The 84,749-nt window shown below is 70.2% G+C and carries 70 protein-coding genes, 6 pseudogenes and 1 CRISPR repeat array; of the genes and pseudogenes, 43 read left to right on the top strand and 33 right to left on the bottom strand.

The genetic code is table 11. The features are described 5' to 3' along the window. On the bottom strand, nt 1-1,739 hold a 1,739-nt coding region (locus PGN14_RS16415; RefSeq protein ID WP_335300655.1), incomplete at its 3' end, for a CRISPR-associated endonuclease Cas3''. A 51-nt stretch (nt 1,740-1,790) separates the two neighbouring features. Here PGN14_RS16415 and PGN14_RS16410 point away from each other — a divergent pair. From PGN14_RS16410 to cas2e, 14 genes and pseudogenes are all read left to right on the top strand, one after another. Then, nucleotides 1,791-2,723, top strand: a pseudogene (locus PGN14_RS16410) (SNF2-related protein); the annotation flags it as partial. Between the two features lie 712 nt (nt 2,724-3,435). Continuing rightward, nucleotides 3,436-4,017 (top strand): helicase-related protein, encoded by a 582-nt coding sequence (locus PGN14_RS16405; RefSeq protein WP_335300659.1) that lies wholly within the window; start codon nt 3,436-3,438, stop codon nt 4,015-4,017. An 807-nt stretch (nt 4,018-4,824) separates the two neighbouring features. Then, nucleotides 4,825-5,055 carry a hypothetical protein gene (locus PGN14_RS16400; RefSeq protein ID WP_335300654.1) on the top strand — a complete coding sequence of 77 codons (231 nt, stop codon included), beginning with the start codon at nt 4,825-4,827 and terminating at the stop codon, nt 5,053-5,055. Then, nucleotides 5,052-5,906 (top strand): hypothetical protein, encoded by an 855-nt coding sequence (locus tag PGN14_RS16395; protein WP_335300653.1) that lies wholly within the window; start codon nt 5,052-5,054, stop codon nt 5,904-5,906. The genes PGN14_RS16400 and PGN14_RS16395 overlap by 4 nt, the downstream gene beginning before the upstream one ends. A 32-nt stretch (nt 5,907-5,938) precedes the next feature. Next, the gene (locus tag PGN14_RS16390; protein WP_335300652.1) at nt 5,939-8,884 is read left to right on the top strand and encodes an Eco57I restriction-modification methylase domain-containing protein; all 2,946 of its coding nucleotides are present in this window, start codon (nt 5,939-5,941) and stop codon (nt 8,882-8,884) included. Beyond that, nucleotides 8,884-12,333: a DISARM system helicase DrmA gene (gene drmA / locus PGN14_RS16385; RefSeq protein ID WP_335300651.1), complete on the top strand. Its 3,450-nt coding sequence runs from the start codon at nt 8,884-8,886 to the stop codon at nt 12,331-12,333. Before PGN14_RS16390 ends, drmA begins: the two co-directional genes overlap by 1 nt. After that, entirely contained in the window at nt 12,330-14,198 is a 1,869-nt protein-coding gene (locus tag PGN14_RS16380; protein WP_335300650.1) for a DUF1998 domain-containing protein, read from the top strand. The genes drmA and PGN14_RS16380 overlap by 4 nt, the downstream gene beginning before the upstream one ends. Nucleotides 14,199-14,279: 81 nt before the next feature. Further along, nucleotides 14,280-15,773: a hypothetical protein gene (locus PGN14_RS16375; RefSeq protein ID WP_335300649.1), complete on the top strand. Its 1,494-nt coding sequence runs from the start codon at nt 14,280-14,282 to the stop codon at nt 15,771-15,773. Beyond that, nucleotides 15,763-16,302, top strand: a complete 540-nt coding sequence (gene casB / locus PGN14_RS16370; RefSeq protein ID WP_335300648.1) for a type I-E CRISPR-associated protein Cse2/CasB — start codon at nt 15,763-15,765, stop codon at nt 16,300-16,302. Before PGN14_RS16375 ends, casB begins: the two co-directional genes overlap by 11 nt. 13 nt (nt 16,303-16,315) lie before the next feature. Continuing rightward, the gene (cas7e, locus tag PGN14_RS16365; RefSeq protein ID WP_335300647.1) at nt 16,316-17,536 is read left to right on the top strand and encodes a type I-E CRISPR-associated protein Cas7/Cse4/CasC; all 1,221 of its coding nucleotides are present in this window, start codon (nt 16,316-16,318) and stop codon (nt 17,534-17,536) included. Continuing rightward, nucleotides 17,533-18,288 (top strand): type I-E CRISPR-associated protein Cas5/CasD, encoded by a 756-nt coding sequence (gene cas5e, locus PGN14_RS16360; protein ID WP_335300646.1) that lies wholly within the window; start codon nt 17,533-17,535, stop codon nt 18,286-18,288. The genes cas7e and cas5e overlap by 4 nt, the downstream gene beginning before the upstream one ends. Further along, complete coding sequence (locus PGN14_RS16355; protein ID WP_335300645.1) at nt 18,285-19,055, top strand: type I-E CRISPR-associated protein Cas6/Cse3/CasE; 771 nt, start codon at nt 18,285-18,287, stop codon at nt 19,053-19,055. The genes cas5e and PGN14_RS16355 overlap by 4 nt, the downstream gene beginning before the upstream one ends. Beyond that, a complete protein-coding gene (gene cas1e, locus PGN14_RS16350; protein WP_335300644.1) occupies nt 19,056-19,967 on the top strand; it encodes a type I-E CRISPR-associated endonuclease Cas1e in 912 nt (303 codons plus the stop codon). It begins immediately after the preceding gene. Continuing rightward, a complete protein-coding gene (gene cas2e / locus PGN14_RS16345) occupies nt 19,967-20,293 on the top strand; it encodes a type I-E CRISPR-associated endoribonuclease Cas2e (RefSeq protein WP_335300643.1) in 327 nt (108 codons plus the stop codon). The genes cas1e and cas2e overlap by 1 nt, the downstream gene beginning before the upstream one ends. Before the next feature lie 60 nt (nt 20,294-20,353). Continuing rightward, a CRISPR array of direct repeats spans nt 20,354-23,372; the repeat unit is 29 nt; unit sequence GGCTCCCCCGCACACGCGGGGATCGACCC. Between the two features lie 166 nt (nt 23,373-23,538). Here cas2e and rplS read toward each other — a convergent pair. From rplS to asd, 9 genes are all read right to left on the bottom strand, one after another. After that, the gene (gene rplS / locus PGN14_RS16340; RefSeq protein WP_335300642.1) at nt 23,539-23,925 is read right to left on the bottom strand and encodes a 50S ribosomal protein L19; all 387 of its coding nucleotides are present in this window, start codon (nt 23,923-23,925) and stop codon (nt 23,539-23,541) included. A gap of 1 nt (nt 23,926) precedes the next feature. Continuing rightward, nucleotides 23,927-24,658 (bottom strand): tRNA (guanosine(37)-N1)-methyltransferase TrmD, encoded by a 732-nt coding sequence (gene trmD, locus PGN14_RS16335; RefSeq protein WP_335300641.1) that lies wholly within the window; start codon nt 24,656-24,658, stop codon nt 23,927-23,929. A gap of 106 nt (nt 24,659-24,764) precedes the next feature. Beyond that, on the bottom strand, nt 24,765-25,208 hold the full coding sequence (gene rimM / locus PGN14_RS16330; protein ID WP_335300658.1) for a ribosome maturation factor RimM: 444 nt from the start codon (nt 25,206-25,208) through the stop codon (nt 24,765-24,767). Between the two features lie 25 nt (nt 25,209-25,233). Further along, complete coding sequence (locus PGN14_RS16325) at nt 25,234-25,389, bottom strand: hypothetical protein (RefSeq protein WP_335300640.1); 156 nt, start codon at nt 25,387-25,389, stop codon at nt 25,234-25,236. A gap of 58 nt (nt 25,390-25,447) precedes the next feature. Continuing rightward, nucleotides 25,448-25,861, bottom strand: coding sequence for a 30S ribosomal protein S16 (gene rpsP, locus PGN14_RS16320; RefSeq protein WP_335300639.1), 414 nt, complete (start codon nt 25,859-25,861; stop codon nt 25,448-25,450). Nucleotides 25,862-25,972: 111 nt separating this feature from the next. After that, entirely contained in the window at nt 25,973-27,499 is a 1,527-nt protein-coding gene (gene ffh, locus PGN14_RS16315) for a signal recognition particle protein (RefSeq protein ID WP_335300638.1), read from the bottom strand. A gap of 252 nt (nt 27,500-27,751) precedes the next feature. Continuing rightward, nucleotides 27,752-28,789, bottom strand: coding sequence for a phytase (locus tag PGN14_RS16310; protein WP_443019544.1), 1,038 nt, complete (start codon nt 28,787-28,789; stop codon nt 27,752-27,754). After that, nucleotides 28,786-31,596 (bottom strand): TonB-dependent receptor, encoded by a 2,811-nt coding sequence (locus tag PGN14_RS16305; protein ID WP_335300637.1) that lies wholly within the window; start codon nt 31,594-31,596, stop codon nt 28,786-28,788. Before PGN14_RS16305 ends, PGN14_RS16310 begins: the two co-directional genes overlap by 4 nt. Before the next feature lie 270 nt (nt 31,597-31,866). Beyond that, a complete protein-coding gene (gene asd / locus PGN14_RS16300) occupies nt 31,867-32,697 on the bottom strand; it encodes an archaetidylserine decarboxylase (protein ID WP_335300636.1) in 831 nt (276 codons plus the stop codon). Nucleotides 32,698-32,722: 25 nt separating this feature from the next. On the opposite strand from asd, the gene PGN14_RS16295 reads away from it, so the two are divergent. Continuing rightward, complete coding sequence (locus PGN14_RS16295) at nt 32,723-34,408, top strand: aminotransferase class III-fold pyridoxal phosphate-dependent enzyme (protein ID WP_335300635.1); 1,686 nt, start codon at nt 32,723-32,725, stop codon at nt 34,406-34,408. Between the two features lie 116 nt (nt 34,409-34,524). Here the strand turns inward: PGN14_RS16295 and PGN14_RS16290 are convergent, their stop codons facing one another. Together PGN14_RS16290 and PGN14_RS16285 are read right to left on the bottom strand one after the other, a co-directional pair. After that, a complete protein-coding gene (locus PGN14_RS16290; RefSeq protein WP_335300634.1) occupies nt 34,525-35,166 on the bottom strand; it encodes a hypothetical protein in 642 nt (213 codons plus the stop codon). After that, a complete protein-coding gene (locus PGN14_RS16285; RefSeq protein WP_335300633.1) occupies nt 35,163-35,801 on the bottom strand; it encodes a class I SAM-dependent methyltransferase in 639 nt (212 codons plus the stop codon). The genes PGN14_RS16290 and PGN14_RS16285 overlap by 4 nt, the downstream gene beginning before the upstream one ends. Before the next feature lie 234 nt (nt 35,802-36,035). On the opposite strand from PGN14_RS16285, the gene PGN14_RS16280 reads away from it, so the two are divergent. Next, a complete protein-coding gene (locus tag PGN14_RS16280; RefSeq protein WP_335300632.1) occupies nt 36,036-37,148 on the top strand; it encodes a glycosyltransferase in 1,113 nt (370 codons plus the stop codon). After that, entirely contained in the window at nt 37,145-37,792 is a 648-nt protein-coding gene (locus PGN14_RS16275; RefSeq protein WP_335300631.1) for a hypothetical protein, read from the top strand. Before PGN14_RS16280 ends, PGN14_RS16275 begins: the two co-directional genes overlap by 4 nt. Here PGN14_RS16275 and PGN14_RS16270 read toward each other — a convergent pair. From PGN14_RS16270 to PGN14_RS16260, 3 genes are read right to left on the bottom strand one after another with little or no spacing between them, the layout of a single operon-like run. Beyond that, nucleotides 37,767-38,474: a sugar transferase gene (locus tag PGN14_RS16270; protein ID WP_335300630.1), complete on the bottom strand. Its 708-nt coding sequence runs from the start codon at nt 38,472-38,474 to the stop codon at nt 37,767-37,769. The genes PGN14_RS16275 and PGN14_RS16270 overlap by 26 nt on opposite strands. Further along, nucleotides 38,471-39,634, bottom strand: coding sequence for a polysaccharide deacetylase family protein (locus tag PGN14_RS16265; protein WP_335300629.1), 1,164 nt, complete (start codon nt 39,632-39,634; stop codon nt 38,471-38,473). The genes PGN14_RS16270 and PGN14_RS16265 overlap by 4 nt, the downstream gene beginning before the upstream one ends. After that, the gene (locus PGN14_RS16260) at nt 39,631-40,623 is read right to left on the bottom strand and encodes a GNAT family N-acetyltransferase (protein WP_335300628.1); all 993 of its coding nucleotides are present in this window, start codon (nt 40,621-40,623) and stop codon (nt 39,631-39,633) included. Before PGN14_RS16260 ends, PGN14_RS16265 begins: the two co-directional genes overlap by 4 nt. An 84-nt stretch (nt 40,624-40,707) precedes the next feature. On the opposite strand from PGN14_RS16260, the gene PGN14_RS16255 reads away from it, so the two are divergent. Genes PGN14_RS16255 through PGN14_RS16220 form a run of 8 tightly spaced genes read left to right on the top strand, consistent with a single transcriptional unit; the run spans nt 40,708 to nt 50,102 of the window. Continuing rightward, a complete protein-coding gene (locus tag PGN14_RS16255) occupies nt 40,708-41,781 on the top strand; it encodes a lipid II:glycine glycyltransferase FemX (RefSeq protein ID WP_335300627.1) in 1,074 nt (357 codons plus the stop codon). Continuing rightward, nucleotides 41,774-42,424: a GNAT family N-acetyltransferase gene (locus tag PGN14_RS16250; RefSeq protein ID WP_335300626.1), complete on the top strand. Its 651-nt coding sequence runs from the start codon at nt 41,774-41,776 to the stop codon at nt 42,422-42,424. The genes PGN14_RS16255 and PGN14_RS16250 overlap by 8 nt, the downstream gene beginning before the upstream one ends. Then, complete coding sequence (locus PGN14_RS16245) at nt 42,421-44,028, top strand: lipid II flippase MurJ (RefSeq protein ID WP_335300625.1); 1,608 nt, start codon at nt 42,421-42,423, stop codon at nt 44,026-44,028. The genes PGN14_RS16250 and PGN14_RS16245 overlap by 4 nt, the downstream gene beginning before the upstream one ends. After that, a complete protein-coding gene (locus PGN14_RS16240) occupies nt 44,025-45,065 on the top strand; it encodes a glycosyltransferase (protein ID WP_335300624.1) in 1,041 nt (346 codons plus the stop codon). The genes PGN14_RS16245 and PGN14_RS16240 overlap by 4 nt, the downstream gene beginning before the upstream one ends. Nucleotides 45,066-45,099: 34 nt before the next feature. Further along, nucleotides 45,100-45,843: a polysaccharide biosynthesis/export family protein gene (locus PGN14_RS16235; RefSeq protein WP_335300623.1), complete on the top strand. Its 744-nt coding sequence runs from the start codon at nt 45,100-45,102 to the stop codon at nt 45,841-45,843. Beyond that, nucleotides 45,840-47,624, top strand: a complete 1,785-nt coding sequence (locus PGN14_RS16230; RefSeq protein WP_335300622.1) for a hypothetical protein — start codon at nt 45,840-45,842, stop codon at nt 47,622-47,624. Before PGN14_RS16235 ends, PGN14_RS16230 begins: the two co-directional genes overlap by 4 nt. Next, nucleotides 47,602-48,906, top strand: coding sequence for an O-antigen ligase family protein (locus PGN14_RS16225; RefSeq protein WP_335300621.1), 1,305 nt, complete (start codon nt 47,602-47,604; stop codon nt 48,904-48,906). Before PGN14_RS16230 ends, PGN14_RS16225 begins: the two co-directional genes overlap by 23 nt. Then, nucleotides 48,903-50,102 carry a glycosyltransferase family 4 protein gene (locus PGN14_RS16220; protein WP_335300620.1) on the top strand — a complete coding sequence of 400 codons (1,200 nt, stop codon included), beginning with the start codon at nt 48,903-48,905 and terminating at the stop codon, nt 50,100-50,102. The genes PGN14_RS16225 and PGN14_RS16220 overlap by 4 nt, the downstream gene beginning before the upstream one ends. Before the next feature lie 104 nt (nt 50,103-50,206). Here the strand turns inward: PGN14_RS16220 and PGN14_RS16215 are convergent, their stop codons facing one another. The 8 genes from PGN14_RS16215 to secG all read right to left on the bottom strand — a co-directional run bounded on the left by PGN14_RS16215 (nt 50,207) and on the right by secG (nt 57,475). Further along, a complete protein-coding gene (locus PGN14_RS16215; RefSeq protein ID WP_335300619.1) occupies nt 50,207-51,100 on the bottom strand; it encodes a cupin-like domain-containing protein in 894 nt (297 codons plus the stop codon). Further along, nucleotides 51,097-52,170 carry a GNAT family N-acetyltransferase gene (locus PGN14_RS16210; RefSeq protein ID WP_335300618.1) on the bottom strand — a complete coding sequence of 358 codons (1,074 nt, stop codon included), beginning with the start codon at nt 52,168-52,170 and terminating at the stop codon, nt 51,097-51,099. Before PGN14_RS16210 ends, PGN14_RS16215 begins: the two co-directional genes overlap by 4 nt. A gap of 219 nt (nt 52,171-52,389) precedes the next feature. Next, nucleotides 52,390-52,938 carry a 30S ribosomal protein S9 gene (gene rpsI, locus PGN14_RS16205; protein ID WP_335300617.1) on the bottom strand — a complete coding sequence of 183 codons (549 nt, stop codon included), beginning with the start codon at nt 52,936-52,938 and terminating at the stop codon, nt 52,390-52,392. Then, a complete protein-coding gene (gene rplM / locus PGN14_RS16200) occupies nt 52,938-53,417 on the bottom strand; it encodes a 50S ribosomal protein L13 (protein WP_335300616.1) in 480 nt (159 codons plus the stop codon). Before rplM ends, rpsI begins: the two co-directional genes overlap by 1 nt. A 130-nt stretch (nt 53,418-53,547) precedes the next feature. After that, nucleotides 53,548-54,330, bottom strand: a complete 783-nt coding sequence (locus PGN14_RS16195; protein WP_335300615.1) for a hypothetical protein — start codon at nt 54,328-54,330, stop codon at nt 53,548-53,550. Beyond that, nucleotides 54,330-55,370 (bottom strand): COX15/CtaA family protein, encoded by a 1,041-nt coding sequence (locus PGN14_RS16190; protein WP_335300614.1) that lies wholly within the window; start codon nt 55,368-55,370, stop codon nt 54,330-54,332. The genes PGN14_RS16195 and PGN14_RS16190 overlap by 1 nt, the downstream gene beginning before the upstream one ends. Nucleotides 55,371-55,401: 31 nt before the next feature. After that, the gene (locus tag PGN14_RS16185) at nt 55,402-57,036 is read right to left on the bottom strand and encodes a CTP synthase (protein WP_335300613.1); all 1,635 of its coding nucleotides are present in this window, start codon (nt 57,034-57,036) and stop codon (nt 55,402-55,404) included. Nucleotides 57,037-57,121: 85 nt separating this feature from the next. Further along, entirely contained in the window at nt 57,122-57,475 is a 354-nt protein-coding gene (secG, locus tag PGN14_RS16180) for a preprotein translocase subunit SecG (RefSeq protein ID WP_335300612.1), read from the bottom strand. A gap of 263 nt (nt 57,476-57,738) precedes the next feature. On the opposite strand from secG, the gene PGN14_RS16175 reads away from it, so the two are divergent. The 8 genes from PGN14_RS16175 to eda all read left to right on the top strand — a co-directional run bounded on the left by PGN14_RS16175 (nt 57,739) and on the right by eda (nt 65,236). After that, on the top strand, nt 57,739-58,062 hold the full coding sequence (locus PGN14_RS16175; RefSeq protein ID WP_335300611.1) for a MarR family transcriptional regulator: 324 nt from the start codon (nt 57,739-57,741) through the stop codon (nt 58,060-58,062). 52 nt (nt 58,063-58,114) lie between these two features. Continuing rightward, nucleotides 58,115-58,366, top strand: a complete 252-nt coding sequence (locus PGN14_RS16170; RefSeq protein ID WP_335300610.1) for an SH3 domain-containing protein — start codon at nt 58,115-58,117, stop codon at nt 58,364-58,366. Beyond that, nucleotides 58,363-59,292, top strand: coding sequence for an N-acetyl-gamma-glutamyl-phosphate reductase (gene argC / locus PGN14_RS16165; RefSeq protein WP_335300609.1), 930 nt, complete (start codon nt 58,363-58,365; stop codon nt 59,290-59,292). Before PGN14_RS16170 ends, argC begins: the two co-directional genes overlap by 4 nt. Nucleotides 59,293-59,315: 23 nt before the next feature. Further along, nucleotides 59,316-60,779 carry a glucose-6-phosphate dehydrogenase gene (gene zwf, locus PGN14_RS16160; RefSeq protein WP_335300608.1) on the top strand — a complete coding sequence of 488 codons (1,464 nt, stop codon included), beginning with the start codon at nt 59,316-59,318 and terminating at the stop codon, nt 60,777-60,779. Between the two features lie 145 nt (nt 60,780-60,924). Further along, nucleotides 60,925-61,629: a 6-phosphogluconolactonase gene (gene pgl, locus PGN14_RS16155; RefSeq protein WP_335300607.1), complete on the top strand. Its 705-nt coding sequence runs from the start codon at nt 60,925-60,927 to the stop codon at nt 61,627-61,629. 70 nt (nt 61,630-61,699) lie between these two features. Further along, nucleotides 61,700-63,514 (top strand): phosphogluconate dehydratase, encoded by a 1,815-nt coding sequence (gene edd, locus PGN14_RS16150; RefSeq protein ID WP_335300606.1) that lies wholly within the window; start codon nt 61,700-61,702, stop codon nt 63,512-63,514. Nucleotides 63,515-63,650: 136 nt separating this feature from the next. Beyond that, entirely contained in the window at nt 63,651-64,634 is a 984-nt protein-coding gene (glk, locus tag PGN14_RS16145; RefSeq protein ID WP_335300605.1) for a glucokinase, read from the top strand. Then, nucleotides 64,631-65,236, top strand: coding sequence for a bifunctional 4-hydroxy-2-oxoglutarate aldolase/2-dehydro-3-deoxy-phosphogluconate aldolase (eda, locus tag PGN14_RS16140; RefSeq protein ID WP_335300604.1), 606 nt, complete (start codon nt 64,631-64,633; stop codon nt 65,234-65,236). The genes glk and eda overlap by 4 nt, the downstream gene beginning before the upstream one ends. Nucleotides 65,237-65,365: 129 nt before the next feature. Here eda and PGN14_RS16135 read toward each other — a convergent pair whose 3' ends face one another. After that, nucleotides 65,366-66,661, bottom strand: coding sequence for a hemolysin family protein (locus PGN14_RS16135; RefSeq protein WP_335300603.1), 1,296 nt, complete (start codon nt 66,659-66,661; stop codon nt 65,366-65,368). Between the two features lie 151 nt (nt 66,662-66,812). Between PGN14_RS16135 and PGN14_RS16130 the strand changes: the two genes are divergently transcribed. Then, nucleotides 66,813-67,499, top strand: coding sequence for an OmpA family protein (locus PGN14_RS16130; RefSeq protein ID WP_335300602.1), 687 nt, complete (start codon nt 66,813-66,815; stop codon nt 67,497-67,499). A 268-nt stretch (nt 67,500-67,767) separates the two neighbouring features. Here the strand turns inward: PGN14_RS16130 and PGN14_RS16125 are convergent, their stop codons facing one another. Continuing rightward, entirely contained in the window at nt 67,768-68,217 is a 450-nt protein-coding gene (locus tag PGN14_RS16125; RefSeq protein ID WP_335300601.1) for a nucleoside deaminase, read from the bottom strand. 44 nt (nt 68,218-68,261) lie between these two features. Next, nucleotides 68,262-68,489, bottom strand: a complete 228-nt coding sequence (locus PGN14_RS16120; protein ID WP_335300600.1) for a hypothetical protein — start codon at nt 68,487-68,489, stop codon at nt 68,262-68,264. Between the two features lie 152 nt (nt 68,490-68,641). Here PGN14_RS16120 and rpmB point away from each other — a divergent pair, with 152 nt between their 5' ends. Next, nucleotides 68,642-68,941, top strand: coding sequence for a 50S ribosomal protein L28 (rpmB, locus tag PGN14_RS16115; protein WP_335300599.1), 300 nt, complete (start codon nt 68,642-68,644; stop codon nt 68,939-68,941). Nucleotides 68,942-69,012: 71 nt separating this feature from the next. Here the strand turns inward: rpmB and PGN14_RS16110 are convergent, their stop codons facing one another. Beyond that, entirely contained in the window at nt 69,013-69,975 is a 963-nt protein-coding gene (locus PGN14_RS16110; RefSeq protein WP_335300598.1) for an esterase-like activity of phytase family protein, read from the bottom strand. A gap of 146 nt (nt 69,976-70,121) precedes the next feature. Here PGN14_RS16110 and PGN14_RS16105 point away from each other — a divergent pair, with 146 nt between their 5' ends. After that, on the top strand, nt 70,122-70,481 hold the full coding sequence (locus PGN14_RS16105) for a glycine zipper 2TM domain-containing protein (protein WP_335300597.1): 360 nt from the start codon (nt 70,122-70,124) through the stop codon (nt 70,479-70,481). 182 nt (nt 70,482-70,663) lie between these two features. Here the strand turns inward: PGN14_RS16105 and PGN14_RS16100 are convergent, their stop codons facing one another. From PGN14_RS16100 to PGN14_RS16080, 5 genes are all read right to left on the bottom strand, one after another. Beyond that, nucleotides 70,664-71,452: a thioesterase family protein gene (locus PGN14_RS16100; protein ID WP_335300596.1), complete on the bottom strand. Its 789-nt coding sequence runs from the start codon at nt 71,450-71,452 to the stop codon at nt 70,664-70,666. Further along, nucleotides 71,452-72,174 carry an acetoacetyl-CoA reductase gene (gene phbB / locus PGN14_RS16095; protein WP_335300595.1) on the bottom strand — a complete coding sequence of 241 codons (723 nt, stop codon included), beginning with the start codon at nt 72,172-72,174 and terminating at the stop codon, nt 71,452-71,454. The genes PGN14_RS16100 and phbB overlap by 1 nt, the downstream gene beginning before the upstream one ends. Before the next feature lie 28 nt (nt 72,175-72,202). Then, nucleotides 72,203-73,207 (bottom strand): ferrochelatase, encoded by a 1,005-nt coding sequence (gene hemH / locus PGN14_RS16090; protein WP_335300594.1) that lies wholly within the window; start codon nt 73,205-73,207, stop codon nt 72,203-72,205. Then, nucleotides 73,204-75,423 carry a xanthine dehydrogenase family protein molybdopterin-binding subunit gene (locus PGN14_RS16085; protein WP_335300593.1) on the bottom strand — a complete coding sequence of 740 codons (2,220 nt, stop codon included), beginning with the start codon at nt 75,421-75,423 and terminating at the stop codon, nt 73,204-73,206. Before PGN14_RS16085 ends, hemH begins: the two co-directional genes overlap by 4 nt. 100 nt (nt 75,424-75,523) lie before the next feature. After that, on the bottom strand, nt 75,524-77,224 hold the full coding sequence (locus PGN14_RS16080) for a class I adenylate-forming enzyme family protein (protein ID WP_335300656.1): 1,701 nt from the start codon (nt 77,222-77,224) through the stop codon (nt 75,524-75,526). Nucleotides 77,225-77,289: 65 nt separating this feature from the next. Here PGN14_RS16080 and lgt point away from each other — a divergent pair, with 65 nt between their 5' ends. The 4 genes and pseudogenes from lgt to pgeF all read left to right on the top strand — a co-directional run bounded on the left by lgt (nt 77,290) and on the right by pgeF (nt 80,485). Continuing rightward, entirely contained in the window at nt 77,290-78,183 is an 894-nt protein-coding gene (gene lgt, locus PGN14_RS16075) for a prolipoprotein diacylglyceryl transferase (RefSeq protein WP_335300592.1), read from the top strand. 80 nt (nt 78,184-78,263) lie between these two features. Continuing rightward, nucleotides 78,264-79,209: pseudogene (locus PGN14_RS16070) on the top strand (class I SAM-dependent methyltransferase). Then, nucleotides 79,206-79,721, top strand: a complete 516-nt coding sequence (locus PGN14_RS16065) for a GNAT family N-acetyltransferase (protein WP_335300591.1) — start codon at nt 79,206-79,208, stop codon at nt 79,719-79,721. The pseudogene PGN14_RS16070 and the gene PGN14_RS16065 overlap by 4 nt, the downstream one beginning before the upstream one ends. Nucleotides 79,722-79,763: 42 nt before the next feature. Further along, a pseudogene (gene pgeF / locus PGN14_RS16060) lies at nt 79,764-80,485 on the top strand (peptidoglycan editing factor PgeF). 36 nt (nt 80,486-80,521) lie between these two features. On the opposite strand, the pseudogene PGN14_RS16050 reads toward pgeF, so the two are convergent. Then, nucleotides 80,522-81,650, bottom strand: a pseudogene (locus tag PGN14_RS16050) (zinc-binding dehydrogenase). Between the two features lie 132 nt (nt 81,651-81,782). On the opposite strand from PGN14_RS16050, the pseudogene PGN14_RS16045 reads away from it, so the two are divergent. From PGN14_RS16045 to PGN14_RS16030, 3 genes and pseudogenes are all read left to right on the top strand, one after another. Next, a pseudogene (locus tag PGN14_RS16045) lies at nt 81,783-82,593 on the top strand (arylamine N-acetyltransferase family protein); the annotation flags it as partial. 181 nt (nt 82,594-82,774) lie between these two features. After that, nucleotides 82,775-83,240: pseudogene (locus PGN14_RS16035) on the top strand (TonB-dependent receptor plug domain-containing protein); the annotation flags it as partial. A gap of 6 nt (nt 83,241-83,246) precedes the next feature. Continuing rightward, nucleotides 83,247-84,749, top strand: a 1,503-nt coding sequence (locus tag PGN14_RS16030; protein WP_443019545.1) for a TonB-dependent receptor domain-containing protein, incomplete at its 3' end; no start/stop codon positions are given.

Raw genomic sequence — 84,749 nt, 5'->3', positions numbered from 1 at the left:
TTGCGATCGTCGGGCGCGAACCGCCCGTGATGCACCGTGGCGACACCCTCCACCGTGAAGGCCAGTTCCGGTGCGGTCGCCGCCACCGCGCGCGCCACCGCCACCGCGCCGTCGACGGTATTGCGCACCACCAGCACCGACGCGCCCGCACGCGCCGCCGCGACCGCGCGCGCCGCGATCGCCCCGGCATCGTCGATCGCTCCCGATACCTCGATCGTCACCCGCTTGATGGCCGACGAACCGACCGCGGCGCGCGGTGGCGCGTCGACTCCCGACACCGCAGGATAAGGCGCGGCCTCCGCCTCGGCCTGCGTCGGCAATGGTTTGCCCATGAACCGCGCACGCGCCTCCCCACCCAAGGTCGCGGACAGCAGCAGCGCGCGCCCGCCGACCGCAACATGATGCTCCAGCAGCCGCCCCAGCAGCCCCGTCATATACGCGTCGGAGGCATGGACCTCGTCCACCACCAGCAGGCTGCGCGCGAGCACGCCGGCGCGGAACAGCGCATGCTTGACCGGCAGCGTGCCGAGCAGCGCCTGATCGATCGTCCCCACCGCGACCCGTGCCGCCAGAAAGCGATTGGCCCGCTCCGCCGCCCAGCGTTCGTCGTCCGCGGCGCCCGGCTCCCCCTTGTCCCAACGCACGCGATAGCCGGGCAGCGCCTGCCCCTCCGCATCGCCCACGCGCCGATAACCCGGTATCGCCAGCACCGCGCGCGGGCCGCCCGATCCCCACACGTCCTGCAACATCTTGTCGACCCGCGCGTGCAACTGCACCGCCGCGGCGCGCGTCGGCAGCGCGAAGAACAGCCCATCCACCTCCTCGCGCCGCCGCAACTCCAGCCAGCGCCACAGCGCAGCCTCGGTCTTGCCCGATCCCGTCTCCGCCTCGATCAGCGCGATCGCGCCCAGATCGGCGGCCGCGGCATCCTGCTGAAATCCGTAGGGCACGTTGCCGAACGCCGCGACGAAATCAGCATCGGGCGTCGTCAGCGGCTGAAGGCCCCGCGCTGCCGCAGCGGCCATCGCCTCGTCCTGCCGCAGGGCGTCGCGCGCGGCCCCGTGCGGCCCCGCGATCGGGAAGCGCCGCTCATCCGATCCCAGCCAGTCGGCCAGCGTCACCAGTCCTTCAAACAGCGCGACGAAGCGCGGCGCATCGGGCAGCGGCGGGCCATCCTCCCACGCCAGCGGCCAGCGCGCACGCGCCGCCTCGATCAGCGGCATTACGTCTTCGGCCGGATCGTGGCCGTCCTTGGGCCACCAATGATCGACGAGGCCGATCCAGGCGCGGTTCTGATGCTCCGCATCGCGATAGAATGCCTGCAACGGTCGGCCATGATGCGCCATCACCGCCGCGAAATGCTCCCGCGCATCCCATGCCGCGATCATCGCGTGCAGCGCGCTCGCCGCCGCGCCGGTGCGCAGCGTCGAATGGTTCAGCAGCGCCGCCACCGGCGCGGTGTGGCCGACGATCGGGCGCACCTTGTCATCGTACCGCGCCTGGAACCCGCGATTGGCCTTGCCCAAATCGTGCAGCGCCACCAGCACGGTCAGCCGCGCGATGTCCTGATCGGTCAGCGCGCGCCCCGCCGCCGTGGTCAGCACCGCCCGCCATGCGGGAACGATCGCGGAAAACGCCGCGCCGACATCCAGACAATGGTCGACCAGCGGCAGCGCCGCAGTCACCCGCTTCTCCCCGTCCCGCGCCAATTTCGCCCATGGCGACCGTTCGTCCATCATATGTCTCCCCTCCTGCCCACCTAACAGCATCCGCGCCCGCGCGTCCGCAAGATGACACCAAAGCGGATGAAACCCTCGTTGGCGCCCCGCCCCCCGCCCCGCACTGTCGCGCGCATGACCGATGCGCCGCCGCGCCACGCCCCTTCGTCCCGCACCCCCGGCGTCGGCCAGTTCGTGTCGCTGCGCGCCGGCTGTGGATGGTCGAGGCGGAGCCGGACGGTCCGCTCGCCGGCCACCGCCTCGCGTGCATCGACGACGATGCCAGCGGCGAGGATGCGCAGTGTGCTGTGGAGCGCGGAGGTGGATGCGCGGCTCCACGACGAGGAAGCCTGGGCCTCGCTGGGGCATGAGGGCGGGGATGCGGCGACCTTCTCCGCTTATCTGCGCACCGTGCGCTGGCGCACCGCCACCGCGGCGGAACGCGACCTCTTCCAGGCGCCGTTCCGTGCCGGCATCCGGCTCGATCCCTATCAGTTGCTGCCGCTGCGCAAGGCGTTGCGGCTGCCGCGCGTCAACCTGCTGATCGCGGACGACGTCGGGCTGGGCAAGACGGTGGAGGCGGGGCTGGTGCTGCGCGAGCTGCTGCTGCGCCGCCGCGTCGACTATACCGTCGTCGTCGCCCCGCCGGCGATGACCATGCAATGGCGCGAGGAATTACAGACCAAGTTCGGCCTGTCGTTCGAGATCGTCGATGCGCGCCATCTGGAGGCGCTGCGCCGCCGTCGCGGCTATGGCGCCAATCCCTGGGCGGCGGGATCGCGCTTCATCCTGTCGCATCGTCTGCTCGGCGAGGAAGCCTATGTCGCGGGCTTGCGCGACGTGCTGGAGGATTTTCGCGCCCGCTCGCTCCTGATCCTCGACGAGGCGCATCACGCCGCCCCCGCCGGCAGCGGGCGCTATGCGATCGAAAGCCAGTTCACCCGCGCGCTGCGCGACCTGTCGGAGCGGTTCGAGCACCGGCTATTCCTGTCCGCCACGCCGCACAACGGCCATGCCAACAGCTTCGCGACCTTGCTGGAGCTGCTCGATCCGCAGCGCTTCACGCGCGGCGTGCCGGTGCGCCCGGCCGATCTCGACCCGGTGATGGTGCGGCGGCTGAAGAGCGACCTGCGCGCGCTGGGCGAGGCATTCCCCGAGCGCATCGTCACGCCGATCGTGATCGACGACCTGCCGTCGGACGCCTCCGAGCTGTCGCTCGCCGCGATGCTCGCCGAGTATCGTGCATTACGCGAACAGCGCATCGCCGCGCTGCCGGGCGCGCAGGCGGCGCGCGCGCGGCTCGCCTTCGTCGGGTTGCAGCAGCGGTTGCTGTCGTCGGTGGCCGCGTTCGCGCGGACGCTGCGGGTCCATCTCGCCGGGCTCGACCGCGCCTTGGCGGGCGACGCGACGCAGGGCGCGCCGACTGCCGCCGACACCGACACGCCGGATCGCGCCGAGGACGAGGATGCCGCGCTCGACCTGCTCGACCGTGCCGATGCCGCGGACGCGGAAGCCGCCGCCATCGCCGGCAGCGCCGGATCGTCGCACGCACAGCTTGCCGAGGAACGCGCCTATGCCGCCGCGATGCTCGCCGTGGCGGAGGCTGCGCGCACCGCCCCCGATGCGCGCGTGCGCTGGATCCTCGAATGGGCGCACACGCACCTGCTCGACACGGATGGGCGCTGGGGCAACCGGCGCCTGATCCTGTTCACCGAATATGAGGATACGCGCCGCTGGCTCCAGCGGCAGCTGGCGGTGCTGCTCGACCCCCGCCGACGCGCACGAGGCGCGGCGCATCGACACCTTCACCGGCGTCACCTCGGCCGAACGGCGCGAGGCGATCAAGCGCGCCTTCAACGACCCCGCCGATCCGCTGCGCATCCTGATCTGCACCGATGCCGCGCGCGAGGGGATCAACCTCCAGGCGCAATGCCACGACCTGATCCACGTCGACCTGCCGTGGAATCCGTCGCGGCTGGAGCAGCGCAACGGGCGCGTCGACCGCAAGCTGCAACCGCATCACCACCGTCACCTGCCGCTATTTCGTCTATGCGCAGCGGCCCGAGGACGTCGTGCTCGACGCGCTGGTGCGCAAGACCGAGCTGATCCGGCAGCAACTGGGCTCCGCAGGCGAGGTGCTGGGCGCGCGAATCGCCGACCGGCTGGGCGGCGGCGGGATCGACCGCCGCGCCGCGCGCGACCTCGCCGACCGCATCCGCGACGAGGCCGCGGACGAGCGCGTCCGCGCCGCGATCCGCGACCTCGACGATTGGCGAAGAGGCGCGGCGCGCGCGGCTGAAGCGCGAGCAGGACGATCTGACCGTCATGCTGGAAAAGGCGCGTGCGCGGGTCGGGGTCGATCCGGGCGAGCTGCAATCGGTGGTCGGGCTCGCCCTGTCGCGCGCGGTGGCGCGTGGGACGGCACCGCGGCGGTGGGCGAGACGCCGGTCTTCGCGCTCGATCAGGATGCGCTGGCCGCCGATCCCAGCTGGCAGCCTCTGCTTGACGACTTGCGCGCGCGGCCCGCGCGTGCCGGCGAGCGCCCCGCGGAATGGCGCGCGAGCAGCGACGCCGCGGTGCGCCGCATCAGCTTCGCGCCCGCGATCCTGCCCGACGGGCGCGACGCGGGCGATGTCGTGCAGCTCCACCTCGAACACCGGCTGGTACGCCGGCTGCTCGGCCGCTTCCTCTCGGCCGGGTTCCGGCAGGGGCTGGCGCGCGCCTGCGTCATCCGCACCGCCGCCGCCACGGTCCCGCGCGTCGTCCTGCTCGGACGGCTGGCGCTGTACGGCGACGGCGCGGCACGGCTGCACGAGGAGGTGTTGAGCGTCGCCGCCGACTGGCGCGAGACGGGCGCGTTGCGCGCGCTGGCCGAAGGACGCGAGGCGGAAACGCGCGTGCTGGAGGAACTGATCGACGCGCTGCGCACCGCCCCGGATGCCGATGCGGACACCGCGCATCGCGCCACCGTGGCCGCCACCCGCGATGTCGCGGACCTGCGCCCCGTGCTGGAGGAACGCGCCGCCGCCCGTGCGGAACGGGTCGCGGGCGAACTCGACCGCCGCGCCGCCGCGGAAGCGCGCGGGCTGGAAACGCTGCTGGAGCAATGCATCGCACGCATCTGCGCGAACGCGGCAGCGACGATGCGCAACTGTCGCTGCTGCTCGATCCCGCCGAGGCACGGCAGCGCGCCGCCGATCGCCGCTCATGGGAGCGCGCCGCCACCCGCCTCGACGACGAACTGGTGCGCGAGCCCGAACGGCTGCGCGCCGCCGCCCGCATTCGCGCGCGCCGGCTGGAACCGATCGGCCTCGTCTATCTCTGGCCCGCCGCATGAGCGCGCCGCTGCCGCCGGGCCGTCACGACTGGATCGGCTATCTCCAGCCGGTCGGGCTGGTCGTCGCCCCGGCCGCGCTGTCGCGGATCGGGCTGTGGCCCTCGCCGCAGGGCGCCGCCGACAGTCTCGCGGTCGCCACTGCGCTGGCCGGGTTCGCGGACGATGCCTGGCCCTTCTTCTGCGACGTGCTCGGCTGGTCCGCGACGCGCGTCGCCGGCGCACCGGGCGGCCCGGCGCTGCCCGACACGCTGCGGCTGACGCTGCGCGAGCAGGAGACGCTGCTGGAGCCGCATTGGGCGGTGACCGGCGCGGACGGCACGCCGCAACTGCTGGTTCGGATCGAGGCGCACGACCTGGTCCTCGACCGCCGCGGCACGCTCGACGGCTGGGAGGCGACCGCGCAGCAGCGGTTCGAACGGCTGCTGCGCGAAACCGGCGTGCTGGCCGGCGTGATCGTCGGCGCGCGCGAGACCGGGCGCAACGACGGCGCCGCGATCGAACCGGTGCTGCGACTGGTCGTCGCGCCGCGCGGCGAGGTGTCGGGGCACATGACCTGGCCGCTCGCCGCGCTGGCCGAGGTCGGCGGGCGCGGGATGCTCGCCGGGCTGAAGCTGCTGCTGGATGCGCATGCGCTGTTCACCGGCCCGCCCTCGCACCGCCTGCCCGCGGTGCTGGCGGAGAGCCGCGCCGCGCAGGCGGACGTGTCGACGCGGCTCGCCGGACAGGTGCTCGCCAGCCTGCACGAACTGTTGCGCGGCTGGACGCGGCCGATGGCGCGCGCATCCGCACGCTGGCCGCGACGCGTCCGCAGCACCTGTACGAAGGGCTGCTCACCGTCCTGCTGCGGCTGATCTTCATCCTCTATGCGGAAGATCGCGGGCTGATGCCGTCCGCGCCGGGCGCCGCCGCCGCGACGCTCTACGAACAGGGCTATGCGCTGGGCGGGCTCCACCTGCGGCTGCGCGACGATGCCGCGCTCTATCCGGATACGATGGACGAGCGGCGCGGCGCCTGGGGCCGGTTGATCGCGCTGTTCCGGCTGGTCGATCGCGGCCATCCCTCGGGCTTCATGCAGGCGCGCGGCGGCAAGCTGTTCAGCGAGCCGGCCTTTCCCTTCCTGCTGGGACAGGATGCGCCGGACGATGAGGCACGCGTGCTGCCGGTCGGCGACGGCTGCGTGCTGCGCATCCTCGACAACCTGCTGATGCTGGGCGGGGAGCGGATCGCCTATCGCTCGCTCAGCGTCGAACAGATCGGCTCGGTCTATGAAACCGTGATGGGCTTTACGGTGGAGGGCGCGCCCGGCCCGATGCTCGCGATCCGCGCCGGCAAGAACAATCGCGTGCCGGTGTGGATCGCGCTCGATACGCTCGCCGCGGCGGGCGAACGCGAGAAGCTGCTGAAGGCATGGACCGGGCGCGGCACCTTCCCCGCCGCGGTATCGCGCGCGCTGCGTTCGGCACAGGGGGTGGAGGCGCTGGCCGCGGCGCTGGCGCCGGTGGCAGATGCGCGCGCCTCCCCGCGCGGCCAGCCGGTGGCGGCAGGCACCCCGATCCTGCAACCCAATGACGAACGCCGCCGCACCGGCAGCCACTATACGCCGCCCTCGCTGACCCGCCCGATCGTCGCGCACGCGCTTGCCCCCGCCTTCGCGCGGATCGGTGAGGACGCGCGGCCCGCCGACGTGCTGGACCTCAAGGTATGGCGACCCGCCGCCGGCTCGGGCGCGTTCCTGGTCGAGGCGTGCCGCCAGCTGGGCGAGCGGCTGGTCACCGCCTGGACGCGCTGGCCGGCGCAGCGCCCTACGATCCCGGCGGACGAGGACGAACTGCTCCACGCCAAGCGGCTGGTGGCGCAGCATTGCCTGCGCGGGGTCGACCGCAACCCGCTCGCGATCGATCTCGCCAAGCTGTCGCTGTGGCTGGAGACGCTGGCCAGCGCGCACGAATTCACCTTCCTCGACGCGGTATTGCGCCACGGCGACAGCCTGGTCGGGCTGCCCAATCCGAAGATCGTCGCGGTCACCTGGGGCAAGGTGTCGGGGCAGCACAGCTTCGTCGAGGCGATCGTGCGCGAGGGGATCGACGCCGCGGCGGAGTTGCGCCGCCTGATGCGAAGCGAGGCGGAGATCGCCAGCTACGCCGCGCAGGAACGCCGCCACCGCGCCGCCAGCGTGGCGCTGGAGCGCGCGCATCTGGTCGCCGACGCGATCCTCCATTCCTTCTTCACCGGCACCGGCGCGCGCGACCGCGACGCACGGCTGGCGGAGGTGCAGCAATGCGTGCTCGCCCCCAATGCCGCCAGTTGGGCGCGGCTGGCGGCATGGCGCGACGACCTGCGCGCGCCGCCGATCGGCATCGCCAGCTTCCACTGGGAGCTGGAGTTCGACGACGTCTTCACCCGCGCCAACCCTGGCTTCGACGCGATCATCGGCAACCCGCCGTTCGCGGGCAAGAACACGATCGCCGCCGGGAACGCCCCCGCCTATCCCGACTGGCTGAAGGCGCTGCACCCCGGCGCGCATGGCAATGCGGATCTGGTCGCGCACTTCTTCCGCCGCGCGTTCAGCCTGCTGCGCCGCGGCGGCGCCTTCGGCCTGATCGCCACCAACACCATCCGCCAGGGCGACACGCGCGACACCGGCCTCACGCGCATCCTCGCCGAGGGCGGCACGATCTACCGCGCCGTCAGCCGCCACCGCTGGGAGGGCGAGGCGGCTGTGGTGGTGGCACAGGTCTTCGTCTGTCGTGGAGAGAGCGGCATGACGCCGATGCTGGACGACCGCCCGGTACGACGAATCTCAGCCTATCTGATGGAGGGCGATCTGGACGGATCGCCAGAGCGACTCCGTGAGAATGCCAGACGATCATCCGAGGGGGTCAAGGTCTATGGAGGCGGTTTTCTCTTCAGCCGGGATAAGCCCTTCAGCAACGACAACACCATGATCGCCTTGGACACACTACTTAAACGCGAGCCGGATGCGCGGGAGGTTATTCGCGTGTTTCTGGGCGGAGAGGAACTGGTCAACGATCCCGCGCATCGCGCCAGCAGGCGAGCGATCGATTTCGGTGCCTTCCCGCTCGACACCGTCCGGGCGCGCTGGCCGGAAACGCTCGCGATCGTGGAACGCCATGTCAAACCGTATCGCGATACGATTAGCGACGAGGCGGCACGGCGTGACTGGTGGCTTTTCCAGCGACGACGGGAAGAACTGATCCGCGTCTTCCGCGCGCGGCCTTACGGTCTCGCGATCGGCGTGACCTCGCCGCATCTGTCAGTCGCCCGGGTGCGCAGCGAAATGCTCCTGTCGAACACGGCGATCATGATTGCTTTGGAAGGCTACGGCGCCCTCGCCACACTGCAATCGCGCGTCCACGAAGTGTGGACCCGTTTCTTCGCCTCCACTCTTGAGGATCGCCTCCGCTACACCCCATCTGACTGTTTCGAGACGTTCCCGCTGCCGCCCGGCTACGCCACCGATCCCGCACTCGACGCCGCCGGGCGCGCCTATCACGACCACCGCGCCGCGCTGATGGTCGCGCGTGATGAGGGGATGACGCCGACCTACAACCGCTTCCACCGCGCGACCGACACCGACGACGATATCGCGATGCTTCGCCATCTGCATGAGCGGATCGATCACGCCGTGCTCGCCGCCTACGGCTGGGACGATCTCGCGCGCGCGGCACATGCCGTCTTCCTCGACGTCGAAAGCGAGGACGACCACCGCTATCAGGGCCGCCTGTTCTGGCCCGCGCCGTTCCGCGACGCGGTGCTCGCGCGGCTGCTGCGGCTCAACGAGGAACGCGCGACGATGGAGCGGATGTGATGACGGCGGCAGGGGTACGCGCGGACATGGTGCGGCGGTTGCGCCGCAACCTGATCGGGTCGAGCGAGGTGGAGGATGCCGACCTCGCCACCGAGCGGCTGCCCGCGGGCGAAAGCCCGTCGCGCTGGTATCTCGCCGGCTTCATCGCGCCGTCGGGCGAACTGACCACCGAACCGGAGATGGCCGTCGATGCCGAGCCGGACGAGGCCGACGCCTTCCTGCCGGAATATGACGGCTTCGGCGCGGGCGGGGCGGCGGGCGATCATGACGAACCCGATCCCCCGGCGGCACGGCGGCGCTTCCTGCCCAGCACGATCGGCATGTCGACGATGGTCGCGGCGGAGGTGCGCACGCTGGAGGTGACGCTCGACTGGGGCGATTACGTGCCCGAGCCGCCGCTGCCGCCCGAGGTGCTCGACGGCGGCGGTGATGCGCGCGGCACCGCCGTCTCGTGGCGCCGCGTGCCATGCCGGCATACGGCCACCCTGCCCATTCCGCGCGAGGATGAGGGGATCACGCATCTGCCGCTGCCCGGCACCGCCGCCACCGCGCGCGCGGGCGGCGCGCTGGAACTGGCGATCCGCGCGCGTCCCTTCGCGCTGCACCTGGCGAATGGCGAGGAGCGTGCGGTGCAGGTCGTCACCGTCTTCCTGGTCAACAAGCGGCTGGAGCCGCCCGCGCCCTATCGTGACCTTGCCTATGCCTATCAGGTGCGGCTGGAGCTGGCCTGTGCGCAGGGCTTCGTCGCGCAGCACGATCTGTCGCGCGTCGCGCGCGACGATTGGGACGATCAGCTCGCCGACCTCCATTATCGCGACAGCGCGGCCTATGCCGCCGGGCTGGGATGCGCCTCCGGCCATGTCGTCGACGACGATGGCGTGGTGCGGCGCGTCCACACCACGCACCTGCCGCGTGCCGCGGTGGAGCGGACCGTTGCCGCCGCGGTGCCCGATGTCGTGTTCGACATGGACCGACTGGCGGACCTCGCGAACCGCGATGGCGCGGCGCTCGCCACCGCGCTGGCGCCGCTGACCGCCGCTTATGCCGACTGGTCGGCGCGACAGCAGGCCGCGGCACAGGCGCCCGACATCGCCACTGCGCCGCAACGCGCGCGCACGGCCGCCACGCTGATCGCCGCACAGGAACAGGCGCAGCACCGGATCGCGGCGGGAATCGCGCTGCTGCGCGACGATGCGCAGGTGCGCATCGCCTTCGCCATCGCCAACCGCGCCGTCGCCGACGCCACCCGCGCACGCCGCCCCGGCGACACGACGCCGACGTGGCGCCCGTTCCAGCTCGCCTTCATCCTCATCAACCTGTCGGGCATGGCCGATCCCTGCCACCCCGATCGCGACACCGCCGACCTGCTGTTCTTTCCCACCGGCGGCGGCAAGACAGAGGCGTATCTGGGCCTTGCCGCGTTCACGATCGCGCTGCGCCGGTTGCGCGGCGACGGCCTGCTCGGCGCGGGCGTGTCGGTCGTGATGCGCTATACGTTGCGGCTGCTGACGCTCGACCAGCTCGGCCGCGCCGCCGGACTGGTATGCGCGCTGGAGCTGCTGCGCACCGGCCCCGACTATCGCGACGCCGCCGGGCGTCCGCGGCTGGGCGAATGGCCGATCGAGATCGGGCTGTGGGTCGGCTCCGACGCCAGCCCCAACCGGCTGGGCGGCAAGGGCGACCGTGCGGACGGCACCGCGGTGAAGCGCGTGCGCGCCTATAGCACCGGGCGCGATCCGCGCGCGCCCGCTCCGATCAAGGCGTGCCCGTGGTGCGGCACCGCCTTCACCCCGCACAGCTTCCGCTGCGTGCCCAACGCCGACGCGCCGACCAATCTGGAGCTGCGCTGCGTCAACCTCGCCTGCCCCTTCACCGGCGACCGCGCGCTGCCGGTGGTGACGGTGGACGAGGCGATCTATCGCCGCCTGCCCGCGTTCCTGATCGCCACCGTCGACAAGTTCGCCGCACTTCCCTGGGTCGGCGCGGCCGGCGCCTTCTTCGGCCAGGTCGACCGCGCCGACGACGCCGGCTTCTACGGCGCGGCGACGCCCGGCCGGGGCCGCGCGCTCGACGGCGGACACCGGCTCGCGCCGCCCGATCTGGTGGTGCAGGACGAGCTGCACCTCATCTCCGGCCCGCTCGGCACCGTCGCCGGGCTGTACGAGGCCGCGATCGACCGGCTCGCGACCCGCATGATCGACGGCCGGCGCGTCCGGCCGAAGATCGTCGCCTCCACCGCCACCGTGCGGCGCGCGCGCGACCAGATCCGCGCGCTGTTCGACCGCCACGATACGCATATCTTCCCCCCGCCGGGCATCGACCGCCGCGACAGCTTCTTCGCGCTCACCCGTGTGGAGAGCGATGCCGATCCCGCGCGCTGGTATGTCGGGCTGGCGGCGGCGGGGCGCGGGCCGAAGCTGGTGTTCCTCCAGGCGCTGGTGACGCTGCTGGGCGCGGCGCAGGGGCTGGCGGATGAGGGCGGCGATGCCGACGCCTATCTGACCGCGCTGTGCTATTTCAACGCGTTGCGCGAACTGGGCGGCGCACGGCGCATCGTGGAGGACGAGGTCGCCGCGCGCCTCGCCCGCTATGGCGAGCGCCGACGCCGGCTGGAGCCGCCCGACCATCCGTTCGGCGACCGCGTGCTGCGCGAGCCGGTCGAGCTGACCTCGCGCGTCTCCACCGATCAGGTCGCCGCGGCGAAGCGCCGGCTGGAGACCGGCTTCGGCGCGGGCGACGCGGTCGATGTCGCGCTGGCGACCAACATGATCTCGGTCGGCCTCGACATCGATCGGCTGGGCCTGATGCTGGTGCAGGGCCAGCCCAAGACCGCGGCCGAATATATCCAGGCGACCAGCCGCGTCGGGCGCAACCCGGCGCGCCCCGGGCTGGTCGTCGTCATCCTCAACGTCCATCGCCCGCGCGATCGTATGCATTTCGAGCAATTCGGCCATTTCCACGACACCTTCTATCGCGCGGTGGAGGCGACCAGCGTCACCCCCTGGTCGCCGCGCGCGCTGGACCGCGCGCTGGCCGCGGTGGTGGTGGCGATCGCGCGCCACCTCGACCCTGCGCTGACCGCGTCCGGCGCGGTCACTGCACTCGCCACCGCACCCGCCACCCGCGCCGCGGTGGTGCAGCATCTGGTCGACCGCGCGCCCGCCGGGATCGAGGGCGGGCGCGACCGTCTCGCCGCCACGATCGAGGGATTGCTCGACGACTGGGTCGCGATCGCCGCCGAACGGACCGCCGCCGGCCTGCGCTTCAGCTATGAGGACCGGCCGCAGCGGCTGCTGCATCCGCCGCTCGACCCCGCGCTCGACAATCTGTCGCCCGCCCATCGCCGCTTCCAGGCCGGGTGGAGCATGCGCGACGTCGAACCCGGCGTGCTGGTCAAGCCGCGCGGCCCCGAGGGCGAACGCGTCAGCGGCGCAGGAGACATGTCATGACCGCCAAGCGCATCACGCTGCGCCAGTCGCAGCTCGTCATCGGCTTCGGCCCCGGCGCGATGGTCGACCTGCCGACGCGATCGGTGGTGATCGGCGGCCTCGACCTGTGGCACATGCGCGAGCGCGACAGCTGGCGCACCGTCCCCGAACCGCGCGCGGTCGCGGTGCTGGAGACGCTGCTGCGCGCCGGCGGGCGGCTGGCGGACGATGCGCGGCTGACGCTGCGCACGCCGCCGATGCACGACGAGGCGCGCAGCGGCACCGGCGAACCGCCCGGCGTGGAGGCGCGCATCTTCCCCGCCTGGTTCGTTGCGCGCGAGGCGGAGGAGAGCGGCGACGTGCGCCGCCGCCGGCTGGTCCGCTGGCGCGACCTCGACCCGCGCGGACGCACCGATCTGGTTGATGACGACGGCCGCCGCATCCCCGTCACCCCGATCCGCTTCGTCGCGGGGTGCCGCAAGGGGCACCTTCAGGACATCGACTGGGCCTATGCGGTCCATATCGGCAGCGGCACCACGGACCGCTGCGCGCAGCCGTTGTGGCTGGAGGAACGCGGCACCTCGGGCGATCCCGCCTCCACCCGCGTCGTGTGCGGGTGTGGCGCCGCGCTGTCGCTGCGCGATGCGCAGGCGGACGGCCGCTTCGGCAAGTGCGGCGGGCGCCGGCCATGGCTGCGCACGCCCGAACCCGGCGGCTGCGACGAGAATCTGCGCTTCCTCAACCGCACCGCCACCAACGCCTATTTCCCGCAGGTGCTGACGGTCATCTCGCTCCCCGCCGCGGAGGACGACCTGACCCGGCTGGTCGAGGCGCATATGGACGCGATCGACTGGATCACGACCGAGGCCGAGATGGCGATGGCGCGGCGCGCCAACCCCGCGCTGCGCGCCGCGCTCGACGGGTGGAGCGATGCCGATGTCGTCGCGCGCATCGCGCAGCTCAACGCCACCGGACAGCAGACGCTGGCAAGGGCACCCAAGGTCGCCGAGTTCGACCTGCTCACCTCCGGGCTGCCGGAGATCGGCGCCGCCACCCCCGATGCCCGCCTCCACGCGCGCACGCTGAGCCGCGAGCAATGGGATGGCGACCGCCCGCGCCTCGCCCCGATCGCCTCCGCGGTGGCGGTCCATCGATTGTGCGAGGTCGCCTGCCTCTACGGCTTCACCCGGTTCGAGGCCGCGCCGACCGCGATCGACGGCGATCTGGAGGAATTGTATCTCGCGGTGGAGGGCGCCGCGCTCGCCACCGACCTCGAATGGCTGCCCGCGGTGGAGCAGCGCGGCGAGGGCATCTTCCTGCGCTTCGACGCCGCCGCGATCCGCGCCTGGCTGATGCGCCCCGCAGTGGCCGCGCGCGGCGAGCGGCTGTATAGCGGCTGGGACCGCTGGCGCGCCAGCCAGCCGTTCGGCGACCGCCTCCAATTCCCCCGCCTCGCTTATTACGCCATCCACGGCTTCAGCCACGCGCTGATGAACGAGATCGCGCTCGATTGCGGCTATCCCGCCACCGCGCTGAAGGAGCGGCTCTACGCGATCGTTGATGACGATGGCGAACGGTTCGGGCTGCTGCTCTACACCGCCTCTACGGGATCGCAGGGGACGCTGGGCGGGCTGGTCGCGGTGCTGCCGCGGCTGGGCGCGATCGCCGAACGCGCGCTCGACCGCCTCGCCTTGTGCAGCGGCGACCCGATCTGCGCCGAACACGATCCCGATACCCATGCCGACGAACGCGCGCTGAGCGGTGCGGCCTGCCACAGCTGCCTGCTGGTGGCGGAAACCTCGTGCGAGTCGCGCAACCTATACCTCGACCGCGCGCTCACCGTGGCGACGGTGGTGGCGGGCGGGACGGCGTTGTTCGACGGATGATCCGGAACGGACGAATGGTACGCCAGCGCGCTTGACCGGCGCGCCGGACTGTCCTTCCATGCGGACCCGGGGGAGCAAGGCATGATCGGTTGGCGTGACGAGGATGGCCGCGAGCATCGCGGGTCGCTGTTCGCGGCCTTTGCCGCGCTGGCGACGGGTGAGGCATGGAGCTTCACCGCGCTGCGCCCGCATCAACGCGAGCCGTGGCATGCCTTTACGGTGCAGGTGGCGGCGCTGGCGCTGATCCACGCTAGGCGCGACACCTTGCCGCAGGATGAGGTGGTATGGCGCGACCTGCTGATGACGCTGACCCCCGACCGGCCCGAGGCATGGGAGCTGGTGGTCGACGATTGGACCAAGCCCGCATTGCTCCAGCCGCCGATCGTTAACGAGAGCGACCGGGCGGCGTACAAGAACCGCCTGCCCACCCCCGATGCGCTCGACATGCTGGTCACCGCGAAGAATCACGACGTCAAGCAAGAGCGGATGGCGACCGCCAGCGACGAGGACTGGCTGTTCGCGCTGGTGACCTTGCAGACGACCGAGGGGTTTCTCGGCGCGGGGAATTACGGCGTGTCCCGCATGAATGGCGGCTTCGCGAGCCGGATGACCTTGGGCGTTCGACCGCAGGGTGGCGCTGGCGCCGCGTTCCAGCGCGACACCTTGCGCCTCGTCGCCGACGCCGGTTCACGACCCGATCGCCGCGCCGGCATCGCGCTGTTGTGGACGCAACCCTGGGACGGCACAATATCGCTGGACGTCGAGAAACTCGATGAACTCTATGTCGAGATCTGTCGCCGCATTCGCCTGCGCCATGGCGCGTCTTCCGCGATCGAAGGGGTCGCCGCCGGATCGAAGTGCGCCCGCGTCGCCGCTGCGCACCTCAAGGGGCTGACCGGTGATCCATGGGCACCGCTCAAGGCCGATGGTACGTCGAGCCATACGCCCAGCGGCGCCGGCTTCGGCTATCGCCAGATGGCTCGCCTGCTCAATCGCGAGGAGATCAAGCGTCCGCTGCTGGCGGAGCCGCACGACACGGATGCGGCCACCGGTCTGTCGATCCTCGCCGCGGCGCTGGTCCGCGGACAGGGCAAGACCGAGGGGCTCCATCGCCGCCCTGTGCGCATCAGCCGGCTCGCGCAACTCCCCACCGGCCAGACGAAGATGCTGGACCGGATCGGCGACGTGGCGAACAAGCGCGCGCTGGAAGCCGGCGAGGCGAGCCGACGGCTACGCCGCTCGTTGATCTCGCTGATGCAGGGCGGCCCGGACAAGGCACGGCTCGACGACGATGCCACGAAGAAGAAGACCGAACGGTGGATCGAGCGGTTCGATGCCGCGGTCGACGAGGATTTTTTCGAGGCGCCGTTTTGGGCCGAGGCCGCCGGCGATCCCGATAACCACCGGTTGTTCTGGCGCTCATGGCTGCGCGACGTCGCGTTCGACGTCTTCGACACCGCCGCCGACGCAGCGCCGGGAACGACGATGCGACGTACTCCGGCCCGGGCGCGGGCGCGATCGATGCTGTTCTTCGAAATGAGCCGCTGGCTGAAGGAGGTCGAACATGGCGAGTAGTCCATTGCCGGTGCCGCCCGGCACTCCCGGGGCAGCGGCGGTATCGTCCGATTGGTTCGTCTCCATCTCCGGCCAGTTGCGATTTCTCTCGACCGGCGAACGGGCAATCCTGCGCCGATTGGAGCTCGGCCGATCAGCCGTCTCGGATGGCACCATCATCAAATTGTTGATGAGGGCCAAGGTCGCCCCCGACCTGTTCGAAAGCGATTACGAACGATGGCGATTGGTCGTGCATGTCGCCGCGATGCTGGCAGGGACCGGCGCCATCGCGTCTCATGACGAAAAGCGCCGGCTCGGCGCCGCGCTGCACGACGCGGGCGTGTCGGAGAATCGCATTCTGCGCCTGCTGGCTGCGCGCGGGGCAGGACTCCACGATCAGATTCGCCTGATGGCACGCCTCCTCGCACGGCCGCGCAAGCCGGTGAACCTGTGGACCGTCTATCATCTGCTCGCAGGCGATGACGGGAAAGCGCAATCCGCCCGCATCCGGATCGCGCAGGATTATTATGCCGCCGCAGCGCGGTCATAAGAGGGGACTTCGAATGACGACTGACACGATCGACGACGCGCTGCCGAAGTTCATCCAGATCCATTTCCTCGCCGCATGGCCCGGCGCGCTTCTCAACCGCGACGATGCCGGACTGTCCAAGCGCCTGCCGTTCGGCAGTGCCACCCGCACTCGCATCTCCTCGCAATGCCTGAAGCGCCACTGGCGCAAGGCGGATGACCGTCATGCGCTCCATCGTCTGGCAGAACAGAGCGGCGTGGAGGGCGTCCGCTCCAAGATCGCGATCGAACGCGAGGTGACGGGGCCACTGCGCGCGCGCTTCGATGAGGAGGCGGTGGATGCGGTCGAACTCGCCTTCCTCACCAAATTTTACGGCAAGAGTGCCAAGGACAAGCAGCAGCGTCAGGCGTTGCTGTTCGGTCGCCCCGAACTCGCATGGATGCGTCAGCAGGCGGAACGACTGCTATCGGAGAACGCGGATGCCAAGGCGGCCGGCGCCGCCGCCGACGCGTGGATCAAGGAGGAGAAAGCAAATCTCAACCAGCTGCGCGATCAGAATGTGCTCGCCGCCTCGCTGGAGGCGGCCCTGTTTGGGCGCATGGTGACCAGCGACACGCGCGCCAATCGCGATGCCGCGATCCATGTCGCGCACGCCTTCACCGTCCACCCGGAACAGGCGGAGCTGGACTATTTCACGGTCGTCGACGACCTGCGCGACCGCGATCTGGGCGACGACGCCGGCGCCGCGGGCGTGTTCGATACGGAGCTCACCTCGGGCCTCTATTACGGCTATGTCGTGGTCGACGTGCCGCTGTTGGTGTCCAACCTCACCGGCTGCGACCGCACCGACTGGGCCGGGGATTATGACCGCGCGCTCGCCGCGCAGGTGGTCGAGCATCTGATCCACCTCGTCGCGGAGGTGTCGCCGGGCGCCAAGAAGGGCTCCACCGCCCCCTACAGCCGCGCCGAACTGGTGCTGGTCGAGGCGGGCGACCGCCAGCCGCGCACGCTGGCCAATGCCTTTCGCGACGCGGTACCGACGCAGGATGTCGCCTCCAACCACTCGCTCGGCCACCGCACCGCACAGAAGCTGCTCGGCCATCTCCAGGCGCTGGACGCGATGTACGATACCGGCGAGGCGCGCCGCCACGCCCGTCTCCCCGATCTGGCGCTCGACGGGATCGCCGACGGCAGTCTGCGCGAGGTGGCCGACTGGGCCGGCGCGCTGGTCCGCGACGCGCGGATGATGCCGTGAGGCACCTGATCCTCGATCTCGACGCGCCGCTGATGAGCTTCGGCGGCGATCTGGTCGATGCCTATGGCGTCGTGCGCGATTTTCCCGCCAAGTCGATGCTCGCGGGGCTGTTCGCCAACGCGCTCGGCTGGGAGCGCCATGACGCGGACGCGCAGGCCGCGTTGCAGGAGCGGCTGGTGATGGGATCCGCGCGGATCGCGGAGGGCCAGCGCCAGCGCGAGTTCCAGACCGCCAAGCTGGAGGCGAACGACCGCGGCTGGACCACGCGCGGCCGCGTGGAGGGGCGCGCGGGCGGTGCGGACACCTACAAGTCGCCCCACATCCGCTATCGCGACATGGACGCCGACGCGCGCGTCCTGATCGCCTGCCGGCTCGACCCCGCCGATGCGGCGCCCGATCTGGACGCGCTGGCCACCTCGCTGGTGCGCCCCGAACGCCCGCTGTTCATCGGCCGCAAGCCGTTCCTGCCCTCGCGCCCGCTGTTCCGCGGCATCGTGGAGGCGGCGACGATCCCCGACGCGCTGGTGGCGGCGCTGGCGGCGTCGAGCGGCGATCCCCTGCTCCGCCCCGTCCCCGAGATCCGCGCGCAATGGCCGTTGCGCGAACTGACCGGCGATGCACTGGCACAGGCGATCGCGGGCGGCGCGCGCGAGGATGAGCTGACCGACGAACGCCACTGGCCCGCCGGCGTCCACGCCGGGCTGCGCCGCGTGATGTACGGTCGGCTCGCCTGGCCGGAGGCGACGGCGTGACGCTCCATCTGGTCCGGCTGGGCGTGGACCCGCTGGCGCTGGCCCGCTTCGCGGTGGAGCGGCGGATCGACGACGACGACGATGGCTATGCGCTGCACTGCGCTTTGGTTGAGCGCTTCGGCGATGCCGCCCCGCGCCCGTTCCGCTACCTGCCGGACCATCGCCGGGGACCGCATGTGCTGGGCTATGCCGGCGATTGGGCCGCGATGCAGGACGCCGCGGCGCTGCCGATCGCGGACGACCGGCTCGACGGGCTGTTCGACACGCCGGAGGCGCAGCCGATGCCCGCCGCCTGGCGCATCGGCGCACGCTATGCCTTCGAGGTGCGCGCGCGGCCGGTCGTCCGTTTCGGCAAGCAGGTCCGCGCCGCGCGCGAAGGCCGCACCGCCGCATGGCAGCACCGCGCCGGCGAGATGGACGCCTATGTCGCCGCCTGCGAGCGCGCGGTGCGGGCGACCGACGGCACCGGCGACGTCACGCGCGAGGCGGTCTATGCCGACTGGCTCCGCACCCGGCTAGCCGGCGCCGCCACGATCGACGAGGTCGCGCTACGCCTCTTCCGCCGCGTGCGCGCGCGACGCAGCACGCACCGTGCCGCCGGCGGTGCCCGCACCCGCGCGGTCGAGGGGCCGGACGCGGTGCTGGCGGGCACGCTGACCATCGCCGATGCCGATGCCTTCGCGGCGCAGCTCGCGCGCGGGATCGGGCGCCATGCCGCCTTCGGCTATGGCATGCTGCTGCTGTCGCCCCCAGGGCGGACGGCGTAGATGCTCTCCGGCCGCCTCGGGCTGGAACGCGCGCGGATCCCGCACGCGGACCGCCAGGGGCTGGTGTGGCTCGATCGTGGGCGGCTGGAGGTGGAGGACGGCTGCCTGCGCTTCGTCACCGCGGGCGGCGGCGGGCTGGCGGCGGGGGATTACCAGATCCCCTATCACGCCATCTCGATCGTGCTGCTGGGGCCGGGCAGCAGCGTGACGCACGATGCGCTGCGGCTGCTCGCGCGCCACGGCTGTGCGCTGGCGGCGATCGGCGATGGCGCGGTGCGCTTCTACACCGCGCCGCCGCTGATGCCGGACACCTCGGCGCTGGCGCGCGCGCATGTGCGCCGCTGGGCCGATCCGAAGCTGCGGATGGAAACCGCACGCGCCATGTACGCGATGCGCTTCGGCGAGATCGTGCGCACCCGCGACATCGCCGTGCTGCGCGGGCAGGAGGGCGCCCGGATCAAGCGCGCCTATGTCCTCGCCGCCGAACGCCACGGTATCGTGTGGAACGGCCGCCGCTACGACCGCGAGAACCCGGAGGCCGGCGACCTCGCCAATCAGGCGATCAACCATGCCGGATCGGCGATGACCGCCGCCGCCAGCGTCGCGGTGGCCGCGACCGGCGCGATCCCGCAACTGGGCTTCGTCCACGAGGATTCGGGGCAGAGCTTCGTCCTCGACATCGCCGACCTCTATCGCCACGACGTGCTGCTCGACATCGCCTTCGGCGCGGTACGCGAGGCCCGCGCGCGCGGCGCCGCCCCGATCGAGCGGCTGGTGCGCAAGCGCGCCGCGCTCCTCTTCCGCCAGCGCGGCGTGATCCCCGGGATGATCGACCGCATCAAGACGCTGCTGCTGCCCGGCGACGCGGCGGCGGCGGCGGTGCCCGCCCCGGCCGACGCGGGCGCCGACTGATGCCGCTGACCGTCGTCATCACCCGCGACGTGGAGGATCGCTATCGCGGCTTCCTCGGCTCCGCGATGCTGGAACTGGCGCCGGGCGTCTATGCCCAGCCGCGCATGAGCGCCGGCGTGCGCGGCCGCGTGTGGGCGGTCGTCGAGGAATGGCACACCCGCCTGCGCCGCGGCAGCATCGTGATGTGCTGGGCAGAACCGGCATCGGCCGGCGGGCTGGGGCTGTCGGTCCTGGGGGAGCCCCCCAAGGACGTGATCGCACACGACGGCATCCTCCTGGTCCGCCGCGCGCTCTCCTCGCGCCAGACGCCGGAACGCCCGCCGTGATGGCGGTATTGCCGCGGCTTCTTTGACATCGTGAACGAAAACAGCCAGGTAGCTGCAAGAGGCTCCCCCGCACACGCGGGGATCGACCCCGAAAGCTCACCTTTCCGTTCAAATTCGGAGAGGCTCCCCCGCACACGCGGGGATCGACCCTGCCTGACTGGCCCGCTCGCATGACGGCGCCTGGCTCCCCCGCACACGCGGGGATCGACCCGCGGTCAATTCGATCGCCGTCACGTACATTTCGGCTCCCCCGCACACGCGGGGATCGACCCCGCTTTTGGGCGAGAAGCTGTCCGGTGTCCCCGGCTCCCCCGCACACGCGGGGATCGACCCATGGGGGCGACGCGCCCAAAGCCCACCCCCACGGCTCCCCCGCACACGCGGGGATCGACCCACGGTGGCCGGGCCGAACGGGTCGCCCCCCTGGGCTCCCCCGCACACGCGGGGATCGACCCTGACCGAAGGAGACCATCATGCTCGACCTGAAGGCTCCCCCGCACACGCGGGGATCGACCCGCGCGGTCAAGGCGGGCACGGACGCCCTGCAGGGCTCCCCCGCACACGCGGGGATCGACCCTGTGCGTCGTCCATCATGCCGCGGCCCCAAGGGGCTCCCCCGCACACGCGGGGATCGACCCCCGCCCGAGGGGTTGACCGGCAACGAGGAGACGGCTCCCCCGCACACGCGGGGATCGACCCGAGTGGCCCGAGCATCTTCGCCCCGAGATGGGGGCTCCCCCGCACACGCGGGGATCGACCCAACATAACTCTCGACGCGCCGGTGACGCTAGAGGCTCCCCCGCACACGCGGGGATCGACCCAATCTCGACGAACAGCTGGAAATCCTCGGTCTGGCTCCCCCGCACACGCGGGGATCGACCCAGGTCCAGCACTTCCATCACGCCCCCTCTCCCGGCTCCCCCGCACACGCGGGGATCGACCCGATGTTGACCTCCCCATCGAAGGCCATCTGTTGGCTCCCCCGCACACGCGGGGATCGACCCCTATGATGAAGTCCCTTGCGCTGGTCGGCCTGGGCTCCCCCGCACACGCGGGGATCGACCCCAGCTGAGCGGGTTGGAGGTCAGCTACGACGTGGCTCCCCCGCACACGCGGGGATCGACCCACGCAGATCCACGGGCGGCACCTAGCCTGTGGGGCTCCCCCGCACACGCGGGGATCGACCCAGCCATTACGCTCCACTCCCCATCGGGACCCAGGCTCCCCCGCACACGCGGGGATCGACCCAACCGGCGTAGCGTGCATGGACGAGGGTCGCCGGCTCCCCCGCACACGCGGGGATCGACCCCGGCTGCTGGTCCAGTGGTCTGCTTTCAATGAGGCTCCCCCGCACACGCGGGGATCGACCCCACCTTGCCACACGGACCCACCCCCAGCTTGAGGCTCCCCCGCACACGCGGGGATCGACCCATCGCGAAGAACCGCCAGCAGCTCGCCGCCGAGGCTCCCCCGCACACGCGGGGATCGACCCGACAACGGTTACTCTGAGATGGTCAAGTGGACGGCTCCCCCGCACACGCGGGGATCGACCACTACGCCAATGACCTGACCAACCTCGGGCAGAAGGCTCCCCCGCACACGCGGGGATCGACCCCGATACGACACGCTCTTCGGAAACCGTTCTGCGGCTCCCCCGCACACGCGGGGATCGACCCGAGGCGGGCGACGCGGTGAAGGGCAAGTCGAAGGCTCCCCCGCACACGCGGGGATCGACCCTGGATATCCAAGCGCGCGATCCTCAACCCCGAGGCTCCCCCGCACACGCGGGGATCGACCCAGCTTCCCGGCCACTGCGCGCGCGCTGCTGGGGGCTCCCCCGCACACGCGCGGATCGACCCGGCGCATTCCGTTTACGGTAGGCCACTTGCGAGGCTCCCCCGCACACGCGGGGATCGACCCGGCCCGCATACTGCGCGGCGTCCGCACCCCAAGGCTCCCCCGCACACGCGGGGATCGACCCCTCAGGCTGACGTTGGGGATCTCGCCGGCGAGGGCTCCCCCGCACACGCGGGGATCGACCCTATCAGCAGAACCCCGGCCTCATCGGCGGTATGGCTCCCCCGCACACGCGGGGATCGACCGCGAATGTACGGCTACGTCGACAGCGATGGCTGGGCTCCCCCGCACACGCGGGGATCGACCCGGCATCTTGGGCGTGCTGGAACAGGGTCGCAGGGCTCCCCCGCACACGCGGGGATCGACCCAGCTTCGCGCCGTTCCAGGCGATCACCGTGTCGGCTCCCCCGCACACGCGGGGATCGACCCTCGGTCTAAGGCATACGCGAGAACCGCGAACGGGCTCCCCCGCACACGCGGGGATCGACCGCGCGCGGGGCAGCTTTCCGGTGGGACCCCACGGGCTCCCCCGCACACGCGGGGATCGACCCTCGGTAGGCGAACCCATACCCGAGTTCCCCCAGGCTCCCCCGCACACGCGGGGATCGACCCAGGTCTACCGCGCGTCCTCAGTGCCGCAGGTCGGCTCCCCCGCACACGCGGGGATCGACCCGCTGTTGCCTCCCGGCTGATCCGCACGGCCGAGGCTCCCCCGCACACGCGGGGATCGACCCCCGGCTCGCGTCTTTCGAGTCATCGATGTAAAGGCTCCCCCGCACACGCGGGGATCGACCGTTCGTCGTCGCCGCGGCGTGGTGGAGCGACGAGGCTCCCCCGCACACGCGGGGATCGACCCCCCTATTACGTCGTCGAGGAACTGTTCACGCAGGCTCCCCCGCACACGCGGGGATCGACCCGCGAACGCGCGCCCCGCCTCGATCGCGACATGGGCTCCCCCGCACACGCGGGGATCGACCCCCGCCGAACTCGGGGTGCTCGCGGAGATAGCGGGCTCCCCCGCACACGCGGGGATCGACCCACGATCAACCGCAACATCCGGGAGAACCGTGTGGCTCCCCCGCACACGCGGGGATCGACCCCGTCGACGAAAGCGAGGTCGAAGCGAACGTCGGGCTCCCCCGCACACGCGGGGATCGACCACGTATTCTGACAGACAGCGCGAATGTTGGTCAGGCTCCCCCGCACACGCGGGGATCGACCCCGGGCCGAGCCCGCAAACTCTCGATCGAGCAGGTCTCCCCCGCGCCCACAAAGATCAACCGCAGCGGAAACCACCCGCCCGCAAGCACCCTACCACCCCCGCAACAAAAACGGGCGCGGCGGTTGCCCGCCACGCCCGTTCCAACGTCGTCCGAAAACGCAGGCGGTTATTCCGCTGCCACCGGCGCGGTGCGGTTGTCGCGGCGCTCGGCGATGCGCGCCGACTTGCCGGTGCGGCCGCGCAGGTAATACAGCTTGGCGCGGCGCACCGCCCCCTTGCGCACCACCTCGATCGAAGCGACGTTCGGCGAATACAGCGGGAACACACGCTCCACGCCCTCGCCGAAGCTGATCTTGCGCACGGTGAACGAGGAACCCATGCCCTTGTTCGAGCGCGCGATGCACACGCCCTCGTAGTTCTGGACGCGGGTGCGCTCGCCCTCGACCACCTTCACGCCGACCTTCAGCGTGTCGCCGGGGCGGAATTCGGGGATCTTCTTCGTTTCGTTGAACTTGGCGATCTGCTCGGCCTCGAGCGTCTGGATCAGGTTCATCTCAATCGTCCTCAGTCCGTTGCCGCGCGCCAGAGGGCGAGCCGACCCGAGCGCCCTCATGGCGCTCCCACAGGTCCGGCCGCCGTAGCCGTGTGTCGATCTCGGCCCGTGACTGTCGCCACGCCGCGATCCTCGCATGATCCCCCGATCGCAGCACTTCGGGGATCGTGCGCCCTTCCCATTCGACAGGTCGGGTATAATGCGGATATTCGAGGAGGCCGCTTTCGAAGCTCTCCTCGTCCCCGCTGGAAGCCGCGCCCATTACGCCGGGAAGCAGCCGAACGCAAGCGTCGAGCAACACCAGCGCCGCCATTTCACCGCCCGACAGGATAAAGTCGCCGATCGACACCTCCTCGATCGCGCGCGCCTCGAACAGGCGCTCGTCGAACCCCTCGAAGCGGCCGCACAACACTACCGCCCCCGGCCCCGCCGCCAGATCGCGCACGCGCGCCTGGGTCAGCGGTCGCCCGCGCGGCGTCATCGCCAGCACGGGGCGGCCGTCGCAATGCGGGTCGAGCGCGCGCGCCACCACATCGGCACGCAGCACCATCCCCGCACCGCCCCCCGCGGGTGTGTCGTCGACGGTGCGGTGGCGGTCGGTCGCGGCGTCGCGGATGTTGACCGCATCGAGCGACCAGCGTGCCTCGCGCAGCGCCCTGCCCGCCAGCGCCGTGGCGAGCGGACCGGGGAACATCTCCGGGTAGAGGGTGAGGATGGTGGCGCGGAAGGTCATGACATCAATTCTTCCGTCACCCCGGCCTTGAGCCAGGGTCCCGCTTCCACGCAACGGTCGAAGAAGAAGCGGGACCCCGGCTCAAGGCCGGGGTGACGACGCATCGTCACTCCACAAACGCCGCATCCACCGTCAGCCGCTCGCGGTCCCATTCCGGCACCGCATGGATCGGCACCATGAACGTCCGCCCCGACTCGCGGCGGATCTCCACCACATCGCCTGCGCCGAAATTCTCGACCGCCACCACCGTGCCGACGGCCTCGCCCGCGGTGGACACCACCGCCAGCCCGAGCAAATCGGCGTGGTAATATTCGCCCTCCGCCAGCGGCGGCAGCGCGTCGCGCGGGACCGTCAGATAGGTCCCGCGCAGCGCCTCCGCCGCATTGCGATCGGTCACCTCGGCGAAGCGCGCGATGCTGCCGTCGCGCAGCTTCGTCAGCGTCAGCGCACCACCGTTGAACGACCGGTGCGCCGCCACATCCTCGCCGAAGAGTTTGAGCCGTACCTCGCCCCCAATGCCGTGCGCGCCGGTGACGACCGCGAGCACGATCGTGTCGCGATCGACCGGCGGCGCGTCACTCGCGGTCGGGGGAGCCGTCGTTCCCGGAGGGGGCGTCGTCGGCGCCTTCGGCCGGCGCTTCGCTGGAGACACCTTGATTGGAGGAGACACCGGAGGTGGTGGCATCTTCGTCATCGTCGGGGGCGGTCCGCGGATCGGGATCCTGGGTCATCGTGCTACTCCTGTCCTTGTCGGAAGGAGAGGCAACGCACGATGACCGGATCGGCTGCTTACTCGGCGGTCTCGGCCTCGGCGGCCGGCTCGGCGGCGGCCGGCGCATTCGCCTCGGCGGCGGCTTCCTCGGCGGCCTTGGCCTTCTCGGCACGCTCCTCGGCGCGCTCCTTGGCCTTCTCGCCCGGCTCGGCCTTCTTCGGGTTGTTGCGTGCGGGGCGCTCCTTCACGCCGGCCACGTCCAGGAAGCGCGCGACGCGATCGGTCGGCTGCGCACCGACGCCCAGCCAGTGCTTGGCGCGATCGGCGTCCAGCACCACGCGCTTCTCGTCGTCCTTGGCGAGCAGCGGATTGTAGTTGCCGATCTTCTCGATGAACTTGCCGTCACGCGGGCTGCGGGCGTCGGCCACCACGATGCGGTAGTAGGGACGCTTCTTCGAACCGCCACGCGACAGGCGAATGCTCAGTGCCATTGTATCTTGCCTTCTACTCGTCATCCCAGCGAAGGCTGGGATCTTCTTGTTGTCGTTACGAGCCTCGCCCGAGACCCCAGCTTTCGCTGGGGTGACGATCGAGGCGGCTGCTCACTTCTTGAACTTGAACCCGCCCGGCATCCCGCCGCCCGGAAGCCCCGGCAGGCCGGGGAGCCCGGGACCGCCGCCCGGCCCGCCCAGCTTGCCCATCATGTCGCCCATGTCGGCGCCACCGATGGCATTGCCCAGGCCGCCCAGACCGCCCTTGCCCAGCATCGCCATCATGCCCTTCAACCCGCCCATCTTCTTGATCTTCTTCATGGCGGTGGACATTTCCTGATGCATCTTCAGGAGCTTGTTGACCTCCTGCACCGTGGTGCCGGAACCCTTGGCGATACGGATCTTGCGCTTGGCGTTGATCAGTTCGGGCTTGGCGCGCTCCTTGGGCGTCATCGAGCCGATGATCGCGTCCAGATGCACCAGCATCTTGTCGCTGCCCGGCGTCGCGTCCATCGCCGCCTGCGCCTTCTTCATCCCCGGCAGCATGCCGGCGAGCGCGCCCAGACCGCCCATGCGGCGCATCTGCCCCAGCTGCCCGCGCAAATCGTTGAGGTCGAACTGGCCCTTGGCCAGCCGCGACGCCATCCGCTCGGCGTCCTCCTGCTGGATCGACTCCGCCGCGCGCTCGACCAGCGAGACGACGTCGCCCATGCCCAGGATACGGCCCGCGACACGGCCGGGATGGAACGCCTCCAGCGCGTCCATCTTCTCGCCGGTGCCCGCGAACTTGATTGGCTTGCCGGTGACCGCGCGCATCGACAGCGCCGCGCCACCGCGCGCATCGCCGTCCATCCGCGTCAGCACGACACCGGTCAGCGGCACCTGCTCGGAGAAGTTCTGCGCGACATTGACCGCGTCCTGACCGGTCAGGCTGTCGACGACGAGCAGGATCTCCTGCGGGCGAGCCACCTCGGCGACCGCCTTCATCTCGTCCATCAGCGCCTGATCGACGTGCAGGCGCCCGGCGGTGTCGAGCATCAGGACATCGAAGCCCTGGAGCTTCGCCGCCTGCACCGCGCGCCGCGCGATCTCGACCGGCTGCTGCCCCGGCACGATCGGCAGCGTCGCCACCTCGACCTGCGTGCCCAGCGTCGCCAGCTGCTCCTGCGCCGCCGGGCGATTGACGTCGAGCGACGCCATCAGCACCTTCTTGCGCTCGCGGTTCTGCGACATCACGCCGCCCAGCGTGCCCGCCGCCAGCTTCTTGGCGATCTTCGCAGTGGTCGTCGTCTTGCCCGATCCCTGAAGGCCGACCATCATCACGATCGCGGGCGGTGCCACGCTCAGGTCGAGCGCCGCACCTTCGGGATCGTCGCCACCCAGCATGCGCACCAGCGCGTCGTTGACGATCTTGACGACCTGCTGCCCCGGGGTGACCGAGCGCAGCACGTTCTGCCCAATCGCTTCCTCGGTCGCCTCGTCGACGAACTGGCGCGCGACGGGCAGCGCCACGTCCGCCTCCAGCAGCGCGACGCGCACCTCGCGCATCGCCTGACGCACGTCCGCCTCGGTCAGCGCGCCACGGCCGCGCAGCCGGTCGAACACTCCACCCAGACGATCGCTCAGGCTATCGAACATGCAAATCCCTCATGGTTCCCGCCAAACGCAAAAGCGCCGGCGGGCGAAACCTCGCCGGCCAGCGTGCACCACATGGGCGCTTGTCTTCAGCGTTCAACGACGGAACGTGGGTGGGCGTGTAGCGGGGTGTGGGGGAAAACGCAACAGTCACCCCACCCCTACCCGTCACCCCGGGCTTGACCCGGGGTCCCGCTTACTTGCCGACGTCGCAAAAGAAGCGGGACCCCGGATCGAGTCCGGGGTGACGGTGGCTCACCGCAACCCCAACGCCTTCACGACATCCGCCCACGACACCAGCTTGAAGTTCTGCGTCTCCGGCGCATTATCGCCGTCCTGCGCCACCATCACACCCTTCGGAAAACGCGGGCCGAAATCACCCAGCGCGACCTCGATCCCGTCCGTCTCGCTGGTCCCGTCGATCACGCCGCCCGCGATGCGGAACCGCCCCATCAGTCGGTCGTCGCCCAGCCGATAGACGTTGTAGGTGCTGTCCCCCTGGCTCGACACGATCAGGTAACCGCCACGCCGCCCCTGCGGCGCCAGCGCCAGCCCCTCCGCATCCGCGACGAGGTTCACCCCGTCCACCTTTGCGATGCTCACCGGCGCGCTGCTGCCCGCGGGATCGGCATCGAACCGCCACAGCCCGACATCCTCCTCCGCGACGTACAGGATGCCGGTGCGGTCATCGACCACGCATCCTTCGGACTGGGTCGCCAGCGTCAGGCTGCGCACCAGCCGCACGCTCGGGGTCGCGCCATCGGCATCGATCGCCACCTGATCGATCCGCCCGTCCTTCAGCACGATGAAGCCGAACAGCGCCTTGTCGCGCGCGCGCCGCCACAGGCACATGCCATAGGCCTCGCCCGCACCGACGGGATAGCGCCCCAGCGACACCAGTCGCGCCGCGGTGGTGTCGAGCCGGAACAGCGTGACATGCGCCTGCGCCACGTCCGCCCGGTCGCTGGCCGCAGCAATGACCTTGCCACCACCCAGATCGCGCAGGTCGACGTTGTTGAGCCGCGCCGCCGGGGTGAAGCTCAGCCGCTTGCCGGTCAGGTCGTGGACGTGGACGCCCGCCTTCTTGTCGGTGCCGATCACCAGGCTTTTCGCGGGATCGACGGGGTTGCGCCAGATCGCGGGATCGTCGGCGGCGTCGTTGGCGGTATCGACCGGATCGGTCTCCGCCACCGCCGGCACGCTCACCACCGCGACCGGTCCGGTCGCCGCCGGGGGCACCGTCGGCGCGCACGCCGCCAGCGCCAATCCGCTCAGGAGAAACGCGCGCGTCACAGCTTCACCCGCACGCCGCCGAAGATCGTGTAACCGAACTTCTCATATTCATAGACCCGCTGCCGCTCGCCGAAATAGCGCACGCCGGCGGAATTGGTCAGGTTCTTGCCCTCGACGAACAGATTGACCTCCTTGGTCACCTGCACGCTGCCGGTCGCGTCCAGCTGTCCGCGGCCCTCCCAGTACAGGTCCAGCGTGCGGTCGGTGGTGTTGATCTCGTCCAGATAGTCCGACCGCTTGGTATAGGCGACGCGCAGGTTCACCGGCCCGCGCTCGTAGAACAGGCTGGCGTTCCACATATGCTTCGACTGGCCGGGCAAATTGAACACGCTGCGCCCGGTCAGGTCCGCCTGCGCCAGCCGCGCGTCACCCGCGGTATAGGTGTAATTGGCGAACACGCCGAACCCGCCCAGCAGGCCCGGCAGGAACGAGAACTGCTGCTGCCAGTTGAGTTCGACGCCGTACAGCTTGCCCTTCGGCGCGTTGATCGGCTGCGTCAGCCGCGCGACGCGCCCGTCGACAATGCCGTTGCGGGTGACGGTATAGCGGTAATCCTCCAGATCCTTGTAGAAGGCATTGACCGCGACGATGCCCAGCGGGCGGATGTAATACTCCAGCCCCGCATCGACATTGTTCGACAACGTCGGGCGCAAATCGGCATTGCCCTGCCGCACCACCAGCACGCCATCGTCCTCCACCAGCGTGCGCGGCACCAGATCGACGAAATTGGGCCGGTTGATCCCGCGCGTCAGCGCGAAGCGGCCGATCAGATTGGGCGAGAATTCCTGCCGCAGCGTCAGATTGGGGAAGAACTCGACATAGCCGGTCTTCGACGTGCGCGCGCCATAGACGTTGGTCGCGGCATTATAGGTCGCGGTATCGCCGCGGAAGTCGGTGCTCTCCACGCGCAATCCGGCGATCAGCGTCGTCGCGCCGAACTCGAACTTGCCCATGCCGAAGATGCCGAGCACCTTCTCCTTCACGCGATAGTCCGCGATCCGCGAATCCGACACGCGCCGCGGCGAATTGGGACGCGCCGCCGCGAAATAGTCGTCCGCCTTCGCCGGGTCGATGCGATCGCCCAGATCATAGTCGAAGTTGCGCGATTCCTGATCGCTCAGCACGCCGGCCAGCGTCCGTCCCAGCGCGGCGGACGCGTCGCGGTTGCGGAACCGCTCCTCGTCCGCATCGACGGTCCGCTCGCGATAGCGCCCGCCGATGCTCAGCGTCGCATCGCCGCTGCCCAGCTCCGCGGGCACATCGCCACGGATCTGTGCGCTGAACGTGTCGTTCTTCGTCGTGTTCGACCGGAAGGTGTTCTCGTAGAAGCCGTAATTGGCGGTCTGCAGATGCTCGTTGCTGGTGAACAGCGAATAGGTCGGCAGGTCCGCATTGTTCGCGAAATTGTAGCTCAGCGTCGGGCGCAGCGTGGAGCGGAACAGCAATTCGTTGCGGTTGGGATAGGTCTGCTGCGAACGCGTGTACGACACGTCGTAGCTCAGCTTGCCCGCGCCCAGCCTGTTCTCGCCGCCGCCGACGACCGTCCAGATCTCGTTGCGCTGCGTGCGGTGGCGCACCTGCTTGTTGATGCGCGTGCGATCGTAGGTCGCGGCGGTGTCGGTGGCGTCGGCGCGCACCGTCCCGTCGCTCCACACGATGCCTAGCCGGTCGCGATATTCGTCATCCTCGAACTGCGCATAGGAGCCGCGCAGGTACAGCCGGTGGCCGTCCGCCGGACGCCATTCCAGCGCGCCGGTGCCCGCGATCCGCTCGCGCTTGGTGTCGTAATCCTTGAAGAACGTCTCGCCGACCAGATACTGGCCCGCGCTGTTGCGGACCCAGCCGTTCTCGACATTGTCGGGGCGGCGGTGCGTCTTCGAATAGCTGCCCGACAGCAGCACGCCGAACTGGCGATCCGGGCTGAAGCGATCGCTGACCGATGCCGAGGCGCGATAGTCGCTGGTGTCGCCGAACTGGTTGTAGCTGGCGCCCGCCATCCCGGTCAGCGCGAAGCCGCGGCGGTCGAACGCGGACCGCGTGGTGATGTTGACCGCGCCGGAGATCGAATCCGCATCCTGGCTCGGCACCAATGTCTTGGTCACCGCGATATTGGCGACGATATCGGACGGCAGCGTGTCGAGGTCGACCGCGCGCGTCGAGGGATCGACCGACGCGATCTGCACCCCGTCGACCGACACCGCGCTGAACTCGCTCGGCGCGCCGCGCACGTTGATGTAGCGGCCCTCGCCCTGATCGCGCTCGATCGCGATGCCGGGAACGCGTTGCAGCGCCTCGGCGATATTGGGATCGGGGAAGCGCCCGATCGCATCGGCGGACAGGATGGTGACGGTATTGTCCGCCTGCCGCTGCTGGTTGAGCGCGCGCGCCGTGTTATCGAGCAGCGACGCGCCGGTGACGACGATGTCGCCCGGCTGCCCCGCCGCCGGCAGCACGATCTCGATCGAGTTCGCGGGGTCGACCGTGCGGGTCGTGTGCGGGCGCCCCAGATAGTCGATCGCCAGCGTCACCGGCTGGCCGGGGTCGGACACCGCGATCGTGAACCCGCCCTGCGCATCGGTGCTGGCCTCGAACGGCGTCCCCTCCACAGTGATCCGCGCGCCCGGCAGCGCCGCACCGGTGTCGTCATAGACATGGCCCGAGATGGTCGGCCGCGCCGACACCTGCCCCGCAGCGCCGGCGCCTGCGTCCGCCGGCGCGATGTCGCCGGCATGGGCCGGCGTGCCGAGCGCCAGCGCCAGGCACAGGATGGACGCGCCGCACCCGGCGCGCGCACGAAGAGTGAGCACGATCGTTTCCCCCGAAGATTATCCCTCGCCTCCGCGCGCGCTTCATGGCTCCCGCCGCGGTGGCGTTGCGGCGTCCGTATGAAGCGTTGGTTTCACTAGCGCGTCGCGACGATGGCAGTTTGGTTGCAGTATCTTTCGGCAGGCATCCTCACCCCCGTTCGCCCTGAGGAGCCGTTGAGCGAAGTCGAAACGGCGTCTCGAAGGGCCTGCTTCGAGACGGAGCTTCGACAAGCTCAGCCCCTCCTCAGCACGAACGGGGAGAGGAAACGATCACGCGTGCGACGCGACCACCTCGCCCGCGCGGATCGCGCGTCCCTCGCACAGGCGATCGTCCAGCCGCACGCCCGCGGGCAGGAACATCAGGATCGTCGAGCCATGCTCGAACCATCCCATCTCCGCACCCCGCGCCACCACCGCGTCGCACGCCACGCGCACGCTGCCCTGCTCACGCAGGCTGCGGGGCGTGTCGAGGAACGCCAGCCGGATGCTCGCCACCAGAATCGCCGCGACCGGCACCAGCAGCATCGGCGTGCCGTCCGCCAGCCGCACCTCGATCACCGCGCGCTCGTTGCGACAGAACAGCCGCTCCACCCGCTTCAGCGCGATCGGGTTCACGTTCCAGCAGTCGCCCGACAGATAGGTCACGCCCTCCACCGTCAGATCGGCGGGCGCATGGAAGCGGTGATACATCGCCGCGGTCAGCCGCAAGGTGACGAACGAACCGTCGCGAAACCGCTCCGCGAGCGCCGCGTCGGGCACCAGTTCCTCCAGCCGGTACGGGAAACCCTTCACCTGCCACACGGCGGTGCCCGCGATCCGCCCGTGCGCGCCCACGATCGCATCGCACGGCGACGCGATCGTCCCCGCGCCATCCGCAAACCGCCGCGATCCCGGCGTCAACCGCCGCACGAAACCCTCGCGCAGCGACCGGAAATGCGTGGTTTCCGCATCCGACAGATCGACATCGCTGAAGAAGCGCCACGCCGCCAGCGCCGGGCGCGCCACCAGCGGATGCTCGCTCGCCGCGATCCGCCCCACCATCTGCGTCGCCCAGCGCCGCGGCAGCCGGTTGGTCAGCAGGAAATTCAGGTCTTCCCGCATCAGCAGGCGAAGGAAAGCACCGCGCATGTCACACCTGCGTCATCGTGAGGGGCTGTGGGAGGGCATGGTCAACCGCACAAAACTCGCCGCCCTCGCCGTTACGGGGGTCGTTATCGCCACCAGACTGCGCACCCGCCTGCGCCTGTCGGCGGCGAAACACCCCTCGCTCGGCGGGCATGTCCGCATGGCGAAGCGTATCGCGGGGCAGATCGCGGGCTATACCCATCCCGAAGCGCGCTTCTTCACCGCCGACGGTGCCGACGCTGCGGTCGCGCAACGCCGCCGCGACGGGCTGCGCGCGCTGTCCGAACTGTACGCCGCACGCTTCCCGAAGACGGTCGCGCTCACCGCACAGACCCGCCCCGGCCTCTCCGACCTGCAATTCACCGGCCGCTACCGCGTCCCCTTCGCGTTCAGCGCGGTGATGCGCGAGAAATTGCCGGTCGGCGCCTTCCTGCAATCCGCCGACGGTCCTTGGCTGACCGACCTCGACGGCAATCGCCTGATCGACCTCACCGGCTCCTATGGCGTCAACCTGTTCGGCAACGACTTCTACAAGGCGACGATGCGCGAAGCGCTGGAGACGGCGGAGCCGCTGGGCGGCGTGCTCGGCAGCTACCATCCCGTCGTCGCGGCGAACGTCGAACGTCTGCGCGCGCTGTCCGGCCTCGACGAAATCTCCTTCCACATGTCCGGGACGGAGGCGGTGATGCAGGCGGTGCGCCTCGCGCGCTATCACACCGGGCGCCGGCGGCTGGTGCGGTTCGCGGGTGCCTATCACGGCTGGTGGGGCGACGTGCAGCCCGGCATCGGCAACCCCGTTCCCGCCGACCACACGCTGACGCTGGCCGATATGTCGGAGAAGACGCTCGCGGTGCTGGCCACGCGCACGGACATCGCCTGCGTGCTGGTCAATCCATTGCAGGCGCTCCACCCGAACAGCGGCGCGCCGTCCGATGGCCAATTGGTCGACAGCGCGCGCCGCGCGGGCGGCGATTGGGGCGCCTATGCCGCCTGGCTCCGCCGGCTGGCGGACGTGTGTCGCACCGCCGGCATCGTCCTCATCATGGACGAAGTCTTCATGGGCTTCCGCCTCGCGCCAGGCAGCGTGGCGCGGATGATCGGCGTCGATGCCGACATGATCGTCTGGGGCAAGACACTGGGTGGCGGGCTGCCGATCGGCGTGCTGGCGGGGCGCGCCGCGCTGATGAAGCGCTTCCGCGAGGAACGCCCGGTCGACATCTGCTTCGCGCGCGGCACGTTCAACGCACACCCCTATGTCATGGCCGCGACCGATGCCTTCCTGCGCCGGCTGGAGACACCCGCGATTTGCGCGCTGTACGATGACCTCGACGATCGCTGGACCGCGCGCGCGGAACGGCTGAACGCGCTGCTGGCGGAGGCGGCGCTGCCGGTGCGGGTCGCGAACCTCTCGACGGTATGGACGGTGCTCTACACCCGTCCGTCGCGCTACAATTGGATGCTGCAATATTACCTCCGTGCCGAGGGGCTGGCGCTCAGCTGGGTCGGCACCGGGCGGCTGATCTTCAGCCTGGATATCGACGACGCGCTGTTCGATCAGATCGCGCACCGCTTCGTGGCGGCGGCGACGGCGATGCAGCGCGACGGCTGGTGGGACGGCCCCGCGGTCAGCGACAAGGCGCTGAGGCGGCAGGCGTTGCGGGAGACGCTGCGGGCGCGGTTCCGATAACGCTTGCCCTCACCCTTCCCACCCGGCTGCGCCGGGCGGGCCCCTTCCCTCTCCCGGCGGGAGAGGGAGGGAGGCGCGAAGCGCCGGAAGGGTGAGGATGAGGGTGATGGCGTCGATCACACCACCGCCCCATCATCCATCCGCTCGCCCTTCAGCAGCCGCGCCGGCGCCGTCCGGTACAGCCGGAAGTCGCTGAATGGATCGGTCACGATCTTCGTCGCCCACACGATCCCCGTCTCCAGATCGCGCTGTCCCCACAATTGCAGCACGCGCAGTCCGATCGCGCCCACGCCCAGGATCAGCCAGCCCCAGCCGACATGCCGCAGCCACCCGGTCACCCCGGCCGGTGCCTCCAGCATCCCGAACAGCGTCGGCTCCGCCGCCAGCACTGCGGGGATCGCCAGCCACGTTCCCATCAGCACATATTTGCGCATCAGGTTATAGCCGACCTTCACCTCCTCCTTATGCTGATGGCTGACGCCATTCTCATGGTCGTAGCCCTTGGGCTCGAAGAAGAAATGCCCCGCCTGCCGGCTGGTCATCGCCACGCCCCACGCCAGCAGGCTGGCGAGCGCAACATCGACGAACAGCAGCAGATAGGCGGTCATGAAGGTGCAGGCGCTGACGAAATGCAGGCTCTGGTTGACCAGGCTGTGATGATAGAAACGATGGTCGTCCCAGCGCTGCTCGGCCAGTTGCGCGCGAAAACCGGGATTGCCCTGCTCATCCTCGAAGCGCAGCTTGCGGATCGCGCTCATTGCATCGCCCCCAGCTTCGCGATCCGCACCAGCGAGAAATGTCCCAGCGGCGGGATCTCGCGCTTTTCGATCAGTTGCACGTCGTCGCGCGTCGCGATCCAGTCGGTATAGAGCGCAAACGGGAAATCGGTGCGAAAGCCCAGCCGGCTGGTGACCGGCATCAGCGTCTTCTCGATCGTCCCGCGCAGCCCCTGTTCGGCGCCGACGCGGGTGGTGATGACGATCTCGCCACCCGGCCGGCACACGCGCGCGAACTCGTCCAGCGCGCGCGCCGGATCGGCCACCGCGCTGACGACATATTGCGCCACCACCACGTCGAAACTGGCGTCGGCGAAGTCCAGCGCCTCGGCATCGCCCACCCGGATCGCCTCGACGTTGGACAGGCCATGGCGACGCACCCGCGCGCGCGCCTTGTCGAGCATGTCGTCGGAGATATCGACGCCCGTCACCCGGCTGGTCGCGGCATAGCCGGGCAGCGAGATGCCGGTCCCCACCCCCACCTCCAGGATGCGTCCGCCGATCCGGTCCGCGGCGCGGATCGCGCTGGCTCGCCCCTGGCGGAACACGGGGCCGAAGACGAGGTCGTAGATCGGTGCCCATCGGTCATAGGCCTGCGCCACACCCGCCGTGGTCATCGTCGCTGTCATGAGAACGCTCACCTGCCGTCTGCTGGTCCGACAGGATGTGTCGCGCTTTCGTGTCACGCGTGCGACCGGCGGATGACAGCGGCTGTCACGGACGTGCCATGCGAGTGACATATGCCATCTCAGTTCCATAGGGATCGTCACCCCGGGTCAAGCCCGGGGTGACGATTGAAGGAGACGCCCATTAGCACCCCGTCAACCCCGCCCGCGCTACATCCCGCGGCCATGCAGACGCTGGCGTGGTTTCTCCTCCTGATCCCGGCGGCGACGTTCCTCGCCTATCCGCTGGTGGTGATGCTCGCCGCCGCGCTCGCGCCGCGGCGCGAGGCTGTCGCGACCGTGACGCCGCCCTCGATCACGATCCTGATCTGCGCGCATAACGAGGCGGCGAACATCGGCGCCAAGCTCGCCTCGGTGACGCAGGCGCTGGCAAGCTGGCCACACCCCGCCGAGATACTGGTCGCCGACGACGGCTCCACCGACGCCACGATCGCCATCGCCGAGGCCGCCGGCGCGCGCGTCCTCGCCTGCCCGCGCGGGGGCAAGGCGGCGGCGCTCAACCGCGCCATCCCGCAGGCGACGGGTGAGGTGATCGTCATGACCGACGCCGATCCGCTGTTCGACGCCGACACGCTCCCCGCGCTGCTCGCGCCCTTCGCCGACCCCGGGATCGGCGCGGTTGCCGGCCGGGTCGAGACGATCCGCCGTCGCGCTCGCTTCGCCGCCGCCGACCGCGCCTTCCGCAGCTATGAATCCGCGTTGCGCGCCGCGGAGGACCGGCTGTTCGGCTGTGTTTCCGCCGATGGCGGCCTCTACGCGATCCGCCGCGCGCTGGTGCCCGTCGTCGTGGCGGATGTGACCGACGATTTCTACGTCAGCACCGCCGCGGTCGCGGCCGGCCACCGCATCGCCTATGCCGACGCCGCGCGCGTGTGGGAGCACAGCATCCCCGGCGCGCGCCAGCAATGGCGCCGCCGCGTGCGCATCACCGTGCGCGGGCTGACCGGATTGTGGCGGCGCCGCGCGTTGATGAACCCCGCGCGCACCGGCTGGTATGCGGTCGCGCTGGTGCTGCACAAGGTCGCACGCCGTCTCGCGCCGCTCGCGCTGCTGCCGCTGTGGCTGGTGTCGGCGCTGCTCGGCGGCGCGTGGTGGGGCGTCTTCGCCGCGCTCACCGCCGCGGCGCTGGTGACGCTTGCCGGCGCGCTCGGCGCACGGCTGCCGGGGCCGTTGCGCATCGTCCACGGCATCATGCTCCACCTCGCCGGGCTCGCCGCGGGGACGATCCTGTTCGTCGCGGGTCGCCGCTACGCGCAATGGACCCCGCAAAAAACATGATCGCACTCCTCGCCCTGCAAGCCGCGCTCGCCGACGATTTCGAGCACGGACTGTCCCGCTGGTCGCTCGCCCAGCAGGTCGATGGCAGCGTCGCGACCGTATCCGTAGCCGGAGGCCATGCGCTGCAAGCCGACGCCGGCCCGAAGCAAGGCGATCGCGTCGCCAAGGCCGATGTCGTCGCGCGCATCGCCCCCGTCGCGCGCGGCGGGCGCCTGCATGTGGCGTTCGACCTGCGCATCCCCGCCGGCTTCCCGCGCGACTCGTTGCAACTGGTCGACCTCGAATGCGCGACCTGTGGCGAGGGCGGCAATCCCGGCATCCGCCTGTATCTGCGCCGCGGGCGGCTGCGCATCGACCGGTCGAAGCTGGGCATCGCGCACGCCTGGACGCAGGACGACGCCCCCGTCCTCGCCGCCGATCGCTGGTATCGCATCGCCTGGGACCTCACCGTGTTCGACCGCGACGACGGCATGACGCGCGTGACGCTGGACGGGCGCCCGGTCCTCGCCGCCACCGGCATCACCGCGCGCGCGCATGTCGACCGCGTCCAGATCGGCATCACCGCCAATTCCAACCCCGTCGCCGCGCGCGTCCTGATCGACGACGTCGCGATCCGCGTCAGCAGGCCCCGTCGCCCTTCGTGACCGCGCCGATCGTGCGCACGATCAGTTCCAGGTCCTGCCGCGCCGACAGCGACCGGATGTAGCGCATATCCATCTCGGTCCGCTCGTCGAAGTCGACGTTGGCGCGCCCCGACACCTGCCACAATCCGGTCAGCCCAGGTCGCACCGCGAGCCGCGGCAGGTGCGCCATGCGATAGGTGCTGGCGTCGAACGAGGTCGGACGCGGCCCCACCAGCGCCATGTCACCCCGCACCACGTTCCACAAATTGGGCAGCTCATCGACGCTGCTCTTGCGCAGCCACCGGCCGACACGCGTAATCCGCGGATCGTCCGCCAGCTTGAAATCGGGCGAGTCGGCGGCATGGATATTGTGGATGCGCAGCGCCTCCTTCAGCGCCTCCGCCTCCACCACCATCGTGCGGAACTTGAACAGCCGGAACCGTCGGCCGAGATAACCCGTGCGCGGCTGGACGAACATCACCGGGCCGCCATCGTCCAGCTTGATCGCGATCGCCACCGCGACGAACACCGGCAGCAGCACGATCGACGCGATCAGCGCCAGTGCGCCGTCGAGCAGCGGCTTCCCGCGCCGCGCATAGCCGCCCCCGCGCCCCTCCAGCGGCAGCGGCACGCCGCGCATGTCGGCCTCGAACCGCACGCGGCGCGGCAGGTCGCGGCGGCGTTCCGGCGGCGGCGGCGTCATGCGAACGCGTCCTTGCGCAGCGCGAAGACGATGCGGCGCGCCACGTTCATCGGCGCCAGCACCAGATACCAATAATGATTGCCTTGCATCAGCCGCACCTGCGCCCATAGCGCCAGCGCCTCCGCCGGCTGCCATCGCACCCCGATCGCACGGTCGCCGACGTGAATGCGGGAGATCACCTCCGCCGGCTCGTCGGCGGTGTTGCGCCCGCGCCCCGCGGTCGTCGCGCGATAGCCCAGCCGCGCCGCGATCGCGCGCCCCTCCGCCCCCACGACATTCTCCGGCCAGCAGAACAGCTGCGGCACGCGCCCCAGCCGCGCGGCGAATGCCGCCTGGCACGCCGCCAGATCCTCCTCGATCCGCCGCGACAGCACGTCCGGCGTTTCCCGCACCCCCTCACGCCACGCGCACGCGGCCAGCGCCAGCCCGGATCGCGGGATCGCCGTGCCCAGCGGCACCGCGCCGGGCCGGTCGCGCACGTACCAATCGTGCTTCGGCCCCGGCGTCGCATCCCATTGCAGCCAGGCGTGGCGCCGCCAGTTATCCGCCGTCAGTACCCCCTCGACCGCGTCGGACACCGGCACGCGCGCATGCGCGACGCCGTGCGGCTCCACCTCGACGCCCTGCGCCTCCAGATCGGCGAGTTCGTCCCACGTCATATAGCCATGGTCGACGCCATCGCGCCGCACCCCGCCCGCGGGGTCGACGAAGTCCAGCGAGGCGAACACCGTCGCGATCATCCCCCGCGCGCGCAGCAGCGGCGCGGCATGGACGTGATTGTCGCGATAGCCGTCGTCGAAATGCAGGATCGTCGCGCGCGGCGGCATCGCCTCCCCGGCGGCGCGACGGCGCACCCAGTCGCGCGTGCCGATCACCGTCGCCCCGATCCGCGCCAGCACCGCCAGATGCGTCGCCAGCGTGTCGGGATGCACCGTGATCTCGCGCGACCATGGCAGCCAGCGCGCATCAGGACTGACCGAATGATAGGTCAGCACCGCCACTCCCGGCGGCGCGATCATCGCACGATGCCCGATCGCCAGCCCCAGCAGCACCGGCAGCACGCCGATCCACCCGCCCAGCATCACCGCCGCCGCGCCGCCCGTCGCGACGCACAGCGCCCAGCGTCCGACCCGCGCGCGCCGTTCCTGCCGCCGGGTCATGCGGCGGCCCTGCGCGCGTCGCGCCACGCCTTCGCCCGCGCGCGCGCCGCATCCGCCGTCTGCCACGCCGCGCCCAGCGGCCCGCGCGGATACAGCGTCACGCGATACAGCGTGTCGCAGCCATCGGCGAAGCGCAGCTTGTAAGGGGCCGGCGTCATCCCGTTGCCCAGTTTGTCATACCAGTCGATCGCGGGATCGTCGCAGCACGCCGCGACATGCAGCGCCGCGGTCAGATAGCCGGGCGAATAGTCGGCCAGTTCCTCGTCATAGGCGACCTTCAGCAGGAACAGCCGCCGCCCGCCCAACACGCCATATTCGAACGCCACCAGCCGCTCGCCCTCCCATAGCAGCGCCAGCCGCAGCGCACCCGCCGCCGCCGCGCGCGCCGCCAGCAGAGTATAGAAGGTGCCGGTCGCGCGATCGTCCGCGATCGCGGTTCCCGCGCGTCCCTTCCATCCGGCACGCTCCAGCGCGAACAGCCGCGGCAACAGGTCGGGCGCCACGTCGCGGCGCACCTCGAACCGCATCCCGCGCTGCCCGATCAGCATCGCCTCCCCGGTCCGCAACCGCTGGCGGATGCGCTTGCTGCGCCGCGCCAGCCACGCCGGATAGCCGCTGCGGCAATCCGCCACCGGCGACAGCGCATGTGCGCCGATCGACACCCGATGCGTCGTCACCCAGTCGCGCGCCGCCCCCAGCAGCCGCGCCTCCGCATCGAGATAGTCGATCCGCACCACCCCGCCGCGCGCCGCCGCCAGCAATCGCCGCGGCAAGTCGTCATCCAACGGCGCGTCGGGCGCGATGTCGAAGCGGACGCTATGCGGATTGGTCGCGCTGCGCAGCCGCGGCAGCGCCAGCGGGCCGACGCCCACACGCTCGCGCACCATCGTCACGCCGCCGACCTGCTCGGTCACGCCGAAGGCGGCCGACCAGCTGTCGAACCAGCCGTGCTGGAGGTGGAAAGGCGCGCCCGGCGCAAGTGTCAGCATTTAACCACTCTGCAATCCGTCCCCGATTACCAGCTGGTTCCCGGCCATCGGCGGACTAGGCGCGCGCTTCCCAAGATTTCGTGAATGGATCTCTCCTCGCATCCCCTCGACGGCGCCGTCGCCACCAGCACGCTCACGACGCTCGCGTCGTCGGACGAAGCCGCCGCGTTCGACGCCTTCCTGCGCGATGCGCCGTTCGCCGCCTATCAGCAGACGCGCGGCTGGGCCGCGGCCGCGCCAGGCTCGCCGCGCCGCGGCTGGCGCTGGTTCTTCCATCATGACGCGCGCGGCCCGGTCGGCGCCGCGGTGATCCGTACCACGCGGCTGGGCTTCGGGCGCTGGCTGGCGACGATCCAGCGCGGGCCGATCGTCCACGACCCCGCACGCTTCGCCGAGACGCTGTCGGCGCTGCTCGATGCGCTGCGCGACGCCGGTTGTTGCACCGTGCAGCTCGCACCGCGCGTGCGCGGTCGCGCCTTGCCGGTGATGACCGAGGCGATGCGCGGGCATGGCTTCGTCCCGCTCGCGCAACAGTCGCTCCACCAGGCGACCGGGATCGTGTGGCTCGACAAGCCGGAGGCGGAGATACTCGCCGGCTTCCGCCAGCGCGCGCGCCGGGCGCTGCGCAGCGCGGACAAGGCGGGGATCACCGTCCGCGCGATCGACGGCGCCGACGATCTGCTCACCTATCAGCGTGTGCTCGACGACTTCGCCGCCACCCGCCCCGAGTACGACACCGCCGGCCTGCCCGACGCGGAAGGACAGGCCGCGCTGGTCGCCGCGTGCGGCGGCGCGCTGTTGCTGGCGGAGCGCGACGGCGTCGCGATCGGCGCGCACGCCTTCGTGCGACAGGCGGACGAGGCGATCTGGCTGTCGCTCGCCACCGCCGACCGCGACGGCGCCTCGCCCGGCTATCCGTTGCTGTGGGAGGGGATGCGCCGCGCCCGCGCGATGGGCTGCGTCGGCTACGATCTCGCCGGCCTGCCATTGGACGAGCCGCGCGATGCGGGCGAGGCAGGGCGCGTCCAGTTCAAGTCCGCCTTCGCACCGCACCGGCGCGTCATGCCGCCGATGCAGATGGCGGTGCTCGATCCCGTCGCGCACCACCTGCTGTTCGGCGCGCGACAGGCGTATCGCGCCTGGCGCCGCCGTGGCTGACGCGCGCGCGACCCGCTGGCGCCGGCGCGTCGCCGCGATCGGCTGGCGCGGGGTCCTGCGCAAGGCGTTCGGCGACCATGTCTATCGTCGCAGCGACAGCGTGGTGCTGGAATGCCGCCGCGAATGGTCGCGCCACGCCCCGCCGCGCGCGTCGGGCGATCTGACCTTCCTCACGCTGGCAGCGGGCGACGCCATCCCGCCATTGTGCGCATGGCTCGCGCATCGCCGCGCCGATTTTTCCGCGATGCACGCGACGGGCAAGCTGGGCCTGTTCGTCCTGCGCGCCGGCGTGGCGGTCGGCTGCGCCTGGATCGCGTTCGAGGATCACCACGACCCCGCCGCGCGCGAACATTATCGCGTCGCACCGGGCGAGGCCTATCATTATTGCTGGCTGGTCGACCCGGTCGAGCGCACGCGCGGCACCACGCTGGCCTTTGCGCGCCACGTCCTGGCGGTGCTCGCCGCGCGCGGCGTGACGCGGCAGTTCGGCGTGGTCGATCGCACCAACCGCGCCTCCTATCGCGTGTTGCAGCATTTCGGCTATCGCGAGTGCGGCATCCGCGTGCGCCACATCTATCTGCTGCACCGGCGCTGGACCCGCGTCGCGCAGTACGATGGCACGCTGGGGTTGATCGCGGCATGACCGCGCACGCTGCCGCACCGCCGCGCACGCGCAGCTCGCTGGGTGTGCTGGCGCGCTCCGCCGGGATGGTCGCGGCGATCCGCGGGGTCGATACGATCCTGTCGTTCCTCGTCTCGGTGCTGCTCGCCAACCGCTTCGGCGCCTCGGGCCAGCTCGACGCCTTCTTCCTCGCGCGGCGCACCACGGTCGGCTTCGCCGATACGATCCGCAAGCTGGTCGGACAGGTCGCCCTGCCCCCCGTCATCGCCGCCGCCGATCGCGGCGCGCCGCTGACCCTCGCCATCCTGCCGCGCCGGCTGACGTGGTTCTTCGTCGCGTTCGGCGTGGTGATGCTGGCGGGCATCCTGATCCCCGGCGTGCTCGTCCATCTGTTCGCCCCCGGTTTCCGCGGTGCGCAGCACGCGCTGACCGCGCGGATGATGGCGATCATGATGCCGCTGCTGCCGCTGGCGGTCATCGCCTCGCTGCTGGCCGCGGTGCTCCAGGCGCGTCGCCGCTATGGCCTCAGCGAGGGCACCAATCTGCTCCAGCGCGCCTTGCTGGTGCTGGTGCTCGCCGTGCTGGTCCCGCCGCTGGGGATTGTCGCGGGGGCGTGGACGATGCTGGCGAGCGGGATCGCCGGCTTCGCGATCCTGCTCGCGAGCGCCTGGTCGATCGTCCGCCCCGCGCGGTGCAGCGCGGAGGCGCCGCCGCCCCCGGTCGCCGTCCCGGTGGCGGGCGGCGGGCTGCTCGCCGCGGTCGTCCTCAACGGCTATTTCCAGATCTCGTCGTTGATCGACTTCGCCTTCGCCTCGACCACCGCCGACGGCGGGGTCGCCGCGCTGGAATATGGTGCGCGGCTGGTGTCGCTGATCCCCGGGCTGGTCATGTCGAGCCTCGCGACGGTGCTGGCGCCGGAACTGATCCACGCCGTCCAGCAGGACGATCGCGCGGCCGCCGCCGCGGGGATCGAGCGGTTCCAGCGGCTGGTCCTGTTCGCGCAGGCGCCGGTCTCGGTCGGCATGATGCTGGGCGCGCCATTGATGGTGGGTGCGCTGTTCGGCCATGGCAAGTTCGACGCCGCCGCCATCGCCGCCGCATCGGCGTGTACCGCCGGCTATGCCGCCGCGGCGGTGTTCCTGGCGCCGATGAGCGCGATCACCTCGGCGATCTACGCCGATCCGCACCGGCCGTGCCTGCGCGACCTGACCGTCATCGCGGTATCGGGCCTCGCGCTGCGCGCCGCGATGGTCGCGCTGGCCGCACCCGTGTGGGGGGCGGGCGGGATCGCCTGGGCCGCCGCCGCCGCGACCGCGCTCACCTTCGTGGTGGCGGAGGCGGTCGCGGTACGGCGCTTCCACCATTTCCACCTCGCGCGGCAATTGTTCGAGCTGGCACGCTGCCTGATCTGCGCCGGCGTCGCGGCCATGGCGGGCGGCGCGCTGCTGGCGCTCGTCCCCACCCCCCAGGGCACGATCGCGGAACTGGCGCTGCTGGCCGCGCTCGGCGCGCTCGTCGTCGCCGGCTATGCCGCCGCCGCGCTGGTGTTGCGCGTGCCCGAGGTGGCGCAGTTGCGCGCGCTCGTCCCCGCGTTGCTCGCCCGCCGCAAGCGCCGCCGCGCGTGATCCGTATCGCCTTCCTGCTGCCGCACCTGCACCCCGGCGGCGCGGAGCGGGTGGTGGTCAACTGGGCCAATGCGCTCGACCGCGACGCCTTCGCGCCGGTGGTGATGCTGGGCCGGGTGGAGGGCGATTTCCTCCCGCTGCTCGCCCCCGACGTGCCGGTGATCGCGATCGGCGGCCGCCGCGCGCTGACCCGCCCGCTGCGCATCGCGCGCGCGCTCGCCGCGCACCGCATCGACCTCGCTTATGCCGCCACCAGCGCGATGAACCTCGCGCTGCTCGCCGCCCCCACAAAAGTGCCGCGCATCGTCTCCGAGCACACGCCGCCCGACGCCTTCGCGCGCGAGGCGAAGTGGCCGCTCGCGCGCCGCCTCGCCACCGCCGCGTTCACCCGCCGCGCGGCCGCGGTCGCGGTGCCTACCGCGGCAATCGGAGAGGCGATCCGCCACCCGCGGGTGACGGTGCTCCCCAACCCGGTCCTCGACCACGCCCCCGCCCCGCTGCCCGCACCGACCCACGGCCGCCGCCTCGTCGCCGCCGGGCGGCTGGTCCCCGCCAAGGGGTTCGATACGCTGGTCGACGCCATGGCGCTGCTGCCCGATGCGACGCTGACGATCCACGGCGACGGTCCGCTCCGCGCCGACCTCGCCCATCGCATCGCCGCGCAGCGCCTCGAACGGCGCGTCACGCTCGCCGGCCATACCGCGAACCTCGCCCCCGCGCTCGCCGCTGCCGACCTGTTCGTGTCCGCCTCGCGCCGCGAAGGGTTCGGCAACGTCCTGATCGAGGCGATGGCGCTCGGCATCCCCGTCCTCGCCACCCGCGCCGGCGGGCCGGAAACCTTCCTGCGCGACGGCATCAACGGCTTCCTGACCGATCCGGACGACGCCCCCGCACTCGCGCGCGCGATCGCCGCGCTGCTCGCCGACGCACCGCGCCGGCATGGGATACGCGAAGCCGCACGCGACACCGCAGCGGGCTATACCGTCGCCGCCTCCACCGCCCGCTTCGCCGCGCTCGCGCAGCAAATTGCAGGTTAAGGGTAAAGTTACGCGCGCCTGCGATAGCCGGCGCATGCGCCGCCTCCTGCCCTGCACGCTTCTTCTGGGCCTCGCCGCCTGCGCCGGCCCGGTCCGCTATGCGCCCGCACCCGAGATCGCGCTGACCCAGCCGTCACTCGATCTGGCGCGCGCGGCGTCGCGGATGGTGGAGGCGCGGCTCGATCAGGACGGCGATTTCCACGCCGGCGATCTCGTCCGCCTTACCTTTCCCTATACGCCCGCGCTCAACACCGATCAGCGTGTCGCGCTGTCGGGCGCGATCAGCCCGCCGTTGCTCGATCCGATGCCGATCCGCGGCCTGACCACCGCGATGCTCCAGACGCGGCTGCGCGCCGCCTACGCCGCGAAGCTCGCCCGGCCGGAGGTCTCCGTCGCGCTGCTCGAATACAATCGCCCCCCGCCCCCGCAGGAGATCTTCGTGCTGGGCGAGGTCGCGAAGCCCGGCAACTTCCCCTATCGCGACGGCACCACCCCGTTCGAGGGGATCGCGCGCGCCGGCGGCGGCAACCGCGACGCCGACCTGTCGCGCGTCGTCGCCCTCACCCCGATCGGCGATCGGCTGGAGGCGCGGATGCTGGACCTGTCGGCGACGCTCCACGGTGCGGCGACCCCGCTCGACTTCCTGCCGCCCTATACGATCCTGATCGTTCCCCCCACCGCGATCGCGCGCGATGTCGATCGCGCGCGGCAGATCCGCCAGATCATCGGCTTCAACGGCGTGAACGTCGGTTCCGCCATCACGCTCATCCAGCCGTGACCGGGATCGGCGCCACCTATCTGCGCATCGTGCTGTCGCGCTGGCGGCTGCTGCTGGCGATCGTCGCCGCCTGCACGCTCGCCGCCTGGGGCGTCAGCACCTTCTATCTCGCGACCAAGCCGAAGTTCGAGGCCGCGGCACGGCTCAACATCGTGCCCACTGCGGAGGAGCTGGGCTATGCCACCCGCTTCGTGCGCGGCTCCACCTTCGACGGCGGCGGCGTGCTGCTGGGCACCTATGGCGAGGTCGCGCACACGCGCCCCGTCGTCGCGCCGCTGGTCGATCGCTGGATCGCGGATCAGGCGCGCGCCGCCAACATGGACCAGCGCGCGTGGATCGCCGCGCATTCGCAGCCGAACCCCTTCTCCCCGTCGCGCCTCTGGGCGATCCTGAACTATGGCGAGGCGCCAGACGTCCCGTTGCGCGATCAGCTGATCGCCGCGCTCATCAAGGGCACCACGATCGAGACGGTCGAGGGCACCTATCTGCTCCAGCTGTCGGTGGAATGGGACGATCCCGCCTCCGCCGCCTGGTTCGCCAACGCGCTGTCCGATGCGATCATCGCGCATGCGATGCGCGATTCGCGCACCAGCGGGCAGCAACTCGCCGGCACGCTCGAACGGCGGCTCGATGCGAAGCGTGCCGCGCTCGCCGCGGCGCTGCGCCAGTCGCGCGACCTGAAATCCGCGATCGGCGTCGTCGATGTCGATCGCCAGAAACAATCGCTGCTGGAGGCGCGCCTGACCGAACAGGCGCAGCTGACCACCGATCGCGCGACGCTCGATTCGGCAAAGGGTCAGGTCGCGGCGCTACGCCGTCAGGCCGGCGGCAAGCTCTCCTCCGCGCAGGCGGTACTGGAACAGACGCTGGCGGTGGAGGCGCCGCGCGCCACCGGGCTGGAGCGCTCGGTCGCGATCCGACAGGCGCGCATCGGACAGCTCGATCGCCAGATCGCGGGGCTGGGCAGCTACGAGGATCGCATCAAGGCGCTCGACGATCAGGCCGCCGCGCTCCAGCAAGAGGTGACCGCGCTGACCGAACGCGTCAGCTTCAGCCAGACCGAGAACCTCGCCAACGGCCCGCGCATCCAGCTGATCGAGCGCGCCGTGCCGCCGCTGACGCGTAGCAGCCCGAAGATCTTCCTCAACAGCGCGCTGGGCTTCATCGCCGGCTGCGCGCTCGCCGCCTGCGCGCTGCTGCTGCTCGGCCCCGCCGCGCCGCGCGACGAGCGCATAGCGGAGGAAACGGCGCCGGAACCACGCGCCTCCGCGGAGGTCTATCCGATCCGCCCGCCGCAGGCACCGGCACCGTCCCCGCTGACGATGGGGCGCCCGATCGTCGCCGGCAACACCGCGCTGGCGAGCGCACCGGCCACCGTGCATCACCTGTTCCCGCACGCGTTGCCCGCCCCCGCCGACGGCACCACCTATGCCGCCGCGGAACTGGTCGCGGTCTCCACACTGCTCGAACCGTGGCTCGGCCCGATCCTCGCTTATGGCACGATCGCGGTCGGCGCCCTGGGCGACCCGCAGGCGGCGCAATGGCTGGCGCAGGTCGCACATGCGATGGTCCGCGATCGCGAACCGGCGCTGCGCATCGTCGACGCGAGCGCCCCCGACGCGGATTGGCCCACCGCCGGGCGCGCCTTCGTCTATCTCGGCGCGACCGATCACGATGCGCTGGCCCGCGTGCCGCACGACGCACACCTGCTGCTCGCCGCCGACGGGCCGTTGCCGGACGACCTTCCCGTCGCCGCTTATGTCGTTCGCTTCCACGGCTGACCGCCATCCCGCGGACATCGGCACGGCGGCGGCACAGGTCCGCGCGCTCGCGCTCGTCCCGCTGCTGGTCTATGCCGTCCTCACCCAGCTCGACGCGCTGGGCAACCGCCTTTCCGCGCATCTGCCGCTGGGCACCACCGAGCTGACGCTGGCTGCGATCGTCGCCGCCACGGTCGCGCTCCTGCTCCTCCCGCGCCACGACGCCGCGCCACGCGCGATGGGCGCACGCCTGATCGCCGCGCTCTATTGCTGGGCGGTGTTCTGCTGGACGCTCTCGCTGCATCGCGTCGAGGGGGCGACCTATCTCGGCAAGTTCGCGGTGGCGCTGGTGCCCGCCTTGTGCCTGTTCGTCATCGCCGACACGCCCGCCCGGCTGCGCGCCTTGCTGTGGGCGATCGTCGGCGCGGGTATCGTCTCGGCCGCGATCGTGCTGGTCGAACATCACACCCATGGCCGCATCCTCTCCACCTCGGTCGCGGCGACGACCGCGGGGTTCGAGGGCGTCGCGCGCTCCGCCGGTGGGTCGGACGAAAACCCCACCACCGCGGCGCAGATGCTGCTGGTGTCGGTACTGATCGCCACCGCCTGGCTGTTCTCCGGCGAGCGGCGCTGGCGCGTCCTGCTCGCCGGCGTCACCACACTGGGGATGCTGGCGCTGGTCTTCATGTCGGCGCGCAGCGCGCTGATCGGGTTTGCCGTGGGCGCGGGGCTGATCGCGCTCGGCTTCCGCCACCGCCGCTTCTTTCCGCTGCTGGTCGTCGGCGGCGTCGTCGCGATGCTCGCCGGCATTCCGTTCCTGCCGCCGACGCTGGTCGACCGCTTCACCGCCATCGCGGATTTCGGGCAGGACCAGACGCTCTATCGCCGCATCACCTATCTGCGCATCGGCTGGGACCTGATCCAGCAATCGCCGCTTTGGGGCGTGGGGCCGGGCAATTTCCCGCTCTATTACGTTACCGACGCCTATCGCTGGATGCCGGGACGCGAGCCGTTCCCGCGCGAGCTGCACAACACCTATCTCGATGCCGCAACCGAGCTGGGCGTGGTCGGCTTCCTCCTGTTCGCCGCCACGCTCGGCTATGCCCTGTGGTCGGCGCGGCGCGGTGCCGCCAGCCCCGATCCCGTCCTGCGCCGCACCGCGCGCGCCACCGGCGTCGCGCTCGCCGGGCTGATGGTCGCGTGCTTCTTCATGCCGCACAAGGACATGCGCTACCTTTGGCTGGTCGCCGCGATCGCGATGCAATGCGGGCGGCTGGCCCCACGCAAGGGAGAGGTCGCGTGAAGCTGGCCGTCATCGTCACCGAATTTCCCAAGTCGACCGAAACCTTCATCTACCGCGACCTCACCGCCTTCCTGGCCGCGGGCGTCGAGGTGCGGCTGTACCATGTCGCGCCCTATCGCCGTGGCCAGCCGCTCCACGGTTTCGCCGCCCCGCTGAAGGAACGCGTCCGCGCAATCGGCTTCTGGCAGCCGCGCGCGATGCTGCGCGCACTGCGCCCGGCGGTGCTGGGCGGCATCGCGCAGATGCTATGGGCCTATCGCCGCCACCCGCGGATCGCGGCCAAGTCGCTCGCGCTCGTTCCCAAGGCGCTGGCGATCGCCGCCGATGCGCAGGCCTGGGGCGCGACCCATGTCCATGCCGAATTCGCCGGCCACCCCGCCACCGCGGCCTGGCTGGGTCGCCGCGCGGGCGGGCTGCCCTATTCGGTCAGCTGTCGCGCGCACGACATCTTCCGCACGCAGGCATTGCTGGACCGCAAGCTGGGCGAGGCCGCCGCGGTGCGCACCGTCAGCGAGTTCGGACGCGATTTCCTGCGCCGCACCGTGCCCGTGCTCGCCGATCGCACGATCCACGTCATCCATTCCAGCGTCGACATCGCCCGGATCACCCCCGTCGCGACGCCGCCGGCCCGCGACCCCTTCCGCATCCTCTATGTCGGCGCGCTGGAGCCAAAGAAGGGCGTCTCGCATCTGCTCGACGCGCTGGCGCTGGCCGATCCGGACCTCGGCGACTGGACCTGCGACCTAATCGGCCATGGCCCCGATGCGGAGACGCTACAGGCCCGCGCCACCGCGCTCGGCCTGTCCGACCGCGTCCGCTTCCATGGCGCGCAGCCGTTCGAGACGGTGGCGGACGCCTATGCCCGCGCCAGCGTCTGCGTCGCCCCCAGCGTCATCGGCCCCGACGGGCGGCAGGAAGGCATCCCCAATGTGATGATCGAGGCGCTGGCCTATCAGCGCCCCGCGATCACCACCGCAATCTCCGGCATCCCCGAACTGATCCGCGACGGCGACACCGGCCTGCTGATCGCCCCCGGCGACCCGCTGGCGCTCGCCGCGGCGCTGCGACGGATCCACCGCGATCCCGCCGCCGCGCTGGCGATGGCGCGCAGAGGCCGCGCGCATGTCGAGGAGGAGTTCGACCTGGCAAAGAACGCACGACGCCAGCTGGCGCTCTTTCAAGCCCCTCCCATTTAGGGGAGGGGTTGGGGTGGGGGAAGTCTCACCGAGACTGCCGATTGTGGCTCATGACTGCCCCACCCCGACCCCTCCCCTAAAGAGGAGGGGCTTGACGTCGCACCTCAATACGCCGTCCGCCAGCGCGCGCTTCCCAGCAGCCGCCGCGCCGTCGCGGTCGCGCCCTTTACCGCGCGATGCGCCGCCACCTTCGCCGCGTCTGCGGCCGGACTCGCCCCCGGGGTCGCCGGCGTCCATCCCATTCGCCGCAGCCGCTGGTTGACGCGGTGCAGCCGCGCCTCGCCGTCGCTTTCGTCCGATCGCCAGGTGATGCTGAACGACACCGACCGCGTCGGCCCGTTCTGCACCCAGTGCGGCGCCTTCACCGGCACGTACACCGCCTCGCCCGGCGTCAGCACATGGTCCTGCGCCAGCGCGTCGAAGGCGGGGTCGTGCTTCATGTTGCGGTGCCGCCCGCCGCGGTGGAACGCCTCGTGCACCTCCGCCGGCACGATCGACAGGTCGCCGGCGGGATAAACGCGCATCGTCTTCGTGCCGGCGATCTGGAGCAGGATGTTATGCTCCGGATCCATGTGGAACGGCGTCACCGAATGCGGCGACGACAGGAAGATGAACGCCTCGCGCCGCCGGTACGGGCCGGTCCGCGGCACGGTCACCGGCGCCAGTTCGGCGAGGCACGCATCGATCAGCGCGGCATAGGCGGGGTCGGCATCGACCTTCTTCAACACCATCCAGCAGCCATTGTCGTCGATCGTCCGCACGATCTCCCCCACCGGCGTCGCCGCGCTGCGCACCGCCGCCGGGTCCTGATCCACCGCCAGATTGCCGAAGCTGTGCTCGACATGGCTCTCGGGCAGCCGCTCGGCGAGCGCCGCCAGCGCCTCCAGCGCGAACAGCGAATGGTCGTGCAGCCGGTGCCCGACCCGCGCCGCATCGCCCGGATAGGCGGCGGCGAACGCGTCCAGTCCATCGGGTGCGAAGCATCGCTGATCGGTCATGCCTGTTCCTCCCTCACCGCGCGGCGCCGCCGCCACCAGTCCATCCCGCGACACAGCCAGCGCGACGCCGCATCGTCGAACGGCACCGCCAGCGACACGATCCTGCGCCGCGCCGGCCACAGCCGGTCGATCATCGGATGCCCCGCCCGCGCGCAGCTATCGACCCGCGCCAGCCCGCGAACATCGAGCGCATGGTCCAGATACGCCATCTCGATCAGCACGCCCGGCGAGAAGTTCGCCCATGCCTCGTCATAGGCGATCTTCAGCTGGAACCCCTCGTCGCCGCTCTCCAGATTGGCGAGCATCGCGATGGTCGCATCGCCCACGCGCATACGGTGGAAATCCAGCGCGCCGCGCGCGTGCGCCTGCGTCAGGATCGCACGAAAACAACGGTCGGTGGCGGGATCGGCGGCTGCGGCAACGCCCTTGCGCCCCTTCCAGCCCGATGTTTCGAGCGCGAACAGCGTGTCGATCCACGCCGCCACCGGCGCATCCGGCGCCAGCCGCTCGAATTGGAGCGCGCCGCGCTCGCCCAGCCGCGCGCGCAGGCGGCGATGTTCCTTCAAAACCTTGCCGCGCACGTGCCGCGCCGCGTGTTCCGCCGCCGACAAGCCGCGATGCAGGACCGCCCGCTCGTAGCGCCGCGTGACGTAGGTTGCGGTCATGTCGGCCAGAATGCGGGTCGACGCGCTGTCCGCATCCAGCGCCGACAGCCGCAGATAGCGGCCGGGCTGCCGCGCCAGCACCGGCAGCGCCGCCTGCCAGAACGCGCGTTCCTGCCCCGCACGCACCAGCGGCTCGCCCAGCGCGCGCACGCGATGGTCCCAATTCTCGACGCACAGCGCCACGCGGCCCCGCTGCCGTGTCGCGATCGGCATCACACCGATCAGCGCATCACCGTCGCGCACCACCAGCAAGCGCGGCGTCGCCGCCTCCGGCAGATCGCGACACGCCGCCACGACATCGCGCCGATAGAAGGGATTGGCCGTGTCCGCCGCATCGGCCAGCCGATCCCACGCCCCCGCAACCGGCCCCCACGCCCCCTCGTCGATGATCGCAGCCGTCGCCATGCTGGCGGACTAGGCGCGAAAGCTCACCAATCGGTTCACATGTCGCCCTCCGTCACCCCGGACTTGATCGGTGCTTGTCCCATTCAGACAAGTACACCACCCCGGCAAAGGCAGGAGTAACGACACGACATACGAAAAGAGCGGCCCGTCGCCGGACCGCCCCTTCGTATTGACCGTGGCATGGCCCGGATCGCTCGCACGATCCCGGGCCACCCGCACTTAGCGCTTCGAGAACTGGAAGCTACGGCGTGCCTTGGCGCGGCCGTACTTCTTGCGCTCCACGACGCGCGGGTCGCGGGTCAGGAAGCCCGCGGCCTTCACCGGCGCGCGCAGCGTCGGCTCGTACTTGGTGATCGCCTGGCTGATGCCGTGCTTCACCGCGCCGGCCTGACCCGACAGGCCGCCGCCCTTGACGGTGCAGACGACGTCATACTGGCCCTCGCGCTCGGTGATGCCGAACACCTGGTTGATGACGAGGCGCAGCGTCGGACGCGCGAAATACACTTCCTGATCGCGACCGTTGATCGTGATCTTGCCTGAGCCCGGCTTCAGCCAGACGCGCGCGACGGCGTCCTTGCGGCGGCCGGTCGCATAGGCGCGGCCGTACTTGTCGAGCTCCTGCGCGCGCAGCGGCGCGCGCTGCACGGGCGCCTCGACCTCACCGGCCAGATAGGCGTCGGCGGAGGTGTCGGCCTGCTCGACCGCGGTCTCGCGCTGCTGCTGGAGCGCCGCGCCCAGGTCGGAGAGGGACTGGCGGTTGTCGGACATTATGCGCCCACCTTGTTCTTGCGGCTCATGGCCGCGATGTCGAGGACTTCGGGGTTCTGCGCTTCGTGCGGATGCTCCGCGCCGGCGAAGATGCGCAGGTTGCGCATCTGCTGACGGCCCAGCGGACCGCGCGGGATCATGCGCTCCACGGCCTTCTCCAGCACGCGCTCGGGGAAGCGGCCTTCCAGCACCTTGGCGGCGGTAATGCCCTTGATGCCGCCGGCATAGCCGGTGTGCTTGTAATAGATCTTGTCGGCCAGCTTGTTGCCGGTGAACCGCACCTTGTCCGCGTTGATGACGATGACATTGTCACCGCAATCGACGTGCGGGGTGAAGCTGGGCTTGTGCTTGCCGCGCAGCACGTTGGCGATCACCACCGCCGCACGCCCGACCACCAGGTCGGTCGCGTCGACGATGTGCCACTTCTTCTCCACCTCGTGCGGCTTGGCCGCCTTGGTGGTCTTCATCAGCGCCTTCATGGGGCCAGTGACCTTATATCCGCGTTCAAACGAAAAGACGCGCCATCCCGCCGGACGAGCGCGCCGCTGACGCCGCCAATGCCGATCGGCGCGTACAAAGTCAAGATTTCGGCGGCGTTGCTGACGGGTATTATGATACCGCAGGCTTGAGCGTCACGGTCACCTCGTTGCGCAGCACCCCGCCCGCCGCCGCGGTGGAGGTGCGCTTCTCGACCGTGTCGGACGCCAGCCCGGTGCGCCGGTCGACCGCGCGACGCCGGAACAGCGTCACCTCCGCCGCACCGTGTGCGGTATCGACCGTGCCGCTGGCATCGGTTTCCAGCACGATGCGATCGCCCTGCCGCGCGGTGCGCTCGGTCCCGGACAGCCAGCCGTTCCCCGACCCCGCCGCCGGCAGCGTCACCGCGCGCACGCCGGGTGCGCGCTCCGCCTCGTCCCCCGCCAGCACCGCCAACAGCGGCCCGGCGAGCGCCGCGTCGCGCTCCGCACCGCCGGTCGCATCGTGCAGCCGCAACGCCGCGCCGCGCGCCGCATCGGGCATCGGCCCCGCGATCACCGCGCGCAGTTTCGCCCAGGCACCATCGGCATCACGCACGCGCAACAGGTGCCCGCCGGCATCCAGCTCCACCGCGATCGGCGTCGACAGCGCGCGCACCAGCGCGACATAGCCCGCCTGCTCGCCCTTGCTGTCCTCGACGCGCGTCGGGTCGACCATCATCGTCGCCACATAGCCGCGCCCGGCGCGATCGAACCGCACGCGCCGCACCACGCGCAGCCGTCGTACCCCGCTGCCGTCGTCGCGCACCTCGACACGCTCCAGCGCCAGATCGCGTCCCAGCGGCGGGGCGAAGCGCGCCGAGGCGGGCATTGTCAGCAGCACGGCCGCAGGCAGCAGCCATAAGGCGAGCCGCATCAACGCCTCGCGCGGCCGACCGCATGTGCGGCGGTGACCGCCGCGATCAGCAGCAGCGCCGCATTGGCCTGGTGCGCGACCGCGATGACGATCTGCACGCCGCTCAGCAACGTCGCGATGCCCAGCAGGATTTGCACCGCGACCAGCGCGATCAGCGTCCCCGCCACGCCCTCCGCCCGCACTGCGCGCGCGCGCAGCGCCAGCCACACCAGCGCGCCGGCCGCGACGAAGGCGAGCCAGCGGTGAATGAACTGCACGACGATGGGATTGTCGATCGCGTTACTCCATGCCGGCGTCAGCATCGGCACGCCCGCGGGGAAGATCGCGTCACCCATCAGCGGCCAGCTGGAAAAGGCATAGCCCGCGTCCAGCCCGGCGGTGAACGCGCCGAACACGATCTGCACCGCCAGCGCGGCGAGCGCGAGCGCCGGCCCGGCGCGCAGCGGCGCGGGTCGCGCCAGCGGGTTCGCCGCCAACGCGGTCAGATCGCGCGCGGTCCACACGATCCCGGCCAGGATGAACAAGGCGGTGGACAGGTGCACCGCCAGCCGGATGTGGCTGACGTCGGTGCGCACCGACAGGCCCGACGCGACCATCCACCAGCCGATCGCGCCCTGCAACCCGCCCAGCGCGAGCAGCGCCACCAGCCGCCAGCCATAGCCGCGCGGAATGCTCCGCTTCGCCGCGAACCAGATCAACGGCAGCGCGAACGCCAGCCCGATCACGCGGCCGAGCAGCCGGTGGACATATTCCCAGAAGAAGATCGCCTTGAACCCGCCCAGCGTCATGCCGCGGTTCAGCTGCTGATATTCCGGGATCCGCTGGTAATTGGTGAACTCCGCCTGCCATTGCGCGTCGTTCAGCGGCGGAATGATGCCGCTGATCGGCTTCCACTGCGTGATCGACAGCCCCGATTCGGTCAGCCGGGTGATCCCGCCGACCACCACCATCGCCACGATCAGCGCGGCGACGACATGGAGCCAGCGCGCGATCGCGGCGGGGCGGGTGGTGACGGAAAAACCGGGACTGGGCTGAAGCATGAAGCCCTCTACTCCCGCCGCAACCGATTGCCTACACCAACCGGCTCTGCTTGACCGCCGCCTCGATGAAGCTGGCGAACAGCGGGTGCGGATCGAACGGCTTGCTCTTCAGCTCGGGGTGGAACTGCACGCCGACGAACCATGGATGGTCGGGGCGCTCGACGATCTCGGGCAACGTGCCGTCGGGCGACATGCCCGAAAACACCAGCCCGCCCTGCTCCAGCGCCTCGCGATACCGGGTGTTCACCTCGTAGCGGTGGCGATGCCGCTCGCTGATCGCGCCGCCGCCATAGATCGAGGAGACCACGCTGTTGCCGGCCAAAGCGGCGGGATAGGCACCCAGCCGCATCGTGCCGCCCAGATCGCCATTCTCCGCGCGCTGCTCCAGCCCGCGCTCGCTCATCCATTCGGTGATGAGGCCGACGACCGGCTCCTCGGTCGGGCCGAACTCCGTCGAGGACGCCGCCTTGATCCCGGCGAGGTCGCGCGCACCCTCGACGCACGCCATCTGCATCCCGAAACAAATGCCGAAATAGGGCACGCGCCGCTCGCGCGCGAAGCGGACCGAGGCGATCTTGCCCTCCGCGCCACGCGATCCGAACGCGCCCGGCACCAGAATGGCGTGGCACGGCTCCAGATGCGCCGCGATCTCCGCATCGTCGCCCTCGAACAGCTCGGCGTCGATCCAGCGGATGTTGACCTTCACGCGATTGGCGATCCCGCCATGAACCAGCGCCTCGTTGAGCGACTTGTAAGCGTCCTGCAGGCCGACATATTTGCCGACCACGCCGACCGTCACCTCGCCCTCCGGGTGCATCAGCCGCTCGACGATCTCTTCCCAGCGCGTCAGGTCGGGCGGCGACGACGGCGTGATGCCGAAGGCGCGCAGCACCTCCGAATCGAGCCCCTCGCCGTGATATTGCAGCGGCACCGCATAGATGCTCTTCGCATCCAGCGCGGGGATCACCGCGCTTTCGGGCACATTGCAGAACAGCGCGATCTTGGCGCGCTCCGATTCGGGCAGCGGCTGTTCGCAGCGGCACACCAGCACGTCGGGCTGCACGCCCAATGCGGCCAGTTCGCGCACCGAATGCTGCGTCGGCTTGGTCTTCAGTTCGCCCGCCGCGGCGATATAGGGCACCAAAGTGACGTGGATGCTGATCGCATTGCCGCGCCCCACCTCGTTCTTCAGCTGGCGGATTGCCTCGATGAACGGCAGCGACTCGATATCGCCCACCGTTCCGCCGATCTCGCACAGCACGAAATCGAGGTCGTCAGTCTCCGCCCTCGCGAATGCCTTGATCGCGTCGGTGACGTGCGGGATCACCTGTACCGTCGCGCCCAGATAGTCGCCGCGCCGCTCCCGCTCGATGATCGTCTTGTAGATCCGGCCCGAGGTGACGTTGTCCGACTGGCGCGCCGACACGCCGGTGAAGCGCTCGTAATGGCCAAGGTCGAGGTCCGTCTCCGCGCCGTCGTCGGTGACGTACACCTCGCCGTGCTGATACGGGCTCATCGTGCCCGGATCGACGTTCAGATAGGGATCGAACTTGCGGATCCGCACGCGATAGCCGCGCGCCTGGAGCAGCGCCGCGAGGCTCGCCGCCATGAGACCCTTGCCGAGCGAGGAAACCACGCCGCCGGTGATGAAGATATACCGCGCCATGGGACGCAACCCCTAACCGTTGAACACGAACAAGCGCAAGCGCGCGCGGCGACCCGCGCGCGACGAAGCGCCGATGAAAATGGGATCAGTTGGCGAGCGGGACGCCGTTGTCCGCCGGTGCCGGGGCGGGTGCGCCCTGCTGCGGCTGGGTCTGCACCGGCTGCGTCTGCGCTGCCGGCGCGCGCCGCTGGAGCGAGGTATCGACCGTGGTCGCGCTGCGGCTGGCCGCCAGGAAGGCGAGCAGCACGCTCATCGCGATGAACAGCCCCGCCAGCACGCCGGTGGCCCGCGTCAGGAAATCCGCCGCGCCGCGCGCCGACATCAGCCCCGACGGGCTGCCCGACGAGGTCAGCCCGCCGCCTTCCGAGCGCTGCATCAGGATCACGGTGACGAGGGCAGCCGCGATGATGGCCTGAACGACGAGCAGGAAGGTGAACATGACGCGCGCGGGATCCCAAGGCAAGAAAACGGCGCACGCACGACGGCCGTGCCCCGGACCCGCGCCACATAGGCGCGTGGGCGAAAAGGATCAACCGGGCGTGCCCCGGACCGCGCGCGGCAAAATCATGACAGGGCTGAAACCACTGGTGCCAGAGGGCGTTATCCCCCGCACAAAGCCGGAACGATCCGGTCGACCCAACGATCAGCATAAGGCGGGACGAGGACGTGTCAGCTCTTGCTCAGCCGGAATTGAATTCCTGGATGAAGGCGCTGGTGGATTACGTGCGCTCGGGCGAGCCCGATCTCACCAATCGCCAGATGGCGCTTCTCCTCGTCGTCTATCTGCGTCCGGGGCCGCATACGGTGCGGGGTCTGGCGCGGATCCTGAACGTGTCCAAACCGGTTGTGACGCGCGCCTTGAACAGGCTGGGCGCTCTCGGCTATCTGCGCCGCCAACGCGACGACAGCGACAAGCGCAACATCTTCGTCGCCCGCACATCCGAAGGGGCAGATTTTCTTGAGGAGTTCGGCCAGTTCATCGGCGACGGAGACGCGTCGCCACCGGCCCGCGCCGTCAACGCGTAGCGGATTCGCGCTTACCGGGCGGTCGCGCGCGCTCGATCCCCGCACCCATGCGGTGCGACCCGACATCGCCGACGTGCGCCTCGCCGATCAGGTGTTCGCGCCGCACTACGCCGCGCCCGTCCGCCGCACGCTGCGCGCCGACGCGGCGCTGCGCGAGGGGCGCGACGACGCCGCGCCGGTGATGGTAGAGCTGCGCGCGGGCGACGCCTTCGACCTGCTCGACGTCACCGGCGGCGTGGCCTGGGGCATTGCGATCGGCCCGGGGCTGGTCGGCTATCTCGACGCGGCATTGGTGGCGGCATGAGCATCCAGGTCTTCATCGACGGCGCGGTCGGCACCACCGGGCTGGAAATCCGCGAGCGGCTGTCGAACCGCGACGAGATTACGCTGGTCACGCTCGACGAGGCGCAGCGCAAGGATGCCGCGGCGCGTGCGCAGGCGCTCAATGCGGCCGACGTCGTCATCCTGTGCCTGCCCGACGATGCCGCGCGCGAGGCGGTGGCGATGATCGCCAACGACCGCACCCGCGTGATCGATGCCTCCACCGCGCATCGCGTCGCCGATGGCTGGACCTATGGCTTCGCGGAGCTGGACGAGGGTCAGGCGACGCGGATCGCGCATGCGCGCTTCGTCAGCAATCCGGGCTGCTACCCCACCGGCTTCCTGGCGCTGGTGGCGCCGCTGGTGCGCGCCGGGCTGGTCCCGGCCGACTGGCCGCTGACCGTCAACGCCATCTCCGGCTATTCGGGCGGTGGCAAGGCGCTGATCGAGCGGTTCGAGCAGGATGCGGGCCTCGCCTTCCGCGACTATGGCTTTTCGCTCGCGCACAAGCATATCCCGGAAATGCAGCAACATGCCGGCCTCGCTTATGCGCCGGTCTTCGCGCCGATGGTGACGCGCGCCTATCGCGGGATGATCGTCGAGGTGCCGCTGCCGCTCGCCGCCCTGCCGGCGCGCCCGACACGCGATGCGCTGCTCGATGCGCTGCGCAGCGCCTATGCCGGCAGCGCGCTGGTCCGCGTCCATGACGACATGCCCGACGAGCTGCTGATCGGCACCGACGATGCAGGCACCGACCGGCTCGACCTGCGCGTCTTTACCGATGCCGCGAACACGCAGGCACGCCTGGTCGCCACGCTCGACAATCTGGGCAAGGGCGCAGCGGGCGCGGCGGTGCAGAACCTGAACATCATGGCCGGGCTCGATCCCGTCGCCGGCCTCACCCTCTGACCTCTTTGGACTAGGAGACTCCGGTGGAGCGCAATCCTGTCGGCAAGCTGTTGTTGTTCGGCGCCACGGGCGATCTTGCCCGGCGGATGCTGTTGCCCTCGCTCTACGGCCTGCATGCCGACGGCCTGCTGCCCGAGGGATTGACGATCACCGGCTCAGCGCGCGGCGAGCTGGACGACGACGGGTTCCGCGACGAAGCGTCGAAGGCGCTCGACGAATTCCTGCCGGAGGACCGCAAGGACGCCGACAAGATCGCCTCCTTTCTCCAGCGACTCCAGTTCCAGCCCGCGGACCTGTCGGACGAAAGCACCTTCGCCCCGCTCGCCGAGAAGATCGGCGACGTGTCGGGCGGCCTCTCCATCTTCCTCTCCACCGCGCCCTCGCTGTTCGAGCCGGCGGTGAAGGGGCTGGAGAAGGTCGGCCTCGCCGGCCCCACCGTGCGCATCGGGCTGGAGAAGCCGCTCGGCTACGACCTCGCCTCGTCGAAGGAGATCAACGACACCGTCGCCGCGGTCTTCCCGGAGGAGCGGATCTTTCGCATCGACCATTATCTCGGCAAGGAGACGGTGCAGAACATCCTCGCGCTGCGTTTCGGCAATTCCTTCTTCGAGCCGGTATGGAACGCGCGCGGGATCGATAACGTCCAGATCACGGTGTCGGAAACGGTTGGTCTGGAGGATCGCGCCGGCTATTACGATGGCGCGGGCGCGCTGCGCGACATGGTGACCAACCATATCCTGCAACTGGTCGCGCTGATCGCGATGGAGCCCCCTGCCCGCTTCGACCCCACCGACATCCGCGACGAAAAGGCCAAGGTCTTCCGCTCGCTGCGCCGCATCGCGCCGGAGGAGGTGCCGCATTGCACCGTCACCGGCCAATATGTCGGCGGTGCGGTGAAGGGGGAAATCGTCAAGGGCTATGACGAGGAGCTGGGCCGCGACAGCGACACCGAGACGTTCGTCGCGATCAAGGCGCATGTCGACAACTGGCGCTGGCAGGGCGTGCCCTTCTACCTGCGCACGGGCAAGCGCATGCCGGTCCGCCGCAGCGAGATCGCGATCCAGTTCAAGCCGGTGCCGCATTCGATGTTCGCGGGGCGCGGCGGGCTGCTCCAGCCCAACATGCTCGTCATCCGCCTCCAGCCGGAGGAATATATCGAGCTGCTGGTGATGGCGAAGGAGCCGGGGCTCGACCGCGATGGCGTGCGCCTGCGCGAGGTTCCGCTGAAGCTGAGCCTCGACGCCGAATTCGCCGGCACGCGCCGCCGCATCGCCTACGAACGCCTGCTGCTCGACCTGATCGAGGGCGACCAGACATTGTTCGTCCGCCGCGACGAGGTGGAGGCGCAGTGGCTGTGGACCGACGCGATCCGCGCCGGCTGGAAGGCCAACGGCACCAAGCCCAGGCATTACCAATCCGGCACCTGGGGTCCGTCCGCCGCGATCGCGCTGACCGAGCGCGATGGCGTGACCTGGGTCGACGATTGACGCTAACGCCCTCTCCCCGACGAGGAGAGGGAGGGAGCCGCCGCAGGCGGCGGAAGGGTGAGGGGCGATGGGGCACCGTGCCCGAGCCTCACTCCCCCTCACCCCAGCCCTCTTCCCGCCGGGGAGAGGGAGCAAAGGACGAGACATGACCGAGATCGAATGGTGGGAATATGACGATGCCGCCGAGCTGGCCGATGCGGTCGCGGGCGACATCCAGTTCGTCATCGAAAGCGCGATCGACGCGCGCGGCTCCGCGGTGATCGCGCTGGCGGGCGGCAAGACCCCGCTGCCGGCCTATGAGCAGCTGGCCAAGGCCAAGCTCGACTGGAAGCGCGTCACGATCATCCCCGGCGACGAACGCATCGTGCCGCTGGGCGACGCGCTGTCGAACGTCACCGCACTGGGCAAGACCTTCATCCCCAAGGGCGCGCGCGTGATCCCGATCGTGCCCAAGGCGACCCCGGACTATAAGGCGGCGGGCCGCTCCGCCGACGCGCTGTTGCAGGATCTGCACTGGCCGCTCGACCTGTGCGTGCTCGGTGTCGGCGGCGACGGGCATACCGCCTCGATCTTCCCCGGTCCCGACTACGACGAGGCGCTCAACGGCCCCAAGGAGCGCCGCGCACTGGGCGTCATGCCCGATCCGCTGCCGCCCGAGGCGCCGGTCGCCCGCGTCACGCTCAGCCGCCAGGGCATCGTCACCGCGCGCGCGCTGCTGCTCGCGGTCACCGGCGATGCCAAGCGCAAGGTGATCGAGGATGCGATCAAGGAAGGCGCCGGCTCGCCCTATCCGATCGGACGCGTGCTGGCCGACGTGGAGCTGCCGGTCGACATTCACTGGGCGCCCTGACGATACGGAATACGTATGTTTCCGCGGGCGTCACCTTCGCGCCCGCACCGCCCCACGTTAAGGGAAGGCCATGAACCCCGCCGTCAGCGCCGTCACCGACCGCATCATCGAACGTTCACGCCCGTCGCGGCAGGCCTATCTCTCGCTGATCGGGCGCGAGCGCGATACGTGGGTCGGGCGGCCGCGGCTGGGCTGCGCCAATCTGGCGCACGCCTATGCCGGCACGCCCGAGGATCGCGCCGCGATGACGTCGCAGCATCAGGCGATGAACATCGGCATCGTCACCGCGTACAATGACATGTTGTCTGCGCACGCGGTCTATTACCGCTATCCGGAGCTGATGAAGGTCTGGGCGCGCGAGGTCGGCGCGACCGCGCAGGTCGCGGGCGGCGTACCCGCGATGTGCGACGGCGTGACGCAGGGCTATCCCGGCATGGAACTGTCGCTGTTCAGCCGTGACACGATCGCGCTGTCGACCGCGATCGCGCTCAGCCACGGCACGTTCGAGGGCGCGGCGCTGCTCGGCATCTGCGACAAGATCGTCCCCGGATTGCTGATGGGGGCGCTGCGGTTCGGCCATCTGCCGATGATCCTGATCCCGGGCGGCCCCATGCCATCCGGCCTGCCCAACAAGGCCAAGGCCGCGGTGCGCGAGCGCTTCGCCGAGGGGCAGGCAACGCGCGACGAACTGCTCGACGCGGAGATCCAGGCGTACCATTCGCAGGGCACCTGCACCTTCTACGGCACCGCCAATACCAACCAGATGATGATGGAGGTGATGGGCCTCCACATGCCCGGCGCCGCCTTCGTCAATCCGGGCACGAAGCTGCGCCAGGAACTGACCCGCGCCGCGGTCCATCGGCTGGCGCAGATCGGCACGCATGGCGACGATTATCGCCCGCTGGGGCATTGCGTCGACGAAAAGGCGATCGTCAACGCCGCGGTCGGGCTGCTCGCGACCGGTGGGTCGACCAACCACCTGCTCCACGTCCCCGCGATCGCGCGCGCGGCGGGGATCGTGATCGATTGGGAGGATTTCGATCGCCTGTCGGCCGCGGTGCCGCTGCTGGCGCGCGTCTATCCCAACGGCTCGGCCGATGTGAACGGGTTCGAGGCGGCGGGCGGGATGCCCTATGTCATCCGCGAATTGCTCGACGCCGGTTACCTGCACCGCGACATTCCCACCGTCGCGGGCGGCGACCTGACCGATTACGCGCGCAAGCCGGTGCTGGACGGCGACACGCTCACCTGGGCCGATCCCGGCGCCAGCGGCGACGACACGATCCTGCGCCCTGCCGCGACACCCTTTTCGCCCGATGGCGGGATGCGCATCCTGCAAGGCAATATCGGCCGCGCCTGCATCAAGGTGTCCGCGGTCGAGCGCGAACGTTGGGTGGTCGAGGCGCCCGCGCGCGTCTTCGCCGACCAGCTGGAGGTGCTCGACGCGTTCCGGAACGGCGAGCTGGAGCGCGACGTGGTGGTCGTCGTCCGCTTCCAGGGGCCGCGCGCCAACGGCATGCCCGAATTGCACAAGCTGACCCCGCCGCTGGGCGTGCTCCAGAACCGCGGGTTCAAGGTGGCGCTGGTGACGGACGGCCGCATGTCGGGCGCGAGCGGCAAGGTGCCGTGCGCGATCCATTGCTCGCCCGAAGCGCTCGGCGGCGGCGCGATCGGCCTGATCCGCGACGGCGACCTGATCCGGGTCGACGCGGTGTCGGGCACGCTCGACGCGCTGGTCGATGCCGCCGAATGGGCCGCGCGCGAGCAGGCCGCCGCCCCCGCCGCGGCGACGGGCATGGGTCGCGAATTGTTCGGCATGTTCCGCGGTCTGGCGGACGAGGCCGAAAAGGGCGCCAGCGCGATCCTGGCGGGCGCGGGATTGTAAGGACGATTAGCCCTCTCCCCTCCGGGGAGAGGGTTGGGAGAGGGGCAGTGGCGAAGGGGCGAACAGTCAACGCAGCACAGCGTTCGTGGTCGCCCATCACCCCAACCCTCTCCCCGGAGGGGAGAGGGAGTCGGTAATGCAGGTCGTTTCGGTAGATATCGGGGGCACCCACGCCCGCTTCGCCATCGCCGAGGTTGCCGGCGGCCGCGTCCAGTCGCTGGGTGAGCCGACCACGCTCAAGGTGGCCGAACATGCCAGCCTCCAGACCGCGTGGGAGGCCTATCGCGAGCAGCAGGGCGGCACCCTGCCCGCCGCCGCCGCGCTGTCCGTCGCCTCGCCGATCACCGGCGACGTCATCCGGCTGACCAACAATCCCTGGGTCATCCGCCCCTCGCTGATCCCCGAGCGGCTGGGCGCCGACGTCTATACGATCGTCAACGATTTCGCCGCGGTGGGCCATGCCGTCGCGCAGCTGCCGGCCGAGGATTTCGAGCATCTGTGCGGCCCCGACACCGCGCTGCCCGGGCAGGGCGTTACCACGGTCTGCGGCCCCGGCACCGGGCTGGGCGTGGCGCAGGTGTTCAAGCGCGACGGCGATTATTCGGTCCTCCCTACCGAGGGCGGGCATATGGACTATGCCCCGCTCGACGGGATCGAGGATGCGATTCTGAAGCGATTGCGCCGTACCTATACGCGCGTTTCCGCCGAGCGGATCGTCGCCGGGCCCGGCATCGTCGCGATCTACGAGACGCTGGCGGAGCTGGAAGGCCGCGCGGTGCGCCACATGGACGACAAGGCGATCTGGACCGAGGCGCTCGACGGCTCCGATTCGCTGGCGCTCGCCGCACTCGACCGCTTCTGCCTCGCGCTGGGCGCGGTCGCGGGCGATCTCGCGCTGGCGCATGGCGCGCACGGTGTCGTCATCGCCGGTGGCCTCGGGCTGCGCATCAAGGACAAATTGCTGCGCTCCGGCTTCGACCAGCGCTTCGTCGCCAAGGGCCGCTTCCAGCAGATGATGGCGAAGCTGCCCGTCAAGCTCATCACCCATCCCCAGCCCGGCCTCTTCGGGGCCGCCGCCGCCTTTGCCCAAGAACACCGCCAGACGGAGCACGCGCGTTGACCGATATCGCCACCATCATGCAGACCAGCCCGGTCATCCCGGTCCTGGTCATCAAGGACGCCGCGCAGGCGCGCCCGCTGGCCGAGGCGCTGGTCGCCGGCGGACTGAAGGTGCTGGAGGTGACGCTGCGCACCCCTGCCGCGCTCGACGCGATCCGCGAGATGAAGCAGGTGCCCGGCGCCATCGTCGGCGCCGGCACCGTGGTGACGAGGGAGCAGGTCGCCGAGGTGAAGGCCGCGGGCGCGGAGTTCATCGTCTCCCCCGGCCTGTCGCAGCCGCTGGGCGAGACGATCGCCGCGGCCGGCATCCCGTGGCTGCCCGGCATTGCGACCGCGGGCGACATCATGCGCGGGCTCGACATGGGGCTGACGCATTTCAAGTTCTTCCCCGCGGAGACCAGCGGCGGGGTGAAGGCGCTCAAGGCGCTCGCCGCGCCCTTCTATCAATGCCGCTTCTGCCCCACCGGCGGCATCACCGAGGCGAGCGCGCGCGACTGGCTGGCGCTCGACCCGGTGCTGTGCGTCGGCGGCAGCTGGGTGACCGAGGGCACGCTGCCCGAGATCGAGGCGCGCGCGCGCGCGGCGGTGGCGCTGCGGGGGTAAGTTTCCATTACAAGCCCCTCCCCTTCAGGGGAGGGGTTCGGGGTGGGGGAGGTCTCACAGAGACCTGCGCCTGTAACCCTTGACTGCCCCACCCCAACCCCTCCCCTGAAGGGGAGGGGCTAAGAAGGACTAAATTTCGCTCACCAGCAGCTTGTCGATCCGCCGTCCATCGAGGTCGACCACCTCGAACTTCCAGCCCTGCTCCTCGAAGCTCTCGCCCTCGCTCGGCAGCTTGCGGAACACCGCCAGCGCCAGTCCGGCGACGGTCGCGTAGTCGCGGTCCTCGGGCAGGTCGATGCCCAGCCGCTCGGCCAGCGCGTCCGCCGCCATCGTGCCCGCGACCAGCAGGCTGCCGTCCTCGCGCTCGACCACGTTCGGCCCCTCGTCGGGTTCGGCATCCGATGCAAACTCGCCCGCGATCGCCGCCAGCAGGTCGGCGGGGGTCACGATCCCCTCGAAATGCCCGTATTCGTCATGGATCAGCGCCATCGGCACCTCGGCGCGGCGCAGCGCCTCCAGCGCGTCCATCGCGTCGATCTGGTCCACCACCACCGGCGCCTTGCGCATCAGCCGCGCCAGATCCAGCGTCTCGCCGCGGAACAGCGCCATCGCCACGTCGCGCGCCTGCACGACGCCGACGACCGCGTCGATTGACCCCTGCGCCACCGGCAGCCGGCTGTGCCCGGTATCGAGCAAAGTGGCGCGGATCGCGGCATCGTCCAGCGCGACGTCCAGCCATTCCACTTCGGTGCGCGGCGTCATCACCTCGCGCACCGGGCGATCGGCGAGGCGCACCACGCCCGAGATGATCGAGCGTTCATGCTCCTCGATCACGCCCGACTTGCTGGCCTCCGCGACGATCAGGTGCAGCTCCTCCGCGGTCACCTGATCCTCGTTCTCGCGATTGAGGCCCAGCAGGCGGAAGGCGAGCGCGCTGGTCGAATCGAGCACCCACACCAGCGGCTTGGTGAACTTCGCCAGCCATGTCATCGGCACCGCCACCAGCGCCGCGACCGGCTCCGGCTTGCGCAGCGCGAACTGCTTGGGCACCAGCTCGCCGACGATCAGCGAGGCGTAGGTGGTCAGCCCGATCACCAGCGCATAGCCCAATGTCGCCGCGGTCGCGGTGTCCAGCCCCAGCGCCTCCAGCCGCGCCGCGGTCGGCGTGCCCAGGCTGGCGCCCGAATAGGCGCCGCTGATGATGCCGATCAGCGTGATGCCGATCTGCACGGTGGAAAGGAACTTGCCGGGATCGGCCGCCAGCCGGATCGCGGCGGTGGCGCCGCGCTTGCCGGTCCGCGCCATCGCCTCCAGTCGCGCCTTGCGCGCCGAAACGATGGCAAGCTCGCTCATCGCGAACACGCCGTTCAGCGCGACGAGGGCGAGGATGATGAGGACGTCGATCCAGGGGAACGGCGGTAACATGGTCGCCGATGCTCTTGGCGGCAAAGCGGCGCCGCGACAATCCACAAACGTGGACTTTCTGCCATCGCGGACAGCTTCCGTTCAGTCCGCAGGCGGAACAATCGCGCGTCGGACCGGGTTCATTCCGGACGATCAGGAAAAAGGGCGTGTCATGAAGTTTTCCCCGAAGATCGCCGCCGCGGCGGCCTCGCTGTCGCTGCTGTCGGTATCGGCCTGCACCACCGATCCCGAGACGGGCCAGCGCACGATATCGAAGACCGCGATCGGCGGCATCGGCGGCGCGCTGGGCGGCTATCTGCTCGGCGATCTGGTCGGCGGCCGCCGTGACCGGACCGAGAAGATCGTCGGTGCAGGGATCGGCGGCATCGCGGGCGCGGCGATCGGCGCCTATATGGACAAGCAGGAGCGCGAGATGCGCGCGCGTACCGCGGGCACCGACGTGCAGGTGGTGCGCCAGGGCGACGACCTGCTGCTCAATATCCCGTCGGGGATCAACTTCGCCTACAACTCGGCCAACGTGGAGCCGCAGTTCCGCACCACGCTGGATCGCGTCGCGAGCGTGCTGGCGGATTACAACCAGACCTATATCGACGTGTACGGCCACACCGATTCGACCGGCAGCGACAGCTACAATCAGGGATTGTCGGAGCGGCGCGCGACGTCGGTCGCGGATTATCTGTCGAGCCACGGCGTGCAGCCGGCGCGCATCGCCACCCGCGGCTTCGGCGAGACCCAGCCGATCGCCTCGAACGAGACCGAGGAAGGCCGCGCCGCCAACCGCCGCGTCGAGATCAAGATCGTGCCGGTGTCGCAGAACGACGTTCCGCCGCGGTATTGAACAGGCGTCGGAACCCCGGCTTTCCGGGGCGCCTCTGCGAAGCCCCTCACCGTCATGCCGGACTTGTTCCGGCATCCACTGTGCCGCATATGCACAAGTCGTTGTTTTCGCGGAACAGTGGACCCCGGAACAAGTCCGGGGTGACGGCTATCCGGTCACCACGTCACCCCGGGCTTGACCCGGGGTCCATGTCTCGCCGAACGCAACGGCCGGTGCGTTCGCGAGCCGATGGATGCCGGATCAAGTCCGGCATGACGGCCCGACTTCCTCACCGTCGCGCCGCGAAGAACTCCCTCAGCAGCGCCGCGCCCTCTGCCGCGCCGATCCCGGCGAATACCTCGGGCCGATGATGGCAGGTGGGCTGTGCGAAGAAGCGCGCGCCATGCTCCACCGCCCCGCCCTTTGGATCGTCCGCGCCGTAATAGACCCGGGCGATCCGCGCATGCGCGATCGCCCCGGCGCACATGGCGCACGGCTCCAGCGTCACCCACAGATCGCAATCGCCCAGCCGGTCGGTGCCCAGCGCGCGCGCGGCCGCCCGGATGGCGAGGATCTCGGCATGGGCGGTCGGGTCCGACAGGCCGCGCGGCGCATTGGCGGCGACCGCAATCACCTCGCCATGGCGCGTCACCACGGCGCCGACCGGCACCTCGCCCGTCACCGCCGCGTCGCGGGCGGCCTCCAGCGCGACGCGCATCGGTGCAGGCAGCGGAAACATTGGCGCGGCCTAGCGCCGCGCTCTCCCCGCATCAACGCCGCGCATCATTGCTGGTTGGCGGGCTTCTCCACCGAGATGGCGGGCACCTCGACCGTCTTCTTGTCGGTGCCGACGCTCACCTTGGCGACATCGGCATCGAACTTGGGCGTCTGTCCGCCCTCCAGCCGCGGCAGCTGCGCGGTCTGCGTCTGATCGAAACGGACAAACCCCAGCATCATCGCCGCCAGCAGCACCAGCGCGACGACGCCGATCAGAACGAGTAGAGTGCGCATGTCTCGATCTCCCCAAAACCTCGATTCGTTGCCGCAACAACGCCCGCCGCAGCGTGCTGGTTGCACCCTCGGCCACACGGGCGGGTTGACGATCCGGGCATAGCGGGTTATCGGCGCCGACTTTCCGGGCAACCGCATTCAGGAACGATCACATGTCGCGCATCTGCGAGCTGACCGGCAAGGGCCGGCAGGTGGGTAACAACGTCTCCCACGCCAACAACAAGACCAAGCGGACCTTTCTGCCGAACCTGCAGAACGTGACGCTGCTGTCCGACGCGCTGGAGCGCTCGATCAAGCTGCGCGTGTCGACCCACGGCCTGCGCTCGGTCGAGCATAACGGCGGGCTGGACAACTGGCTGGTCAAGACCACCGACGACAAGCTGTCGCTGAAGGCGCGTCGCCTGAAGCGCGACATCGTGAAGAAGCGCGCGGCGACCACCGCCGCCGCATAAGCGATCGCGTACTGCGCCGAAGCATTGCGGCCCGCCGTCCCTCGCGACGGCGGGCCGCAATGCGTTGTGCGTCAGTCGACCAGTCGGAACTTCGCCAGGATCGTGCGGCGATAGACGGCCAGGTCGTTGTCGGTGACCAGCCAGACCATCGTCGCGCCACCCTCGCGCGTGATCGCGATCCCCTCGACATTCTCGCCGCCCATCACGCGGGTCGGGCGCGCGATCACCGGGCCGTGCATCACCGCGCCGGCGCGCACCTGCCTCGCGGGCACCCGCGCGATCGCGCAGTCGAAGCGGAAGGGAAAGCGCCAGCGCCGGTTGACCACCAGCAGGTCGCCATCCGGCAGCACCGCGCCGTCGGTGGGCACATAGCCCACGGGCGGGCGATAGGAGAGCGCAACCGCGTGCGTGCCGCGTACAACCGGATCGCCGTCGAACAGCAGCGCGGGCCGTGGCCGTCGCATCGCCATCACGCCCTCGCGGATCGTCAGGAAGCGGCCATCGTTCAGCCGCACCAGCGTCTCCGAGCCGGAATTGCGTCCCCAGTCGCGCATCGCCGCCGGCGCGACATGCCCGTCGCTGCGCGCGGCATCCGGCGTGTAGCGCCAGATCGCATTCGCCCGCTCATAGCCGATCCACATCCGCCCGCTCGCCGGATCGACCGCCAGCGACTCGGTATCGCGCGTGCGCTTGTCCCACCCGGTCCCGGGCCCATCGGCGAGGCCGGTGGCGTGCGTCACCGCGATCCCCCCGCCGCGTATGCGCAGCCGCACGACATTGCCGCCATCGCTGAGCAGGATCGCCTCGCCCCGCCGCAGCGCGAGCGCGGAAAAGCCGCCGAATGCCGGATCGTCCGCATGCAGCGAGAGCGCGCCGACCGGCTCCAGCATTCCGACGCGCCGCGGCCGTCCGCCAGCGGGCACGAAGCCACGCGCCTGTACGCGCAGGTCGCCGCGCACCAATGGCAGGCGCGGTTCCCCGGTCCAGTCGGGGACCAGCACCACCAGCATGATGAGGATGACGATCCACCGCACCGCGCCCGCTGTAGCGCCTCACCCGCCGCAGGAAAGGTGAACCGGCGATAACGAGCGCATTCAGCATCGGCTCAAGGCGAATCACCCATAAGCACGTCATCGACGGGAAGACCCGCCGACCGGATGAAGCAAACGGGAGACAGACGATGTTCAAGGATCTCGCACTTGCCGGCGCCGCGCTCGCGATGGGCACCGCCGCCATGGCACCGACCGCCGCGCACGCGCAGCGTTACTACGGCGACCGCTACGACCGCGGCTATTACGACCAGCGCGACTATCGCAGCTACGATCGCCGCGGCTACGACCGTCGCTACAATTACAACAGCAACCGCCGCTGCTCGAACGGCACCACCGGCACCATCGTCGGCGCGATCGCCGGCGGCCTGCTGGGTCGCGCGATCGACACCCGCGGCGACCGGACGCTCGGCACCGTGCTGGGCGGCGTCGGCGGCGCGGTCGCGGGCAATGCGGTCGAGAAGTCGAACAACCCGCGTTATTGCCGATAACGGACGCAGACCCGCGTAACCGCGGGTCGATGCGGCGAAGCCGCAGCGTCCGACACGGCCGACGGGGCGGCTTCGCCCGCCCCGACCGACGGCGGCGTTGCCGCCGTCCTCCAGTTATCGAGCTCCCTCGCGTAGCGTATGAGGGCGCGGACCCGGTGCCGAAAGGTGCCGGGTCCGTTGTGTTATCGCCGTTCCAGCAGCAGCGATTGTACCGCGCGCGCGAAATAGCCGCGCCGGTCCGCCAGCCGCGTCATCGCCAGCCCGGTGCCGTCCGGCGCCGCCCAGGTCTCCGCATCGGAGAAGATCCACTCCCCCTCCGGCAGCCGCGCGAAATGAACGCTCAGGTCCGCGTTCAGGAAGGTCCAGTCCGCGAACGGCAGTACCGGCGCGATCCCGTTCGAGAAATCCGCCACCGCCATCGCGCGCGCCGCGGGCGACAACGGCTCGCCCTCCACCAGCGCACGATGCTGGCGGAACCATACCCGGCCCGGCCCCAGCTGGCCGAAACCGCCGCGGATTCGCTTCATGTCAAAGTTCGCGGCGAAGGTGACGCCGGGGATCAGCCCCGTGCCCAGCCCGTCGTCGGCCACATCCTCCGGCGCGCTGTCGACCGCGGGCATCGCCACGTCGTCGGGCAGCGCGACCGCGTCGACCCGCAGCCGCAGGACGACCGCGCGCGTCACTTCCTTGCCGGCGGCGAGAAGGCGCACCTGCACCAGCTGGATCTTGCGCCCCTCGCGCAGCACATCGGTGGCGATGTCGAGCGCGCCGACCGGCACCGGGCGCAACAATTCCACCGTCACGCGCGCGACGCGCATCGGTGCTGCGGCCGGCACCTGCTCGGCCGCCCAGACGACCAGCGCGGAGGGCGCGCCGCCGTGTTGCAGGTCCGGGTTCCACGGCCCGGCGGCGAAGCGCGTCGCGCGCACCCCGCCGCCCTCGCGAACGAAGATGGCGTCGTCCTGCGCCATCAGTACATGTGCTGCCCGCCGTTGATGCTCAGCGTCGAACCAGTGACGAAGCCGCCATTCTCCGAACACAGGAAGGCGACGCCGCGCGCGATCTCCTGCGCCTGGCCCAGCCGGCCGACCGGAATCTTGGCGACGATCTTCTCCAGCACCTCGGGCGGCACCGCGGCCACCATGTCGGTGTCGATATAGCCCGGCGCGATCGCGTTGACGGTCACGCCCAGCTTCGCGCCCTCCTGCGACAGCGCCTTGGTGAAGCCGTGGATGCCGCTCTTGGCTGCGGCATAGTTCACCTGTCCGTACTGACCAGCCTGGCCGTTGATCGACCCGATGTTGACGATCCGTCCCCACTTGCGCTCGCGCATGCCGGGGAACACCGCCTTGGCCATGTTGAAACACCCGCCCAGATTGGTGTCCATGACCTCCTTCCACATCTGATAGGTCAGCTTCAGGATCGTGCCGTCTCGCGTGATGCCGGCGTTGTTGACCAGCACGTCGACCGGCCCCAGCTCGTCGGCGACCTGCGCGCAGCCCGCCTGGCAGGCGTCGTAATCGGCGACGTCCCATTTGTAGGCCGCGATGCCGGTCCGCGCCGTGAAGTCCTTCGCGCGTTCGTCGTTGCCGGCGTAATTGGCGGCGACCGTCATGCCCATGTCCTTCAGCGCGACGCTGATCGCCTCGCCGATGCCGCGCGTGCCGCCCGTGACAATCGCAACCCGTGCCATCCGGTCATCCTCCCGTTGTGCCGGGGGGTCACGCGTTCGTGCGCCACCCTTCCAGCTCGCGCGACAGTAGCGTGCGCAGCATCTCGATACCCTCGCGCGTATCGTTGAGACAAGGCAGGTAGGCGAAATCCGTACCGCCTGCCGCGACGAAACTCTCGCGTCCGCGGATCGCCAGCTCTTCCAGCGTTTCCAGACAGTCGGCGGAAAAACCGGGCGCGACGATCGCCACCTTGCGGATGCCGCGCGCCGGCATCGCCGCCAGCGTGGTGTCGGTCGCGGGCTCCAGCCATTTGGCGCGCCCGAAGCGCGACTGGAATGCGACGGTCAGCTCCATCCCCAGCGCCTCTCCCAGCAGCCGCGCGGTCTTGCGGCAATGGCAGTGATAGGGATCGCCCAGCTCCAGCGTCCGCTGCGGCATGCCGTGGAAGCTGGCGATCACCGCATCGGGCACGAAATCGAGTGTCGACAGCGCATTGCGGACATTTCCTACCAGCGTGTCGATATAGACGGGATCGTCGTAATAGGGCGGCAGCGTGCGCAGCGCCGGCTGCCAGCGCATCTGCGCCAGCGCGGCGAACGCCTTGTCGTTGGCGGTCGCGGTGGTGGCGGCGCAATATTGCGGATAGAGCGGCGCGAGCAGGATGCGCTCGCACCCCGCCTCCTTCATTGCGCGCAGGCGATCGCCGATCGCCGGATTGCCGTAGCGCATCGCCCAGTCGACCAGCACCTCCGCGCCGAACGCATCCTTCAGCGCCAGCGCCTGCGCGCGCGTGACCGCGGCGAGCGGGGAGCCCGCATCGCTCCACACCTGCGCATAGGCGTGCGCCGACTTCTTGGGACGCGTGTTGAGGATGATGCCGCGCAGGATCGGCTGCCACGCCAGCCGCGGGATCTCCACGACGCGCGGATCGGACAAGAATTCCGCCAGGTAGCGCTTCACCGCCGGCGCATCGGGGCCGTCCGGGGTGCCCAGGTTGACGATCAGCACGCCGATGCGCGGGCGCGGGACGGCGGGATGGCCGGCGGAAATCATGACGGGCTCCTGAGCGGCAGGGTGCGGCGGCGCACGCCGGTGGCGGCGTGCAGCGCATTGGCGATGGCGGGGGCGACCGCGGGCACGCCCAGATCGCTCACCCCGCCGGGATCGCCTGACGCGGCGATCAGTTCCACCGTCACCTCCGGCGCATCGTCCAGCGTCGGCAGGCGCAGGTCGCCGAACATCCGCACCTGCGCCAGATCGTCACGGTACGAGGCCGCCGTCCCCGTCGCCACGCCGGTGCCGAAGATCAGCCCGCCCTCGATCTGCTGGCGGACCACATCGGGATTGATCGCCCGCCCGCAATCGACCGCCGCGACCAGCCGGTCGATCCGCGGACGGCCGTCATCGTCGACCTGTGCCTCGGCCAGCACCGCGATCGCGCTGCCCGCCACCGTATGGCACGCGATCCCCTGCCCGCTGCCGGGAATGCCCCCGCCCCAGCCGCCCAGCGCGGCGACGGTGGTCAGGCACCGCGCCAGCCGCGGGTCGCCGCCCAGCATCCCGACGCGATAGGACATCGGCTCGCTGCCCGCGGCCTGCGCCAGTTCGTCGATGAAGCATTCGGTGAAGAAGGCGGTATAACCATCCGCACCACCTCGCAAATGCCCGACACGCAAGTCCAGCTCGACGGGGTGATGGTCGACCGCGAAGGCCGGCAGGCGATACGGCGGCACCGCCCCCGACATGGCATAAGCGTCGGCGCCGCGCGGCAGCGCGCCGGACATGCGGCGCAGCAGGCTGTCGGGCATCATCCGCGCCGCCATGTCGCGCCCGGTGGCGGCGACCGCGATCTTCGCCTGCCAGCCCAGGATCGCGCCACTGGCGGCCAGCCGTGCGCTCATCCGCGCCTTGGCCGGCGCACGCACGCGATCCTGCAACAGCGCCTCGCCGCGCGACCACATCAGCTGCACCGGGCGGCGCAACCGCATCGCCAGCACCGCGACCTGCCGTGCGACATCGGGCTCCAGCGCCGCGCCGAACGATCCGCCGACCATCATCGGGTGGACGATCACCTGCCCTTCGTCCACGCCGATCGCCGCCGCGGCGGCGGCGCGGACCAGCGACGGCGCCTGCGTCGCGATCCACAATTCCAGCCGCTGGTTCTGCCATTGCGCGGTAGCGGCCGGCGTCTCGATGGCGCCATGGAGGGCGGGGCGGGCGACATATTCCGCCTGGATCAGCCGCGCACCGCGAAATGCCGCCGACAGATTCCCCGCCCCGGCCACGCGATAGCCGTCGCCGTCCAGCGCGGCATCCAGCGCGCGATCGATCGCGGCATCGTCCAGCGGCCTGCCCTCGTCCACGAAGCGCGGCGCGAGCGCCGCCAGCGCGCGGTTGGCGGACCACCAGCTGGTGCCGACCGCCGCGACCCATTGGTCGTTCTCCACCACCGCCACGACCCCGCGAACACGCTCCGCCGCGGCCTTGTTCACGCCGTGCAGTCGCGAGGTCGCGCGCGGCCCCTGCCGCACGCTGGCGAAGACCATGTCGGGCAGCCGCACGTCGGCAACGAAATTGGCCGATCCGTCCACTTTCGCGGGCACGTCGAGCCGGGGCAGCGACTGCCCGGACAATCGGCCGTCTTCCCCGATCCTTAGCGGCATCTCCTCCGGCAGCGACTCACCCGCCGCCGCCGACGCCAGTTCGGCGAAGCGCAGCCGCTGCTCGCCGCGCACGACGAAGCCGTCGGCGGTTTCGCATTCCTCCCACGACACGTCCCAGCGCCGCGCCGCCGCCTTGCACAGCAGCACCCGCGCCGCCGCCCCCGCCTCGCGCAACGGCGCCTCGAACTGGCGGACGGAGGTCGAACCGGCGGTCACCATCACCGCCTGACGCGTCCATGCCTCGTCACACAGCGCCTGCGGAACATGTGCGAAGGCGCTGGAAAACAAGGCTTCTGCACCCATGATATTGGCATAGAGCGGGCCGATTGGTGCCGCCTCCACGCCGACGCTGCGCCAGTCGGCGCCCAGTTCGTCCGCGACGATCTGCGCCAGCACGGTATAGACGCCCTGCCCGTGCTCGACCTGCGGCACCGCGACGATCACCTGCCCGTCGCGCCCGATCTTCAGCCACGCACCGAACGCGGTTTCGCCCGGGGCAGTGGCCAGGTTGGGCAGATACGTCCGCGGCCACGCCACCCAGGCGACGACCAGCCCGACGCCCACGCCACCGGAGATCAGCAGGTTGCGTCGGGTCAGCGCTGGCATGACGACGGGGTAGCCGGGTGGGCGGCGGCGGGGAAGGCGGAAAGTCGGGTTCCCGTCACGCCGGACTTGATCCGGGGTGACGATGAAAGGTCGGCAAGCGCTACACCGCCTCCGCGCCGACCCGGTCGCGATAGGCCTTGCGCAGCGACACCTTGTCGATTTTCTCCGTGCCCAGCCGCGGCAGCGGATCGTGCGCGATCCAGATGCGCTGCGGCACCTTGAACGCGGCGATATGCTGCGACAGGAACGCGATCAGGTCCTCCGCCTCGACCGCGCCCGGGCTGGCGAGGTGGACGACGGCGCCCGGCACCTCGCCATAGCGCTCGTCCGGCAGTCCGAACACCGCGGCCTCCGCCACCTCAGGATGCTCGTACAGCGCCGCCTCGACCTCCTGGCAGCTGATATTCTCGCCGCCGCGGATGATGATGTCCTTCTTGCGGTCGACGATGAACAGATAGCCCTCGGCGTCGAGATACCCCAGGTCGCCGGTGCGGAAATAGCCGTCCGCGGTGAAGGCGGCGGCGGTGGCGTCGGCGCGGCCCCAATATTCCTGGAAGCACGCCGCCGAGCGGATGCACACCTCGCCCCGCTCGCCCGCCGGCAGCGCGCGGCCGTCGTCGTCGAGGATCGCGAGGTCGACCAGCGGCGCCGACGCGCGGCCCGCCGAATTGGGCTTGGCGATATAATTGCCGCGCCAGTTGCCGGTGCCGACGCCGTTCGTCTCGGTCAGGCCATAGCCGATCAGCGGCGCCCCCTCCATCTCCGCGTCGATCCGCTTGACGTGCTCGACCGGGCGCGGCGCGCCGCCCGCGGCGATATCGGTGACGGTCGACAGGTCGTATTTCGCGCGGTTGGGATGCGTCAGCATTTCGAAGCTCATCAGCGGCACGCCGACGAAATAGGTCACCTTCTCCTTGTCGATCAGCCGCATCGCCTCCTCGGCATCCCATTTCGGCATCAGCACCAGCTTGCGCGCGATCGCCATGCTCTGGAGGAACACCGGCACCTCGGCGGTGACGTGGAACAGCGGCACGTTGAGCAGGGTCGCGGGCTGGAGCGTGCTGGTGACGCCCGCCTGTTGCGAAATCCCCAGCATCATCAGTGCGGAAGCGAGATAATTGAAGATGCCCTGCACCACCTGGAAATGTGTCGACAAGGCGCCCTTCGACACGCCGGTCGAGCCGGAGGTGAACAGGATCGTGGCATGGTCGCTGCCCGCGATGTCGGGCAGCGCCCCGCCCTTCGCACGCGCGAACACCGTGTCGAGCGCCGCCTCCAGCGGTTGCAGATCGTCGAACGTCTCGACGCGCACATCGCGCAGCCCCGCGATCGCCGCCAGCCGTTTCGTGCGCGGCGCGTCGGCGAAGACCAGCGACACGCCGACGTCGCGGATCGCGCCCTCGAACTCCTCCGCCTGCCACCAGCCGTTGAGCAGGCACACGACGCCGCCCGCCATCAGCGTGCCCATGTAGAGCACGATCCACGACGGCGAATTGCGCGCCGCGATCCCGACGCGATCGCCCTTGGCGAGGCCATAGCCATCGACCAGCGCGTGCGCGACGCGCGTCGCGGCATCGTACACCTGCCCGTAGGTCAGCCGTTCGCCGCCCGCGACCAGGAACTCGACATCGCGATGCTGGGTACAGAAATGCGCGAAATAGGCCGGCAGCGTCGACGGCGCAGCGGCGATATAGGGCAATTGCCGGCCGAACCGTTCCACCTGCCCCAGCGCGAGCGGTCCGCCCTCCCCCGTCAGGGTGGCCATCACCGCATCCATCTGCTGGTCCAGTTCGGTCCGCATCATTCTCTCCGCTTGGGTTTGTCCCTCCCGCCCTTTATGCAGGCGCGGTCGAAAAGGGGAAAGCCTTGATACTGCCAGCTCTTGCCGCTGGGGCACTGCCCGCCGCGGGACATATCCGATTCGCCGATCTCGGGCTGCACCCCGACGTGTTCACGATCGGCTTCTTCACGCTGCGCTGGTACAGCCTCGCCTATATCGCGGGCATCGTCATCGGCTGGTGGTATCTGCTGAAGCTGATCGCGCAGCCCGGCGCGCCGATGGCGCGGCGCCATGCCGACGACCTCGTCTTCTACGCCACGCTCGGCATCATCCTGGGCGGGCGGATCGGCTACGTCCTGTTCTACGCGCCGGAGATGCTGGTGCGCCCGCTGTCGATCCTGCGACTGTGGGACGGCGGCATGTCGTTCCACGGCGGCGTCGTCGGCACGTCGCTGGGCATCATCTGGTTCGCGCGCAAGAACAAGCTGGACTGGCTGCGCATCCACGACTGGGTGGCGGCTTGCGTGCCGTTCGGGTTGTTCTTCGGCCGGCTCGCCAATTTCGTGAACGGCGAATTGTGGGGCAAGCCCGCCGACGTGCCCTGGGCGATCGTGTTCGAACGGACCGTGCCCTATGGCATCCCCGAGCCGGCACGCCATCCCAGCCAGCTGTACGAGGCGGGACTGGAGGGCATCGCGCTGTTCCTCCTGCTCTGGTTCTTCTTCTGGCGCACCGATGCGCGTTACTATCCCGGTCGGCTGGTCGGTATCTTCCTCGCCGGCTACGGCGTGGCGCGCTTCACGGTCGAATTCTTCCGCGAGCCGGACCGCCAGTTGGTGGCGTTCGCACAGGCGACCGGGCTGCATATGGGCCAGTGGCTGTGCGTGCCGATGATCGCGGGCGGCGCCTATCTGATCGCCACGTCGGGCAAGCGCCGCCGCCGCGTGGAGGCGACCGCGGGAACGGCCAGCGTCGCGTGACCGCCACCGCGGAACCGTTGCTGACGGAGCGGCTGGCGCGGGCGATCGCGCTGGGCGGGCCGATCCCGATCAGCCAGTTCATGGCCGCCGCCAACGCGCATTATTACGCCACGCGCGATCCCCTGGGGGCCGGCGGCGACTTCACCACCGCGCCCGAGATCAGCCAGATGTTCGGCGAGCTGATCGGTGCCTGGGCCGCGGACCTGTGGGACCGCGCCGGCCGGCCCGAGGTGGCGTGGGTCGAACTGGGGCCGGGCCGCGGCACGCTGTCCGCCGACGCGCTGCGCGTGATGGCGCGCGCCGGGCTGACTCCCGCGGTCCATCTGGTCGAGACCAGCCCGACGCTGCGACGGGCGCAGGCGGAGCGCCTACCCGGCGCGACCTGGCACGACGCGCTCGCCACATTGCCCGACGACGTGCCGCTGATCGTCGTCGCCAACGAATTCTTCGACGCGCTGCCGATCCGCCAGTTGGTCCGCGCCGCCGGCGCGTGGCACGAGCGGCTGGTCGCGTGCCAAGACACGCTGTTCCTGCCGATCGCGGGTGCCAGCGTGCCCGAGACGATCATCCCCCCCGGCGCTGCGCGACGCCGCGCCGGGTTCGATCATCGAGACCTCGCCCGCCAGTGTCGCGATCATGGCCGATCTGTCGGCGCGGATCGTCGAACAGGGCGGTGCCGCACTGGTGATCGACTATGGCTATGACGGTCCTGCGGTCGGCGACACGTTGCAGGCGGTGCACGGCCATTCCTTCGCCAACCCCTTCGCCGATCCCGGCGAGGTGGATCTGACCGCCCATGTCGACATGGCGACACTCGGGCTGGTCGCGACCGCCTCGGGCGCGCGCGCCTCGGGAGCGATCGGCCAGGGTGCCTTCCTGCGCGCGCTCGGCATCGACCGGCGTGCCGCCGTGCTTGGCCCGCGCGTCGCCGCCGACCGCGCGCGACTGGTGGAGGAGATGGGCGACCTCTTCCGCGTTCTCGCCGTCACCCACGCCGACTGGCCCGATCCCGCAGGCTTCGCATGACCGACCACCCCACCCTTCGCACCGCCACCGCCGCAGACGCTCCCGTCATCGCCTCGCTGGCGCGCCAGACCTTCGCCGACACGTTCGGACACCTCTATTCGCCTGAAAACCTCGCCAGCTTCCTCGCGATCCACACGCCGGAGAACTGGGCCGCGGAGATCGCCGACCCGCGCTATGCCGTGCGACTGGCGGAGGCGAACGGGCAGCCGGTCGCCTATATGAAGCTCGGGCCGCCCTCCCTCCCCTTCACACCCGCCGCAGGGGCGATCGAACTGCGCCAGATCTACGTCCTGCCCACGCATCACGGCGGCGGCCTGGCGAACGCGATGATGGACCATGCCATCACGGAAGCGCGGGCGCGCGGGGCGACCGCGCTCTATCTCTCGGTCTTTACCGACAATCCGCGCGCGCGCCGCTTCTACACGCGCCACGGCTTCGTCGAGGTCGGCCCCTATGCCTTCATGGTCGGCGATCAGGCGGATGAGGATATCGTGATGCGGCTCGACCTGTGACCGACATGCCCGACGTCTTCCGCGCCCGCCTGCTGGCGGGGGGTGCGACACGGCTTCCTGGGTCGTCGCGGCGGCGCATCGGGCGGGGGTGCATGCCTCGCTCAACGTCGGGCTCGGTTCCGACGACGATGCGGACGTGGTGCGCGCGAACCGCGGCCGTGCGCTGGCCGCGGTATGCCCGGACGCCACATTGGTCACTCCCTATCAAGTCCATTCGGCCGATTGCGTGACCGTCACCGCCCCCTTCGCGGAGCGCCCGCGCGGCGACGCGATGGTGACCGACCGTCCGGAACTCGCGATCGGCATCATCACCGCCGATTGCGCGCCGGTCCTACTCGCCGATGCCGCGGCGGGCGTCGTCGGCGCGGCGCATGCCGGGTGGAAGGGCGCGCTGGCGGGCGTCACCGATCGCACGATCGCCGCGATGGAGGCGCTGGGCGCGCGTCGCGACCGCATCGCCGCCGCGGTCGGCCCGTGCATCGCGCGTGCCAGCTATGAAGTGGACGACGCCTTCCGCCGCCGCTTCGAGGAGGCAGACGCGGCCAACGAGCGCTTCTTCGCCGACGCGCGCGCCGGCCATGCGCAGTTCGATCTGGAGGGCTATGTGGCGCATCGCCTCGCGGCGGCGGGGGGTGACGCGTGTCGAGACGCTGGGTCTCGACACCTATGCCGACGAAGCGCGCTTCTTCAGCTTCCGCCGCGCGACACATCGCGGAGAGCCGGATTACGGTCGCCAGATCGCGATCATCGGGGTGGCAACCTAAAAAGCCCCTCCCCTTCAGGGGAGGGGTTGAAATGGTTCACCGCGTCGGGTCGATCAGATACTTCTCGCCCGTCGCCTTCTTCTCATACGCGCGCAGCACGTCCGGCGACAGCGCCTCCGCCAGCCCGACCGTCGCGGTATAGCCGCTCGCGAAGGTCGTCGTCAGTTCGTCGACCACGCGCTGGCGCATCCGGCCGACCACTTCCTTGCCCGCCTTCTGCATGAACGGCGTCAACAGGAAGCCCGACACGCTCCACTGGAACCCGAACGCCAGCCGGTTGAGCGTCGTCGGCGCGAGGTCGAGCGCGCCATAGATATACAACTGCTTGAACGTGCTGGAGCCATAGCGGCTGTATTCGGTCGCGGTGCGGTTCGCCGCCTGCTCCATCGCCTGGACGATGTCGCTGCCCAGCGACCCCGCCGCCGATCGCGTCGAAGGCGATCGTCGCGCCGGTATCCGCGATCGCGTCGACCAACCGGGCGCGGAAATCGTCCGCCTTGCTGTTGACGACATAAGTCGCGCCGATATCGCGCAGGATCTTTTCCTGCGCCTCGCTGCGCACGATGTTCACCAGCGGCACACCGTCCGCGAGGCAGATCTTCTGCAGCATCTGGCCGAGGTTGGACGCCGCCGCGGTGTGGACGATCGCCTTGTGCCCCTCCATCCGCATCGTCTCGACGAAGGCAAGCGCCGTCAGCGGGTTGACGAACATCGCCGCGCCGTCCGCGGCGCTGGCACCCTCGGGCAGCGGCACCACGTCGCGCGCCTTCAGCGTGCGATATTGCGCGTACATCGCGCCGCCCATCATGCCGACCTTGCGCCCGATCAGCGCCTTGGCCTCCTCGCCCGCGGCGATCACCGTGCCGGCGCCCTCATTGCCTACCGGCAGCGACTGGCCGACGCGCGCGCGCACCCCGCCGAGGCGTTCGCGCGGCACCTGGAACGTCAGCACCGGCCGCTCCACGCTGCCCGATCGCTCCAGCGTCGACACGTCCGCCGGCCCCAGCAACAGGCCCAGATCGGACGGGTTGATCGGCGCCGCCTCCACCTTCACCACCACCTCGTCGGCGGCGGGCGCGCCATGCGTCACGTCCTCCAGGCTCAGCGTCAGCCGCCCGTCCGCATCCACCGCGGAGCGCAGCTCCAGACCCGTCACGTCGCTCATCCTCGCCTCCTGTTGATCGTTCGCCTCCCGCATGGCGGGGTGCACGACGCGGGTCAACACGCCCCACCATGAGCGATAACCGCCTCGCCCCGCACGGTTCTCACGCACGCGCATCCGCGCTAGGCGGGGCGGATGTTCGACCTCGACCGCTATCTCGCCCGCATCGAGCTTCCCGCGATGCCGACCCGCGACCCCGCCGGCCTCGCCCGGCTGCAATTCCAGCACCGCCAGCGCATCCCGTTCGAGAATCTCGACGTGCGGCTGGGCCGCGGCATTGCGATCGACAGCGCGTCGGTCGCGGCGAAGCTGGTGACCGCGCAGCGCGGCGGCTATTGTTTCGAGCACAACCGCCTGTTCCTCGACGCGCTCGACGCACTCGGCTTCGCGGCGCGCGCGCTGCTGGCACGCGTCTGGCTGGGCGCGAGCGACGTGCCGCCGCTGACCCATACGCTGGCGCTGGTCACGATCGACGGTGCCGACTGGATCGCCGACACCGGCTTCGGCGGCAGCTACACCCCCGTCCTGCCGCTGGTCGACGGCGCCGAGGCGCAAGCCCCCGATGGCGCGCGCTTCGTCCTGCGCCGCGACGACGCGCACGGCTGGATGCTGTTGCGCGACGGCCACCCCGCCACCACCGACGGCCGTGCCCAGGGCGCCGGCTGGCAGCCGCAGTACAGCTTCACCACCGGCACGGTGCACGCCAGCGACCTGGCGATGGGCAACCATTGGTGCGCGACCGCCCCCCGCCAGCCGCTTCGTGACCCATAATGTGGTCAGCATCGTCCTGCCGCACGGCTTCGCCGCGCTGACCGACCGTCATTACCGCCGCCACGCCGCCAGCGCGACGAGCGAAGCCGAGATCACCGACCCGCGGGTGTACCGCATGCGGCTGGCGATGATGTTCGGCATCGCGCTGTCGAGGGAGGAGGTCGCGGCGTTGGGGGGTGGTGTGATCCAGCGCATCACCACATGTTGCAGGTTTGCTACAGCGTGTGAACAAAGAAACATAGAGCAACAAACTGTATTTGCACCCCGCGTTCAAAGCGCCCTAGCTGCTCATCTTCCCGCCGATACGGCGGGGGTGCGTCGTCACGACGCGAAAATAAGATGAGGAGACACGCTTCATGCACGCCCAGGTTCGCCGCCGGCTGCTCGCTTCCACGCTCTTGATCGGCGCGTCGTTCGCCGTCCCCGCGTATGCACAGCAAGCCACCACCGCGGCCAGCGATATCCCCACCTCGACGCAGGGGACGCAGAACGGTGACGACACCATCGTCGTGACCGGTTCGCGCATCGGCCGTCCGGATCTCCAGGCTTCCGTTCCGGTCGCCGTCGTCGGCGCCGAGCGCATCCAGGAAACCGGTGCGGCCAACGTCCAGGATGTGCTGGCCACGCTGCCGTCGGTCGGCCAGATGTTCAGCCGCACCAGCTCGAACTTTTCGAACACCGGCAACGGCACCGCGAGAATCAACCTGCGCAACCTCGGCGAATCGCGCACGCTGGTCCTTATCAACGGGCGCCGCACGCTCGGCGTTGCCGGGTACCTCCGCGGTGGACGTCAACAACATTCCGACCGACCTAATCGACCGCGTCGAGGTGCTGACCGGCGGCGCCTCCGCCGTCTATGGTTCGGAAGCCGTCGCGGGCGTGGTCAACTTCATCCTGAAGAACGAGTTCGAGGGTCTGCGCGTGCGCGGCCAGAACACGATTTCGGACAAGGGCGATTCGCCGCGTCAGTACGTGTCGGTAACCGCGGGACACAATTTCCTCGACAATCGCGCTCACCTGGTCGGCAACTTCAGCTACGACAACGATCATGGGCTTCGCTCACGCAATCGCAGCTTCTCGTCCCGCGACGTCCCTAACCGCAGTTCGTATGCGCAGCAGGGCCTGTTCGACGTGGCTTCGGATCCTTCGAAGCGGTTTTCGCCGACGTCGGGCAATACGTTCACGTTCAGCCCGCTGAACGCGGTGAAGGGCTACCAGGGCGCCAATATCGACGGCTACAATCGCAACGGCGATCGATTGCTGTCGGTCCCGGTTGAGCGTATCCAGGGCACGTTGCTCGGAAGCTTGGATTTCTCCGATGCGGTCAAGCTTTACGCCGAGGGACAGTATGTCCGGACGAATTCGAATGCTTCGCTCGAACCGTCGGCAATCGACAATGTGAGTCCTGGCGGACGAGCCCTCAACTACGACGGCTCCGACTATGCCGGCATCCCGATCACCAGCCCGTATGTACCGCAGGCCATCCGCGATCGTGCGATCGCCAATGGCGTCGACGTGATTCAGTTTCGTCGTCGGTCGAACGACATCTTCAGCCGCAGCAACAACAACACTCGTGACTTCTACCGCGGTGTGATCGGGCTGAAGGGCGAGTTTGCGCCGAAGTGGAACTACGATCTCTATTACGAGCATTCGGAGAGCCGCGACCACACCAATGCGCAGGCAATCTACACGCCCAATTACGGCGCAGCGCTCAGCAATGAAATCGGACCGGACGGCAATGTCCGCTGTTCGGACGCGGCGGCTCGGGCTGCGGGCTGCGTTCCGATCAACATCTTCGGCTACAACACGGTGACCCCCGCGGCCGCAGCCTTCCTCCAGAAGTACACCGGCCCAACCCGGACCGTGACGCTGGTGGATGGTAACACCGTCCAGCTGACCAGTGGTCAGAACGTCTCCTACGACTATCTGGCGAAGGTGGATCAGGATGTCGTGTCGGGCAGCGTCAACGGGGAGCTGTTCTCGTTGTGGGGTGGGCCTGTGGCTGTCGCGTTCGGTGGCGAGTATCGTCGCGAGAAGAGCTCCGAGGTGTTCGACCCGTTCACCCAGGCAGGCCTGTCGTCGGGCAACCAGATCACGAACACCCAAGGCAAGTTCAACGTCAAGGAAGGCTTCGTCGAGGTCGTCGCACCGATCGTCGAGGATCGGCCGGGTCTCCACTACCTCGGCTTGGAAGGTGCGGCCCGTTACGCCGACTACTCCACCATCGGAGGGGTGTGGAGCTTCAAGGCTGGCGGCACCTATGCGCCGACGCCGGACATCCGCTTCCGCGGGGTCTTCTCGCGTGCGACGCGAGCGCCCAACATCGGCGAA

The sequence above is a fragment of the Sphingomonas adhaesiva genome (assembly GCF_036946305.1).
Lineage (GTDB): Bacteria > Pseudomonadota > Alphaproteobacteria > Sphingomonadales > Sphingomonadaceae > Sphingomonas > Sphingomonas adhaesiva_B.
The sequence above is the reverse complement of the archived record's forward strand: the minus strand, read 5'-3'. Positions and strand labels throughout refer to the sequence as shown.

What these genes read in the sequence shown, in the direction of transcription:
- PGN14_RS16405 (WP_335300659.1), top strand. Translation starts at nt 3,436, where the DNA reads ATGAGGATACGCGCCGCTGGCTCCAGCGGCAGCTGGCGGTGCTGCTCG.
- PGN14_RS16400 (WP_335300654.1), top strand. Translation starts at nt 4,825, where the DNA reads ATGCATCGCACGCATCTGCGCGAACGCGGCAGCGACGATGCGCAACTG.
- PGN14_RS16395 (WP_335300653.1), top strand. Translation starts at nt 5,052, where the DNA reads ATGAGCGCGCCGCTGCCGCCGGGCCGTCACGACTGGATCGGCTATCTC.
- PGN14_RS16390 (WP_335300652.1), top strand. Translation starts at nt 5,939, where the DNA reads ATGCCGTCCGCGCCGGGCGCCGCCGCCGCGACGCTCTACGAACAGGGC.
- drmA (WP_335300651.1), top strand. Translation starts at nt 8,884, where the DNA reads ATGACGGCGGCAGGGGTACGCGCGGACATGGTGCGGCGGTTGCGCCGC.
- PGN14_RS16380 (WP_335300650.1), top strand. Translation starts at nt 12,330, where the DNA reads ATGACCGCCAAGCGCATCACGCTGCGCCAGTCGCAGCTCGTCATCGGC.
- PGN14_RS16375 (WP_335300649.1), top strand. Translation starts at nt 14,280, where the DNA reads ATGATCGGTTGGCGTGACGAGGATGGCCGCGAGCATCGCGGGTCGCTG.
- casB (WP_335300648.1), top strand. Translation starts at nt 15,763, where the DNA reads ATGGCGAGTAGTCCATTGCCGGTGCCGCCCGGCACTCCCGGGGCAGCG.
- cas7e (WP_335300647.1), top strand. Translation starts at nt 16,316, where the DNA reads ATGACGACTGACACGATCGACGACGCGCTGCCGAAGTTCATCCAGATC.
- cas1e (WP_335300644.1), top strand. Translation starts at nt 19,056, where the DNA reads ATGCTCTCCGGCCGCCTCGGGCTGGAACGCGCGCGGATCCCGCACGCG.
- cas2e (WP_335300643.1), top strand. Translation starts at nt 19,967, where the DNA reads ATGCCGCTGACCGTCGTCATCACCCGCGACGTGGAGGATCGCTATCGC.
- rplS (WP_335300642.1), bottom strand. Translation starts at nt 23,925, where the DNA reads ATGAACCTGATCCAGACGCTCGAGGCCGAGCAGATCGCCAAGTTCAAC.
- trmD (WP_335300641.1), bottom strand. Translation starts at nt 24,658, where the DNA reads ATGACCTTCCGCGCCACCATCCTCACCCTCTACCCGGAGATGTTCCCC.
- PGN14_RS16325 (WP_335300640.1), bottom strand. Translation starts at nt 25,389, where the DNA reads ATGACCCAGGATCCCGATCCGCGGACCGCCCCCGACGATGACGAAGAT.
- rpsP (WP_335300639.1), bottom strand. Translation starts at nt 25,861, where the DNA reads ATGGCACTGAGCATTCGCCTGTCGCGTGGCGGTTCGAAGAAGCGTCCC.
- ffh (WP_335300638.1), bottom strand. Translation starts at nt 27,499, where the DNA reads ATGTTCGATAGCCTGAGCGATCGTCTGGGTGGAGTGTTCGACCGGCTG.
- asd (WP_335300636.1), bottom strand. Translation starts at nt 32,697, where the DNA reads ATGCGGGAAGACCTGAATTTCCTGCTGACCAACCGGCTGCCGCGGCGC.
- PGN14_RS16295 (WP_335300635.1), top strand. Translation starts at nt 32,723, where the DNA reads ATGTCACACCTGCGTCATCGTGAGGGGCTGTGGGAGGGCATGGTCAAC.
- PGN14_RS16290 (WP_335300634.1), bottom strand. Translation starts at nt 35,166, where the DNA reads ATGAGCGCGATCCGCAAGCTGCGCTTCGAGGATGAGCAGGGCAATCCC.
- PGN14_RS16285 (WP_335300633.1), bottom strand. Translation starts at nt 35,801, where the DNA reads ATGACCACGGCGGGTGTGGCGCAGGCCTATGACCGATGGGCACCGATC.
- PGN14_RS16280 (WP_335300632.1), top strand. Translation starts at nt 36,036, where the DNA reads ATGCAGACGCTGGCGTGGTTTCTCCTCCTGATCCCGGCGGCGACGTTC.
- PGN14_RS16275 (WP_335300631.1), top strand. Translation starts at nt 37,145, where the DNA reads ATGATCGCACTCCTCGCCCTGCAAGCCGCGCTCGCCGACGATTTCGAG.
- PGN14_RS16270 (WP_335300630.1), bottom strand. Translation starts at nt 38,474, where the DNA reads ATGACGCCGCCGCCGCCGGAACGCCGCCGCGACCTGCCGCGCCGCGTG.
- PGN14_RS16265 (WP_335300629.1), bottom strand. Translation starts at nt 39,634, where the DNA reads ATGACCCGGCGGCAGGAACGGCGCGCGCGGGTCGGACGCTGGGCGCTG.
- PGN14_RS16260 (WP_335300628.1), bottom strand. Translation starts at nt 40,623, where the DNA reads ATGCTGACACTTGCGCCGGGCGCGCCTTTCCACCTCCAGCACGGCTGG.
- PGN14_RS16255 (WP_335300627.1), top strand. Translation starts at nt 40,708, where the DNA reads ATGGATCTCTCCTCGCATCCCCTCGACGGCGCCGTCGCCACCAGCACG.
- PGN14_RS16245 (WP_335300625.1), top strand. Translation starts at nt 42,421, where the DNA reads ATGACCGCGCACGCTGCCGCACCGCCGCGCACGCGCAGCTCGCTGGGT.
- PGN14_RS16235 (WP_335300623.1), top strand. Translation starts at nt 45,100, where the DNA reads ATGCGCCGCCTCCTGCCCTGCACGCTTCTTCTGGGCCTCGCCGCCTGC.
- PGN14_RS16225 (WP_335300621.1), top strand. Translation starts at nt 47,602, where the DNA reads ATGTCGTTCGCTTCCACGGCTGACCGCCATCCCGCGGACATCGGCACG.
- PGN14_RS16215 (WP_335300619.1), bottom strand. Translation starts at nt 51,100, where the DNA reads ATGACCGATCAGCGATGCTTCGCACCCGATGGACTGGACGCGTTCGCC.
- PGN14_RS16210 (WP_335300618.1), bottom strand. Translation starts at nt 52,170, where the DNA reads ATGGCGACGGCTGCGATCATCGACGAGGGGGCGTGGGGGCCGGTTGCG.
- rpsI (WP_335300617.1), bottom strand. Translation starts at nt 52,938, where the DNA reads ATGTCCGACAACCGCCAGTCCCTCTCCGACCTGGGCGCGGCGCTCCAG.
- rplM (WP_335300616.1), bottom strand. Translation starts at nt 53,417, where the DNA reads ATGAAGGCGCTGATGAAGACCACCAAGGCGGCCAAGCCGCACGAGGTG.
- PGN14_RS16195 (WP_335300615.1), bottom strand. Translation starts at nt 54,330, where the DNA reads ATGCGGCTCGCCTTATGGCTGCTGCCTGCGGCCGTGCTGCTGACAATG.
- PGN14_RS16190 (WP_335300614.1), bottom strand. Translation starts at nt 55,370, where the DNA reads ATGCTTCAGCCCAGTCCCGGTTTTTCCGTCACCACCCGCCCCGCCGCG.
- PGN14_RS16185 (WP_335300613.1), bottom strand. Translation starts at nt 57,036, where the DNA reads ATGGCGCGGTATATCTTCATCACCGGCGGCGTGGTTTCCTCGCTCGGC.
- secG (WP_335300612.1), bottom strand. Translation starts at nt 57,475, where the DNA reads ATGTTCACCTTCCTGCTCGTCGTTCAGGCCATCATCGCGGCTGCCCTC.
- PGN14_RS16175 (WP_335300611.1), top strand. Translation starts at nt 57,739, where the DNA reads ATGAAGGCGCTGGTGGATTACGTGCGCTCGGGCGAGCCCGATCTCACC.
- argC (WP_335300609.1), top strand. Translation starts at nt 58,363, where the DNA reads ATGAGCATCCAGGTCTTCATCGACGGCGCGGTCGGCACCACCGGGCTG.
- pgl (WP_335300607.1), top strand. Translation starts at nt 60,925, where the DNA reads ATGACCGAGATCGAATGGTGGGAATATGACGATGCCGCCGAGCTGGCC.
- edd (WP_335300606.1), top strand. Translation starts at nt 61,700, where the DNA reads ATGAACCCCGCCGTCAGCGCCGTCACCGACCGCATCATCGAACGTTCA.
- glk (WP_335300605.1), top strand. Translation starts at nt 63,651, where the DNA reads ATGCAGGTCGTTTCGGTAGATATCGGGGGCACCCACGCCCGCTTCGCC.
- PGN14_RS16135 (WP_335300603.1), bottom strand. Translation starts at nt 66,661, where the DNA reads ATGTTACCGCCGTTCCCCTGGATCGACGTCCTCATCATCCTCGCCCTC.
- PGN14_RS16130 (WP_335300602.1), top strand. Translation starts at nt 66,813, where the DNA reads ATGAAGTTTTCCCCGAAGATCGCCGCCGCGGCGGCCTCGCTGTCGCTG.
- PGN14_RS16125 (WP_335300601.1), bottom strand. Translation starts at nt 68,217, where the DNA reads ATGTTTCCGCTGCCTGCACCGATGCGCGTCGCGCTGGAGGCCGCCCGC.
- PGN14_RS16120 (WP_335300600.1), bottom strand. Translation starts at nt 68,489, where the DNA reads ATGCGCACTCTACTCGTTCTGATCGGCGTCGTCGCGCTGGTGCTGCTG.
- rpmB (WP_335300599.1), top strand. Translation starts at nt 68,642, where the DNA reads ATGTCGCGCATCTGCGAGCTGACCGGCAAGGGCCGGCAGGTGGGTAAC.
- PGN14_RS16105 (WP_335300597.1), top strand. Translation starts at nt 70,122, where the DNA reads ATGTTCAAGGATCTCGCACTTGCCGGCGCCGCGCTCGCGATGGGCACC.
- PGN14_RS16100 (WP_335300596.1), bottom strand. Translation starts at nt 71,452, where the DNA reads ATGGCGCAGGACGACGCCATCTTCGTTCGCGAGGGCGGCGGGGTGCGC.
- phbB (WP_335300595.1), bottom strand. Translation starts at nt 72,174, where the DNA reads ATGGCACGGGTTGCGATTGTCACGGGCGGCACGCGCGGCATCGGCGAG.
- hemH (WP_335300594.1), bottom strand. Translation starts at nt 73,207, where the DNA reads ATGATTTCCGCCGGCCATCCCGCCGTCCCGCGCCCGCGCATCGGCGTG.
- PGN14_RS16085 (WP_335300593.1), bottom strand. Translation starts at nt 75,423, where the DNA reads ATGCCAGCGCTGACCCGACGCAACCTGCTGATCTCCGGTGGCGTGGGC.
- PGN14_RS16080 (WP_335300656.1), bottom strand. Translation starts at nt 77,224, where the DNA reads ATGCGGACCGAACTGGACCAGCAGATGGATGCGGTGATGGCCACCCTG.
- PGN14_RS16065 (WP_335300591.1), top strand. Translation starts at nt 79,206, where the DNA reads ATGACCGACCACCCCACCCTTCGCACCGCCACCGCCGCAGACGCTCCC.